Below are 115,343 nucleotides of genomic sequence, written 5' to 3' on the forward strand. Positions count from 1 at the left end.
CGGCGCAGGGGCGGCGGGGGCCGCCGGAGCCGCCACGGCGGCCGGGGCGGCGGGAGCGGCCTGCGCGGCCGGGGCGGCGGGCGCCGCGGCCGTGGTGGTGGTCCCTGCGGCCCCCGCGGCCGCAGTACCCGCCGGAGCCGAGGGCGCGGCGGCCCCTGGCTTGTAGTCGGCGAAGAAGTCCCACCAGGCACGGTCTACCGAATTCGGGTCCTGGAGGTACTGCTGATAGATCTCGTCGACGAGCCACTCGTTCGGCCCGAACGCGGCCGCGGGGTTCTTGCCCGCTTGGTCTGCGTCGGTCGAGATGTTCGAGTTACTGGGGGACTGTGGCGACACGGCGGCAACCGCCCTCTTCCGCTTCACAAGGTGATGGACAGCGGGAATTAAGGCTACGCCTCCAAGAGCACCAAGGTCAGGTCGAGCCGGTGCTTCGTCGCGTAAGTCACATCGGAAAGTGCGTTTCGGGGGTGGAAATGGCGGGAAACAAGCGCGGTTGCGGTCTGAAGACGATGCGTTGACGCAGGTAGGGCACACCAAACGGGCGGACTTTGTGCGAACCCGTGCCGACCTGGGCCGGGCAGCCGCCCCCTCACACGTGTCCGACAGCGCGAACGTCCGTGGATCTTGTGGCTCCGCTTCGCACTTTACGTCAACTTGGCAGAGATGGCTCTCCCGGAAGGGTGATAAGAATCCGGCAACCTCGATCAGATTCGGCCACCCCGATCCGGCCGCCGTGCAGATCCACCGCCCAGCGGGCGATGGCCAGGCCCAGTCCCGTGCCGCCGTCGCTGCCCGGACCGTGCGGCCTGCGGACGGCGCCCCGGTTGAAGCGCTCGAAGACCCGGCGCCACTCGGAGCGCGGAATGCCCGGCCCCTCGTCCATGACCTCCAGCTCCAGCGACTCCGCCTGCGGGCCGCGCCGCGCCCGGACCGTGACCCGGCCGTGCGGAGGGCTGTGCTTGACCGCGTTGTCGATCAGGTTCGCGACGACCTGGTGGATGCGCTCGGGGTCCGCGTGCGCGGTCAGTTCCGGCGGGAAGACGTCCAGGTGCAGATGGACGTCGGTGCGGGTGTGACTGCCGCCCGAGCCCATGGTCGCCCGAGCCGAGGCGACCATGTTGGCCTCCTTCAGCACGCCCGACAGATACGGCCACACCTCGAACCGCCGCCTGCGCAGCGGTACGACGCCGTTGTCGAGGCGGGAGAGGTCCAGCAGCGTCTCCACAAGCCGTCCGAGCCGCTCGGTCTGCTTCAGCGCCGTACGCATCGTCTCGGGGTCGGCCTCGGCGATGCCGTCGACCACGTTCTCCAGGACGGCGCGCAGACCCGCGATCGGGGTGCGCAGCTCGTGCGAGACGTTGGCCACCAGCTCCTTGCGCTGACGGTCCTGCGCCTCCAGCTCGTCCGCCATGACGTTGATCGTCTGGGCCAGGTCGCCCAGCTCGTCCCGGCGGTTCTCACGCACCCGGCGGGTGTAGTCGCCGTGCGAGATGGAGCGGGCGACCGTGTTCATCTCGTCCAGCGGCGCGGTGAGCGAATGGGCCACGAACTGCGTGATCAGCAGGGTGGCGATCATCGAGAAGACGGTGATGAAGCGCAGTTCCGTCTTGGTGTGCACCGCGATCATCGACAGACCGGTGGTGATCAGTACCGAGATGACGACCAGCGCGCCCAGCTTGGTCTTGATCGAGAACGGGCGCACTCCGCCCCAGGGCTCCCCGGGTCCGGGAGCGGGGCTTCTCGGTCCGTCCGCGCCGCTCATGGCGTAGGTGTCTCCAGCGCGTAGCCCACGCCGTGCACCGTGCGGATCCGCTCGGCGCCGATCTTCCGGCGCAGCGCCTTGATGTGGCTGTCGACCGTGCGGGTCCCGGAGGCGTCCGCCCAGTCCCAGACCTCGGCAAGCAGCTGCTCACGGGAGAGCACCGCGCGCGGGGTGTTCGCCAGGCAGACCAGCAGGTCGAACTCGGTGGGCGTGAGATGCACGTCCTCCGAGCGCACCCGCACCCGGCGCTGCGCGTGGTCGATCTCCAGCTCACCGAGGCGCAGGATCCCGCTGCGCGGCGTGGTGGCCGCGATGGCGGCCCGCTCCACCCGGCGCAGCAGCACATGCACGCGCGCGGCCAGCTCCCGCATCGAGAACGGCTTGGTCATGTAGTCGTCGGCGCCCACGCCGAGCCCGACCAGCATGTCGGTCTCGTCGTCGCGCGCGGTGAGCATCAGCACCGGCACCGGACGGGCGGCCTGCACTCTGCGGCAGACCTCCAGACCGTCGAAGCCGGGCAGCATGATGTCGAGGATCAGCAGATCGGGCTGCCAGGCCTCGGCGGTGTCGACGGCCGCGGGGCCGTCACCCGCCGTTTGCACGAGGAATCCCTCGGCGCGCAGGCGGGCCGCGATGGCATCGACGATCGTCGGGTCGTCCTCGACCACCAGGACGCGCCGCTGCGCGCCGGGGGTCGCCGTCGTCGTGCCATTGTGCGAGGTGTGTGTCGTCTCCATCGCCCGCCCCTGAGTGAGCTTTTCGGAACCAGTGGGGTGATCCCATGTTTGCGCATGACTGCGGTTGACGCGTAAATGATCGGCGTCACAGGGATGCAGCGTACGGGGAGTCACGGCGGCTTTGCTATCCAGGTCTTACGGCGAGGTGTACGACGTCGGGCACGCCTCGGGCAACGGGGATCTCTTCGGTACGCACCCGCTGGAACCCGGCATTTCTCAAGGTTCCCTCGAATTCCGGAGAGGGCTGCGCGGACCAGACGGCCAGTACGCCACCGGGTCTCAACACCCGCGCGCAGCCTGCGAGTCCGGCAGGCGAATACAGGCTTTCGTTGCCCTCGGTGACGGTCCAGCCCGGGCCGTTGTCGATGTCGAGGCACACCGCGTCGAACGTGTCGGATGTCTCACGGAGGTGGTCGAGCAGATCCGCCTCCACGACGTCCGTCCGCGGATCGGCGAGCGACCGCCCGGAAATCGCCGCCAGCGGCCCGTCCCGGTGCCAGTCGACGACGGCCCGCTCGCGCTCCACGACGGTGATCCGGCCCCACCGGGAACCGACGGCGTGTACGAGCGAGAACCCCACGCCCAGACCGCCGATCAGCAGGTCGGGGGCCTCGCGGTCACCGGGCAGGGCGCCCAGCGCGGCGTCGACGAGCAGGCGCTCCGAGCGCCCGTCGGAGGTGTCCATCAGGAAGCAGCCGTTGGCGATGATCTGGAGCAGTTCCCCGTGCCGGCGCAGCACCACTTCGCCGTAGGGACCCTCGCGACGGTCCAGAACCTCGGGGGTCTCGACGGGGGTCCGTAAAGGGCTCTCGAAGGGGATGTCGTGCGGGATGGTCATCGCCCCATCGTGGCATTTCCTTGACCGACTGTTGACGGAATTAAGAGGGGCCGGCCGGTCGCGGGTGAGGGCGGATGTGATGTTGACGTACTCCTGTGCGCCGATTGTGTGAGGGCCTGTGAATGTTCGGGGCTCCCTCAGAGTCTGCTGAGAATCGACCCCCGCGTGGCCCCGGTCACAGACAGCGGACAGCTCGGGCGCGAAGGCTTGGGAGGTGAAACGGAAGGAGTGCCTCTCAGTGGAACCCACGGTGGTCTCCGGCTCGCTGGACGGCATCCCCGCACAGCGCGCCCTCCGGCGGATCCCGGCGAGCCCCCGACGCCGGTTTCCCCGGATCCCCGTCCCCTTCACCCTCTCCTACGCCGCCGTCCTCGCCCTCACCTCCTACGTCGCCGCACACGCCGACCCCGCCCTCGTGCACGCCCTCCACCAGGGCTCCAGCACGGACGTGGCCCATCTGCTGCGCGAACCGGTACTCGTCCTGATCGCCAGCGCGCTGTGGGTGGCAGGTGGTTTCACCTCCCCCTTCGTGCTCGGCTTCCTCGTCGTCCTCACCGCGCTGGAGCGGCGCCTCGGCGGCACCCGGACTGCCGTCGTCTTCCTGGTCGGCCATGTCCTGGCCACCCTCGCGACCGAGGTCCCGGTAGGCCTCGCCGTCCTGGTGGGCGACCTCCCCGACAGCTCGCTCCACCGCCTCGACTACGGCATCAGCTTCGGCGTCGCCACGAGCGTGGGCGCCCTGGCGGGCCTGCTGCGCCCCTGGCTGCGCTGGCCGCTGCTCGCCGCGTTCGGCGGCATGCTGCTCCAGGACCTGATCGCCTTCACGGACCCGATGACCAACTGGGGCCACCTGATCGCCCTGGCGACAGGCATGGCCGCCTGGCCCCGGGTACGGCGCTGGCGCCGGGAGCGGGCCTAGCCGCTTCGGGCCGCCGCCAGCCCCCGGGCAAGCTCCCGCACGCCCAGACGGCGCTCCACCGCCGGAGACACCCCGTGCAGGAGGTTGGTCAGCTGGTAAGGGTCCGCGCGCAGGTCGTAGTACTCGCGGAAGACGACCTCGCCGCTGCCGCGCGGACGGCCGTCCGGGCCGAGGCGGCCCCGGTAGTACTCGGTGTACTGCTCGGTCTTCCCGATGTACGACGCCCAGTTGTGGACCGGCACCTTGTCCTGACGGTTCCACCACCACTCGGCGAGGAGGTGGTCGCGGTCGTTGCGGGCGTCGAGGAGGGAGTGCCCGTCGTGCGGGGTGTCGGGGGTGACGCCGGCCGCGGCGAGGAAGGTGGGCGCGATGTCGACATGGCAGGTGAGCCGGTCGTCCGTGGCGCCCCCGGCCGGCCCGCCGGCCGGCCATGACATCAGGAACGGCACCTCCAGGCTCGGCCGGTACGGCACCGACTTGCGCAGCCAGCCGTGGTCGCCCCAGCACAGCCCGTGGTCGCTGGTGAACAGCACCAGGGTGTTCTCCAGCTGGCCGAGCTCGCGCAGCTTGTCGTGGAAGTCGCCCATCGCGTCGTCCACGGAGAGCAGGGTGCGCAACTGCCGTTCGCGCAGGGCCCGGCCCTCGGCGAAGGAGTGGGCGGCCTCGCGGAGGTACGGCGGCTTGTCGCTCCGGTCGGTCTCGAAGACCGACGCGCGGCCCTGCCACTCCGGCACGCGCGTGTACGCGTACCTCTTCTCCGGGATGTTCACCTCGTGCGCCGCGCGCGTGGCGACGTACGCGAACCAGGGGCGGGAGTCCGTGCGGGACCGCTCGATGAAGGCGAGGGCGCGGTTCTTGATGACGGTGGTGTTGTAGCCGGGGATGGTGCGGACGGTTCCGCCGTCGTTGTAGTGGCCGTTGTCGTAGGCCACGGGTTCCTGCAGGAGCCACTCGTCGAAGTGGGGCGGGTTGTCGGCGGGGTGCCAGAAGTTGAGGTACTTGCCGAACAGGCCGGTGCGGTAGCCGGCCTCGCGCAGCCGCCGCTGGACGGTGGTGCGCTGGTCCAGGTGGTAGGGGTGGCGGGTGTCGAGGACGCCGTGGTGGTGGGCGTACCGGCCGGACATGATCGAGGCCCTGGAGGGCGCGCACAGCGGGGTGTTGGCGTGGGCGCGGGCGAAGGTGACGCCGTCGCGGCCGAGCCAGCCGAGGGTCCGGCGCAGCGCCCAGTCGGTCTCCTTGGGCTGGTCGTCGGTGAGGACGAACAGGATGTTCGGGCGGTCGTCGGAACGCGGGCGGGCACCTCGGCGGGTCGCGGGGGACGGGGTGACGGCGGCCTGGGGCCGTCCTTCGCCGCCGGCCCGGCTCGCGTGCACGGCGAGGGGGGTCGCGACGGCCGCCGCGCCGATCGCGGTGGCTCCGGCGAGGAGGGTGCGCCGGCTCGGCCGGCGGTCCGCACGCGTGTCGGATGTCCTGCTCATGCGCCCCCCGGACCCAGTCACTCACGTACTCGCTCACTCGCTGTGAATCGGCTTGCAGTGTGCGTGAGTTGCCTGTGAGTTCCGTTGCGGGCGCGTACCGAGGGCCTTGCGATGGTGTGGCGGTCGGCCGGGGTCAGTCGTCGTGCCGGACGGTGCCGTCCTCGCACAGGGTCGGGTGCAGCTTCATCGGCCCGTACTCGTCGACGTCGGTCGGCCGGGGCGGCTCCGGCCCGTCCGGGCCCATGCGGACCATCCGCTCGACCCGGCAGATCCGGAACAGCCGGTCCTCCACGCTCGCCTCGTCGGCCCGCCCGGCCGCCCGGAACTCCTCGGCCGCGTGCGCGTACCGGGCCGTGCGCCGCTCGTCGTAGCGGTGGAGCGTCGCCCACACGCCGGCCATCCCGTCGTACAGGGCGCGGCGCGCGTCGTGCGGGGTGGGGTGGAGGGAGCCGCACGGGGTCCAGCAGCCCAAGGCGCCGCGCTCGGCCACCGCGAAGCCCACGGGCAGCCGCACGACGTCCTCATGGGTGGCCGCCGCCCGCACGGAGTCCGCGCGCACCTCGGCGGGGAAGCGGGCGCCCGTGTACACGAAGTCGCGCAGGCCCAGCCGCAGCGCGCCCGCCATCGGACCCTCGTCCCGGCCCGGGTCGAGCACGAACCCGACATCCGGCGCCGGGGCCCGCCCACGCTCCTCCCACGACGGCACCGCCGGCTCCGGGTCGGTGGGCCGGGGTGGCTCCAGACCGTCGTCGCCGGTCCGGGCGAACTCGTCACCGCGCACGACCCGGTAGCGCACGCCCAGCGCCTCCACCTCGTCGGCCGGGTCCCGCTCCAGCACCGACACCGCCGCGAGCAGCGCGCGGCGCTCGGCCGGGTCGTCGGTGCGGTCCTTCGCCGTGAACCACAGATGCGAGTTCAGCCCGTCCCTGGCCTGCTGGGGCATGCCGTCCATCACCGGTTTCACCAGCCGCCAGTGCGGCTGCGCGGCGGACGGGTCGTGGGCGGCGACACCGAAGACGGGACCGCGCAGCGCGAGGTGCGGGTAGCGCCGGGACGCCTCGACGGCGTCCGCCTCCGTCACCCAGGCCACGGGGTCGTCCCGGCGGACCAGTTCGTCGTGCAGCGCGTCGAGCCGTCGCTTCCAGTCATCGGTCATGTGCGCATTGTCGTGGGGGCGAAGAGCGGCTTCGGGGTGATTTCCGTAAGTGGAGGGAGCGGGGTGAGGACAGCCTGTAGCAAGGAGGCACACCCGGTCGCGGACCACCCCCGGACGCGCCCCCCCGGGGCTCGCGGGGCCGGCCGCCGGCTCCGGCTCCACGGTCCGGGCGCCCCCCCGGGCTCCCTGGGGTCGGACGCCCGGTTCCCGCCCCACGGCCCGGACGCGCTCCCGGAGCCCCCGGGTCAGCCCGCTTCCGCTCCCGTGAACCGCGCGCTGGTCATGGGCGACACGACGCTCCAGCCGAGCGACCCGTACCGTGCCCGTCCCTGCGGTGACCCGGCCAGGACACCGGTCCGGGCGCCCTGTTCGGCGGCCGCGCGCTGGAGCGTGCGCATCACGAGGGTGCCGAGTCCGCGCCGGCGGTGCGCGGGGTCGGTCGCTATCCGGTCGGCGACCGCGGTCTCGCCGGTCGGCGCGATCTGGCCGCGCGCGGCCGGCGAGCCGTCGGGGGCGGCGATCATCGTGCGGATCACGCCGCCCCGCGACCAGGTGCGCTGCCGGTAGCCGTCGGGGACCGGGCCGGCCGGGGTGTCCGGGGTGTCATATCGCCCTTCCTGTTCGTCGTGGTTCGTCGTGATCGCCCACAGCGAACGTCGCGGGGGGCGGGGAACAATCGCGGGCGCCCGTGCATTGAGTCGGCATAGCTCAACTTGACTGCCTAAGGGGAGATCATGGCTTCGACGTCCACATCGCTCACTCTGCCCGTGCTGCCCCTCGACGACGAGGTCGTGCTCCCCGGCATGGTGGTTCCGCTGGACCTCAATGACACCGATGTGCGCGCCGCCGTGGAGGCCGCGCAGGCCGCCGCCCGTTCCGGGGGCGGAAAGCCGCGGGTGCTGCTCGTGCCGCGCATCGACGGGACGTACGCGAGCACCGGTGTGCTCGGTACCGTCGAACAGGTCGGCCGGCTGGCCGACGGCGACCCGGGCGCGCTGATCCGTGGCCGCGGGCGCGTGCAGATCGGCGCCGGGACGACCGGTCCGGGCGCGGCACTCTGGGTCGAGGGCCTCCGCATCGACGAGTCCGTGCCCGAGCCGCTGCCGGGTCAGGTCGCCGAACTCGTCAAGGAGTACAAGGCCCTGGCCACCGCCTGGCTGCGCAAGCGCGGCGCCTGGCAGGTCGTCGACCGGGTCCAGGCCATCGACGACGTCTCCGCGCTCGCCGACAACTCCGGCTACTCGCCCTTCCTGACCACCGAGCAGAAGGTCGAGCTCCTGGAGACCGCCGACCCGGTGGCTCGACTCAAGCTCGCCACCCAGCAGCTGCGCGACCACCTCGCCGAGCAGGACGTGGCCGAGACCATCGCCAAGGACGTCCAGGAAGGCGTCGACAAGCAGCAGCGGGAGTTCCTGCTGCGCCGCCAGCTGGAAGCCGTACGCAAGGAGCTGCGCGAGCTCAACGGCGAGCAGGAGGGCGAGGAGTCCGACGACTACCGCACCCGTGTGGAGGCCGCCGACCTGCCCGAGAAGGTCCGCGAGGCCGCCCTCAAGGAGGTCGACAAGCTGGAGCGGTCCAGCGACCAGTCGCCCGAGGGCTCCTGGATCCGGACCTGGCTGGACACCGTCCTCGAACTGCCGTGGAACGAACGCACCGAGGACGAGTACGACATCCAGGGCGCCCAGCGCGTGCTCGACGCCGAGCACGCCGGTCTGGAGGACGTGAAGGAGCGCATCACCGAGTACCTGGCGGTGCGCAAGCGGCGCAGCGAGCGCGGCCTGGGGGTCGTGGGCGGACGGCGCGGCGGTGCCGTGCTGGCCCTCGTCGGCCCGCCCGGTGTCGGCAAGACCTCGCTCGGCGAGTCCGTCGCGCACGCGATGGGGCGGAAGTTCGTCCGGGTCGCCCTCGGCGGCGTCCGTGACGAGGCCGAGATCCGCGGCCACCGGCGTACGTACGTCGGTGCGCTGCCCGGCCGGATCGTGCGCGCGATCAAGGAGGCCGGGTCGATGAACCCGGTGGTCCTGCTCGACGAGATCGACAAGGTCGGCTCCGACTTCCGGGGCGACCCGGCGGCCGCCCTGCTGGAAGTGCTGGACCCGGCGCAGAACCACACCTTCCGGGACCACTACCTGGAGGTGGAGCTGGACCTGTCGGACGTCGTCTTCCTGGCCACCGCCAACGTCCTGGAGGCCATCCCGGAGGCCCTGCTCGACCGTATGGAGCTGGTCCGCCTCGACGGCTACACCGAGGACGAGAAGGTCGTCATCGCCCGTGACCACCTGCTCCCGCGCCAGCTGGAGCGGGCCGGCCTGAACCGGGACGAGGTCGTCCTGGAGGAGAGCGCGCTGCGCAAGCTGGCCGGCGAGTACACCCGCGAGGCGGGCGTGCGCACCCTGGAGCGGTCCATCGCGCGGCTGCTGCGCAAGGTCGCCGCCCAGCACGAACTGGGCGAGCGGAAGCTGCCGTTCACCATCACCGACGAGGATCTGCGCGGGCTCATCGGACGCCCGCACCATGTGCCCGAGGCGGCCCAGGACCCGGCCGAGCGCCGTACGGCCGTGCCGGGCGTCGCGACCGGGCTCGCGGTCACCGGCGCCGGCGGAGACGTCCTCTACGTCGAGGCCTCCCTGGCCGACCCGGAGACGGGCGCGGCGGGACTGACCCTGACCGGTCAGCTCGGCGACGTGATGAAGGAGTCGGCGCAGATCGCGCTGAGCTTCCTGCGGTCGCGCGGCGCGGAGCTGGAGCTGCCCGTCGGCGACCTGAAGGACCGGGGCGTGCACATCCACTTCCCGGCGGGCGCGGTCCCCAAGGACGGCCCGAGCGCCGGCGTCACGATGACGACGGCCCTGGCGTCCCTGCTGTCCGGCCGCCTGGTCCGCACGGACGTGGCGATGACCGGCGAGGTGTCCCTGACCGGGCGGGTGCTGCCGATCGGCGGCGTCAAGCAGAAGCTTCTCGCCGCCCACCGCGCGGGAGTGACGACCGTCGTCATTCCCAAGCGCAACGAGCCCGACCTGGACGACGTCCCGGCGGAGGTGCTGGAGAAGCTCGACGTCCACGCCGTCACGGACGTCCGCCAGGTCCTCGAGCTGGCGCTCGCGCCCGCCACGAACGGCGCGAAGCCGGAGGTTCCGGTAGCGGCGTGACGGACGCGACCGGAAGATGAAGACGAAGGCCCGGCCCCCGCGAGGGAACGCCGGGCCTTCGCCGCACACCGGGGCGGTGGGGGAGTCGGCGGGTCTGGGGCGGCGACGCCGGGTCGCGGCTGCGGAATACTTAGTGAGCTGCGGCGATGGCGGGCGACCGGTGGAAACGGAACAGGAGTGCTGACGTGCACGAGACGGAGAACGGCGGGGCGTCGCCGCGCGGAGTCGAGCAGGGCGACCGGGAGTTCCTCTCCCTGGAGCGGGAGCTGACGGTGCTGCTGCGCCGCGCCCGCGCCAACCAGGGCGAGATGGCCCGCGAGGTCCACCCCGACCTGGAGTCCGCCGCGTACGGCCTGCTCGTCCGGCTGGAGGAGTGCGGGCGGCAGCGCGCCACCGAACTGGCCGCCTACATCGGCGTCGGCAAGGCCACCATGTCCCGCCAGCTGCGCGCCCTGGAACAGCTCGGCCTGGTCGCCCGCGCCCCCGATCCGGCGGACGGCCGTGCCTGGCTCGTCGACCTCACCGAGGAGGGCCGCACCCGGGTGCGCCGGGTCCGCGAGGCCCGCCGTGAGCGGTACGTCAGCCACTTCTACGACTGGGACCGCAAGGAGATCGCGGAACTGGCCCGGCTGCTGGAACAGCTGAACAGGGGCATGGAGAAGTAGTCTCCGGCGGTCCCGGGGATCTGCTCTACAGCTCCGCGTACACCGCCGTCGCGTCGTCGTGCGGCTTCGCCCGCCCCAGGAACGCCCGGGCGCCGTCCGCCCGCTCCAGGAGCCGCACCCGCTCCACCAGAGCGCGCGTCCCCTCGTCGCGGACGAGGGCGAACAGCTCCGCCCAGTCGCCCTCCCGGAATGTCTCGGTCCAGCGCGTCGCACCGTCCGTCAGCGCGGCCAGGGCCCGGACCCCGGCGCGCGGCACGCTCCCCGTCACCGCCCGCCCGGCCACCGAGGGATCCGCCGCGGCCGTGAAGAAGCCGCCCTCCCGGTTGCGCAGCGTGCCGTCGACCTCCGCGGCGCTTCTCAGCCGCTCGCGCGGCACCCGGGCCAGCCGGTCGTCGAGGACCGGCGTGACCGTGCCGTCGGGGGCGCCGAGCAGCAGCGCCGCGTCGGACAGGACCAGGTACTCCACGGTCTCCGCCGACCAGCGGGCGACGGCCACCGTCGCCTGGGGCGTTCGCGGGTGAGAAAGGTCACAGGTTTCGGCATGGGCGTCGGCGGTACGCGCAATGGCGAGGGAAAGGACCCCGGCCAGCGGAACATCCGTGAACGAAACGGCCAGTTCGGTCAGGGCCCCGCCCAGCCGTGCTGTGAACCAGGGAACCGAATGCAGACAGCCCCCGCCGTCCCCGGGCGGTGTCACCCCGTCGAGGACGACGACCGAACCGCCCTGTCCGCAGGCGGGAAGTCCGACACTCGCGAAGTCCTCGTTGGGGCGGGCCGGATCGCCCGGCTCCGAGACAAGTTCCGTACGCATCCGGCCAGTCTGCACGACCCCTTCACAGCGTTCGCGAAAGGCTCGCATCGACCCCCGAACTCCCGTGGCAGCGCAGGTCAGACGCCTGTTTTAGGTAGGAATAAAGGGCTCCGGGAACGTGTGGTGGCGAATATTCTCAAAGCGCGCCCGTCACGTCCAACCGGCCCGCCCCGCAAGGGCGCAGCGCACGCCAGAGGAACTTGCCCGCCAACTCCCCTCCGATGTTCACTCCTTCGGGTGGCGGGGCAGGCGATGCGCGACCCCCGCCCACCGGCACTGGGAGGGTCGGGGACCGAACCGGACGTACACCGTAATTGACGGATCGTCACATCCGGCCCATGGGTACACGAGTCAGGAATGCGAGCACCGGTGCAGAAGACGCGGCCTCGGCGCACAGGCAGCAAGACGGCCTCCGAGGGGGGCGCGGAGCGCACCCCTGTCGGCAAGGGCCGTCCGACCCATGTACGCAACCGGCTGATCGTCGCCGTGGCCGTGGTGGCCGCGGCCATCGCCGGTGCCGGGACCCCCGGCGTCCTCGCCGCCTCCGGGCAGCTGAAGGACTCCCAGGACCTGGTCACCCTGGCCGAACAGACCCAGGACGCCCTGGTCCTCGCCCAGTCGGTGGCGGACGAGCGGGACGAGGTCACCACCTTCGTCGCGGCCGGCCGCCCCAAGTCCGCCACGCCCTCCGCCGACGGCAGCGCCCGCGTGGACCGGCAGGCCCGCGAGCTGACCGCCGAGGCCGATGTCTCCGCCACGCTGCGCGAGGCCCTCGACTCCCTCGCCTCCGTGCGCGCCTCCGCGCTCACCGGCAAGGGCACCGCCCTGGAGGCGCACCAGGCCTACTCCAAGGTCATCGCCGCGCTGCACGGCCTCGCCGACCGGCTCGCCGAGCAGATGCCGCCCCGTGCGGGCTCCGGCGCACAAGCCCTCGCCGAGCTCGACACCGCCGTACAGCAGGCCGCCGCGACCCGCGGGTTGCTGCTCGCCGCGCTGAACGTGCCCACGACCACCCGGTCCGTCTACGACCCCACCACCGGTCGGACGGCCGACGAGAAGGTCACCACCAAGGCCGACACCGAGCAGCGCAACGCCCTCACGGCCGCCGCCCAGCAGTCCCGGGTGCGCTCCGACGCGGCCCTCACCGAGTTCCGGGAGACCGCGCCCGAGAAGACGGTGGACTCCTACGACTCCACGGTCACCGGCGGCGACGTCGACGGCGCCGAGAAGTACCTGACCGCCCTCACCGGCCAGCCGACGCTCGGCGACGACGAACTCGGTGTGAACGTCAAGAAGGTGGACACGGCGCTCACCGCCCGCGTCGACCTGATGCGCGGCGCGGAGTCCTCGTTCTACGACCACCGCACCAAGGATCTCGCCCAGCTGCGCGACGACGACGTCACCGCGCTGGAGATCCAGGTCGCCCTGCTCGGCGCCATCATGCTGCTGGCCGTCGTCGTCACCACCGGCATGGCCCGCAGCCTCACCTTCCCGCTGTCCGTGCTGCGCCGCGGTTCCGCCCGGCTCGCCGAGGCCGAGAACCCGGTGGAGGCGGAGCCGGTCCGGTTCACCGGCCGCAACGACGAGTTCGCCCAGGTCGTCCGCTCGGTCAACGCCCTGCACGCGCACGCCGTCGCCCTCCACGAGCGCGTCACCACGCTGGAGTCCGACCGCAAGCACCTCGTCGGCCAGCGCCAGAACATGGCCGACGCCCGCGAGGGCATGCGCTCCGAACTCGCCGAGTCCATGGGCCAGTTGGAGCGGCTGCGCGGAGCCATCGGCGGCAGCTTCGTCAACCTGGCCCTGCGCACCCTCGGCCTCGTGGAACGGCAACTCGCCGTCATCGAGACCCTGGAGGAGCGCGAGCAGGACCCCGACCGGCTCGCCACCCTCTTCAAACTCGACCACTTCGCCACGGTCATGCGCCGCCACAGCGAGAACCTCCTCGTCCTGGCCGGCACCGAACACGTCCAGCAACACCCGGGCCCGGTCCCGCTGGTGGACGTGGTCCGGGCGGCCGTCAGTGAGATCGAGCGCTACGAGCGCGTCCGTATCGCCGCCCTGCCCCCGCACGCGCACGTGGCCGGCTTCGCCGCCGACGACCTCAGCCACCTCCTCGCCGAACTCATGGAGAACGCCACCTCGTTCTCCCCGCCGGACCTCCCCGTCGAGATCTCCGGCTGGCTCCTGGAGAACGGTGAGGTCATGCTCTCCGTCCAGGACGAGGGCATCGGCGTCGACGAGGAACGGCTGGCCCGGCTCAACGCCCGCCTCGCCGAGTTCGAGCCGGACAACCCCTACGAGCAGGAGGGCGAGGACGGTCTCGGCCTCGGCCTGTACGTCGTGGCCCGGCTCGCCCAACGGCACGCGGTGCGGGTGCAGTTGCGCGACCAGAAGCAGGGCGGGACGGCGGCCGTGGTGGTCCTGCCGACCCCGCTCCTTGCCGTGCCCTCGGCCGCCGCGGTCCCCGCGACCGCGCCGGCCTCCGCCGCGAACCAGGTGTTCACCCTGCCGGGCGCGGACGCGGAGGCCAACTCCAATGTCCTGCCGGGGCGTTCGAAGAGCACCGCCGACCCGCTGGTGACGCTCGCCGAGAAGGCCGTACGCGAAGCCGGGGAAACGGCGCAGGAGACGGCGCAGGAGACGGCCGCGGAACCGGCGGGGCCGATGCCGGAGGAACCAGCGTCGGAACAGTCCTCCGCCGAGCTGACGATGGAACTCCTGCTGCCGCGTCCGCAGGACGTGGTCCACGAAGACGACGACGTACACGAGCGCGCTCCGGACGAGCCGGAGGAACTCGTCACCGACAAGGGCCTGCCCAAGCGCACCCCCAAGATCACCACACCCGCCCAGGCGCCGCACCGGCGGCCGGGATCCGTCGACGCCGACGCCCTCCGCCGCCGTCTGGGCGGCTTCCGCCGGGGGGCGGAGGCCGGCTATCGCGACGTGGAAGCAGAGATCGCCGATCGAACGGGCCAGAACAGGGTTCCGTCACCTCAAGCACCTCAAGACGCACACGCACATGCCGAAAAAGACACGGGGGGCACAGTCGAGGAGGCAAGCAGTTGACCGCGCCGAGTACCTTCGGACTGAGCAGTGAAGCCCGTAACCTGCACTGGCTCTTGACCAACCTCGTGGAGGAGGTGCCGGGCATCCAGTCCGTCGCGGTCGTGTCCTCCGACGGCCTGTTGCTCCTCTCCTCCGACCCGGGCCGCAACAGCGAGGCCCGCCAGGCGCAGGGCGGCAAACCCACCGGCCCGCGCGGCTCCGCCGCCGACCTCGCCACCATCGTCTCCGGCATCGGCAGCCTCACCATCGGCGCCGCGAAGCTCATGGAGTCCGGCGGGGTGAAGCACACCATGGTCGCCATGGAACACGGCAGCCTCTTCGTGATGTCGATCAGCGACGGCTCCCTGCTCGGCGTCCACGGCTCCGCCGACTGCGACATGAGCGTGGTGGCGTACCACATGGCCCTGTTCGTGGGCCGCGCCGGACACGTCCTGACCCCCGAACTCCGCAGTGAGCTACGGGCGTCACTGGAGCAGGAGCCGTCGGGGAGCGCCCGATGACCGACGCCCCCAAGCAGCAGCTCCCCGTCCGCGGCGGCGACCGCAGGCCGGCCCGGGTGCGCCCCTACTCGCTGACCGGCGGCCGGACCCGCTTCGGCCACGTCCTCCTCGTGGAGACCTTCGTGGCCGCCCTGGAGGCCCCGGACGAGCGCAGGGAACTGACGAACGGCTCGCTGAAGACCACCGTCATGCCGGAGCTGCGCGCCATCGTCGAACTGTGCCGCCGGATGCGCACGGTGGCCGAGATCGCCGCGCTGCTGAAGATGCCGCTCGGCGTGGTCCGCGTGCTCCTCAGCGACCTCGCGGACCAGGGAAAGATCCGTGTGTACGGCACCGGTACCGCCCACGGTACGGGCCGTCCCGACCGCGCTCTGCTGGAAAGGGTGCTGAGTGGACTCCGTCGTCTCTGACGTCGCCTCCTCCTCCGTCGGCGGCGTCGCCCCGCTCGTCGACGTCGAAACCGACGAGAACCTGAAGTCCTGGCAGACGGACCGCACCCGGGCCCCCATCGCCACGAAGATCGTGGTGGCGGGCGGCTTCGGCGTCGGCAAGACCACACTGGTGTCCACCGTCTCGGAGATCACGCCCCTGCAGACCGAGGCGCTGATGACCGAGGCGAGCACGGAGACCGACGACCTCAGCGCCACGCCCGCCAAGCTGACCACCACCGTGGCCATGGACTACGGCCGGCTCACGCTCGACGACGACCTGGTGCTCTACCTGTTCGGCACGCCGGGCCAGCAGCGGTTCTGGTTCATGTGGGACGACCTGGTACGCGGCGCGATCGGCGCGGTCGTGCTCGCCGACACCCGCCGCCTGAAGGACTCCTTCCCCGCGCTGGACTACTTCGAGAGCTGCGGGATGCCGTACGTCGTCGCCGTCAACCACTTCGACGGCAGCGAGCTGTTCGAGCCGCAGGACGTGCGGGAGGCGCTCTCCGTCCCCGCGCACATACCTGTCATGATCATGGATGCGCGGCGCCGGATCTCGGTGATCGAGACCCTCCTGGCCCTGGTGGGCCACGCGCTCGACGAAACCCCCGAGTAACGCCCCGAGGCCCGCAAGGCTTCGAGGCCCTTCAAGGAGTCCCCCGCATGCGGAAGATACTCGTCGTCGGAGCCGGCCAGTCCGGTCTCCAGCTCGCCCTCGGCCTCCAGTCGAACGGGTACGAGGTCACCCTGATGTCCAACCGGACGGCGGACGAGATCCGCTCCGGTCGGGTCATGTCGACGCAGTGCATGTTCCACACCGCCCTCCAGCACGAGCGCGACCTCCAGCTGAACTTCTGGGAGTCCCAGGCCCCGAAGATCGCCGGACTCGGCGTCTCGGTCGCGGCCCCCGGCTCGCACGACCCGGGCCCGACGCAGCGCGCCATCGACTGGGTGGGCACCCTCGACGGCTTCGCGCAGTCCGTCGACCAGCGCGTGAAGATGGCCGGCTGGATGGAGATCTTCGCCCAGCGCGGCGGCCAGCTCGTCATCCACGGCGCGGCCGTCTCCGACCTCGACTACTTCTCCCGCGCCTACGACCTCGTCCTGGTCTCGGCGGGCAAGGGCGAGCTGGTGTCGATGTTCGCCCGCGACCCCGAGCGCTCCCCGTACACCGAGCCGCAGCGCGCCCTCGCCGTCTCCTACGTCCACGGTCTGGGCCCGCGCCCCGAGCACCCGGACACGGAAGCGGTCCGCTGCAACCTCGTCCCCGGCGTCGGCGAACTCTTCGTCATGCCGACGTTCACCACCTCCGGCCGCGCCGACATCCTCTTCTGGGAGGGCATACCCGGCGGCCCCCTCGATGTCTTCAACGGCGTGAAGGACCCGGCCGAGCACCTCTCCCTGACCCTGGGACTCATGGAGAAGTTCACGCCGTGGGAGTACGCGCGCGCCACGAAGGCCGAACTGACCGACGCCGGCGGCACGCTGGCCGGCCGCTACGCGCCCACCGTCCGCAACCCCGTCGGCCGCCTCCCCGGCGGCGGACTGGTCCTCGGCGTCGCGGACGTCGTCGTCGCCAACGACCCGATCACCGGCCAGGGTTCCAACTCCGCCGCCAAGTGCGCGGCCGCGTACCTCGACTCGATCCTCGAGCACGGCGAGAAGGAGTTCGACGAGGAGTGGATGCGGGCGACCTTCGACCGCTACTGGAACACCGCGCAGTACGTCACCAAGTGGACGAACGCGATGCTCGGGCCGCCGCCGGAGCACATCGTGAACCTGCTGGGCGCGGCCGGCCAGCTCCCGCCGGTGGCTGATCGTTTCGCCAACGCCTTCAACGACCCGGCGGACTTCGAGAACTTCTTCTACGAGCCCGAGAAGACGGCCGCCTACCTGACCTCGGTCACGGGAGCCTGACGGCGGCCGGATGCCCCGGTGTTCTCCGGACGTACGGCTCCGAGGGCGGGGTGGGAGGCGATCGGGGAGATCCTGATCGTCCCTCCCGCCAGTTCGGTGATCGCGGCGAGCTGTGCGGCGGTCAGGGAGGCCAGGAGTTCCTCGACGTCGTCGAGGCGCCGGCGGACGTCGTCCCGCTGCTTCCCGGTCCGCTCGGCGAGGGTGAGCTGCCGGTCCAGGGCGGTGCGGGCGGCGCGGGCCAGCTCGTCGGCCCGGCGCTCCCGGCCCGCGAGCCGCCCCACCGTCTCGACCCGCTCCCGCGCCAACTGCCCGATCACATGCCCCTGGTCCAGGGCCTGCTGCGGATCGCGGGCCAGCAGCAGCCGTACGTAGGGGGAGATGTCGGTGCTGCCCTGGTACTGCTGCCGGGCCAGCCGCCCGGCCGCGCCCCGGCTCTCGTGCAGGGTCAGCCGGGCCTTCGCCAGAGCCGCGTCCAGCCGCCCGGTCTCGGCCCGCCGCCTAGTCAGCTCCTCCTCGGTCGCGTGGTAGGCCTCGGCGGCCCGTTCCGCCTCCCGGCACAGCCGCCGAAGATCCGTCAGCAGCTCGGCGACGGTCCGTGTGCCGGGTGCCGGCGGTTGCTCCGCTACGGCGACGGTCCGTGTGCCGGGTGCCGGCGGTTGCTCCGGTGCGGCGGCGGTCCGTGTGCCGGGTGCCGGCGGTTGCTCCGGTACGGCGGCGGTCCGTGTGCCGGGTGCCGGCGGTTGCTCCGGTGCGGCGGCGGTCCGTGTGCCGGGTGCCGGCGGTTGCTCCGCTACGGCGACGGCGGTGCCGGGGGCCAGCAGGGACCCGCAGGCCAACGCCGCCGCCGTGGCGACCGTACAGGCCAGACGCGGCAGCCTTCCTGACACGTCATCACCTCCGCCGCGGGGGAGGCGCCCGGGTGGCGGCTCCGGCCCGCAGGCCGAGCATGGGGCGTGCGGACGCGCGGCGCGCGCCGGGCGTGCGCGGTTCGGCGCAACGAGGTCACTCGTCGGCGTCGTCGTCGCGGCCGCCCGGCGTGGGGGTTTCCGGTTTTGACCATGGCCACTTCAGGCGGTCGGTGGCCTTTCCCTCCGGTTCGTACGCGTACTTCCACCCCAGTTGCAGCCCCAGCCGCTTGCTCCGTCCGCGGGGGACGCGCCGGTAGACCAGGACCGTCGGCGGGCCGCCCGCCGCGTCGGGGACGGGGATGCGGTACGTCTTCGGCGGGTGCCCGGTCGGGCCCAGCAGCACGGGCAGGACGCGGCCGTCCATGGGCCCGCCCTCGAAGGGGGTGTCTTGGCTCTTCACGCCACCAGTGTCGCGCCCCGGTGCCGGTCAGTCCCGCGCGGCCAGCGCGTCCCGCACCAGCTGGGCGGTCTGCGCGTCCCGCGCCGCCGTCACCGTGAGGACCGCGACGAACTGCTCCACCAGCCAGTCCCGCAGCTCCTCGACGTCCGGCTCCTTGCCCTCGTCCAGCCAGATCAGCGAGGCCGCCTCGACCGCGGTGATCCACATCCGCACCGTCATCCGCAGCCGGGGGCCGGGAGCGGCGACCCCGAGGTGGCGGTAGATGTGCTCGGCGGCGGCCCGCCGTACGCCGTCCACGATCGCGGTCGTACGGGAGGTCTCCACCACGCTGCCGCCCTGGAGCAGCGCGCTGAAACCGGCGTCGTGCCGGCCGACGAAGCCGAGGTAGCGGTCCAGGGCGCGGGCGAGCCGGGGGAGGAGGGGGCCGTGTCTGGGCTCGTCGAAGCAGTGCTCCAGCTCTTCGGCCGCGGATCTGAGCGCGGCCTCGTACAGCTGCTGTTTGCCGCCCGGGAAGTACCGGTAGACGAGGGGGCGCGAGACCCCGGCTGCCTCGGCCACGTCGTCCAGGGAGACGTCCTCGGGGGCGCGGTGCGCGAAGAGGGTGAGGGCGGCGTCGAGGAGTTGGCTGCGCCGCTCCTCGACACTCAGGCGACGGTAGGCGGGGGCGGCGGGCATAAGGGCAGGGTAGTCGTCCGGGTGCGGGTTCGTTGTGGCTGGTCGCGGCACCCGCCCCTATGCCAGGAGCCCGGACGACTTCCAGAGCTGCCGCCCTACCCCCCGCAGCACTCCTATGTCGTCCAGGAAGTCCGTCAGCCGTTTCGCCCCCGTCTGCATGACCTCCCGGCGATGGCCGCTCGCTTTCACCTGGGCCTGGGCCTCTCGCCTGTCCAGGCCCACGTTCGTGTAGACCTCCGGATTCACGAAGGCCACCGAGAAGATCCGGGCGAACTCGCCCGACGTCACCCGGGTGAACTCCTGCGACCAGCGTGGCGCGGTCACCATCTGGCGCCGCAGTTCCTCGCGGGCGTACCGGACATGCCGGGCCTCCTCCACCACATGGATCCGCGTGACGCCCCGGACCAGGGGCTGGACCCGCTCGTCAGGGAAGGTCAGCCGCTGCATCCAGTCGAGCACCTCCTCGCCGAGCAGCGTCGCGGTGAAGGAGCCGGGGGTGGTGGAGATCGTCTTGAAGAGGCGGCCGAGGTTCTGGTGGGCCCGGCTCACCGGGTACCAGGGTGTACCGCCCTGGGAGATCAGCCGGGCGAACATCTTCGAGTGCCGGCACTCGTCCTCGATCTCGGTGAGCGCGTACCGCACATGCGCGCTCGTCGCCGCCTTGTCGTAGATGTGCCGGACGAGCAGCTGCATCAGGATGATCTCGAACCAGATGCCCAGCGAGGCCAGCGCCGCCGCCTCGTGCCGGGACAGGAGAATCCGCTGTTCCTCGCTCATCCGCTTCCACATCGGGGTCCCGTACAGCGACACCAGCTCCGGCGGCCAGAACCACTTGCCCTCCTCGAAGGGCGCGTCCCAGTCCAGCTCACGGTCGGGGTCGAACGAGTGCTTCGCGGAGGACGCCAGCAGTCGCTCGGCCACCCGCTCCCGGTCCTTGAGGAGGCCCAGCGCGTCCCGCAGCCCGTCGAGCGCGTCGGCTTCCGTGGGGGTCGTCGGAGTCGTCGTCATGGCTCTTATGAGACTGCCTGTCAGCAAGCGCGTCAATCCCCCCGGCGTTACTTCTCACACGTCTTGTTGACCCGTCGTCCGGCCCCGTGTGAGCCTGCGGGACATGCCCACATATGACCTGTACGCCAGGGATCCGGGTGATCCGCACTGGACGGTCCCGGCGACCGGTGCCGCCCGCTTCAACTGGGAGTACGACGAGGGACGCGACCGTCTCCTCGCCCTCTACCAGAAGGGCAAGGACAAGCAGTGGGACGGGCAGCGGCGCATCGACTGGGAGCTCGAGGTCGACCCGTACGACCCCCTCGGCGTCCCCGACGAGTCGATGTCCCTGTACGGCACCCGGCACTGGGCCAAGCTCACCGGCAAGGACAAGGGCGAGCTGCGCCGGCACCTCGCGTCCTGGCAGTTCAGCCAGTTCCTGCACGGCGAGCAGGGCGCGATGGTCTGCGCCGCCCGGATCGTGGAGTCGGCCCCCGACCTGGACGCCAAGTTCTACTCGGCCACCCAGACCATGGACGAGGCCCGGCACGCCGAGATCTACGGCCGCTTCCTGCACGAGAAGATCGGGCTGCTCTACCCCGTCAACGACAGTCTGCGCTCGCTCCTCGACGACACCCTGCGCGACAGCCGCTGGGACCTGCCGTACCTCGGGATGCAGGTCCTCATCGAGGGCCTGGCCCTCGCCGCGTTCGGCATGATCCGCGACACCACCGACAAGCCGCTGCCGAAGCAGATCCTGGCCTACGTCATGCAGGACGAGGCCCGGCACGTCGCCTTCGGACGTATGGCGCTGCGCGACCACTACCGCCACCTCACCGACGCCGAGCTGCGCGAACGCGAGGAGTTCGTCATCGAGGGCTGCTACCTGATGCGGGACCGGCTGCGCGGGGTGGAAGTCCTGGAGAACTTCGGCATTCCCAGGGCGGAGGCGGAGGAGTACAGCGAGCGCTCCCCCTTCCTGGCCCTCTTCCGCAAGCTCCTCTTCTCCCGCATCGTCCCCTGCGTGAAGGACATCGGCCTGTGGGGCGAGCGGCTCCAGCAGGCGTACGTCGACATGGGCGTGTTCGAGATGGGCGACTCCAACCTCGACCTCCTGATGACCCAGGACGAGGAGACCGCGGAACGGCTGGACGCCGAGCGGTTCGCGGCGGAGGAGCGGGAGCGGGTCGCGGAGGTGACGGAGGCGATCACCGCAGGGGGTACCGAGGGCTGACATATCCCCCGTATGCAGTAACGTGCGTGACGTGTCCACGCCTCCTCCGCCGCCGCCCCCGAACCCGTACGGCCCACCGCCCCCGCAGGGTCCGTACGCGCCGGGCCCGTACGGCCAGCAGCCCGTGCCGCAGCAGCCGTACGGAACGCCGTACCCCCAGCCCCACCCCTACCCTCCGCAGCCCTACGGCGCCTGGCCCCCGCCCCCGCCTCCGAAGAAGCGGCGGCTCGGGCTGATCCTCGGCATCGTGGGCGGCGTCGTCGGCGTGGTCGTGGCGCTCCTGGTGGCGCTGGCGCTGATCGGCGTGGGGGTCGAGAAGAACTTCCCGGCCGCCGAGTACCAGCTGACCCTGCCGGAAACGCTGGTCGACGGCCGCTACGAACTCGCCGACGACCTCTCCGGCACCGAGGGCCAGAAGATCGAGGACGAGATGGACGGCGCCTGGGACGCCAAGGTCACCGACTCCAAGGTCGGTCAGTACAACCTGGGCGGCGACGCGACCAAGGGCCTGCTGGTGATCTCGGGCATGTACGGCCGCTTCCAGAACACGGACGGCAACCGCGACAGCATGCTGAAGGGCGTGGGCGGGGCCGACGGACTGACGGTGGCCGTGCCGCCGAAGGACTTCCGCCCCAGCGGCTCGGACACCACCGTCACCTGCGAGGTGGTCACCCAGAAGGAACTCGGTACGACGCTGACGTACCCCGTCTGCGCCTGGGTGGACGGCAACACGGCGGCCGTCGTCGCGCCGATCACCGCGCAGGCCGCCACGCAGGAACCCTCGGACGTGCAGCTGGAGTTCTACGCGAAGCTCACCCTCCAGATCCGCTCCGAGACCCGCAAGCCCCTGTAGGAGCCGGGGTCAGACCGAGCAGCCCAGCCCCTCGGGCACGTCGAAGCTCACCGGCTCCGCGCCCTGTGGCGGGAAGGACGTCCGCAGGGTGAAGGCGTAGGGCGTCGGGCCGTTGGTCCGCAGGTGCAGCAGCCGGGCCTCCGCCTCCGCGACCGTGGGGCGGTGGCCCGCCGGGACCCACCACAGGGCCACCATCGCCTCCGCCACGCGCTCGAACCACTCCCTCCGGCGCGCGAGCATCTCACGGTGCTGCCCCTGGTACATGTACGCGGTCAGGGCGTCGGTGTCCCGCCACACCGACATGTTGATGATCAGCCACGCGTCCCCGAAGACCTCGATGTCGGTCGCGTCGCCCCCGTCCGACTGGAGCCGCCACACAAAACCCTGCGCGGCGTCGGCGTCGGCGTTGACCGGGTCGAGGGCGTCGACGAAATCCTTCAGCTCCGGTGAGTCCAGAGGGAACTTGAGGCGGGCGAGGTTGACCTGGGCGAGTTCGAAAGCGGCAGTGGCGTCAGTCATGCGCGAACGGTAGAACGCACCTGTCGGCTCCGGGAACCCCCCGTCTCACGACCTGAGCACCGCCTCCATCACCCTCCGCGCGATCGGCGCCGCCATCCCGCCCCCGGTGATCTCCCCGCGGTCGGCCGCCCCGTCCTCCACCACCACCGCCACCGCGACACCCGGCTCCATGTCCCGGTCCCCCCGCGCCCAGGACACGAACCAGGCGTACGGCGTCCCGGCGTTGCCGATGCCGTGCTGGGCGGTGCCGGTCTTGCCGCCGACGGTCGCGCCGGGGATCGCCGCGTTCGTCCCGGTGCCCTCGCGCACCACGTCCTCCATCAGCTCCCGCAGCCGCAGCGCGGTCGAGGGGTACATCACCTGGCGCAGCGGACGCGAACCGGCCGTGGCCACCGTCGCCCCGCCCCGCCGGGTCTTCCGCTCCACCAGGTACGGCTCCCGCACCTGGCCCCCGCCCGCGACCGCCGCCGCCACCATCGCCATCTGCAGCGGTGTCGCCCGGGTGTTGTACTGCCCGATCGACGACAGCGCGAGCTGCGCCCGGTCCAGCGAGGTGTCGAAGGTACTGGTGGCCACCGAGAACGGGATCCGCACGCCCTCGTCGTTGAAGCCGAACGCCCGCGCCGTGCGCGACATCCGCGCCAGACCGACATCCACCCCGAGCTTCGCGAACACCGTGTTGCACGACCACTCGAACGCCACCCGCAGCGGAGCGTCCTCGCAGCCGCCGCCCTCGTTGGTCAGCCGCGTCGTCGTCCCCGGCAGGGTGTAGGGGGCGGGGGAGTCCGTCGGCTCGTCCAGATCGGTGATCATCCCCGAGTCCAGTGCCGCCGCCGCGGTCACCACCTTGAAGGTCGACCCCGGCGGATACGTCTGCCGGACCGCCCGGTTCAGCATCGGCCTGTCCGGATCGCCGTTCAGCCGCGCCCAGGCCCGCTCGGCCGCCGCGTCGTTCCCGGACAGCAGGGCGGGGTCGTACGACGGGGACGACACCAGTGCCAGGATCCGCCCCGTCGCCGGCTCCACCGCCGCCACCGCCCCCTTGCGCCCGCGCAGCCCCGCGTAGGCGGCCTCCTGGGCGCGGCGGTTCAGGGTCGTGACGACGTCCCCGCCCGCCGGCCGGCCCCGCGTCATGTCGCTCCACAGCGGGAACGGCGCGAGCAGCGGATCGACGCCCGACAGTACGTCGTCCTCGGCGTGCTCCAGGAACGTCGTGCCGTACTCCTGCGAGGCGAACCCGGTCACCGGCGCGTACAACGGCCCGTCGCGGTACGTCCGTTCGTAGCGCAACTGCTCACGGGTGTCCCGGGAGCCGGTGACCGGGGCGCCGCCGACCAGGATGTCGCCGCGCGGCCGGCCGTAACGGGCGATGGAGTCACGGCGGTTGGCCGGGTTGTCGTCGTAGGCCGAGGACTCGACGACCTGGACGCGCGCGGCGTTGACCAGCAGCGCCAGCAGGAGCAGGGCACAGAAGACGGCGGCGTGCCGGATGTGCCGGGTCACTCCGGTACCTCCCTGGTCATGGGGCGGCCTTTCCGTCGTACTGGCGTCGCGCCGAGTCGCTCACCCGGATCAGCAGCGCCACGATCGCCCAGTTGGTGACGACCGACGAGCCGCCCTGCGCCAGGAACGGCATAGCCATGCCGGTCAGCGGGATCAGCCCGGTCACCCCACCCGCGATCACGAACACCTGGAGCGCCACGATCGAGGCGAGCCCGACGGCCAGCAGCCGCCCGAACGGGTCGCGCAGGGCGAGGCCCGCCCGGTAGCCCCGCTCGACCAGCAGGCCGTAGAGGAGGAACAGCGCCGACAGACCGGCAAGGCCGAGCTCCTCCCCCGCCGTCGCCAGGATGAAGTCGGACTTCGTGGCGAAGCCGATGAGGATCGAGTGGCCGAGCCCGAGGCCGGTGCCGAGCACACCGCCCGCGGAGAAGGAGAACAGCGACTGGGCCAGCTGGTTGGGTCCCTGGCCCGCCTCGATCGTCGCGAACGGGTGCAGCCAGTCCTCGATCCTGCTGTGCACATGCGGTTCGAGCCGGCCCACGGCGACCGCGCCGAGCGACGCCAGCAGCAGCCCGACCGCGATCCAGCCGGTGCGCCCGGTGGCGACGTACAGCATGATCACGAAGAGGCCGAAGAAGAGCAGGGATGTCCCCAGGTCCCGCTCCAGGACCAGGACGCCCACGCTCAGCAGCCAGATCGCGACGATCGGGCCGAGCACCCGGCCGGTCGGCAGCTGCATGAACCAGATCTTCCGGCCCGCGTACGCCAGCGCCGTGCGGTTCGCGGCCAGATACGCCGCGAAGAACACCGCGAGCAGCACCTTCGCGAACTCCCCCGGCTGGATGGAGAACCCGGCGATCCGGATCCAGATCCGGGCACCGTTCACCGCCGGGAAGAAGATCGGGAGGGTGAGCAGGGCGAGCGCGGCGACGACACAGACGTACGCGTACCGCTGGAGGAACCGGTGGTCGCGCAGCGCCGCCACGACCAGGATGAAGAACGTGACGCCCAGGGTGGACCACACGAGTTGGGCGGGCGCCGCGCGGTCGCCGGGGGTCTCCAGGTCCAGCCGGTAGATCAGCACCAGCCCGATCCCGTTGAGCAGCACACCGATGGGGAGCAGCAGCGGATCGGCGTAGGGGGCGCGCACACGCACCGCGAGATGCGCGAGGAGCGCGAGCACACCGAGCCCGGCGCCGTAACCGACGGCGCCGGGCGGGACGGTGCCGCTGCGGGCGAGGCCGACCGCGCAGTAGCCGTACACGCAGAGCAGGACGGCCAGGACGATGAGGGCGAGTTCGATGCCCCGGCGCCGGGGGAGGCGTACGGCGGCGGCGGATGCCTCGACTCTCGTCACGTCCGTCATGTTCGCCATGTTCGCCATGTCGGGAACTTACCCAAATGTCAGCACCAACGCGGTGCCTCGCCGATGTTGTCGATGTAGCGCGCCGCGCCCCAGGCCCAGGTGCCGTCCGTGAGGAGGTACCAGAGGGGGTTGCCGTCGACGTTCTGACCGGAGGTCTTGCAGAAGATCGAGACGATGTCGCCGCGGTGCACGACCCGGATCACCTGGCTGGCGCGGGTGGGCCTGCTGCGCAGGAGCAGTTGGCCGGCGGTTACGCGTCCGCGGTACCGGCCGCTGTTGTTGCTGTTGTTGTTGTTTCCGTTGTGGTCGCCGCTGCCGCTCTGGTTCCACTGGTTGCTCTGGTTGCTCTGGCCGTTCTGGCTGCTTTCGTTTCCGTTGCTGTTTCCGCTGCTGTTGCTGTTGCCGTCGCCCTCGTCCCACTGGCTGGAACCGGTGTTGCCGCCGGTGTCGTTCCATTCGTTGTCGGCGTTCGCGGGGGTCACGGCGGCGGTGGTGACGAGGGCCCCGGCGGCGGCCGTTATGGCGAGACGGGTGAGGGCGGAGCGGCGCAGGGACATGGCGATACCTCCGTGCAGGCGGTGGATCTTGGGGGAAGCTGACTTATCGCCACATTAGGAGCGGTTCGGGCGTGTCGCCCCTTACGCTGCGCCATCAGGGAGGCGGGCCCCGGCGGGCGGGGTCTGAGGGAGCGTCAGGGTGGCCACCGCCCCGCCGTCGGCCGCGTTGGCGAAGGTCAGCGCGGCGCCCAGTACATCCGCCTGCCCCACCGCGATGGTCAGCCCGAGTCCGTGCCCCTTCGCACCGCCCTCCGTGCGGAAGCGCTGCGGCCCGTGTGCCACGAGGTACTCCGGATAGCCGTCCCCGTGGTCCCGTACGGCGACGACGGCCCCGTCCACCGTCAGCACGACCGGCACCCGTCCGTGCCGGTGCGCGTTGGAGACCAGGTTGCCCAGCACCCGTTCCAGACGCCGCCGGTCGGTCTCCACCCGCGTGTCCCGCACGATGCTGACCTCGGTGTCCGTCCCCGACGCCCGCACCACCCGCCCGGCCAGCGCGCCGAGCGCCTCGTCGTCCAGCTCCAGCCGCTCCCGCCCGGTGTCGAGACGGGAGATCTCCAGCAGGTCCTCGGTGAGCGTGCGCAGCGCCGCCACCCGGTCGCGCACCAGCTCCGTCGGCCGGCCCGGCGGCAGCAGTTCGGCCGCCGCGTGCAGCCCGGTCAGCGGCGTGCGCAGCTCGTGCGCCACGTCGGCGGTGAAGCGCTGCTCGCTCAGCAGCTTGCCCTGGAGGCTCGCCGCCATGGTGTCGAGCGCGACGGCGACGGCGGCCACCTCGTCCTGCGGCAGGGCCGGCTGCTTGGAGCGGGGGTCGTCCACCCGGGCGTCCAGATCGCCGGCGCTGATCCGCCGGGCGACCCGCGCGGTGGCGTGCAGCCGCCGGGTCACCCGGGTCACCGCGAACGCGCCGATCAGCAGCGTCACGCCGATCGCCAGCCCCGACGACCAGAGGATCGCGGAATCGAGCGCCTCGATGGTGCGGGCGCTCTGCGCGTAGTCGACCCCGACGGCGAGGACGCGCCCGCCGTCCACCGGACCGGCCGCCCACATCGTGGGGCGCCCCCGGTGATCGGCGACCATCGTGCCGCGCTCCCCGGCCAGCGCCAGGGTGCGCAGCGCCTTCGGCAGCCCCGGCGGATCGACGCCCGCACCCCATCCGAGGGTGTCCCCGGCCTCGAACGCCGTCGTCGCGTCCGTCAGCCGGGACAGTGCGAGGTCGCGGGCCTCGCCGACGGTCTGGTTGGTCACCGAGACGTGTACGAGGACGCCGAGCATGGCGGCCAGGGCGCAGCACATCACCGTGATGAACACGGCGGCCTTCACGGCGAGCGTGCCGGACCACTGGGGGAGCACGGGCCTCATCGGCCGCTCGCGGAGGGGGAGGGGGAGGCGCTGGGGCTGGGGCTGGGGGAGTGCGTCAGGCGGCCGGTTCGGCCGGTGCGCAGCATCTCGTCGTGGGTGAGCAGCATGGCGTGCTGCTGCTGGTCCCAGGTCCACTGCAGCCGGTACTCGTAGCCCGCGACCTCCGAAGGGGCCCGGATGATCACGGACCGGCCGGCCAGTTCGACCGTGCTCACGGCGTCCTCGTACGACATGATCTGCACGAGCCGGCCGTCGCGGACGGTGTAGACGCGTACGGCGGTCAGATTTCCCGGCAGCTGACGGAAGCCCAGTGTCATCTCGTCGTGGCCGTCGCCGGTGAGGTCGCGGTAGTAGGCCTTGAGGACGGGACACCGGCCCGGGTCCTTGCTGTTCCCGCCGCAGTCGGCCATCCGGCGGGCGGTCTCGTCGTAGGCCCCGGCGGAGTAGTCGCCCGGGTCCGCGGCGATCTCGGCGCGCACGACGGCCACCGGGTCGACCTCGTGGATGTCCCCGTCGGGCACGGTGACGCCCTTCACCACCTCGGTCTCCACCTCGCCGATCTCGAAGGCGGGACTGGAGGCCGGGGTCAGCTGCGGCCAGAGCTTGTCCGGGCTGACCGCGGTCGGGGTGGCACCGGCGCCCTGCAGCCCGCCGGCGTCACCGCAGCCCGCGGTGACCGAGGCCAGCAGGACGGCTGCGGCTACGGCGAGAGCGGTGCGGATGGGGCGCGTGGGATGCGTGGGGCGCATGGGACGCATGGGGCGATTGGGTGGCACGGGACTCCTGTGATGCATGGTGATGCCAGGCCTCGTACACCCTATTCGTACGGAAGTCCTTTTTGTGGATCACGTAGGTCCGCTGCGGAGGCCGTTCGCGCTGCTTACGCGGCTCGCGCTGCTTACGCGGCTCGCGGGGCTTGCGCTGCTCGCGGGGCTCGCGCTGCTTGCGCTGCTTACGCGGCTTACGCGGCTCGCGCTGCTTACGCGGCTCGCGCTGCTCACTCGGCGAGTTCCTCCAGCAGCCTGGCCGTCGGCAGCCCGGCCCGGAGGTACTCGACGAACAGCTCGTTGTGCAGGGCCCACGGCGAGCGGCGCGACCGTATCAGCCGGACGGCGTCGTCGGCCGAGTGCCCCCGGCGCATCAGGGTGTGCGCGACGACCAGCCCGGAACGGTTGTACCCGTGGTAACAGCGGACGAGGACCTTGCGCCCCGCGTCCAGCGCGTCGCCGGCGGCCTGCGCCAGCCGGATCACGCCCGCGAGCTGGGTGCCGTCCAGCGGACCGTCCGGAATCGGCCACACCTGGTGCTCGACGCCCTGATCCGGCCCGTGCCCGGGCAGCCGCAGCAACGTCTGTACGAGATCGAACTCGTCCCGCACCACGGCGAACGCCGGCTGTCCCGAAGGCCCCCGGTACTCGTGCCCGCCCATCCACAGCCCCGGCGCGATCTCGTCCCACGGACGGTCCGGAGCCGGTACGTCGGGTTGCTTCCTGCGGGTCCGCAACGGCGCCTCCCGGAACGCGCTCCATGTGTCCTACAAGGATGCTTCCTGCGACGTACTTCGTACGGCTTCCTGAGGAACTGCCCAACTCGCGCCAAAGGTAACCGCCTTCTTGCCCCTGGAGCACCCCTCCTGTTCCCATGGTCATGGGGTGATGGTGCATGAGCGGACTGCGCGTCGTACCGACCTGGCGACACGGCCGGGAGCGGCTCTACGTCTGTCTCACGGACGGCAGGAACATCGCCTGGTACGACCGTGAGACAGCCCGGATCAACCTGCTCAGCGACGAGAGCAGGGATGACGTACTGGAAGCGCTGGGCCCCTTCATCGCCGGCCCGGTCACCGTCGGCCCGCCACCCGTGCCGACGCCCGCCGAACTGGCCAGGCTCTCCCTCCACCCGGACGACGACCTGGCCCCCAACCGCCCCGGCGAGGCCCTTCTGATCGCCCTCGACCGCGCCCCGGGCCCGGGCCGCCGCCTGCGGACCGACCCGCGCCGAAGCGCCCTGACCGCCGAGCAGACGGTGGGCGAGGCCCTGGACCGCCTCGACGCGGCGGGCTGGCACACCCTCCACTCGATCCCGCTCCCCGGCGGCGACCGACTCCACCACCTGGCCATCGGCCCCGGCGGCCTCTTCGCGGTCCACACCCTGTACGCCCGTAAGCAGCGGGTCCGTATCGCCGACCCCCTCGTCACCCTGGGCCGACGCGCTCCGGAACCCCTCCTGCGCCGAGTCCGCTCCACCGCCTCCCGCGCGTCCCACGCCCTCACCGCCGAGGTCCACCCCGTGCTGGCCCTCGTCTCCCCGGCCGACGTCAGTTTCACCACCACCCCTCGCGAGGTCCGCGTGCTCACCGACCTGGACCTCCCGACCCTGTCCCGCCTGGGCGGAGTCCTCAAACCGGCCGACGTGGAGGCGCTGCACGCCATATCCCGAGACCGCAACACCTGGACCCGCCTCTAGGCCTGTCCGGCGGATCATGCCGGGACAGCCCGGGGGCTTGGCCCGCCCACGTGAGTTGATCAGGCACCGTTGCCCTCCTCCGGCGGCTGGGGGCGGAGGCTTGGGGGCTGCTGGTTCCTGGACGAGCGGGAGGGGTGCCTGCCGAGGCCGAGTGCCTGCCAGGGGCCGGAGCCTGGGGGTCGGAGCCCGGGGGACGGTGGGGTGCTTCTTGGCTGACCGAGTCGGGTGGATGGGGGGTGAGGTGGTTACGGGAGTGGGGTCGCGCGGCCTTCGTCCAGCAGCGGTGCCAGCAGGTCGCCCCCCTCCCGTACGCGCGCCATCACATCCGGCGCCCGCAGCACCAACCCCTCCGCCCCACTCACGCCGGCCCCCTCCACCTCGTCCCATGTGACCGGCGCCGACGCGGTCGGCTCGGCAGCCGCTCGCAGGGTGTACGGCGTCGCCGTCGTCTTCCGCGCGGCGTTCTGGCTCCAGTCCACGAACACCTTCCCCGCCCGCAGACTCCGCGTCATCCGATGCAGCGCCAGCCCGGGCATCGCCCGCTCCGCCTCCACGGCCAGCCGCTTCGCATACTCGGTGACCTCCTGGGACGACGCCCCCCGCACCGCCGCCAGCAGATGCAGCCCCTTCGCCCCGGACGTCTTCGCGTACGCCTCTATCCCGTCCCCCGCCAGCCGCTCCCGCAGCCACAACGCGACCTCGCAGCACTCCACGACGCTCGCCGGCGCCCCGGGATCCAGGTCGAAGACGAGCCGGTCCGCCTGCCCGGGCTCCTGGATCACCCACTGGGGCGTATGGAACTCCGTGACGAGATTCGTCGCCCACACCAGACTCGCCAGATCCTGCACCAGCACCATCCGGGCCGGCCCCTCCGACCGGGGCACCTCGGCGGTCGTGACCCACTCGGGCGTCCCCGGCGGCACGTTCTTGGCGAAGAACACCTGCCCGTCGGGCCCGTCCGGGTAGCGCAGGAAGGACAGCGGCCGATCGCGCAGATGGGGGAGCAGGGCATCGGCGACCGATGCGTAGTAGTGCAGTACCTCCCCCTTGGTGAACCCGGTCGCCGGATAGAGCACCTTCTCCAGATTGCTGAGCGCGAGCCGCCGCCCCTCCACCTCCGCAATGGGCGTCATACGATAAGAATCACACGAAAATGGAACATAACGCCTGTAACGCCTTTAAGGCCTGTAACGCCCGCCCCCTCCCCCTCCCCCCAGGAGCGTGCTGCCCGTGCGATCCATATGGAACGGCGCCATCTCCTTCGGCCTCGTCAGCATCCCGATCAAGCTGGTGAACGCCACCGAGAGCCACTCGATCTCCTTCCGCCAGATCCACACCGAGGACGGTGGACGCATCCGCTACCGCAAGGTCTGCGAGCTGGACGACCGCGAGGTCAGCTCGGCGGAGATCGGCAAGGGCTACGAGGACGCGGACGGCTCGATCATCCCGATCACGGACGAGGACCTGTCCCACCTGCCGATCCCGACCGCGAAGACGATCGAGATCGTGGCCTTCGTACCGGCCGACCGCATCGACCCGCTCCAGATGGACGCCGCGTACTACCTCCAGGCCGGCGGCGCCCCCGCCGCGAAGCCGTACACCCTCCTCCGGGAGGCGCTGAAGCGCAGCAACAAGGTCGCCATCGCGAAGTACGCCCTCCGCGGCCGCGAACGCCTGGGCATGCTCCGTGTGGTCGGCGACGCGATCGCCATGCACGGCCTGCTCTGGCCGGACGAGGTCCGCGCCCCGGAGGGAGTCGCCCCGGAAACCGATGTCACCGTCCGTGACAAGGAACTCGACCTCGCGGACGCCCTGATGGACACCCTCGGCGAGGTCGACCTCGACGACCTGCACGACCAGTACCGCGAGGCCATGGAGGAACTCGTCGCCGCGAAGGCGGCCGGCGAGGTACCCCCCGAGATCCCGTCCGCCGCCACCGGCGGCAAGGTCCTGGACCTGATGGCGGCACTGGAGAGCAGCGTGCGAGCGGCGAAGGAGTCCCGAGGCGAGGAACCCTCGGAGGAAGAGGCGGAGGTCAGCAGCCTCCCGCAACGCAGAGCGTCCCGTACGGCGCCCAAACAGACGGGCGGCAAGAAGTCGACGGCCGAGTCCACCCAGAGCGCGAAGAAGACGACGGCGGCGAAGAAGACCACGCCCCAGAAGTCGACGGCGAAGAAGACCACCACGGACAAGGCCACCACGAACAAGACGACGGCGAAGAAGACAACAGCCAAGAAAGCAACAGCCAAGAAAACAGCAGCCAAGAAGACAGCCGCCCGCAAACGCACGGCCTGACCACCGGCACCTCGCTCACGCGGCCTCCTCCAGAACACCACCGCTCTCCACCGCGGGTACTCCGGCCCGAGTCCGCCCCGGAAACAGCACCAGCCCCGTCCCCACCACCAGCCCCACCGAAGCCGCCACGGGGAACCGTCCTCCGTAGGCGAACCCATGCCCCGCGAAGTACGTCAGCACCCAGACGCTCACTCCGATCCCGGCCCACACCCGCCAGGCCGCGGCCCACCGCAGCCCCACACCGGGCCGCAACCTCCCCTCCAGCCCCGCCAGCCGCCGCTCCAACGGCCGCAGTCCCCGTACGACACCTGCCAGGACGGCCCCGAGCACCAGCAGCCAGGGCATCCGGAGCGCCCACCAGCCCGCCGAACCGTACCGGGGCTCGGGAGCGAGGTCCGTCAGATAGAAGGCGGCGGCGACCACCAGCACCGGCAGCATGTGCCACAGATACAGCGTCATGCTCACGCCCCCCAGCCCCCGCACCGCCCGCGCCACCCGCACCCGTTCCAGCACCCGCCGCACCCGCGACGCCACCAGCAGGCACAGCCCCACCTGCGCCACGGCCCAGGCCAGCATGGCCACCGACGGCGGATTGGTGTTACTGACGTCCTGCCCGGTCACCAGGATCAGACTCACCGGCCACGGCCCCGGCCCGACCAGCACCGCGAACCCCACCCCGCCCCCCACCGCCAGAGCCAACGGCAGCCCCCGGCGCCGCCCACCCAGCAGCCCGTCCCGCCAGCAGAACCCGAGCTGATAGACGACCCCCCACACGAGCAGGTAGTTAACGGCCCCGACAACGTCGATCACCCCACCACCCTCCCCACGCACCACCAGCCACCCCACACCACTCGCCACCACCCCCATCCCCAGCGGCACATACAGCCCCCACCGCCGATGAAGGGCACACAGCACCGGAGTCAGCGCGCTGAGCAGCAGATACACCGGCAGAAACCAGATCTGCATCGCCATCGCCCACCCCACCATCGCGAGCGTCCCCGGATCCACCCCCACCGCCGCGCACACCCCGACGGCGAGCAGCACCAGCCCGCTGTACACGGCCACCGGCAGCAGCAACCGCACCGCCCGCTGCCCCACCCACCCCGAGGCCGTACCCCCGCCGGCCCGCGCCCGCTCCCAGGACCCGCCCGCCGCGTACCCGCCGGCGAGGAAGAACAACGGCATGATCTGGAAGCCCAGCGTCAGCCACTGCGTCCAGGGCACGGTCGCCAGCAACTCCGGCGCGCTGATCTCCCCGTCCGGAAGCCGGACCAGCCCCGTGATCACCCAGTGGCCCACCACGACGAGCAGAATCGCCCACGCCCGCAGAAAGTCGACGTACGGTTCCCGACCCCCACCATTCCGCTCCATGCCCCGCATGTTGCCGCCCCGTCAGCTCCCCCACCCCGAAGAGCCCTTGTCGCAACCAACCCGTGCCCGGTACGACACCCCCCGCGGCTCGGCCCGCGCAGCTCACCGCCCGCCGTCCGCACCTCCTCCTCGGGCTCCCGCGCATCGGCCCACCCGTGTCTGCCATGTCCCCAGCCTGACACCCGCCACTGACAACGCCCCCGAACGGACTCGTGCGCACCGTCTTGACGTCACGAATGTTACCGGTAACATCAACGCCCGTCGGAGGAACACCACCCATCCCCACCCCGCCCACACCGCCGTGGGCCACCCGCCCCTGGAGGCCGCGTGACCAACCCCCGCACGCACCCCCGGCGCACCCCGCCAAACCCGGACGCAGACGCACGGGACAAGGCGAGCACCCCCGCCCTCACGGCACCCGACCGCACCGCACCCGCCTTCACCACCCCGGCGGTCGTCGCCTCCTGTATCGGCTTCGCCCTGATGGGCGCCCTCCAGGCCTTCTACGGCCCCTCGATCCCGGCCCTGCGGCAGGAGTTCGGCCTGGCCCCGGCCGCCGCCGGCCTCGCTCTGAGCGCCCACTTCGTCGGCGGAGTCGCCGGAGTCCTCCTCTTCGACCGGCTGTACGGCCGTACCGGAAACCGGCGCATGCTCGGCACGTCGTACGCGTTCATGGCGGCCGGAGCCGCGGGCTTCGCCCTGGCCCCCACCTGGCCCCTGGCCCTGGCCGCCGCCCTCCTGGCGGGCCTGGGCGTCGGCGGAATCGACTACGGGCTGAACCAACTCTTCGCCACCGGCTTCGGCCACCGCTCCACCGCGATGCTCAACATCCTCAACGCCCACTTCGGCATCGGCGCGATCCTCGGCCCCGCCCTGATCGCGGCGGTCGGCGCCGACCGCTACCCGACGGTCTTCCTGGCCTTCGCCCTGGCCAACCTCCCCCTCCTGCTCTGTCTGAAGGGCGTACGCGACCGCGCCCCCCAACCCGCCGCCCCCGACACCGACGTCCCCACTCCCCGCAACCGCGCCCTGCGCTCCGTCCTCACCGTCTTCGTCGCGCTGTACGTCCTGCACGTCGGCATCGAGGCCGGCGTCGGCGGCTGGGAACCCACCCACCTGGAGACCGTCGGCTACGGCGCCGGCCTCGCGGCCACCGCCACCTCCGTCTACTGGCTGATGATGACCGTGGGCCGCTTCCTCGTCGCCCCGCTCGCGCTGCGCTTCTCCGCCCAACAGATCATCACCGTCTCCTGCGCGGGCATGACGGCCTGCCTCCTGCTCGCCGCCGTACCGGACCTCGCCCCCTACGCCTACGCCGGCGTGGGCCTCTTCATCGCCCCGATCTTCCCCACCGGCCTCCCCTGGCTGAACCAGGCCGTACCCCGCCACCGCCGTGCCGGCGCCCTGGTCATCGCCGCCTCCCTGGCGGGCGGAGTGGCGGCGGGCCCGTCCCTCGGCAAGGCCATCGAGTGGTCCGGCGTACGGGCCGTACCCCTCCTCCTGGCCGCCGTGTCGGCCGCATGCCTGGCAGCGACACTCTGGCTGACCAGAGCGACCCGCACGCCACCCCCGTGACTCCATCCGCAGCTCCCGATCTACTTCCGTGACCTCGTCCGCGGCCCTCGATCCCCTCCGCGATCCCATCCGCGGCCCCGCCTCGCCTCCGTGACCTCACCCGCGGCCCTCGATCCGCCTCCGTGACCCCATCCGCGGCCACCGATCCACCTCCGTGACCCCATCCGCGGCCCCCGATCTACTTCCGTGACCTCGTCCGGGGCCCTTGATCCCCTCCGTGACCCCATCCGCGGCCCCGCCTCACCCCCGTGACCTCGCCCGCGGCCCCGAGCCACCCCCCCGGCGCAAGCGCACCGACAAGCCTGCCCACCGAAGGGACACCGACGATGCCCGCCCTCACCACCACCCGCGACGGCTTCCTCCTCCACGGCGAACCGTTCCGCATCCTCTCCGGCGCGCTGCACTACTTCCGCGTCCACCCAGACCAGTGGACCGACCGTCTCCGCAAGGCCCGCCTGATGGGCCTGAACACGGTGGAGACCTACGTCCCCTGGAACCTCCACGAGCCCGAACCCGGCACCCTCGACCTCGACGGCCTCCTCGACCTCCCCCGCTTCCTGCGGCTGGCGGACGCCGAGGGACTGCGTGTCCTGCTCCGTCCCGGCCCGTTCATCTGCGCGGAGTGGGACGGCGGCGGCCTCCCCTTCTGGCTGACCGCCGACCCGACCGTCCGCCTGCGCACCAGCGACCCCCGCTTCACCGACGCCGTCGACCGCTACCTCGACCTGCTCCTCCCGCCGCTGCTGCCGTACATGGCGGCGGCGGGCGGCCCGGTCATCGCCGTACAGGTGGAGAACGAGTACGGCGCCTACGGAGACGACGCCGCCTACCTCAAGCACCTTGAGAACAGCCTGCGTTCACGCGGCATCGAGGAACTCCTCTTCACCTGCGACCAGACCGACGGCGACCACCTCACCAAGGGCGGCCTCCCCGGCGTCCTCGCCACCGGCACCTTCGGCAGCCGGGTCGACCGCTCGCTGGCCCGTCTGCGCGAGGCCCAGCCCGAAGGCCCCCTGATGTGCGCGGAGTTCTGGATCGGCTGGTTCGACCACTGGGGCGGCCCACACCACGGCCGGGACGCCGCGGACGCCGCCGCCGACCTCGACCGACTCCTCGCCGCGGGTGCCTCCGTCAACATCTACATGTTCCACGGCGGCACCAACTTCGGCCGCACAAGCGGCGCGAACCACCACCACGCCTACGTCCCGACCATCACGTCGTACGACTACGACGCCCCCCTCACGGAGTGCGGCGACCCGGGCCCGAAGTACCACGCGTTCCGCGAGGTGATAGCCCGTCACACCCAGGTACCCGCCGCACCGGTGCCGTCCCCGTCCCCCAAACTCCCGCCCATCACAGTGGAGTTGACCCACCGGGCCGCACTGCTCTCCGTTCTCGGCCCCGCCGTGCACTCCGCCGGCGACCCCCTCACCGCCGACGAACTGGGCGAGCGCGCGGGCTACGTCCTCTACCGCACCACCCTCCCCACCCCCGGAACCACCCAAATCCCCGGAACCGGCCTACTCCACTTCGCCGGCGGTGTGGGCGACCGCGCCCAGGTCTTCCTGGACGGCGCCCCCGCCGGTGTCCTCGAACGCGAGCGGTACGACGAGACCCTGCCCGTTCACGTCCCCCGCCCCGGCGCCGTCCTGAACGTCCTGGTGGAGAACATGGGCCGGGTCAACTACGGGCCCCGCATCGGCGTACCCAAGGGCCTGCTCGGCCCGGTCACCTTCGACGGCGCACCCCTCCGGGGCTGGGACTGCCACCCCCTGCCCCTGCCCGACGTACCGGGCACCCTCCCCTTCGCACCGGCCACCACCCCCACTCACGCCCAACCGGCCTTCCACCGGGGCACGTTCGAAGTGGAGACCCCCGCAGACACCTTCCTCGCCCTCCCCGGCTGGACCAAGGGCGAGGCCTGGATCAACGGCTTCGCCCTCGGCCGCTACTGGAACCGAGGCCCCCAGCGCACCCTCTACGTCCCGGCCCCCGTCCTGCGCGCCGGCACCAATGAACTCGTCGTCCTGGAACTCCACGGCACCACCACCCCGCGCGCCCAGCTCACCGACGCGCCCGACCTCGGCCCGGAGCCCTCCTGATGACGCACCATCACCTCCGCATCCCCGCCCGGCCCGCGGCCCCGCTCGTCGGACACCTCCCCTTCGCCGACGCGCCGACCGCGCCCGACCCCATCGAGGTCACGAGCCGCTGGCTCACCAGAGGCGGGCGCCCCTGGTTCCCGGTATCCGGCGAGTTCCACTACTCCCGCCATCCCGCCCGGCACTGGGAGGAAGAGCTGCTGAAGATGAAGGCGGGCGGGGTGACGGCGGTCGCCTCCTACCTCATCTGGATCCACCACGAGGAGACCGAGGGCCGTATCCGCTTCGACGGCGACCGCGACCTGCGCCGCTTCGCACAGCTCTGCGCCCGGCACGGCCTCGACTTCATCCCCCGCATCGGACCCTGGTCGCACGCCGAGGTGCGCAACGGCGGCCTCCCGGACTGGGTGTTGACCCGCACCGCCGCACCCCGCACGGACGACGCCGCGTATCTCGCCGCCGTACGCCCCTGGTTCAGGGCGATCGCCGCCCAACTCGCCGGTCTGGAACGGGGGAACGACGGCGGCCCGATCATCGCCATCCAGATCGAGAACGAGCTCTACGACCAGCCCGGCCACCTCCTCACCCTGAAGCGCATGGCCCAGGAGGCCGGCCTCGACGCACCGCTGTGGACGTCGACGGCGTGGGGCGGAGTCCAACTCCCGGGCGACGAACTGCTTCCGCTCTACGGCGGTTACCCCGAGACCTTCTGGACCGAGGCCGACGGCGGCTGGCCCGACACCTGCCGCAAGCACTACTTCTTCACCCACCAGCGCGACGACGAGGGCATCGGCGCCGACCTGCGCCCGACGACCGTACGCGGCACGGATCCCGCCACGCACGAGGACCGATTCCCCTGGGCCACCTGCGAGTTGGGCGGTGGCATGGCGGTCGCCTACCACCGCCGCCCGCGCGTCGACGCAGCCGACGTCGGCGCCCTCGCCCTCACCAAGATCGGGTGCGGTTCGGCCTGGCAGGGCTACTACATGTTCCACGGCGGCACGAACCCGCAGGGCGAACTGACGACCCTTCAGGAATCCCACGCCACCGCCTACCCCAACGACCTCCCCGTCCTGACGTACGACTTCCAGGCCCCCCTGGGCGAGTACGGCCAGTACCGCCCTTCCTACGACGAACTCCGCCTCCAGCACCTCCTGTTGGCCGACTTCGGTACGACGGTCGCCCCGATGCGGTCCGTTCTGCCGTCCGTCGGCCCCCGCGACCAGCACGACCGCGACACCCTGCGCTGGGCGGTCCGCACCGACGGCCGCGCCGCCGGCTTCCTCTTCGTCAACAACCACCAGCCGCACGAGCCGTTGCCGGCCCACCCGGGGACGACGTTCACGGTGGAGTTCCCCGAGGCCGAGCCCCTGACGCTGCCCGCCACCCCTGTCACCGTCCCCTCCGGCTCCTACTTCTGCTGGCCCCTGCGCCTGGAGGTGGCCGGCCTGCGCCTCGACTGGGCCACCGCCCAACCCGTCTGCACGGTCACCGACGACGACGGCCGTACGATCCTGGTCCTGGCGGCGACGGACGGCATCCCGCCCGAACTCGCCCTGGGCGCACGGACGGTACGGACGGTCACCGGATCAGGGACCGTCGACGTCGACAGGGCCGGCGACCGCATCCTGATCACCGGCCTCCGCCCCGGCGTCGACGCCCTCGTGGAGACGGAGACCGCTCACGGCGGGCGGGTGGCCCTGCTCGTTCTCGACGCGGCGACGGCCCGCACGGCGTACCGGGGCCGGGCCTGGGGCGCGGACCGCCTGGTCCTGTGTGCCGACGGCGTGGTCTTCGACGAGGAACGCGACGAGGTGCGCCTGCACACCCGCACCGGCGGGCCGACGGCCACCCTCGCCGTCCTCCCCGCCCCACCCCGCCCCCCGAAGGCCCTCGGCGCGACCGTGCGGGAGAGCCAGGACGGCGCCCTCACCCGCTACACCCTGCTCCCCGACACCCCGCCCCCCACTCTCCCCGAACCCTCCCTCATCCTCCTCCGTCCGGCGGGTCCGCCACCCACTCCCGTCACGGGCACCCTCGGACGCGCGAGCGCCCCTGCCGACGAGCACTACGACGCCGTAGCCGCGCTGTACCGCGTGGAGATCCCGCCCGCCGCACCGGAAGGCACCCTTCTGCGTCTGCACTGGACGGGTGACGCGGCGCGCGCGTACGTGGGGGACAGGCTGGTGGCCGACCAGTTCTTCGCGGGCCGCCCGTGGGACATCGCCCTGGACAGCCTCCCGCCCGACCAGCCCCTCCTCCTGAAGCTCCTGCCACCGGCCCTCGAGGCGAACGTATACGCGGCGGGGCAGACCCTCGGCGGCCCGGCGGAGGTGACCCGCGCGGAATGGGCACAGAGCACACGGTGGACCCTGGGCCCCGGCTGACACCACGCGAGGCCCCACCGGGCCCCCACCTGGGCTGCTCGCGCGGCGTCCCCACCTGGGCTGTTCCCGCAGGGGACTCCACCTGGACTCGCGCAGGGGCGTCCCCACCTGGGCTCCCACCGGGGTCCCACCCGAGCTCCCGCAGGGGCCCCACCTGGGCTGTCCCCGCAAGGGTTCCCACCTGGGCTCGCGCCGGGGGCCGCGCCTGGGCTGTTCCCGCAGGGTCCCCACCTGGGTTCGCGCAGCGGTCCCCACCTGGGCTCGCACAGAGGGTTCCCCCTGGGCTCCATCACGGGGTTTCCGTCTGAGCACCTGTACGGGGTTTCCGTCCGGGCTCCCGCCCGACGAACCCGCTTGGCTTCTCACGCGGCGTGCTCGCCCAAGCCCCCGTGCGGTGCGCTCGTCCAAGCCCCCGCGCTGGGCGCCCGTCCGGCGGACCCATCCGGCCGCATCGCACGGCGGTCGACCGGGCCTGCGTACAGGGGTCCTGCCCAGCTTCCCGGTCGGCCGCCTCCCACACGGCGCCCCCCTGGTCTCGCGTCCAGGGGCTCCACCCGGCGGGCCGCCCGGCCGCAGCCGGCGCCGCGCAGGCGGCAGCCGAGCGCTCCCGCCTGGGGCGCTGCCGCCTGGGGCGCTGCCGCCTGGGGCGCTCCCGCCTGGGGCGCTCCCGCCCAGGGCGCCCCCCTCCCATCGACCGCCGCGGCCTATCCTGTGGGTCCGCCGGGGCGGGGTTGACGGCTCGGCGGGGTCGTGGGCGTGAGCAGGTGCGTCCGCAGTCACCGCCGGCCGACGGAAGAAGAGCCCCCACCATGACGCCAAGCGCCGCCGACGGCCCGGCGACCAAGGGCCGCAGCCGCCGCAACTTCGCGGGCACGCGCCCGGTGATGGACGACGTGGCGAAGCTGGCCGGGGTCTCCAAACAGACGGTCTCCCGGGTGCTCAACGACAACCCGTCCGTACGGGCCGAGACCCGCGAGGCGGTCCAGGCGGCGATGCGGACCCTCGGCTACCGCCCGAGCAGCAGTGCCCGCTCGCTGGCCAGCGGCCGTACCCGGATGCTGGGCGTGATCTCGTTCGACGCGGCCCGCTACGGACCCGCCTCCACGCTGACCGCGATCAACACGGCGGCGCAGGAGGCCGGTTACCTCGTCAGCTCGATCGCCCTGGACACGGCCGACAAGGACACCGTCGTCCGCGCGGCGGACCGCCTCTCGGCGGAGGGCGCGGACGGCGTGATCGCGATCGCCCCCCAGCTGTGGGTGGCGGCGGCCCTGGCCGAGGCCCACCTGGACACCCCGCTCGTGGTCATGGACAACGAACTCGGCGCGGGCATCCCGATGGTCACCTCGGACGGCCGCACCGGCGCGCGCCAGGCCACCGAACACCTGCTGTCCCTCGGCCACGCCACGGTCCGGCATGTGGCGGGCCCGACGGGATGGACGTCGGCCGACCGCCGCGCGGAGAGCTGGCGGGACACCCTTGAGGCGGCGGGCGCCGAGGTCCGCCCTCCCCTCATCGGCGACTGGAGCGCGGACTCCGGCTACGACCTCGGCCGCGAACTGGCGAAGGACCCCACCGTTACCGCGATCTTCGCCTCCAACGACCAGATGGCACTCGGTGTCCTGCGCGCCCTGCACGAGGCGGGCCGCCGGGTGCCCGAGGACGTCAGCGTGGTCGGCTACGACGACATCCCGGAAGCCGCCCACTTCCTCCCCCCGCTGACCACGATCCGTACCGACTTCACCGACGTCGGCACGACCTCCCTGCGCATCCTCCTGAACCGCATCGACGACCCGACGGCACCCCAGCCGGCCGTCACCCTCGTCCCCGTCGAGCTGTACACCCGCCACAGCACCCGCCCCCCGGCCTGACCGGTTCACGCGGCCGGCTCACGCAGCCGGTACACGCGACCGAACACCCCGCCGGACTCACCCCATGGCACGCACGGCCGCCTCGGTCAGGGTGACCGCGGTCCGTACAGCGCTGGCGACGGCCTCGTCCGGATCGAGCCCGCACAGATCCGTGAGCGTGAAGAGCGCCTCGGCGCCCACGGCCACCGCGAGGGCCAGCTTGAGCTGGGCGAAGGCTTGCGGATCGGTCGTCCCGAGGGTGTTTTCGAGGGGCCGGAGCGCATGGTCGATGAGCCCGAAGCGGAGGCCGGGGCGGTGGGACACCGTCTCGGGCCGGGTGATGGTCGCCGAGATCATCGCCCGCACCGCCCCCTCACGGGCGAGGATGCCGCGGAGCAGGAACTCGCAGGCGAAGGCGACGCGTTCGACGGGGTCCGCGGATCCCGCGACCGGTGCGAGCGCCTCGGCGGGAGGCGGCCACACACCGGCGAGTGCCTCGCTGATCAGTGAGGGAAGGTCGGGGAAGTACCGGTAGGCGGTGGCCTCGGAGACCAGGGCCGCGCGGGCGATCGCCGGCATGGTCACCTCGGCGCCCGTGCCGATGAGTTCCCGGGCGGCTGTCACGATCGCCGTCCGCGTGCGCAGCTTCTGGTTGGTACGACCGGTGCCCGCCTGCGCCGTCATCGTGAGACTCCTCCTGTTGTTCCACACGCATGCTAGCAGCTGCCTCTCGTCATGAGAGTCCACTTGCATAACGAAACGAGACCCGCCTATCCTCATGAGAGTCGGCTCTCGCGAAGGAGGGGCGACGAGCCCGACCCTCGCCCCCGTCCGAGGAGCACCGCATGACCACCACTGCCACCACCACCCACGCCCTCACCCTCGACCAGGGCGCCCTCGACCTCACCGTCGGCCTCACCGCCGGCCTCCATGGCCAACAGGGGCGCCCCTTCCTGCTCCTGCACGGAGGCGGCGGCCCGCAGACGGTCACCCCCTTCGCCGGCCTCCTCGCCGAGCAACGCCCGGCCCAGGTGTTCACTCCCGTCCATCCCGGCTTCGACGGCACCCCCCGCCCCGACTGGCTGACCGGCGTCACGGCCCTGGCGCAGGTGTACGCGCAGCTGCTCGACGCCCTCGACCTGCGGGACGTCGCCGTCGTCGGCAACTCCATCGGCGGCTGGATCGCCGCCGAACTGGCGACCCTGGGCAGTGACCGGATCAGCAGCGTCACCCTCGTCAACGCCGTCGGCATCCCCGTCCCCGGCCACCCGATAGCCGACACCTTCTCGCTGACCCCCGTCGAACTGTCCCGCCTCTCCTTCCACGACCCCTCGAAATTCCGCTTCGACCCCAGCGCCCTCACCGAGGCGCAGCGCGCGGTCATGGCCGCCAACCGCGCCACCCTGCAGCTCTATTCGGGCCCGCACACAATGGCCGACCCCACCCTTCCCGACCGCCTGGCGAAGATCACCCATCCCACCCTGGTCGCCTGGGGAGCGAGCGACCGGATCGTGGACGCCGACTACGGGCGCGCGTACGCACAGGCCGTCCCCGGCGCGGAGTTCCGGCTGCTGGAGGGCACCGGCCACATGCCCCAGACCGAGACACCCGAGCAACTCCTCCCGGTGCTCTGGGACTTCACCGAAACCCACCCCACCAACTGACCCCGAAACCCAAACCACCGCCTCCCCCCGAAACCCACCCCACCGACTGACTCCTCGACTGACTCCTCAGCGGCGCAGCCCCAGGGCTTCCCTGCCCGCGTAACGAGCCGCTGCCCCCAATTCCTCCTCGATACGGACGAGTTGGTTGTACTTGGCGGTGCGGTCGGAGCGGGAGAGCGAGCCCGTCTTGATCTGCCCGCAGCCGGTGGCCACCGCGAGGTCGGCGATGGTGGTGTCCTCGGTCTCGCCGGAGCGGTGCGACATGACGACGGTGTAGCCGGCGCGGTGGGCGGTGGCGACGGTGGCCAGGGTCTCGGTGAGGGTGCCGATCTGATTGACCTTCACGAGAACGGAGTTGGCGATGCCGTCCCGGATGCCGGCGCGCAGCAGTGTCTCGTTGGTGCAGAAGACGTCGTCGCCGGTGAGCTGACAGCGCTTGCCCAGCCGGGCGGTCAGCGCGCGCCAGCCGTCGTGGTCGTCCTCGGCCATCGGGTCCTCGATGGAGGCGACGGGGTAGCGGTCGACGAGCGTGGCGAGGTAGTCGGCGTGCTCGGCGGGGGTACGGCGGACGCCCTCGCCCGTGTAGTCGTAGAGGCCGTCGTGGAAGAACTCCGAGGTGGCCGGGTCCATGACGAGGGTGATGTCGGTGCCGGGCTTGTAGCCGGTCTGCTCGATGGCGTGTACGACGAAGTCCAGGGCCTCGTCGGCAGTGCGCAGGTCGGGTGCGAATCCGCCTTCGTCGCCGACGTTCACGCTGTGGCCGGCGGCGAGCAGATTGCCGCGCAGGGTGTGGAAGACCTCCGAGCCCATACGGACGGCCTCGGCGAAGGTGCCCGCGCCGATCGGGGCGATCATGAACTCCTGGAAGTCGAGCGGATTGTCGGCGTGGGCACCGCCGTTGATGATGTTCATCATCGGTACCGGCAGCAGACGGGCGTCGACTCCGCCGACGTAGCGGTAGAGCGGCAGCCGGTGGGCGGCAGCGGCGGCCTTGGCGGTGGCCAGCGAGACCCCGAGCAGGGCGTTGGCGCCGAGTCGCGCCTTGGTGTCCGTACCGTCCAGCTCGATCATGGTGCGGTCGACGGTCGTCTGGTCCTCGGCGTCGAGTCCGGTCACGGCGTCCGCGATGCTCTCGTTCACGGCGTCCACCGCCCGCCGAACGCCCCTGCCGTGGAAGCGGGTTGGGTCGCCGTCGCGCAGTTCGACAGCCTCCCGCGCGCCGGTCGAGGCGCCCGACGGCACGGCCGCGCGGCCGAGCGATCCGTCCCTGAGTTCCACGTCCACCTCGACGGTCGGGTTGCCCCGGCTGTCGATGATCTCCCGTGCGACGACCCGGCTGATGGCGGTCACGGTGCAGCTCCTCACGCTGGACCCGCACGCGGCGGGCGGTAGGTTCCATCCAGAAAGTTCCATCCGGAAACAAAGTGAGTCCCGAAAGGGAACTTACTATGGGCGCATGAGGATGCACAACGCCGACGAGACCTGTGGAATCGCCCAGGCCGCCATGGTCCTGGGGGACTGGTGGAACGTTCTGGTGCTGCGGGAGGTCGCCCGCGGCCACGTCCGCTTCGACGCGCTCGCCGCCGAGATCGGTCTGTCCCGCAAGGTGCTCACCGAGCGCCTCGGCCGGCTCGTCGCCCACGGAGTCCTGCACCGCAGCCTCTACCAGCGGCGTCCGGTGCGCTACGAATACCTGCTCACCGATGCCGGGACCGCGCTGCTCCCGCTGCTCGTCGCCATGCAGGACTGGGGCGACCGATGGGTGCTGGGCGACGGAAGCGTCACCGCGACGGCGACAGCGGACGGCGCCGAGCACGCCCGGGTGCACGCCCTCGCCGGCACCCGTCTGCCCGACGGCCTCGAACTGCCCGGCCCACAGGGCGCCGAACTGCCCGTTGTCTCACCGGAGTCCGCCGCGACCGTGCTGTTCACCTACCCCGGCACGGGCGTCGACTGGGGCGAGCGGATCCCCGGCGCCGTCGGCTGCACCCTGGAGAACCGGCTGTTCCGCGACGCCTGGCCCGACTTCCAGCGGGCGGGCGTGGACGTACGCGGAATCAGTACCCAACTTCCTTACGAACAGGCGGAGTTCGCCCGAGCCGAAGAGATCCCGTACCCCCTCCTCTCCGACACCGGCCACCAACTCGCCGCCGCCCTGCGGCTGCCGACCTTCCGCGGCGCGGGACGGCTCCGGCACAAGCGCCTGATCCTGATCGTCGACGCCGAACGGACCGTACGGCACACGCTGTTCCCGGTCGACGACATCCCGCACGCCGTCGCCCGGAGCCTGACCCTGGCCGCGGCCTGCGCCCGGACGCCATGAGCGGCGGTCGTCTGTTCGCCACGCGAAATGCGAGGGAAACCTGGTCAGCAAAAAGTTGATCCACGGTTCTTCTACCAGGCCCCACGCCCCGCTCCGCCCCGCTCCGGAGGCCCCCCATGTCACAGGCCCCTGCCCCGTCCCCGTCCCCGTCCCCATCCCCGTCCGCATCCGAAGCCGCCACCGTGCCGCCGCCCGCCCGGCATCCCGTCGACCAGGTCCTGCCGCCCGCCCGGCTCGGTCTGCTCGGCCTCCAGCACGTGCTGGTGATGTACACCGGCTGTGTCACCGTCCCGCTGGTCTTCGGCGCTGCGGCGAAACTGGACACCTCGACCATCGGCCTGCTCATCAACGCCGACCTGCTGGTGGCCGGCCTGGTGACACTCCTTCAGTCCCTCGGCGTCGGCCGGGTGTTGGGCGTACGGCTGCCGGTCGTGGCGGGTGCCACCTTCACGGCCGTGACACCGATGATCCTGATCGCGGGCGAGTACGGCATGCAGGCGGTGTACGGCTCGATGATCGCCGCCGGTGTCTTCGGACTGCTGGTCGCGGTGCCGTTCGCCCGCGCGGTGCGGTTCTTCCCGCCGCTGGTGAGCGGTTCGGTCATCACCGTCATCGGACTGTCTCTCATTGGGGTGGCCGCCGGGCTGATCGCCGGCCTGGACCCCACGGCCAAGGACTACGCCGCGCCCAGCCATCTGGCCCTCGCGGGCGGCATCGTGCTGCTGATCGTCGTCGTCAGCCGCTTCACCAGTGGATTCCTGTCCCAACTCGGCGTGCTGCTGGGCCTGTTGGGCGGCACGCTGGTCGCGGTCCCGATGGGCCTCACGGACTTCTCCTCGGTCGGCGACGCCGACTGGCTGGGGCTCGCCTCACCCTTCCACTTCGGAGCCCCGCACTTCCCGGTCGCCGCGGTCATCTCCATGTGCGTGGTGATGCTGGTGACGTTCACCGAGTCCACCGCCGACATGCTCGCCGTCGGTGAGATGACCGGCCGCCCCCTTTCGCGGGGCGACCTGGCACGCGGCCTCGCCGGCGACGGCGTCTCCGGTGTCCTCGCCGGCGTCATGAACGGCTTCGTGGACACCGTCTTCGCCCAGAACGTCGGCCTGGTCGGCATGACCAAGGTCCGCAGCCGCTACGTCGCCGCCGTCGCCGGAGGCATCCTTGTCGCGCTCGGCCTGGTCCCCAAGCTGGGCGAGGTCGTGGCCTCGCTGCCGGGGCCGGTGGTCGGCGCGGCCGGGCTGGTCATGTTCGCCACCGTCACCGCCGTCGGCATCAACACCCTGCGCAAGGTGGAGTTCGAGGGCACGAACAACCTGCTCATCGTCGCGGTGTCCATCGGCGTCGGCATGCTGCCCGTCGCGGCGCCGACGATCTACCACGCCTTCCCGACCTGGGTACAGATCATCGGCGGCAGCGCCATCACCAGCGCCACGCTCGCCGCGTTCCTGCTGAACCTGCTCTTCAACCACCCGCAGCGTTCCGCTACATCGGCACCCGATGGGAAAAAGGGGTTGGACGGCATGCCACTCGGCCAGTAACGTGCGGAACGCCGTGACGCCGTGCGAGGAGGTGAGACCCATGAACGCTGTAGCTGTGTGGGTGCTCCCCCTGTGGTCACGGTCGGGCGATTGACATGACATACATGACATAGATGTCGCCGCCGGGAGCGCCTCGACAACAAGGCACTCCCGAAAGGCAACACCTCATGCATTCTGTGCATTTCACCGCGGAGACGACGTCGAACGGCGTCCTCGAACGCGAATTCACCGTGGGCGAGCTCACCGGCGTGCTCTGGTCGCCGGCCTCCGGCTCGGACCGTGCACCTCTGGTGCTTCTGGGGCACGGTGGCGGCACCCACAAGAAGTGGCCGGGAATGGTGGGCCGTGCCCACGCCCTCGTGACCGGCGGCGGTTTCCACGTCGCCGCCATCGACGCGCCCGGCCACGGCGGCCGGCCGCGCACGGCGCACGACGAGCAAGAGATCGCCGTGATGCAGCAAGCGATGGCGGCGGGCGAGCCGGTCGGCCCGATCGTCGTCCGGTACAACCTCCACCTCGCGGAGCGCGCCGTGCCGGAGTGGCGGGCGACCCTGGACGCCCTCCAGGAACTCCCGGAGATCGGCGCCGATGGACCGGTCGGCTACTACGGCCTCAACATGGGCACCGCGATCGGAGTGCCGTTGACGGCGACCGAACCCCGAATCACCGCCGCGGTCTTCGGCCTCTTCTGGCCCGACCCGCTCGCCGAGACGGCGAAGCAGATCACCATCCCGATCGAGTTCGCACTCCAGTGGGACGACGAGCACATCCCACGCGAGTCCGGTCTCGCGCTGTTCGACGCCTTCGCCTCGAAGGAGAAGACGTTGCACGCCAACGCGGGCATGCACAAGGAACTGCCCAGGTTCGAGGCCGACAGCGCGGTCCGGTTCTTCGCCCGGCACCTCGCCTAGCACCGGCCCGGCCGGTCAGGTCGGCGGGGCCCCCGCCGGGTTTCTGCCACCTGACCGGCCGGACTCTCCCCGTATGGAGGATGGAGGGTTGTCCGCCGAGATGCCGTACCAGCCGTGCGCCCGCAGATGGTCGAGCAGCAGACGGTTCAGCGTCTCGGGTGCCTCCTCGGGGATCCAGTGGCCGACGCCTTGCAGCGTCTCGACAGCCGTCGAAACACTTCGCCTACCGACCCCACACCCCAATCATTGGCCACACCCCAGCCAGCCGCGTCACCGACCCTCCCGGGCGGCACAGCTAGACCTTGATGACAGTGGCGCGCGTCCCACAAAGAGCGGTCAGGCCCTCTGGATCTGACGAGAGCACGGTTACCGGCCCCGGGGCGGCGAGGGCGGTCGCGCTGAGTATGGCGTCGATGGCGTACTTGTGACCATGCATGCCTGTGTCGGCGAGGAGGGCGGAGGCGTGGCGGGCGATCTGCTCGGTCACCGGTTCGACGACGAGGCGGGACAGGGTCCACTCCAGAGCGGCGCGGTTGATGCGAGGGTGGACCACCTCCACGAGAGTGGCTGCGGAGGTGATCACGCGTAGGTCGTCGGCGCGGGCGAGGGCGAGCCAGGTGGTGACGGTGCGGTCGCGCAGCACGGCCTTGGCCAGTCCTTCGCTGTCGAGGACGAGTGTCCCGCCCGGTGTGGCCGGGGAGCGCGTCACGCTGCGTTTACCCCATCGCTGCTCTGCTGCCGACGTGCCTGGTGAAGCTGGTCGCGCAGGGCCTGGATCTCGCCCTCGCCGATGGGCCCGTGTTCGGCTTGGGCGACCTGGATGAGCTCGTTGAGATTGTCGCGTTCGATCTGGCGGGCGACGGCGGCGGCAACGTAGGCGGACAAGCCGGAAGGGCCGCTGCGCGCCTTGGCGGCTTCGGCGATGTCGCGCGGCATGGTGATCGAGTACTTGCCGGTAGGGCCACTCATGCTACTTATCCTACCTATGATCCTCCCAGCTCATTGTCTCTGTTGCGCCATGCTGCTGATCGCCGAGACCCGCCGGTACGAATGGAAGACCCACGGGCGGGGTCCATGCCGGCAGCCATTGATCGAGGGCTTCTCTCTCGCGCGCCCAGCAGTCGGCGAAAGTGCCGCGGCTGCCTGGGACCGGGGAGGTCCACGACAGCCGCGGTCTCAAGAACCGGCCCGCGAACGAGACCCGTATCGCTCCGATTCCACCCACCTCGTCCGCATACTCCTTGCGCAGCGCACATCGAAGAGTCCGCACGGCCAAGGGCGGCCGGCTGTTCGCCGACGAACGCGGGGGAGTGGCCGCCTCCACCACCTACTGGCGCGTCTGGGACGAGGCCCGACACCTGGCGCTCACGCCGGAACAGCGGGGAGGTGGTTCTTGCCTGACGGGTGCCATCGCTTCAACGCTGCGCACCAGGACAGAACAGGGAGCCAAGTGGTCCCGCGGGGCTTTGGGAGCGAGTCGGCTCCCAAATGGCTCCCAGGCGGCTACGACCTGCGGCTACGCGGGAGCGAACTCAGAGGGCAGGGCCTCGACGCGCTGCTTGATAGCGTCCCGGATCGAGTGGACGACCTCGACGCCGTTGCCCGCAGGGTCTTCGAACTGCCGGTCAAGGTACGTCGTGCCGGGAAAGACCGGGCACGCGTCGCCGCAGCTCATCGTGATCACTTGGTCGGATACCTGGACGGTCCCGGTGGTGAGGACCCCGTCCGCGGAGCGACGCAGAGGACGTGGGAGACGGCTGGCTCGGATGGCGGAACAACTGCGGCATCTACGAAGACTCGTAGGTGCCGGGCCTCCTGCTCGGGCTGCCGCCAACCGTAGTTGTCAGCGCCGACGTTGTCAGTGCCGACTCTTAGCGGTGACGCCACGGCGTTCGCGGTCCCGCAGCACCCACTCCCGCAGGGTCGCCCGGTTGACGCCCAGGTCAGCGGCGATGCTCTTGTACGTCGCCCCGGGCGTGGACTCGTACAGGGCCACGGCATCGGCCTTGAACTCGTCCGAGTAGTCCTTCATAGCCATCGGCCGTCTTCTCGCTTCCTCCGGATCAAGCAGATCCAGTATCAGCGTGTCCACCACTCAGGGGGAGGTCCCCACAGCATCCAGAACTGCAGGATGCCGGCGAACTGCAGCAGCGGGATCGCCGCAACGGCGACTCCACAGGCGAGATCCGAGGCGACACTCACCCGCCGTCGCCCCGTCCCGTCAAGAAGTCTTCGGGCACTACGGTGGTCTCCTATGAGGGGGAAGCGCGCACCGTGAACGAAGCAGGTCAGCCGGTGGGCGAAGCGAAGTGGTCAGCGTCTGGCGCGCATAGCGAGGCGCACCGCGATGCGGTGTTCACAAGCAGCGCCTCCAACACTTCGCCGGGATGACCACCCGGCACCTCCACGCGTTGTCCCCTCGGGCACCGGCCCTCCGCAACGACGATCCGTTCGCAAAGGATCGCCTTGCTCTGCCACTCGTAGTCCTCCCACGCGACGACGGGCACCTTGACCTGTGAGCTTGGGAAGCTGCGGTCACTCGGAGCTGATCGGTGCGCTCACCTGGGCGAATGACCGGATGGTGGTGGCTTCGGACCAGGCCGCTTTCACCGTGGTTTCCCGCTGCTCCCCGCTATTCCCCGTGGTTCTCCGCGAGATCTGGCACGCATCTGGCATGTCCGGTCGGTGCCTCGCCAACATCTGGCCTACTGCGCGAATCCCACTCGTACGCCCCTACCATGCGGGTCATGGGGACGTCTGATTCCACACCACTCATACGCGCCTGTTGGCTCTCATGGCTCGCGGTCGCGACCGTCGATCAAGCGGAGTTGGTGAGGACCCTTGGCTTGGTGGATGCGCGGGAGACCACCTGGGCCGATGGCGTGGAACTCATCGACGAGGTGGCACACGATGAGGAGCAGCCGTTCTCCATAGTGGTCGTTACCCCGCCCATGCAGGGGTGGACCCTGGTCGTCGGACCGTACTTCGGCCTGTCCTATCCGCAGCAGACAGTGCACGTCACTGACCTGTGCCGAGAGTTGAGCGCGCAGTTCGGCAAAGCCCAACTCTTCTTCCACAGCGAGCAGAACGACGGGGAGGCGTGGCTGATCGCCGAACGGGGACGGATCCTCAGACGATGGATCAGTGAGTACCCGGACCTCGCCCTGGGCGAGCCGTTCGGAGTCGAGCGACGGCTCCTCGACGCCTACGGCATCACGGGCAAGCCCGAGGATCTCGCCCCTGACAGCGACCTGGCCGGCGACCTGGGGAGATTGCTGGGCTACGACGGTCGCAGAGGAAAACAGCGTCGACCCCACCAAAGCTGCCGTCGATACAGGCTCAATCAGCGGCATGCTGGTGGCAGCTGCTCCACCCTTCGAGTAAGCGCACCGCTTGCCCACGGAGCGACCACCGTCTCACACACGGCTCCGGAGGCCGCTCGCGGCTGCAGTGTTCGTGCAGGTCAAAGCTCCCTGCTCCGCCTTTGGGACGGGTCTGGTCCACGGATGGTCCACGACTTTGGGGCGGGGTGGTCATCCGATCTGTCCCCTCTGGATGGCCACAAGGCCACGGTCTCGCGACTCCCGCTTCCGGTACGGTCCGGAGCACGCTCGTTGTGGGCGAAGACGGGCCCCTCACGCTCGACATCTTGCACTATGAAAGAACAAAAGGGCGCATTCCGGCGTGATCGCGGCGCTACACACAGTAAAAGATCGCTAGGGGTGCACTTGACCAGCGTGGTGCTGTCAGTGTCGCGTGCGACGATGTCTAGCATGCTCGACTCCACTACCGTTCAGAGACCGTCCACGGTTGCAGGCCTGTTTGCAGGCATCGGGGGGCTGGAGCTTGGTCTCAGCCGGGCTGGTTTCGAGGCTGAGCTCCTGTGTGAGTGGTGGGAGCCAGCGCAAGCCGTGCTGAAGCATCAGTTTCCCGATGTCCCCCTGCATGGAGACATTCAAGATCTCAAGCATCTGCCCGACGTCGATGTCGTGACTGCCGGTTTCCCCTGTACTGATCTGTCGCAAGCAGGTCGCACTGCCGGCATCCACGGCGAAGCATCCGGCCTCGTCAAGCACCTGTTTGAGCTCCTCGCCGAGGCTTCACCTACGTGGGTCGTCATCGAGAACGTCCGCAACATGCTGGTGCTCGATCGCGGCACTGCCATGGAGTACCTGGTCACGGAGTTTGAGCGGCTGGGCTACAGGTGGGCCTATCGTTTGGTCGACTCGCGGTTCACGGGGGTGCCGCAGCGGCGGCAGCGAGTGATCATGGTGGCTTCGCGCACCCATGACCCACGGACTGTCCTCTTCGCTGACGACGCCGGTGAACCAGGTGTGGAGCATTACCGGGACGATGCCTATGGCTTCTACTGGACCGAAGGGCGCACGGGCCTTGGGTGGGCACAGGATGCGTTGCCAACTCTGAAAGGTGGCTCAAGCCTAGGGATTCCGTCTCCACCTGCTCTGTGGGTTCGAGACGCCCCAACAGGGCGGGCCATCGTCACGCCAGACCTAACGGATGCTGAGACTCTGCAGGGCTTTCCCGCCAACTGGACAGCGCCAGCACAGGCGTTTGGCCGCTCCGGCACCCGATGGAAGCTAGTGGGCAATGCAGTAACTGTCGGTGTTGCTCAATGGCTAGGGAAGAGACTGCGGACCCCGGGCAGCCCCATTGATATGGTTTGCGGCATCCTGCCTAAGGGTGACCGATGGCCAACCGCAGCTTGGGGTGACGCTGACCAGCGATGGTCGGTCGACGCGAGCATGTGGCCCGAGCGACAGCCATATCGGCACCTCCTTGAGAGCGTGGACCTGGCCAAGGCGGTTCCCTTGAGCCTTCGCGCCACCGCTGGATTTTACGGACGCCTTGAAGTGAGCCGGCTTCGCTATGACGAGTCGTTCGGGCTTGCGGTCAAGCGACATGCTGAGTGGATGGCTAGCCCGATGGCGGAGGCCGTACCTCGGCGGTAGTGCGGAGTCCCGTTGCTTGAGGTGCGTCAAGGCGCATCCATAGCTTGATCAGCAGCGCTAGCCTACGGTCTGTGACCGTTGAAAAGTTGCAGACCCTCCAAGCGTTGCTTGCCGACGTTGATCACTCGTCACCGAGCGTATCCAAGTATCGTGCCCTTGAGGCCTATTTGGCGAATCTTACCGGTTTGCCCGCTACGCGTATCTATACGGGGTATGTGAGTAAGGCGGGTAATCTTAGTGTCCGGATGGTTCAGTCGCCGCGAGCTCAAGAGGCCTCTCTCCTAGTGGCTCTGATTCAGCGGAGCGACGAAGGTCCAGCGACCTTTGATGCCGCAAGAAAGGTCGCCGCCCGTACGGCTAAGCCTCTACTTTTGCTTCAGCGTCAAGAGGGAACTCAACCTGAATGGTTTCCGCTGGCCGCATACGTCGCGGCTTCCGATCCGGCTGGCGATACGACTCTAAATAGGCTCCTAAAGGACTTGTCTCCTTTTGAGATCAGCAAGGTAATTTCAGAGAAAACCAAGGTGGATCGTCAGCTAGGACTAGATGAAACCTTGCCTCTGGTCGAAGAACAGCCGAACATTTCTGTGCCAGCTGCCATCCCTGCGTTGAAACTCGACCCGCGCACGCGTCGGATGCTTCGTAACGCGATTTCTTCGCATAAGGCCGTCATGCTTGTGGGCCCTCCCGGTACTGGTAAGTCTTCACTCGTCCAGGAGATTATTCGCGAGGTCAGAGAGGACCCGGGAAAATTCGGCATGACCATGGGGCACGAGCTGATGATGGTCACCGCCGATGAGAGCTGGACGACACGTGAACTCGTTGGCGGTGACAGCGTAGATGACTCAGGGCGACTTCGCTTCACTCCCGGTTTCGTTCTGCAGGCGATTGAAGAAGATAAATGGCTCCTGCTGGATGAAGCTAACAGGGCTGACATGGATCGCATCTTCGGTGGCCTTCTCACGTGGCTGACCGGAAGCGATGGCCAGGCCGTCACGGTTGGACGAGTCTCTCCGGGATCAAGTCGTGAGATTCTTCTAGGGTGGACGTCTGGCGCTCGTAGCGTGTGCGAGGAGGAATCACCTGATGAAGAGGAAGACGACGAAGAGAACAAGGTAATTGTGCAGTACCTCGCTGGGCAAGAGTGGCGTCTTATTGGTACGTACAACTCGATAGATGCCCAGCGGGTGTTTCGGTTTGGTCTCGCGCTGGGGCGTAGATTCGCCCAGGTTCCTGTACCACCGCCTTCGGTTGAGCTGTTTCAAGAGTTGATTACCGAAAGGATGCTCAGCTACAAGCTAGAGTCCAGCGTATTGAGTGAGATCGGTAGGCTAATTGTTCGCTTGTACGAAATACATTGCGCGGATTCAAGTACGGCCATGGGACCAGCGCTGTTCCTTGCACTTCCTGGCAGTGTTGTGATCGGCCTCGCTGAGGCGGGGGATGAGGTAACTCCTCTCATGGCCGAGTCCTATCTGACGAACTTCGGGCCATGGCTCTCGCGGCAGGATGACGAAATTCTGGATCGACTCGGTGAGAGCATGATGCGGTCCGACATGTTCGGGGAAGAATGGTCCTGGATTCGTGAGCAGCTTCAGCATTTGGGGCGATAGTTGTGCCTAGAGGTGGGAATTATGCAGTCCCGGAGGCTGGCCTCGCGGAAGTCCTTAGAGGTTGGAGCAGTAAGGCGCAGCTATATCAGGCGTTGGCTGGGGTAGACGATGATTGGAGTGAAGTTCACTGGAGCTCATCAGATGTGCAAAGGCGAGCCAGACGCGTAATGTTCGCCGAACTCCTTCCTTTGCTATCGGCTTGGCCCATAGACGTAAACGTTTGGCTGGACCCTCTGCCAGCTGCTAGTAACAGGCAACGTCGGATTGAAAGCTCCCCTGGGCCTGGCACGCACTGGGTGGAGACCCGAATACAAGGACCGTGGCCGCCGGAGCGTTATGTAGTGAACCGACGTGACAGGATCCCTGACCAGATCATGGCCAGGACGCTGCGGTGGGTCCTGGATGAAGTTGTTTCGATGCGAAGGGATGCCGTCAAAGTAGATCCCTCGCTCAAAAATGAGTCGAAATCGCAGATGGCGGCCGCAGCAAATCTTCTAAAGCTGCCACCCATCAGTGATGCAACAGGGCAAATGCCGACTGTTCCCGAAGTGCGGTCTCTGAGGGTTTCAGGGGCACCGTGGACAGTCCTCGCTCCAGTGGCGAGCTATCTGCGCGATTCGCATTCTACTAGTCTGATGGAATTTGCTCGAAGGCATCTTATGCCGGTACAGGAAGTGAGGTGGCGTCTTTTTCACCTTGGGGTGCTCGGCGTGCTTCTTAAGTCATTTCTTGATGCCGGCTGGACGTTGAAAAGCATGAGGCCGCTTTCGGCTAGCCTAGCGGGCGGCCCTCACTACAAGGCTGTTTCTGAGGATGGTGTGACTTGGGACTTGTGGTTTGAGTCGGAATCAATGTGGTCTTACTACGGCGAGCAGTCTTCCTATCAAGCTCTAACCATGGAGGCATTCGGTAGAGAGTCCCCAATGGGGGCTGACATTGCTCTAGTGCGACCTGGTGATTCAGCCCACCTATTCGAATGCAAGTTCGGAGACGCCGCTTATGTTGCCAGGGATGGTTATCATCAGATTTCTACCTATATGAGTGAGGTGAAGGAGAAGATCGCTCCTGCGGTGGCTGGGTATGTAGTTGGCCCAGACGAAGTAGTCGTTAGTAAAGCTGCTGGATCGCTATCCGGCTCTCCGGTTCACATTGTCGGACCTCGCCATATGGAGGGGTTTAAGCCGGGGTGGGAGGGTCAGTAAGCGCACGCGCCCGGCCGCGACGGACACGTCTTCGTCGGTCCACGGGGCGGCCAGCTCCGGCGGAGCTACTTCCGGGACGAGTGGATCACGGCCAGGGATGCGGCGAGTGTCTCGGCAGAGCTGCATTTCCACGATCTCCGCCACACGGGAAACACCCTGGCCTCGACCGCCGGCGCCAGCACCCGTGAGCTGATGACCCGCATGGGCCACAGCAGCTCGCGCGCCGCGCTGATCTATCAGCACATGACCAGCGACCGCGACCGAGCCATCGCTGATCGGCTCGGAGCCATGATCCGCGAGGGTGAGGGAGAGGCCATCGGCTAGGGAATGTGGACTCCGCGTGGACTCTAGGCACGCGGTGGCACGACCCCGAACACGACGAAGGGCCAGCCTGGGAGGAAACCCTCCTGAGCTGGCCCTTTTGCTGTGCCCCCGGCAGGATTCGAACCTGCGACACCCGCTTTAGGGGTTCGATCACTGCGCGGCACTGCCGCGGAGCCGCCTGGACACGGTGGCCGTGCCAGACCGCCTGGGAGTGCTGGCGTCCGGCGCCCTTGATGTCACTTGTGGATGTCAGAACGGGGCCACCGCGTGCGCTCGCTGACACGATGGTCCCGTGGTTGACCTGGAGCGCATCAAAGCAGAGACCTTGGTGTACTTCCGAGCACTCGATGAAGCCGCCACCCAGCGGCACCACTTCCGCCACGCTGACGAGGAGGGCGGTTGTGGTAGTTAGAGGCCGTACGTGACCGCGGTGAGTTGGTCGACATCAAACAAGCCGAGCTGACTTCGGCCGGCCAACTCCACCGTTATAGCTGGGAGCAGCTGGAGGACGATCACGGCTTCCTCACAGACCAAGCGGTCGATCCTGAAGAGGATCCGCTGGAGGCCATCCCGGCTGAAGAGTTCCTGCGGGTATGGACGCGGTGAGGGGGCTGGACAACCACTTTAGGAGAGAGGCGGGGGAACAAGGTTGCTGAGCGGGGCTTCGATACCTGGTGCAGAGTCCAGTAACTCGACCACAGCGCACCCCCATTCACCGTGGCTGACCCCTGTATCTGGCACGGCAGTGGCACGAGCCTCAGCCGATGACAGTCAGCCACGACGGCGGGCGCGCCGACCGAGCACACGCGTATGCCTTAGCTGAGACGGTGGCGAACCTCAGGCGCTCAGCAGCGCGTCTGGCAGGTGTCTGTCGCCGCCCGTTCGCGGGACAGCGCGGTGCTGGCGACCTGGCCCGACACCGGTGTCCCGGCCAATTCGTGTGCATCCACGGGCCCCGCCTGAAACCCTGGGGGATCACCTTGATGGGCGACAGGAGCAGCGAGTTGATCATCCTTGACACGAATATTCTGTGGGGCCTTACTCCCGAGGACGGCAGTACCGATCTGCTGCGCGCTATCCGGGCCGTGGGCGGCGAGCGGGTTGCGGTGCCGTGGATGGTCATGGAAGAACTCGCGGCCCAACAAGCGCTCAAGTATCAAGAGCAGCACGCGCGGGCCGCAGAAGCAGTCAAGGCACTACGCGAGGCAACACCTTGGGGTCTCGACGTGCCTCTCGGCCCATGCGAACCCGAAGAGGTGCGCAAGCACTGGCGGCGACAGTGGGACACGGTTGTGGAAGTGATCCCGACTAGTTCGCAAGCCTTCCAAGAGGCCGCGTTCCGTGAGGCGAACCAGCTCCGTCCGTGCAGGATGGTGAAGGGGCTGAAGATCGGCAGCCGTGATGCAGCGATTTGGCTGACTGCTGTGGAGTATGCGCAAGCACATCCAGAGGAGCGTGTCTACTTCGTCAGCGGCAACAACAAGGACTTCGGGGACGGCGCGGCCTATCCCGCCCCGATGGACAAGGATGTTGCTGGCATGACTGACCGATTCCGGCTCCTGCCCTCCATGGCCGATGTCGTGGCCGAGTTCGCCATCGAGACGACGACCGATGAAGCAGCGGTGCGGGCCCTTCTGGAACAGCCCTCGACGGGGTCCCAGTTGGTCGACGCAGCGACCCGGCACGGCTGGCTTCCCATGGACGGCTCGTTCGAGTGCACAATCAGCGGCGGCCCAGGCTCCGATCCGTTGATCGTCGCTGCTGACGGCTGGCTAAGCGGGGGCCGTGTATCGGTTTCTGAGATCCAGTCGATGCGGTCCTACCGCTTCGGCCAACAGGAGTGGTGCGCTGCTGTCGTTACGTGGCGACTCACCGGAGTGATCCTCTTGGACGGGGCGACCACGTGGGCCGGCTGCAGTTTGACCGCGTCCGTGCTGCTGGCGCTCAACGGGAGTGAACCCCGACTGACTATCCTGCGAGCGGACACCCCGCAGCCTCTCAGCCGCGACATTTTCCTGTCGTTCGATCTGCCGCGCATCAAGCTGAGCCGACCTGAAGAAGACGCAGCAGAGGTCATGCGAGCCAGCGTCGCGGCTTCGCAGACTCCAGTGGATCTGCACCCGCTGCGGGGTCCTCGTGCTTACGAGGGAGCATGGGTGCGGGCGCGGCGAGCTCAATAGAGCAAACCTGCGCCTCTGCGCAAGGACGAACCAGTGCAGCACTACAACGAACCCGGTCCCAATGCAGACGACTCGGCAAATATCTCGGGGCTAACAACACGGCCGACGGATCTCAATGGTTACGGGATAACCCGTCTTCTTGTCCTGGGTCTTGCCGGAGATCTTGGTGAGCTGGGTTCTTGCTGCTCAGGGGCGGTGGGCTCATGCGCCTGGTGGTCGTCGTTGGTCGTCATTGGCCACTGTTGCGCGACCTCGGACGGCCCAGGGACGGCCCAGCCATGGGTCGCGTAAACGGCGTCAGCCGGCGGAGGCGGCCCGCCATTGCGCGGTGATGCACCCCTCTTCCATGTCCCACCATTCCTTGACCACACCGTGGTTGAGCAACCGTTGCACCTTGGCGAGATCGGCGGTGGGCGGGACGTCCAGGGCAACCATGCGGAACCGTTCTATGCCCTCGCCGCATACACCAAGTTCGTGAAAGGCGTTGAGCACGCTCTGCCGTGCGGCTCCGGAACCGCCGTCACGGAGCACGACGAGGCGGATGGTGCAGTTCTCGGAGCGCCGGACCACCTCGCCGGCCCACCGCACGCCCTCCTCGTCGGGCTCCGTGGCCACGATGTCCCCGCAGGCAATACCTCGGACGAACCAGGGGGTGTTGTCGAGCCGCGCAGTGGCGTCGCCTTGGTCGACCGCCCACAGACTCTCCACCGATGCCGGGGGCCAGTCGTCCTTGATCTCAAGTCGGAAGTGCACCTTCACGTACTGGCCCTCGGGGTTCGTCATGGTGCCCAGGATGCACAGCCCTGTCGCGCCGGCCGCGGGCGGGTGACGATGACGTCTGCTCAAGGTGAATACGAATTCGTCTGTGCCTCAGCCGACGACAGTCGGCCACGACGGAGAGGGCGCCGACCGATCACACGCGCGTATGCCTCGCTGCACCCCCACCGGCCTCCGCCACGCTGCCGGTGCCGTCGACCAGAGCAAGCCACGACGGCCGACCCGCAATGACGCTGCCTGAGCCCTCAGCTTGGGAAGCTGCGGCGGGTTTATTCGACCAGCGCAACCTACCTGGCTAGGTCGTCCTCAGTAATCTCTGTTCGGTGCCCCGGCATGAGAAAGGAGCGGTGGTCGCCCTTCTTTACTGCATGGATCCGGGGTGAGGCAGAAAGGTGGCGGAAAATCCTGCGTTATCGTACAATCCCGCCATGCGTATCAAAAACATGACTGTATCCGGATGGAAGGGCTTCGATAATGCGAGCCTCGCACTGTCCAGGATTAATGTGTTCGTAGGGCGAAACAACAGTGGCAAGTCGGCGCTCATTCGAGCTGCGCAGTTCCTCACGGCAGGGGTCAATGCGCCAGAGGGTGAAATTCGGCTTGGCTCGGAAGCGGCTACTATCCAATACGGCCTCGAAGACTTCGACGTCCGCAGATACGCGCCGGAACTCGCTCAGGGAGTGGCGGCGAAAGGCCTTGCCGAGGATGGTTTGATTCCACAGGTTCACGTTGAAACTCGCCTAAAGAGACCTGGCCAGAACCAAAACACCTCCTGGGCTCAAATTTCCCATGTTCTGAAAACTAGTGACAATGTCCACGGTGACTTCCCAAAGATCTCACCGGTAGAGCCGGATAACTTCATCTATCCTTATCTCTCTAAGCGGAAAGTCGGAAACTATGATCGCCAGGTCGATAAGAGCAAGGCTGACCAAGTAACAGGAAATCTCCAACTCCTCTCGGCCAAGGTAGCCCGCCTGACCGGTCCGGGATATCCAGGTTCAGAGCAATTTGCCGAATTGTGCAAGCGTCTCTTGGGAATGTCACTCGGAACCGTGATGGTAGAGAACGGCCAACTCGTCGGCTTCACGGTTGGCCGCCTGGGCTCCATCACCATCGAATCCATGGGTGAGGGTATCTCAAGCCTGCTCGGTTTGATCACAGACCTGTGTGTAGCAGAGGGACAACTCTTCCTCATCGAGGAACCCGAGAACGACATTCATCCCGACGGGCTTAAGGCGCTCCTCGACGTCATCATCGAAAAGTCTGCCACCAATCAGTTCATTGTCTCCACACACTCAAACCTCGTCGTGAAGTACCTGGCTTCGGCCCGGGACAGCCGCCTATTTCAGGTAGAGCAACGGCCAGACGCACGAGGTGTTCCCACGTCAACCGTGAAGCTCATCGAGTCAGCCGAAGACCGAGCTGCCGTACTCCGCGATCTTGGGTACGACCTGCACGACTTTGACTTGGCTGAAGGTTGGCTCATCCTCGAAGAGTCCTCTGCCGAACGGATCATCCTCGATTATCTCATCCCTTGGTTTGCGCCGAAGCTCACCCGCATTCGCACCGTCGCTGCCGGCGGTACCGGAGGAGTTGAGCCAACGTTCCGCGAGTTCGGGAAGCTTGTCCTCTTCGTCCACCGAGAGGAGGTTTTTAAGCATCGGGCCTGGGTTGTCATCGATGGTGACCAGAGTGGGCTAGAGGTGGTAGCCAAGCTCAAAGCGAAGTACACCACTTGGCCGAGTGACCGGTTTCGATACTTCAGTAAGCCGCGTTTTGAAGACTATTACCCATCGCGGTTTAGGGAGCAGATCGAAGAGGCCTTTACTAAGCCTAAAGGGCAGCGTCAGCAGGAAGCCAAGAGTGCTTTGCGACAGGAAGTCCAAGACTGGTGCGACACTAACCGTGAGCTAGCCAAGACGGAATTGGCTCAATCCGCAGCCGAAGTTATCGCCGTCCTCCAAGAGATTGAAGCCGCTCTATTTCAGTAGTAACACGCCCTAAGGAGGGCCGCCCATGGCGGTAAAAGCTCGGATCGAAGGCCATGTGTTTGACCTCGACACACTTTGTGAGCTGTTCTCGGTCGGTGATCCGCAGATCAGTAAAGAGAGCGACGGCTACTACCTCGCATCGGATGATTTGGACGGCCTCCTCGACGAAAGCGGCCGCCTCATTGAGATTTCTTCTCTTCTCCTGCGTCGAGTAGTTGGTGTTGCTCGCGCTCTAGATGGCAGCTTTCGCCCCGTCACGCTCACCGGTCAGTTCACGGACGACAACGGCAAGCATCACCATGTCGTCGCGCTCGCAACGGCGGAGGTTCGCCTTAAGGCGTTTGCTGTCGGTGTAGTAACAACCGCTGATCAATCGACGCCGCAGCCGCCGCCTCCGCCGCAGGGTCCGCCGTACATGAAGCTCATTAAGGCAAAAACGGACGTGGCAGAGGTTCTCGACATCCTTGGTAAGCCCACTATCTCCATGACGTGGGTAGACCTCTACAAGGTGTACGAGATCGTGCGGCACGACGTAGGGAACGACAAGGCGCTCAAAACCAAAGCGTGGGTGCCTGAGTCTGACATCTCGGCTTTCACGGGGTCGGCAAATCGCCCTGATGTGAGCGGCAGTGAAGCGCGACACGCCCGCGTAGCGGGAGCCTCCCCAAAACGAACCATGACACTTGCTGAGGGAGAGGCCTTCGTGCGCAAACTTGTTGTGGCTTGGTGGGACTCACTGATCGACTAGGCGTAGGTGCCCGCACTCTGGGCCCAAGCTCCGCAACAGCATCTGGTGGGTCGTAGCCCTGGGGCTCGGCCTCTGTACGTGATCCGGCTCGAGTGCCGGGAGTGCGGCGGTTGCTTCACGAGGTTGTCGATGGGCACTTGGCGAAGCGGGACGTTCACACAGTCGCGGCCTGGGCCGAACCGGTCGTCACCAAGGAGAGCGACCCTGGTTGGTACTCCGTGGAGGCCGACTGAGCCGGGACGGACGGACGAACGCCAGAGGGCCGGACCGCTTTCGTGGTCCGGTCCTCTGCTGGCGGAGGATACGAGATTCGAACTCGTGAGGGTTGCTCCCGACACCCCTTCCAACTGTGGTGGTGCGGCGCTGGGCTGCATGCGGGAGCGTTCACCTGGGTCCATGGGAGGTTGACGACCGCGACGACGACAGCCCTGGGTCTCACCTGAACGGCCTTGAACGGCGATGACTGAGACGGAAACTGAGACGGCCCGAGGCATAGGGCCTTACTCGATGCTCTCGGAGCGTTCTCGAACCTGGTCGTCCAACTTGCCTTCCTCCAGGTCGGTTAGAGCGGCTGCGTACCCAGCCATGACCGCCTCGTGTACGACGTCGTGGAGGTCTACAGGGATCGTGTCGAAGATGCCGGAGCAGATGTTTGCTGCTGCGTCATACGCGGATCGGTAGTGCCGTTCATGGATGCCGGCGCCCAAGTTGCTGACGAGTCTGCGTAGCTCTTCCTTGTGGTCATCGTTCACGCCGACGTCACTACCCTTGTGTCATGGTCGAGAATCGGGCTACTTCGGGCCTCGACCGAAGACAGTCAGCCCCGGCGTGTCAGGCAACCGACATGGCGTGCGCCTGCCTCGCCGTACCGCCACCGGCCTCAACCGCGCTGCCGGTGCCGTCGACCGCAGCAAGCCGCGACGACAGACCCGCGGGGAGAACTCCGAAGCGGCTCAACTCCCAAGGCTCTCAGCTTGGGAAGCTGCGAGCATTTGAGTGCGGTTCAGCCTCTGACCTGGGCTAACGGCCGGATCGTGGCTCCGTTGGACTGGGCTGCTTTCACCGTGGTTCCCCGCTGTTCCCGCTCGATCTGGTGCGCTTGTGGTGCGCTCGGCAACACCTCGCGTGACTCGTCAGACCTACAGATCCATGCGTGTTTCGTTGTCGCCCCGTCTGAGAAGGACGTGCGCCGGCCGGAACGGCAGACTGCGCAGAGTCGGCTCCAGAACCTTGAACAGAGCATCGGCATCGCGTCCGTAGGCGTACACGACGGCTTCGCCTCCTCCGAACTCGTTACCGTCGACCTCCCCGACGCCTGCCTCCGCGGTCGCTGCCTCCATCACCTCCTCAGCTTCGTAGATCCGTTCGCGCTGATCGGCGTCGCCGAAACCGTCACTGGCAAGCCGGAAGTGTGCGATTGCGGCGTGCTCCTCGCCCTCGGAGTCAGGGGCAATGGGTGTCTCCATGCCGGACACACTGTCATTGAGGTCTGACACCCTCATCGCTGTGTTCACTTGGATCCGCCCCCGCCAACACGCTTTCCAACTGTGGTGGTGGTCCAGCGAAGCTCGTGCAGGGGCGTTCACCTGCGTTCATGGGCGGATGGCTGACGGCGTGATGATGGCGAGCGGTCTCGCCTGAACGGCCGTGAACGGCGCTGAATGAGACGGAAACTGAGACAGGCGGCCATCGCGGGTTCCCTGGTCACGGACCTGGGAGTGTCCTCATGCTCGCCACGGTTCCACATGACGGCATCTTCCCCGCTGGGTGTAGCCGCCGGGTACGTCGACGCTGACGGAACTCCAGAAGGGCTCGGCATCGCGGAAATGGCCGCCGCCCGTGTGCCACTGGACTCCTGGGTAGACCTGGCGCAGGGAGCGGAGAGCGGCTGAGGCGAGGCCGCAGCGCTTATAGCCCTCGTAGGAGTGAGGTGCTTCAACCCATCCGATCTTGCACGGATTGCAGACCACGTACTCGACCTCGAAGGCGAGGTCGGATCTTACGTAGGCCGCACGGATGCGCCAACCTGTTCGCTCGTAATAGCCGGCGGGCCGGTCAACCCAGGGCTCTGGTGGGGTGACGGTCCGGTCGAACTCGTACGACGCGGGGTCCATCCATCGGCGAAGCCGGTCCCGCCAGGTCGGCTTGTCGGGCCACTCCCGTACCCAGTACACGTGGTCAGTACGGCGCGCCACAGCGCGGATTGCAGCCTCTCTGTTCGTCATGCGCTCTCCTCCCCGGGCTCTGGATCCCAGGGGTCGTAGCGCTTCAGCGCCCTCTGGTCCGGCAGCCCGAGCCGCTTCGCGGTCCGGCGTCGCGATCGGACTTCTGCAGTCGACCGCGGTCGGTAGCCGGGGCCACCACAACCGCATGAATGGAAGGTGAGGCTGGCATGCAACGCAGCCCCAAGTGCCTCCCAGGCCCCCTTGTCTCTACGGCGAGGGATGGCAAGGTCGAACCCAGCGTTGATCATTGGGGTGTGGCAGCGGGGGCACGGATGCTCTCGCGGCGGTAGCGGGTTCTGCTTGAACGAGGAGCGGCACACCAGACACGCGAAATGCGGCTTGTAGGGGGTCGCGTATCGGCACATCCCGACAGGGTAGAGAGGGTGCCTGGGCAGGACCACCGCTTTAGGAGAGAGGCGGGGGACTGAGGCCGCTGACCTGGGGCTTCGATACCTGGTGAGGCGGCTGGCAACGCGACCTCAGGACGCCCTCGTTGACCGTGGCTGACCCCTGCGTCTGGCACGGTAGTGGCACGAACCTCAACCGAAGACAGTCAGCCAAGACGGTGGGTGCGTCGGCCGATCAGGCGCGCGTGTGCCTCGCTGCACCCCCACTGGCCTCTGCCACGCTATCGGCTTGTGTCGTCGACCAGAGCGCGGCCGTGAGAGTCGGCCCGCGACAACGATGCCTGGCACAGTGCACCCCTGGAGCTCGGACTCGGGACTTTCGGTCGTATCGCTCGGCCTCGTCCCACATACTTTGGTGAGGGTCTGGTCTGTAGACAGATCCGACGGTTTCTCCGGTTGATTCATGCATGATCAGCCAGCGGAAGGAGTCCGATGGATCCGGCATCGTTCACGTTGGTCGCGAGGGCTGGCGGGCCCATCGCTAGCAAGCTCGGTATGTCTTTCCTACAACGAAAGACGCGAGCTATTCGTGTATCCCTAGCCGCCTCCAAGAGAGCCAAAGTTGTCGGTGTCGATATCTCCGCAAAATCGATCCGCACATGGCTATCCAGGCGAGATACTGCTGAACGATTCCGAGAATGCACTGAACAGTCACTGGCGTCGATGGCTCGGAGTCTCACTTATATTGTGCCCGGTGTCGATGCCGCCACGCGCCAAGCCAACGCACTCGCTGTGCTACGCATAGTAATGCAAGAGTACTTGCGGACCGCGAACACGTCAGCTGCTATAGAACTCTCTAATGCCTGGCAGCAACAGTACATAGCACAGGAAGGAGAGAAGAATCGAAATGTCATCTTGCCAACACAAGATGAAATAATTTCCAGGCTGGATTACTCATTTGGATTCGATGCCGCTGTTCGTACACTGAGCAGTCTCCGCAGAAAAGAAGCAGAGGCGCTTAGGGGTAAGTGGAAGGCGATAGAGATTGCCATTTCATCGCTCGATGGAAATCGACTGCATCGTGGCGAGATGCTTAGCCAATGGGCTAGTAATCCCCCAGGTTGGCTTAGCGAAGCGCCTGCAGAGGGTCTTCTCTGGTTGGCGAATATGGCAGCGGACTATTCCAGTCGAGAATCCGTTGCACACATATACTTCGAGATGGCAATCTCTGCTGGCGCGTTTCCCCATGACTACTGGGTAGCCCGATCAGCGATTTCTCTAGGGAAGGAAGAATCCTCCGAAGAGATTCGGGAGTACATTGCTTCTCGTCGACGAGGTGATCATCCCTTCCTTGCGGCGGTTGAGGCGTTCATCGACGATCGCTTTAACGATGCTATCGCACTCTTGGATTCATGGGATCCGCAAAGCGAGGGTGGGGCGGCAATCTCTGCTTCCCTGAAGGTATCCTCGCTGGCCAGTTTGGGAAAAATCACCGAAGCGATAGGGCTTGCGAAGTCTGTAGCAGAACAGACGGACCTTTCTGGCCTGGCCGCGCGCGCCGCAGAACTATTGTTGGTGCGAGCGACGAGTGGTCGGTCAGAGCATCGCCTAATGGACTGTCAGGAAGCTTTGTCTCTGGCTCTGCAAGCGAGAAACCGAAGGCGCTCTTGGTTCGGTGACAGTGTTGAGCCGCTTGTGATCGCAGTAAAGGCGGCACAGCTATGTGGCGATATCGAAAAGTCATGGTCTCTTATGCAGGTGCCTCCACAAGGTGAGGCACTGATACATGAGGTCAGAGACGAACGGCTCCAAAGTCAGACGGCTCTTACTGCCGCATTGACAGGGCGTTTCGATGAGGCGCGTCAACTCTTGAGTCAGATCGATGATGCCTTCACTAAGGCACAAGTCGAAGCCGTGATGGCGGATGTCGCGCTTGGGGAGGGGGACGATCCCAGCGAACTGCGCCAGCTATGGACAAATGCTTGGGGCCGGGCCAGCAATGATATGGAGCGCCTCTTTGCGGCGATGGGAATGGCGGAATCAGGAGCTGATCTACCAGATCTGACTGAACTCGCCCAAGAAAACTCAGATGCGGTTGAAGAGATCAAAATCGTCGCTAAGGCAATGACGGGTACAGCGGATAACTTGGCGGCGCTGAGGATAGGTGCTACCAAGAGCCGGCTGCTTGTTGTGAAGCTTGCGCAGCATCATTTTGTAAAGGGAGAATTTGCGCTTGCTGCCGAAACACTGAGGGCCGGGGCAGAAAGATGGAGTGATGCCCAGCTGATGTCAATGGCAGCCACGAGGTTCCGAGAGGCGAACCAGAAAGCAGAGGCTCGATCTGCCGCGCGGTCGGCAATGCATCTCGGAGGGCCAGGCTGGGCAGGAGCGGGGCAGATGTATGCCCTCCTCGTTGAGGTCGAGTCTGCTGACGGCGACTACGAAGCCGCCTCCGACGCGGCCAGAAGCCTCCTTGCGCTTGATCCGCACGATGATAATGCCCGATGGGCCCTTGTGAAGTGCTTGATTAGTCGGGTCAAGATTGACGAGGCGTGGCGTGTACTTTCGTATCATGGTGAGCCGACCGCTCCAAGATCTAAGGAAGAAACGCTAATCTGGCTCGGCCTTTGTGCACAGTATTACGTCGGTGCCGACTTTGCGGGTAAAGCCCTAGGGTTCATACAAAATTGGTCGGATGACGAAGAAGTTCTCGGGCGCTTCCTGCAAACCTTCCATGTCATCGGCCCTCGATCCACTGAACTGCCGCTCACGGATGCAGATAGAGAGCAACTGCAGGCCGTGGCGGAAGGATTTGTGAGCAAATTCCCTGAGAGTGTTCATTGGCGCGCCGTTCCTCTCGGTCCCGACGATCATCCTCTGGCGCCGTTGGAGTCTCAACTGCGAGAGGACCATGAGAGAACAAAGGAGTTGCGCCAACAGGTTAATGACGGGAATCTTCCTCTAGGTATGCTGGCCATGGCGACAGGTAGAACTTATACGGAAGCGGCAATTCGCCGGGCTGCTGGTAGAGTTTTCGCAGTTGACCTTAATTCATCTGATGCGGAATCCCTGGATCTGAGCCACGCTAAAGAGGGTAAAGTAGTTGTGGACCCGACAGCGATACACTCTTTGTCGCTTTTCGATTCAGATTCTGCTGAGCTGCTTCTCGGCAGTCTTCCTGCTGCAATTACCACAGATCAACTGTATAAAGACGCCCTGCAATGCCGAGATGCGCTTGCTCTTGCTTCGGATATGCAGATTGTGTGGGATGAAAATTCTGGCCATGCGACCGTCTCCATTGCCACGCAAGAAGATGTCGAAATTCTGCGGGTTCGGTCGAATAGGATCCTTGAGCTCCTTGGGGCCATGCAACGTGTGCCTCGCTTGGAGCTCCGCGTCCTAACTGAATTGACATTCGGAAATGTGGACTGGATTACAGGTCTGGACTACGCAATAGAGCATGGGCTCGCATATTGGTCGGACGACAGAGTTATGCGCTCTGTAGCTCGAAGCCGGGGCGTACCAACCTTTGGAACTGTGAGCCTGATGAAGGAGTCAGTTGAAAACAGGTTGATCTCGGCAGACGAGTGCCGCGTTCTGGAAGCTGAGCTTCTGCGAAACTATTACGTAGACCTGCCGTACTCAAAGGAGCTTTACACTGCGGGAGCCATTGCAGACTCTTGGCGCCCTTTGGGGGTTGCAGCTGCTCTGACGAGACGACACGTTTGGGGTCGGCCGGAGGAGGCTGCCGAATTTGCTATGTATGCCAGTGGGAAAGTCTCCGATAGTTCTCCGGAAGGAATTTCCACCTGGATTGGTTCAGCTGCGGTCGGACTTGTTAGATCTTCCGATACGCCCGATACGGCTTCTCAGAACCTTCAAATCCTCCTGAGGAAGGTATTTAGTCAAAGCTGGTTTGCTGGTCATGCTGTCGGCTTTATTCTTTCCGGAATTCGAATGGGGGTTGCGGACCGTGATGGTGTCACCGATCCCACGGGCAAGGTTCTGAATGACTACTATTCAGCGCTAGTGAAAAAGATGGGGCATGCTGTGGCGGCAAGCCGCCTAATGGCCTTTATGGCGACAGCTTCCGATGACGACAAATCACTCGCTGCGCGTATTGTTCTTACCCACAGCGACTGATGGATGCCGATTTGAGTCGGGCGGGAGCGGACGTGCTGGCGATGCTCGCTGCGGCGTAATGTTATCTCTGGCGTCAGGCGGGTGATTGCTATGCGTGCGGCGCGGGCGCCGGCCGGGCTGGAGCGGGGCGGAGACAGGAGCGCAGGCCCGGCCGGGGGCCGGGCCGCGCGCGGGGAGCGGAGCGAGCCGCCTTGATGACGTAGAGAAAGTCTGAGCCAACACGGGCTGTGCTACAGCCGGAACGACAGCTCCAGCTCGTCGCCTGGGAGGTGGAACTCCTCCAGGGCGAGGGGCTTGTCTGACTCGGTGAGTGTCACGCGGATGATGTGGAGCATTGGGACCCCGTCGGCGAGTCGTAGAGCCTGAGCCTGATCGGGTAGAGGCATGCGGGTGCGGACGTACTCCGTGAAGTGGAGTTCGTGGCCCAGGTCGGCTAGCGCGGTGTAGAGATCCGGTGCCGGCGGTGGGGCCTCCTCCTCGTACTTGGTGTCGATCAGTACGGAGAACGGGACGTACGTCCGGTGGAGTTGGCGGAGGCGGCCGTGGTCTGCAGTCTGCAACGCGTCGTACGTGAACATCGGCTCGCCTGGCGGGATGCGGAGTAGGTCCGCAAGGGCGAGTGGGGCGTCTGTGCGGGTGGCTACCGGCGGCTCGGCGTCTGTCCAGCGGATGCCGTCTGCCTCGATGTAGCGGCCGTCCGGGGTTCGGCGTACGCCGCGGGGGCGCGTGTGGCTGGGGCGGTTGTGGGGGGAGCGGGCGAAGGTGCCGCGGCCCATGATGGCCTCGACGAGACCGGATGCCCGCAGTTCGCTCAAGCCCTGACGGACCGTGGGGCGCGTCACGCCGAACTGTTTTGCCAACGCCTCCTCGGACGGGAGTGGTTGGCCGGCGGGGAAGGTGCCGTCCAAGATGCCTTCGCGCAGGTAGTCGGCAATTTGCCGGTACTTCGGCTGCGTGTTCTTCGGCGGCATGCGGGCCCTCCGTGGCCGTGGTGTGGGCGGCTGTCCGTCCCCGTTGGGCAGCGTGCCCAAGTTCTTGGACAGCTTCGCTTATTGCTAGTCGGTTGACAACCCGTACTACGGGTGGTCACTCTTGTCTTCGTCACCCGTACTACGGGTGGTCTAGTAGCCCGCAGGATTGGCCTGCGGGTGCCGAGGATGAAGGAGATCCGAACAGTGGCAAGCCTTCCGATCGATACCGCGAAGTTCACGGGGATCATCTGCGCCGTTCCCCCTGCTCCGCGGGTCGCCAACCGTGAGACCGGTCAGCTCCGTGTTGACCGCGATACGGGTAAGACCGTGTACCAAGTCGGCCTCTGCCTGATGGCGGGGTCGTCGGCGGACGTCGCCAACGTCAGCGTGGCTGGTGAGCCAGCCGGTGTGCAGCTCGGTATGCCGGTGGCCGTGCGAGACCTGGTCGCCACCCCGTGGGAGAACGAGGGGCGGCACGGGATCGCGTTCCGGGCGGCGGAGATCCGACCCCTGAGCGCTCCCGCCACCCCGGCGGGTAAGGGGGCCAGTCAGTGATGAAGCTGGCCTCCGCTACTTCGGCTGGCGCGAGCTGGCCGAGTTGGGCTCTGGTGGTGGCCGCAGTGCTGGTGTCGGGTCTGCTTCTGGCAGGCCCGGCCCTGCGCCGCCGCTATCCCGTTGCCTGGTGGCTGTTATGCGGCTTCCCGGCCGTGGCCTTCCGGGTCGTGCAGACCTGGCGGCCTCTGATGGCTGGCTGCGGGCTCGCCGTGAGTCGTCGACCGGCGCTGACCGTGGTGTCCGGGCTTGTCGGCAAAGGGGCACCTCCGCCGCAGCCGCGGGTTCCCCGGAAGGGGCTCGTACGCCCGACCCCCGGCGGCTTCGCACTGCTCGTGCGGTTGTTGCCGGGCCAGGTGCCGGAGCACTTCGTCAAGGCTGCGCCTGCCATGGCGGAGAACTGGCAGGTGCACGCAGTGCGGGTGACTTCCTGGAAGCCGGGGGTCGTGCGGATCGTCGCCTCGGCGGCCGACCCGTTGGCCGATCCCCAGGTGCCGAAGCAGCGAGGGCCTCGGCCATCTGCTTCGGGTGACGGTGGGTGCCTTGGAGACTGGGGCCGCGTGGGTGGTGGACCTGAGGCGCATTCCTCACTGGCTGATCGTCGGAGCCACCCGTTCCGGCAAGTCGACCCTGATCAACGCACTCGTGGCGGGCCTCGCCCCGCAGCCCGTCGCCCTGGTGGGGATCGACTGCAAGGGCGGCATGGAACTGTCGCTCTACGAGACGCGGTTGTCCGCCCTAGCGACGAACCGAGAGCAAGCGGTCCGGCTGCTCGCCGCTCTCGTCGACCTGACCCTCGACCGGATGACCCTGTGCCGGGCTGCCCGCGTCCGGAACATCTGGGGCCTGGCTGACAAGGAACGCCCGGTCCCCGTTGTCGTGATCGTCGATGAGATCGCGGAACTCTTCCTCGTAGCGAGCCGAAGCGAGAAGGACGAAGCGCATGCGGCCGGTACAGCGCTGATCCGGCTGGCCCAACTCGGTGCGGCGCTGGGGGTGTTCCTCGTCGTGGCCGGCCAACGCGTCGGCTCCGACCTCGGACCCGGTGTCACGGCTCTGCGGGCGCAACTGGGCGGCCGAGTCTGCCACCGCGTGGCCGACCCCGGTACGGCAGAGATGGCGCTTGGCGACCTCAATCCTGACGCGCTCAAGGCAGCGCAGGCCATCACCCCCGAACAGGCCGGTACGGCCATCCTCGCCTCCGGCGACGGCTGGGAACGCGCCCGGTCTCACCTGATCACGGAAGCGGAGGCAGAAGCCGTCGCCGCCGAGTACGCGCACCTGACACCTGTCTTGTCCGAACTGCACGTCGAAGCGCTGTGAGAGGGGGCTGTCGTGCTGGTGTCCATGTCGGCCGTGCTGCTGCTCGGCCTGCTGATCTGGTTCCTCCTGCGCATTCGGTACCTCAGGTGGGCCGACGCGCTGCTCTGCGGAACCTTCGGCTTCCTGCTCGCCCGGACAGTGGCCGCGCCGTTCGTTCAGGCCCTCCTCGACGGCGTGAACGGCTTCCTCGGCCAACTCCGCTTCTGAAGCGCCTCACCACTGACCCGACAAGGAGACTTTCTGTGTCCGACTACGTCATCCGCTCCGGTGACCGCGCCGCCTTCCTGGCCGGTCTGCGGGAGCTGGTCGACTTCCTGACCGTCAATCCGGCCGTCGTCGTGCCGCGTCACGCGTCCGTCGTCGTCCTGGTCGACGCCTCCGACTCCGCCGCTCGTCTCGACGGCGTGGCGTTCGTCGCCGCTCCGCTCGGCGTGCCGGCGGAGGACATCGGCCGGGGCTACTTCGACGCACGCCGTGACTTCGGACCGATCTCGTACGGCGTCGTCGGGATTCCTCCCGAGGAACGGCAGTGATCGCCCGTACGACGGGCTCCCGACGGGGCGCGAAGTCGCCAAACCCGACCCCGTCAGGAACCCACTCCATCCGCCACATGAGCAGTGAAAGGAGCACTCACACTTTGTCCACCGCGCATCATTCGCGCAAATCCCCGTCGCTCGACTGCGACCTCAGGCAGCGTGACGCGCAGGTCTCGACCTGCGCCGGACGGGAACAGATCGTCCTCGTCGAACTCAACGGAACGGAGCAGTGGCTGTGTTCCGCGCACGCGGCGGCTGTCTGGCTCACGGACCCGACTCTCCGCTTCAGCGCCAAGACTCGGCTAGAAGGCATCTCGGCCGTGATGGGGCAGGCGTTCGGCGACGGAGGTGGTCGCCGATGACCACCGGCCTTCCGCAGAGCGTTGCTGCTCTCGTCGACAGGGCGTCGGAGCCGGAGTTTGCGGCCTGGCGCCGAAACATCGTCCGCCTCGCTGGCTGCACCAACCCGATTCACCTGGTCGGCGCGGCGACCGTCTACGACACGACGACCGGTGCCGCCCTGCTCTCCTACGGCTCGGATGTCTACGGCGGTCGCCTGCTCACCGCGTGCGGCAACCGGCGGGCGACGGTCTGCCCGGCCTGCTCGGCGCTGTACCGGGCGGACACGTACCAACTCGTCAGGGCCGGTCTCGTCGGCGGCAAGAACGTCCCGGAAGCGGTGAGCGGTCACCCGCGGGTGTTCGCCACGCTCACCGCCCCCGGGTTCGGCCCGGTCCACACTCGCCGCGAACGTGACGGACACGTGCGGTCCTGTCGGCCGCGTCAGGTAGGGGACCACTGCCCGCACGGGACTCCTGCCGGATGCCGTGAGCGTCACCCGGCGGACGACCTTCGACTCGGGGAACCCCTCTGCCCACGCTGCTACGACTATGCGGGGGCCGTTCTCTGGCACGCGTTCGCTGGTCGGCTCTGGCATCGGTTCGGGCTGGAGCTGCGGCGGGAGGTTGCACGGCGAGCCGGGCTGTCCCGTACCGAGTTCGGGGACGTCGCTCGGCTGTCGTACGCGAAGGTCGCCGAGTACCAGCGGCGGGGCCTGGTCCACTTCCATGCCGTGATCCGCCTCGACGGTGCAGACGGACCCGACTCCGATCCGCCCAACTGGGCGACCGTCCCGCTCTTGGTCGACTCCGTGCGGGCCGTGGTCGGACGAGTGCGGCTGAACGCTCCAGGCGCGGGCGTCATCGGTCCGCGGGCGCTGCGCTTCGGTGCCCAGGTCGACGCACGTCCGGTCACCTCGTACCGGCGGGAAGCGGGGGAGCGGCCTGCTTCTCCGGCCTCCGTGGCGGGCTACATCGCTAAGTACGCCACCAAGGGAGCGGAGTCCGCCGGCGCAGTGGACGGTCGTATCCATCATGCGCGAGACATGGTCATGCTGCCGGTGCGGGCGCACGTGCTCCGCATGATCGGCACGTGCTGGTGGCTGGGCGGCTTACCGGAGTTCGAGCCGCTCGGGCTCCGCCGCTGGGCGCACATGCTCGGATACGGCGGCCACTTCTCCACCAAGTCCCGGCGTTACTCGACCACGCTGATGGCACTCCGGCAGGCACGTACCGACCACCGGGCGGAGCAGCAACGGACCTCACTCGGCCTGGCCGACCACTCGACGGTCACGGTCGGCCGGTGGCGCTACGCGGGACGCGGCTACTCGCCGGAGGCTGCGCTCCTGGCCGCCTCGGTGCGGGAGAGCGGTGCATCCCATGGCGCGTGACACCCGTACGAAGGCGGCCGAGCTGCTCACCGTGCGGCAGGTCCTCGACGAACTGGGCGGCATCTCCCGGCGCACCTTCTACCGCTGGCGGGAACTCCGCCTCGCGCCGGCCTGCATCCGGTTGCCGAACGGTGAGCTGCGGGTCCGGCGTGACGTGCTCAACGACTGGCTGGAGGAGCGGGCGGAGGGGGCGACGTCGTGAAGTCGTACAAGGTCGTAATCTGGAAGCTCAGCATCAACCGCTCCGCGAAGAAGCCGACGTATCTCGTCCGGTGGTCCGTGGACGGTGAGCCGTTCCACGAGTCGCACAAGACGAAGGCGCTGGCGGACCGCTTCCGCGCAAAGCTTCTTCGTGCCGCTGACAAGGGTGAACCGTTCGACACCGTGACCGGTCTGCCGGACTCGCTCCGCGGTGGAAAGGCGGCGCTGTCGTTCCTCGACCTGGCGGTCAAGTACGTGGATGCGCGGTGGGCGGAGGCGTCCGCCAAGCAGCGGGACAGCATGACTGATGCACTGGCGACGGTCGTTCCCGCCCTGGTCAAGCCGGGACGGGGGCGGCCCACCCCAGAGGTGCTGCGGCGGGCGCTGCGCTCGTACCTGCTGCCGGTACCGCGCAGGGAGCGGGAGCGGCCGGAGGAGATCGCCTTGGCCGTGCGGTGGATCGAAAAGGCATCGCTTCCGGTGGGGGAGCTGCAAGAGATCATGCGTGTGCATGAGCTCATCGATGCACTCGGCCGGAGGATGAACGGCAAGCCTGCGGCGACGCAGACATACAGGCGACGTCGCGCCGTGGTCTTCAACGCCCTGGAGTACGCGGTTGAGCTCGAACACCTGCCGTCCAATCCGCTGAGCCGAGTGCGGCGCAAGCGGGGGAAGCGGCCGGTGCAGGAGGTTGACCGTCGTGTGGTGGTCAACCCTCGGCAAGCACGGGAGCTGCTGACCGCGCTCACGTACGTGGGTGGCTACGACCGTGCAAGCGGCCGGCGCCTGCGGGCCTTCTTCGGGTGCCTCTATTACGCGGCCATGCGACCGGGGGAGGCGCTGGGGCTTCGCCGCTCCGATTGCACGCTTCCGGCGTCGGGCTGGGGCCGAATCGAGCTGACGGAGACCCGTCCCACGGCAGGTAAGGCGTGGACCGACTCCGGTGAAGCGCACGACCGGCGTGGTCTGAAGCAGCGGGCTGACGGTGAGGTGCGCATCGTGCCGATTCCGCCTCCGCTGGTCCGGCTCCTCCGCGAGCATCTGAAGGAGTTCGGGACGGCGGAGGACGGCCGGCTGTTCTCCAGCGAGCGGGGCAACGTGATGGCTGCCTCGTCGTACTCGCGGGCGTGGAAGCAGGCTCGGGAACTGGCGCTCGTGCCACATCAGATGTCGTCGGTGCTGGCCTTCCGGCCGTACGACCTCCGTCACGCGGGCGTATCCCAATGGCTCAACTCCGGTGTCCCTGCGCCAGAGGTCGCCGCTCGCGCGGGCCATTCGGTGGACGTCCTGCTCAAGATCTACGCCAAGTGCATCGACGGCCAGGAGCAGGAGATGAACGGCCGGATCATGCAGGGGCTGGGGGAGGCGGACGGCCCTGACTGACACAACGACATGACCGATGAACGGGAGCCCCGGACAACAGAGGTTCGGGGCTCCCGTTCGTCAGTCCACGTATAGGCCGCAGGGCTACGCTCAGGGTCCCCGGGAACGGCTGCTGACCTGTGAGAAAGCCCATCAAGATCATTACGTCGTCATTACGTGATCACTGGCAAAGGGCTGCTTCCGGCGGCACATACGCCAAGACCCCGTCCTCAGCGAAAGCGCTGGTGGCGGGGTCTTGGGGCACCTTCTTCAAGGTGCCCCCGGCAGGATTCGAACCTGCGCACACGGCTCCGGAGGCCGTTGCTCTATCCCCTGAGCTACGGGGGCGTGTCGGGCGGGAGCTGTTGCTCGCGGCGACGGGTAGAACACTACCAGCTCGCTCAGGGTGTTCATGAACGGGTTTACGTGGGGCGGGAGGGGGGTGGGGGTCGCCCGCAGGGGGTGGAAGTGGGGAAAACCCGGACGCGGTGGCCGGTCCCGACCTACTCTCGAGTTGTGCCAGGCGCGTCGGGTCGGGTGCTTGTTGTGGACGACAACAAGGTCATCCGGCAGCTGATCAGGGTCAATCTCGAGCTAGAGGGGCTTGAGGTCGTGACCGCGTCCGATGGTGCCGAGTGTCTGGAAGTCGTTCATCAGGTGCGGCCCGATGTCGTCACCCTCGATGTCGTCATGCCCCGGCTGGACGGTCTGCGGACCGCCGCTCGGCTGCGTTCCGACCCTCTGACGCGTGACCTTCCCCTCGCGATCATCAGTGCGTGTACCCCGTACGAGGTCGAGGCCGGTCTCGAAGCCGGCGTCGACGCCTTCCTCGCCAAGCCCTTCGAACCCAGTGAACTCGTCACCCTCGTACGGCAGTTGCTGGAGGGGGAACGGCGAGAGCGGGGGGATGGGGGCGGTCGTTCAAGTGGTGGGGGACCGGGTGGGATGGGGCTCGGGCTCGGGACCGTTCTCGGAGCCGGCGGAGAGGTCGGGGCCGGGTAGGGGAGGGGCAGCGGAAGAAGGGCCCGCGATCGAGTAGGACCCGTGGTCGAGTAGGCCCTGGTGGAGTAGGACCCGCGGTCGAGTAGGACCCGTGGTCGAGTAGGGGTGTCCCTGCTCCCACCGCAGCAGCAGCCCCCCTCGCCTCTCCAGCTCCACAGCTCCACAGTTCCCCCCTCGCCGCTCCGCCCCCCGTCCACATCCCGGACCCTCCCCAAACCGGCTCGCCTCCCTACCCCCCTCCTCCCATACGCTGGTCCCGTGACCCCCGTCGAGCTCTCCCGCACCGTGCTGCACGCCGTACGTCGTGCTGTCGATGCCGGTGAGCTGAGCGTGGCCGTGCCCGCACGTGCCGTCGTCACGCTGCCGGGGCCCGGGGGAGCCGGGGACTACGCGACGAACATCGCCCTGCAGCTCGCCCGGCCGGCCGGGCAGACGCCGCTGCGGGTCGCCGAGGTGCTGCGGCCGTATCTCTCCCACGCCGAGGGCGTCGCCGGCGTCGAGATCACCGAGCCCGGCTTCCTCAACATCAGCCTCGACCGCCTCGCCGCCTCCACCGCCCTCGTCGAGCGGATCCGCCGCGAGGGCCTGCGGTACGGGCACTCCGACGCCCTCGCCGGGTGCGTCTTCGACGTGCGTGTGCCGTACGACGCCCGGGCCGAGGTTCTCGCCGACGCGCTCGCCCGGATCGTCGGCTCCCAGGGCGGACGCCTCGTCATCCACCACCGCGAGCCCGTCACCGACACCCCCCGCCCTCTCGCCCCCGTTCCCGAGACACTCCTCACTCTCCGGCCCACCCCCGCCCCCGAAGACCCCACCCCCCTCGGTCACGACGCCGCTCGCTGGGCGCTGTTGTATCCCGCTCCCCACGACCGGCCCCGTATCACCGCCGATCACCTGGTCCAGCGGGAGAGCAACCCTCTTTTCCGCGTCCGGTACGCCCACGCCCGCACCCGGGCGGTCAGCCGCAACGCCGCCGGCCTCGGGTTCACCGCCCAGCCGGGAGGAGAGACAGCAGGAGGAGAGACAGAGGGAGCGGGTTTGTTCTCCCTTCTCGCCGATCACCCCCGCATCCTCGCGACCGTCGCCCGCCTTCCCCGGTCCCAGGCCGTCGCCGCGCCCTCCCGGCTCGCCCGGTATCTCGTCGCGGTCGCCGACGGCACGCTCGAGTTTCTTCCCGTCGTCCTTCCCCGTGGTGCGGAGAAACCCTCGGCCGCCCACCGCGCCCGGCTCGCGCTCGCCGAAGCCGCCGGGACGGTGCTCGCCGGCGGCCTGTCCCTGCTCGGCATCGACGCGCCCGACCACCTCTGAACCACGCCCCACGCCCCACCCCCCAATCCTCTGAACCACCTCTGAACCAGAGAGAGCACGCCCACGATGAGCCGATCCGCCCACCCCGCCGGGCCCCGTCACGCCGATGTCCTCACCGAGGGCCACTACTCCGCGCCGCCCACCGACCTCAACGCCCTCGACCCCAAGGTGTGGGCGCAGACGGTCGGCCGGGACGAGGACGGTGTCGTCACCGTCGGAGGCGTCGACGTCAAGCAGATCGCCGAGCAGCACGGCACCCCCGCCTACGTCCTCGACGAGGCCGACTTCCGGGCCCGGGCGCGGGCCTGGCGCACCGCCTTCGGGGCCGACGCGGATGTGTTCTACGCCGGGAAGGCGTTCCTGTCGCGGGCCGTCGTGCGGTGGCTGGACGAGGAGGGGCTCAATCTGGATGTGTGTTCCGGGGGCGAGCTCGCCACCGCCCTCTCCGCGGGGATGCCCGCCGACCGCATCGCCCTGCACGGCAACAACAAGTCCACGGACGAGATCCGGCGGGCCATAGAGGCCGGCGTCGGGCGGATCGTTCTCGATTCGTTCCAGGAGATCGTGCGGGTCGCGCACATCGCCCAGTCCCTCGGCACGGTGCAGAGGGTCCAGATCCGGATCACCGTCGGCGTCGAGGCGCACACCCACGAGTTCATCGCCACCGCCCACGAGGACCAGAAGTTCGGGATTCCGCTGGCGGGCGGTCAGGCCGCCGAGGCCGTGCGGCGCGCGCTGCAGCTCGACGGGCTCGAGCTCATCGGGATCCACTCCCACATCGGGTCGCAGATCTTCGACATGTCGGGCTTCGAGGTCGCCGCGCACCGCGTGGTCGGCCTGCTCAAGGACATCCGCGACGAGCACGGGGTCGAACTGCCCGAGATCGACCTCGGCGGCGGTCTCGGTATCGCCTACACGAGCGACGACGATCCGCGCGAGCCGCACGAGATCGCCAAGGCGCTCACCGAGATCGTCACCCGTGAGTGTGAGGGCGCGCGACTGCGGACGCCCCGTATCTCTGTCGAGCCCGGGCGGGCCATCGTCGGGCCGACGGCCTTCACCCTCTACGAGGTCGGCACCATCAAGCCCCTCGACGGGCTGCGCACCTACGTCTCCGTCGACGGCGGCATGTCGGACAACATCCGTACCGCGCTGTACGACGCCGAGTACAGCGTCGCTCTCGTGTCCCGTAGCTCCGACGCCCCGCCGATGCTCGCCCGTGTCGTCGGCAAGCACTGCGAGAGCGGGGACATCGTGGTCAAGGACGCGTTCCTGCCGGGTGATCTGGCTCCGGGCGACCTCATCGCCGTACCCGCCACGGGGGCGTACTGCCGGTCCATGGCGAGCAACTACAACCATGTGCCCCGGCCGCCCGTCGTCGCCGTGGCCGACGGTGCCTCCCGGGTCATCGTCCGGCGCGAGACGGAGGAGGACCTCCTGCGCCTCGACGTCGGGTGAGGGAGAAAGAAGAGCAGCGAATTCAGGGGCCGGAGAATCTTTTGTCAGCCGCCCCTGTGGAAATGAAATACATGTCTCACGATCCGGACCGGGGATAGAAACCCCGGTCCGGTGGGTGAGACTGGACCCACCGTAGACGGTATGAGGAAACGAGGTCGGATGATGCGTACGCGTCCGCTGAAGGTGGCGCTGCTGGGCTGTGGAGTGGTCGGCTCAGAGGTGGCGCGCATCATGACGACGCACGCCGACGACCTCGCCCAGCGGATCGGGGCTCCCGTGGAGCTCGCCGGGGTCGCCGTGCGACGGCCCGCGAAGGTCCGCGAGGGCATCGACCCGGGCCTCGTCACCACCGACGCCACCGCCCTCGTCAAACGCGGCGACATCGACGTCGTGGTGGAGGTGATCGGGGGGATCGAGCCCGCCCGCTCGCTCATCACCACCGCCTTCGAGCACGGCGCCTCCGTCGTCTCCGCCAACAAGGCGCTGCTGGCGCAGGACGGCGCCGCCCTGCACGCGGCGGCCATCGAGCACGGCAAGGACCTGTACTACGAGGCCGCCGTCGCCGGCGCCATTCCCCTCATCCGGCCGCTGCGGGAGTCCCTTGCCGGGGACAAGATCAACCGGGTGATGGGCATCGTCAACGGAACCACCAATTTCATCCTCGACAAGATGGACAGCACGGGCGCCGGATATCAGGAGGCCCTCGACGAGGCCACCGCCCTCGGTTACGCGGAGGCCGATCCGACGGCCGACGTCGAGGCGTTCGACGCCGCCGCCAAGGCCGCCATCCTCGCCGGGATCGCCTTCCACACGCGCGTGCGCCTCGACGACGTCTACCGCGAGGGCATGACCGAGGTGACCGCCGCCGACTTCGCCTCCGCCAGGAACATGGGCTGCACCATCAAGCTGCTGGCCATTTGCGAGCGGGCCGCCGACGGTGGCTCCGTCACCGCACGTGTGCACCCGGCGATGATTCCGCTGACCCATCCGCTCGCCTCCGTGCGGGGCGCGTACAACGCCGTGTTCGTGGAGTCGGACGCGGCCGGGCAGCTGATGTTCTACGGCCCCGGCGCGGGCGGCGCTCCCACCGCCTCCGCCGTGCTCGGCGACCTCGTCGCCGTCTGCCGCAACCGGCTCAGCGGGGCAACGGGGCCCGGCGAGTCGGCGTACGCCGCCCTGCCGGTGTCGCCCATGGGCGACGTCGTCACGCGCTACCACATCAGTCTGGATGTGGCCGACAAACCGGGCGTTCTCGCCCAGGTCGCTACTGTGTTCGCAGAACACGGCGTGTCCATCGATACGGTGCGCCAGCAGGGTAAGGACGGCGAGGCCTCTCTCGTCGTCGTCACCCACCGCGCGTCCGACGCCTCCCTCACCGGGACCGTCGAGGCGCTGCGCAAGCTCGACACCGTGCGGGGTGTCGCCAGCATCATGCGGGTTGAAGGAGAGTAACCAGCAATGACCCACCAATGGCGCGGAATCATCGAGGAGTACCGGGACCGGCTGCCGGTATCCGACACCACGCCGGTCGTGACGCTCCGCGAGGGCGGCACGCCCCTCGTGCCCGCGCAGGTGCTCTCCGAGCGCACGGGCTGCGAGGTCCACCTCAAGGTGGAGGGCGCCAACCCGACCGGGTCCTTCAAGGACCGCGGTATGACCATGGCCATCAGCAAGGCCAAGGAGGAAGGCGCGCAGGCCGTCATCTGTGCCTCCACGGGCAACACCTCCGCCTCCGCCGCCGCCTACGCGGTGCGGGCCGGCATGGTGTCCGCCGTCCTCGTGCCGCAGGGCAAGATCGCGCTCGGCAAGATGGGGCAGGCCCTCGTCCACGGCGCGCAGATCCTCCAGGTCGACGGCAACTTCGACGACTGCCTCACCCTCGCCCGCCAGCTCAGCGACAACTACCCCGTCGCGCTGGTCAATTCGGTCAACCCGGTGCGCATCGAGGGGCAGAAGACGGCTGCCTTCGAGATCGTGGACATGCTCGGCGACGCCCCCGACATCCATGTCCTCCCGGTCGGCAACGCGGGCAACATCACCGCGTACTGGAAGGGCTACAAGGAGTACGCCGCCGACGGGATCGCCCGGCGGACCCCCCGTATGTGGGGCTTCCAGGCGTCCGGCTCCGCGCCGATCGTGCGCGGCGAGATCGTCAAGGACCCGTCCACCCTCGCCACCGCCATCCGGATCGGCAACCCGGCCTCCTGGCAGTTCGCCCTGGCCGCCCGCGACGAGTCCGGCGGCATCATCGACGAGGTGACGGACCGTGAGATCCTGCGCGCCTACCGGCTGTTGGCCGCTCAGGAGGGCGTCTTCGTGGAGCCCGCGTCCGCCGCGTCCGTCGCCGGTCTGCTGAAGGCCGCCGAGCGGGGCGACGTCGACCCCGGGCAGCGGATCGTCTGCACGGTCACCGGCAACGGTCTGAAGGACCCGGGCTGGGCCACCGAGGGCGCCCCGCGTCCGATCGTCGTCCCGGTCGACGCCGCTGCCGCCGCCGCCCGTCTCGGCCTCGCGTGACGGCCGGCCCGCGGGGTTAACCCCGGACCGGGTGCACAGGGGGCTTACGACACGCATCGTGCGCCTCCCGTGCGCCCTATGTCGCCGCAGAACCTTCCTTCGATAGGCTGTACCGAACCCACCCGCCGCATATGCCGCAGCGCCGCGTCTCCGTCGTGGCCCCAGGGTGCTCACGTACGTATCGAAAGCCAGTTTCGAATCTCGGTGTCGAATGTCATTCGACAGCACGCAGCTCAAGGAGAGTCATCGAGAGATGGCCGGTCCCGCCTTCCGCGCCGCCCCTGTCCGGGTGCGCGTTCCCGCCACCAGCGCCAACCTCGGCCCCGGCTTCGACGCCTTCGGCCTCTCGCTGGGGCTCTACGACGACGTCGTCGTCCGGGTGGCCGACTCCGGGCTGCACATCGACATCGCCGGCGAGGGCAGCGAGACCCTGCCGCGTGACGAGAAGCACCTCCTCGTCCGCTCCCTGCGCACCGCCTTCGACGTCCTGGGTGGTCAGCCGCGCGGCCTGGAGATCGTCTGCGCCAACCGCATCCCGCACGGACGGGGCCTCGGCTCCTCCTCCGCCGCGATCTGCGCCGGAATCGTCGCCGCGCGCGCGGTGACCATAGGCGGCGAGAGCAGGGTCGACGACGCCGCCCTCCTCGAACTCGCCACCGAGATCGAGGGCCACCCGGACAACGTCGCGGCCTGTCTGCTCGGCGGTTTCACCCTGTCCTGGCTGGAGGCGGGAGCCGCGCGGGCGATCAGGATGGTGCCCGCCGATTCCATCGTTCCGGTGGTTTTCGTCCCCGGAAAGCCGGTTCTGACGGAGACGGCGCGCGGACTGCTCCCGCGCTCCGTGCCGCACGTCGACGCAGCCGCCAACGCGGGCCGCGCCGCCCTGCTCGTCGAGGCACTCACCCGCCGCCCCGAGCTGTTGCTGCCCGCGACCGAGGACCGGCTGCACCAGGAGTACCGCGCACCCGCCATGCCGGAGAGCGCCGCCCTCGTGGAGCGGTTGCGCGCGGACGGGATCCCGGCCGTCATCTCCGGTGCGGGACCGACCGTGATGGCACTGGCCGACGCCGACACGGCCGACAAGGTCGAGGCCCTCGCGGGCACCGACTGGGCGGCAAACCGGCTGGCCCTGGACCTGCGGGGCGCGAGCGTCCTGCCGCTCGCGCCGGCTGGCGAAACACCCTCCGGTGACATTTAGTGCACGGTCGCCGGATTTCGAGAGGGGGAATGTTTGTTGGATCCGGTAGTGTTAACCTCAAGTCTGCACCCGACCCCACCATGGCGAGGTGCTTCGTGTCCCCCTTCGGGACAGACATTCTTCCGGGAGCTCCCCACGCCGCACTGCGTTCCGTACGTCGCACCTGGGCAGTACGCCGTACATCGACGCTGAGCGGTCCGCAGGGCACGCTCCGGAATAGGTGCTACCACGCCACGTGACACTGGGTGTCACGGCTTGTCGCGGAAGCGCCATCACCAGCAAATTTCCTCCGCCGCATAGGGCGGACCACCGCCCCGGCTTCGCCTCAGCAAGGACCGAAGTCGGACAGCACAACCGGTCGCCGAGCCAGACAGGCCGACGTCCGCTCCAGGGAAGGACCCTTCGTGAGCGACACCACCGATCTGATGGGCGCACGTGTCGAGGAGACCGCTGCCGCGCCCTCCACGGACGCCTCCGCGCCTGCCACCGGTGCCGGCTCCCGGCGGCGCCGCGGTACCGGCCTCGACGGCATGGTGCTGGCCGAGCTGCAGCAGGTCGCATCCGGCCTCGGTATCAGGGGCACCGCGCGTATGCGCAAGAGCCAGCTGATCGAGGTCATCAAGGAGGCGCAGGCCGCAGGAGGTGCCGCGGCCCCCAAGGCCGAGGCGACGACCGCAGAGGCCAAGCCGAAGCGCCGCGCCACCTCCAAGGCCCGGACCGGCACCGAGGAGACCGCCGAGAAGAAGGCGGACACCACTGCCGAGGCCCCGGCCGAGAAGGCCGTCGCCCAGCAGCAGATCGAGATCCCCGGCCAGCCGGCCAGCAACGACGCGCCGGTCGAGCGCCGCCGTCGCCGTGCGACCGCCGAGGCGGGCAGCCCCGAGACGGTCACCGCCGAGGCGAAGAGCGAGCCCAAGGCCGAGACGCCCGCGCAGCCGCAGGCCGAGGTCAAGACCGTCGACGCCGGTGAGGCCGACGGCCGCCGCCGGGACCGCCGTGAGCGCGGCCGGGACCGCGGCGAGCGTGGCGACCGCGGTGACCGCGGTGACCGCCGTGGCAAGGGCGACGAGCAGCAGGGCCAGGGCGGCCAGCAGCAGCGCGGCCAGCAGACCCAGCAGCAGACCCGTCCGGACCGCAACGCCGGCCCGCAGGACGACGACGAATTCGGCGACGGCCGTCGCGGGCGTCGCGGCCGCTACCGGGACCGCCGGGGCCGTCGCGGCCGTGACGAGATCGGCACCGCCGAGCCGCAGCTCGCCGACGACGACGTCCTGATCCCCGTCGCGGGCATCCTGGACATCCTCGACAACTACGCCTTCATCCGTACGTCGGGCTACCTGCCGGGCCCGAACGACGTCTACGTCTCCCTCGCCCAGGTCCGTAAGAACGGCCTGCGCAAGGGTGACCACATCACCGGCGCGGTCCGTCAGCCGAAGGAAGGCGAGCGGCGCGAGAAGTTCAACGCGCTGGTCCGCTTGGACTCCGTCAACGGCATGGCGCCCGAACACGGCCGTGGCCGCCCGGAGTTCAACAAGCTGACGCCGCTCTACCCGCAGGACCGGCTCCGTCTGGAGACCGACCCGGGCGTGCTGACCACCCGGATCATCGACCTCGTCTCGCCCATCGGCAAGGGCCAGCGCGGTCTGATCGTGGCCCCGCCGAAGACCGGCAAGACCATGATCATGCAGGCGATCGCCAACGCGATCACGCACAACAACCCCGAGTGCCACCTGATGGTCGTCCTCGTCGACGAGCGTCCGGAAGAGGTCACCGACATGCAGCGGTCGGTGAAGGGCGAGGTCATCTCCTCGACCTTCGACCGCCCGGCCGAGGACCACACCACGGTCGCCGAGCTCGCCATCGAGCGCGCCAAGCGTCTGGTGGAGCTGGGCCACGACGTCGTCGTCCTGCTCGACTCGATCACGCGTCTGGGCCGTGCGTACAACCTCGCCGCCCCGGCCTCCGGCCGCATCCTCTCCGGTGGTGTCGACTCGACGGCCCTGTACCCGCCGAAGCGCTTCTTCGGTGCGGCCCGCAACATCGAGGACGGCGGATCTCTCACGATCCTCGCCACCGCCCTTGTGGACACCGGGTCCCGCATGGACGAGGTGATCTTCGAGGAGTTCAAGGGCACCGGCAACATGGAGCTCAAGCTCGACCGGAAGCTCGCCGACAAGCGCATCTTCCCGGCGGTGGACGTCGACGCGTCCGGCACCCGCAAGGAGGAGATCCTGCTCGGCACCGAGGAGCTGGGCGTCGTATGGAAGCTGCGCCGGGTGCTGCACGCGCTCGACCAGCAGCAGGCGATCGAGCTGCTCCTCGACAAGATGAAGCAGACCAAGTCGAACGCCGAGTTCCTGATGCAGATCCAGAAGACGACGCCGTCGATGGGCAACAACAACGACTGACCTTCTGGTCAAGCCTTAGTGAAGGGCCGCTCCCGTGGTGGGGGCGGCCCTTCGCGTTGTCAGCGGGGGTTGTTACGATCGCGCCCTTCGGTCGGACGTTCTAGTCCGTACCGATCGCGAACTTCGCGACTTTCTGATCCCGAGGGGGGACTTGAGTGGATACACGCATGTCCGGGGGCCGGCACAGACGCCGGATGCGTATCGCCCTGCCGGTCGTCGCCGCGACCCTGGCCGCCGCCGTGGCAGGCGCGCTCGTCACGACGTCCGCGGGGGCCGCCACGGTGTCGCAGACGACGGTCCGCAGCGGACCGTCGGCCGCAGAACTCCACGAGCGTCTCGCCATCGCCGGGCAGAGCTCGCCGAAAACGCCGTCGTCCCTGAGCGCGAGCACCGGCTCCGGCTCCGGCTCGACGGCGACGATCGACCCGAAGATCATCGGTGGCAGTGCCACGACGATCACCAAGGCGCCCTGGATGGCCCAGCTCTGGTACGGCGACGACGGGGGCACCCCCGACGACCCCGGCGACGACGTCGGCTTCTTCTGCGGCGGCGCGGTCGTCGCCCCGACGAAGATCCTGACCGCCGCGCACTGCGTCAAGGGCTACAACTGGAAGGCCCACGGAGTCGTCGTCACCGGCACCACGCAGCTCGCCGTCGACTCCGACGGCAACTGGGACCTGCACGGCGGTGCCGAGAGCGGTGTCTGGCGGCAGTGGAACCACCCGTCGTACAACGCGGCCAAAATCGACAACGACGTCGCCGTGCTGACCCTGCCGAACCCGGTCAAGGCGACGCCGATCCCGATGACGACCGCCGGTGACACCGCCTCGTACAAGACGGGCACCGTCGGGAAGGTCTACGGCTGGGGCCGTACCACCTCCGCCAACGAGGACATCTCGCAGGTCCTGAAGACGGCGGACCTGCCGATCCAGTCCGACACCACCTGCGCGAACACCTACGGCTCCTACTTCGTCAAGGGCCACATGGTGTGCGCGGGCAAGCCCGCCACGGGTTCCGACACCGGTACCACCTCCGCCTGCAACGGCGACTCCGGCGGCCCGCTGGTGGTCGGCGGGAAGATCGTGGGCACCGTGTCGTGGGGCGTGGTCGACTGCGTCGAGAAGGGCGCCTACAGCGTCTTCACGAAGCTCACCACCTATGTCTCCGCCGCCTATCCGCGCGTCGACGACACGAACATCAGCGGTGACCAATACGCCGACCTGTTCGTGCGCAACGCGTCCACGAAGACCGGCTACGAGCTGGACTCCAAGGGCACCACGCTGGCCGCCCGCGAGTCCTGGGGCTCGTTCAACGGCTACAACCTGGTCGTGCAGACCGACCTCGACCGGGACGGCTACCAGGACTTCATCCGCCGCCGCACCTCCGACGGCGACCTCTTCTGGTGGCACTTCGTGCCGCCGTCCGGCACTACGGCCGCCAAATGGGTCAACACCCTGATCGGCGACAACTGGAAGACCCGGCTCGCGATCGTCGCCCCCGGCGACGTCACCGGCGACAAGCTGCCGGACCTGCTCTCCGTCGACTCCGGCGGGGCGCTGTGGATCTACCCGGGCAAGGGCAACGGCAAGTTCGCCGCGCGGGTGAAGGCCGGGACGGGCTGGAACCAGTACAACATCGTGCGCGGACACGGCGACTTCAGCAATGACGGCCGTGCCGACCTCGTCGCCCGCAACAAGAGCACCGGCGCGATCTACCTCTACAAGGGCACCGGCAAGGCCGGCACGGGCGCGTTCTCGGCCCGCGTCAAGGTCGGGACGTGGAGCAACTCGACGTACAACGTCTTCGCCACCGTCGGTGACGTCAACGGCGACGGCAAGGCGGACCTGCTGGCCCGTACGCCGAGCGGCAGGCTCTACCTCTACAAGGGCACCGGAAAGGCCACCACCGAGATCTTTGCCACAAGGGTGTCACTCGGTACCGGTTTCAATCAGTACGACATTTTTGGCTGATCTCGTCCGAAAGTGCAGGTGAGCGGGGTTCACCCGGCTCCTCCGACAACGCTCTGTGCCTGAATCCTCGCGATCCGGGTACAGAGCGTTGTGCAACCCTGTCCCGAGTTTCCCCGTCTGACCGGACGGGGCGACCATGGTGAGGTTGTACGAGAACAGAGGAGCACATGTCCGCCGACAGCACGCCGGAGCCCGGCATACCGGGTGAGAACGGCAGCAGCAACGGTCCGCGCCACCGCAGGGAGCGGGGCAGGCGGAAGGGTCTGCTGGTCCTGGCCTGGACGGCCGCGGGCATCGTGGCGCTGGGCGGCACCGGCGCGGGCTATCTGTACTTCAAGCTCAACGGCAACATCAAGAGCGTCGACATCGACCAGGCACTGGGCTCCGCCCGGCCCACGAAGGTCGACAACGGCTCCGAGAACATCCTGGTCCTCGGCTCGGACACCCGCTCCGGCGCCAACAAGAAGCTCGGCGGCGGCACCGACGACGGCAGCGCCCGCTCCGACACCGCGATGATCGTCCACGTGTACGAGGGCCACAAGCGGGCCAGCGTGGTCTCCATCCCGCGCGACACCCTCATCGACCGCCCGGCCTGCACGGACACCAAGGGCGGCACACACGCCGCCGCGTCCGGGGTCATGTTCAACTCGGCGTACACGACGGGCGGCGCGGCCTGCGCGGTCAAGACGGTCGAGTCCATCACCGGTATCCGGATGGACCACTACCTCGAGGTCGACTTCTCCGGCTTCGAGAAGCTGATCGACGAACTCGGCGGCGTCGAGGTCACCACGACCAAGGCCATCGACGACCCCGACAGCCACCTCAAGCTCAAGGCCGGCACGCACACGCTCAACGGCGAGCAGGCCCTCGGACTGGTCCGCACCCGGCACGGCGTCGGCGACGGCTCCGACCTCGGCCGCATCCAGCTCCAGCAGGCCTTCATCAAGGCCCTGGTCACCCAGGTCAAGCACGTCGGCCTCTTCACCAGCCCGAAGAAGCTGTACGACCTCGCCGACACCGCGACGAAGGCGGTCACGACCGACTCCGACCTCGGCAAGGTCGACTCCCTGATGGCCTGGGCCAACGGCCTCAAGGGCATCAAGGCGTCGAACATGCACATGGTCACCATGCCGGTCGAGTACGACCCGGCCGACCCCAACCGGGTCATCGTCCTCAAGTCCAAGGCCCAGCAGGTGTGGACGGCCCTGAAGAACGACCAGCCGATTCCGGCGGCGGCGACGAAGGGCAACGCGACGGGCGAGGCGGCGGGGGTCGTGGCGTCGTCGTGAGGGTGCGTGCCCCGCGCCCCTGGGTGGGCGAGCCGCAGCTTCTTGAGGGGCGCGGGGAACTGCGCGATCAGCCACGACGGACCCGCGGGGAATAGATAACGGGAACCCCCGGTTTTGGGGGATGGCGCCAGTCCTGGCAGACTGGTACGTCGGCTCCGGTTCACGTTTCCGTATCCCGCGGCAGCGACCCGGCGCCCTCCCGAAACTAGGAGACACCTTGAAGCGCGAGATCCACCCCGAGTACGTCGAGACCCAGGTCAGCTGCACCTGTGGCGCGTCGTTCACCACCCGCAGCACGATCGAGAGCGGTGCCATCCGCGCCGACGTCTGCTCCGAGTGCCACCCGTTCTACACGGGCAAGCAGAAGATCCTCGACACCGGTGGCCGTGTGGCCCGCTTCGAGGCCCGCTTCGGCAAGGCCGCCGCCGGCTCCAAGAAGTAGCGAGCCCCATTTCGCCGGTCCACGGTCGCGTCCCCGCCCAGGGACGCACCGGGACCGGCGTTTTTGGTCGCCCGCCCTTCCGCCCGCACGCATGTCAGGAGCCCACCATGTTCGAGGCAGTCGAGGAGCTGGTCGGTGAACACGCCGACCTGGAGACGAAGCTCGCCGACCCGTCGGTCTTCGCCGACCAGGCCAACGCGCGCAAGCTGAACAAGCGCTACGCCGAGCTCACCCCGATCGTCGCCACGTACCGCTCCTGGAAGCAGACCGGCGACGACATGGAGACCGCGCGCGAGTTCGCCGCCGACGACCCCGACTTCGCCGCCGAGGTCAAGGTCCTGGACAGGCAGCGCGACGAGCTGACGGAGAAGCTGCGGCTGCTGCTCGTGCCCCGGGACCCGTCCGACGACAAGGACGTCATCCTGGAGATCAAGGCGGGCGCGGGCGGCGACGAGTCGGCCCTGTTCGCCGGTGACCTGCTGCGCATGTATCTGCGGTACGCCGAGCGCGTCGGCTGGAAGACCGAGATCATCGACGCCACCGAGTCCGAGCTGGGCGGCTACAAGGACGTCCAGGTCGCCGTGAAGACCAAGGGCGGGCAGGGCGCGACCGAGCCGGGGCAGGGCGTCTGGGCGCGGCTGAAGTACGAGGGCGGAGTGCACCGCGTGCAGCGGGTGCCGGCCACCGAGTCGCAGGGGCGGATCCACACCTCCGCCGCCGGTGTCCTCGTCACGCCCGAGGCGGAGGAGGTCGACGTCGAGATCAATCCCAACGACCTCCGGATCGACGTCTACCGGTCCTCCGGGCCCGGCGGACAGTCCGTCAACACCACCGACTCCGCCGTGCGCATCACGCACATTCCCACCGGAGTCGTCGCCTCCTGCCAGAACGAGAAGAGCCAACTGCAGAACAAGGAGCAGGCGATGCGTATCCTGCGCTCCAGGCTGCTCGCGGCGGCACAGGAGGAAGCGGAGCGGGAGGCCGCCGACGCCCGCCGCAGCCAGGTCCGCACCGTCGACCGCTCCGAGAAGATCCGCACGTACAACTTCCCGGAGAACCGCATCTCGGACCACCGCGTCGGCTTCAAGTCGTACAACCTGGACCAGGTCCTGGACGGCGAACTCGACGCGGTGATCCAGGCCTGCGTCGACGCGGACTCGGCCGCCAAGCTCGCAGCCGCGTAAGGCTACGTACGCACGAGTACGACACGGAGGACTTGCGTGAACCTGCTGCTCGCAGAGGTGGCCCAGGCCACCCAGCGGCTGGCCGACGCCGGCGTGCCCTCGCCGCGCAACGACGCGGAGGAGCTCGCCGCGTTCGTGCACGGCGTGAAGCGGGGCGAACTGCACTCCGTGAAGGACTCCGACTTCGACGCCCGGTACTGGGAGGTCATCGCCCGGCGCGAGCAGCGTGAGCCGCTCCAGCACATCACCGGGCGGGCCTACTTCCGCTATCTGGAGCTCCAGGTCGGTCCCGGCGTCTTCGTCCCGCGTCCCGAGACCGAGTCGGTCGTCGGCTGGGCCATAGACGCCGTACGCGCCATGGACGTCGTCGAGCCGTGCATCGTCGACCTGTGCACGGGCTCCGGCGCCATCGCGCTCGCCCTCGCCCAGGAGGTGCCGCGTTCCCGGGTGCACGCCGTGGAGCTGTCCGAGGACGCCCTGGTGTGGACCCGCAAGAACATGGAGGGGTCCAGGGTCGATCTGCGTCAGGGCAACGCCCTGGACGCCTTCCGCGACCTCGACGGCCATGTGGACCTGGTCGTCTCCAACCCGCCGTACATCCCGCTGACGGAGTGGGAGTACGTCGCCCCCGAGGCCCGGGACTACGACCCCGACCTGGCCCTGTTCTCCGGCGAGGACGGCCTGGACCTGATCCGGGGCCTGGAACGCACCGCACACCGCCTGCTGCGCCCCGGTGGCGTCGTCGTCGTCGAGCACGCCGACACCCAGGGCGGCCAGGTGCCGTGGATCTTCACCGAGGAGCGGGGCTGGGCCGACGCGGCCGACCACCCCGACCTCAACAACCGCCCCCGCTTCGCGACCGCCCGCAGGGCGATGCCGTGAACACCGCCCCGACTTTTCATTCGCAGCAGTACGTGTACGAGGAGGCCCGCTAGACATGGCTCGGCGATACGACACCAACGACGCGACCGACCGTGTGACGGGTCTGCGCGAGGCCGCGTCCGCCGTCCGCCGTGGCGAGCTCGTCGTCCTCCCGACCGACACCGTCTACGGCATCGGCGCCGACGCGTTCTCCAAGGAGGCCGTCGGTGATCTGCTCGACGCCAAGGGCCGGGGCCGCAACATGCCCACGCCCGTCCTCATCGGCTCCCCGAACACCCTGCACGGCCTCGTCACGGACTTCTCCGAGCTGGCCTGGGAGCTCGTCGACGCCTTCTGGCCGGGCGCGCTCACGCTCGTCGCCAAGCACCAGCCGTCCCTGCAGTGGGACCTGGGCGACACCCGGGGCACGGTCGCCGTCCGCATGCCCCTGCACCCGGTCGCCATCGAGTTGCTGACGGAGGTCGGCCCCATGGCGGTGTCGTCCGCCAACCTGACCGGCCACCCCGCGCCGGAGAACTGCGACTACGCCCAGGAGATGCTCGGCGACTCCGTGTCGGTGTACCTCGACGGCGGCCCGACCCCCGGCAACGTCCCGTCCTCCATCGTCGACGTCAGCCGCGAGGTGCCGCTGCTGCTGCGCGCGGGCGCGATCTCCGCCGACGAGCTCAGGAAGGTCGTACCCGACCTCGAGGTGGCGAATTGACAGCCCCTGGCGCGGGGCGTGGCATAGCCGGCAGCGCGGAGGAGACGACCACCTTCGGATTCCCGCGCGACACCTTCCGCATCCTCCATGTCAGCACCGGCAACGTCTGCCGCTCGCCCATCACCGAGCGGCTGACCCGGCATTTCGTGTCGCAGCGGCTCGGGATCCTGGGCGGCGGGCTGATCGTGGAGAGCGCGGGCACCTGGGGCCACGAGGGCGCGCCGATGGAGGCCAACGCGGAGACCGTGCTGGCCGACTTCGGCGCGGACGCGACCGGGTTCACCGGCCGTGAACTCCTGGACGAGCACGTCATCATGGCCGACCTCGTCCTGACCGCCACCCGCGACCACCGCTCCCAGGTCATCTCCATGGGCCACTCGGCGGGGCTGCGCACCTTCACGCTGAAGGAGTTCACCCGCCTGGTCAACGCGATCGACACCGCCACCCTCCCCCCGCTGGAGGAGGGCGTGGTCATGCGCGCCCGCGCCCTGGTCCGCGCGGCGGCGGCCCTGCGGGGCTGGCTCCTCGCCCCCACCGCCGAGGCCGACGAGGTCTACGACCCGTACGGCGCCCCCCTCCCGTTCTTCCGCTCGATCGGCGACGAGATACACCAGGCCCTGGACCCTGTGGTGACGGCACTGACGGGTGTCGCGGCGCGGGCTTGACGCGCATGGGGGTGAGTCGGGGACCGGGTCCCTGTGGTGACGGCGCTGACGGGTGTGCGCGGATGTAGCGCCGGGGGCGGCGGGCGGGCCTACATTGGACGTACGTCATCGTCGACGTCCGGAGTCCGTCATGTCGGTCATCCATGCTCCCGTCGCGGCCGATGTCCTGCGCCGACAGGATCCCGAGCTGGCCGAGATCCTGCTGGGGGAAGCCCAACGGCAGGCGTCGACACTGCAGTTGAGCGCCGCCGAGAACTTCGCCTCCCCCGCCGTGCTGGCCGCGCTCGGCTCGCCGCTCGCCAACAAGTACGCGGAGGGGTATCCGGGGGCCAGGCACCACGGCGGCTGCGAGATCGTGGACGTCGCCGAGCGCGTCGCGGTGGACCGGGCGAAGGCGCTCTTCGGTGCCGAGCACGCGAACGTGCAGTCGCACTCCGGCTCGTCGGCCGTGCTGGCCGCCTACGCCGCCCTGCTGCAGCCCGGGGACACCGTGCTGGCGCTCGGGCTGCCGTACGGCGGTCATCTCACCCATGGTTCGCCGGCCAACTTCTCGGGCCGGTGGTTCGACTTCGTGCCGTACGGGGTCGACGCCGAGACCGGGATCGTCGACTACGCGCAGGTACGGACGCTCGCCCGCGGTCATCGGCCCAAGGCGATCGTGTGCGGGTCCATCGCCTACCCCCGCCACCTCGACCACGCCTTCTTCCGAGAGGTCGCCGACGAGGTCGGCGCGTATCTGATCGCCGACGCCGCGCATCCCATCGGGCTGGTGGCCGGGGGAGCGGCGCCCAGCCCGGTGCCGTACGCCGACGTCGTCTGCGCCACCACGCACAAGGTGCTGCGCGGCCCGCGCGGCGGGATGCTGCTGTGCGGGAACGAGCTGGCGGAACGGGTCGACCGGGCGGTTTTCCCGTTCACGCAGGGCGGCGCGCAGATGCACACCATCGCGGCGAAAGCGGTCGCGTTCGGGGAGGCGGCAACACCGGCGTTCACGGCGTACGCCCATCAGGTGGTCGCCAACGCGCGGGTGCTCGCGGCCGGCCTGGAGCGGGAGGGGCTGGTGGTGACGACCGGCGGGACGGACACCCATCTGATCACCGCCGACCCGGCGCCCCTCGGTGTCGAGGGGCGGGACGCACGCGGGCGGCTCGCCGCGGCCGGTGTCCACCTGGAGTGCTGCGCGCTGCCCCATGCGCATGCGCGTGGGCTGCGGCTCGGCACGGCCGCCCTGACCACGCAGGGCATGCGGGAGCAGGAGATGGCGGGCGTCGCGGCACTGCTCGGGGGCGTGCTGCGCGGCCGGGTCGAGGGCAGGCGGGCCCGCGAGGAGGTACGGGAACTGGCCACGGCCTTTCCGCCGTATCCCGGGTGACACGGACCGGGTCGGTCCGGGGCAACTCACCCCGGCGATAACGGTGTTACCGCCATAAAAGTTCTTGAACGGTGGCCGACGGCATTCCATACTCGCCCGATGAAGATCAGACATCTCGCGGCCCCGATCGCGGCGGCCGTCGCCCTCGTCGGCCTGGCCACGCCTCCGGCCCAGGCGGCGACGTACAAGTGCGGTGCCTCCCAGTCGCACCGCGTGGTCCTGCCCAACAAGTCCGACCTCGACCTCAGCGTCGGCCTGTGTGTCTTCCGCAACTCCGACGGCGAGTTGTACGCCCAGGTGCAGACGAACTGGGAGCCCACCACGCTCACCGGCGCGGTCGGCAGGAAGTTCGACGGCTTCAAGGTCAACGCGCGGCTCGAGTACCGCTTCACCACCGGCGGCAACGACTACATCAACAAGTCCCACACCTGCGACTTCACGGCGTCGGCCAACGACAAGTGGAAGGCCACCGCGAACTGCAAATCGGGCGACACCCCCTGGGACGGTGACCTGTACTGGTCGGCCGACGGCCAGGTGCAGTGGGACATCGATGCCGACGGCAAGGGCTGGCAGGACCCCTGGCAGCTGACGGGATCCCCGCTGCTCAGCTGAGGCCCCCGCGCGTGTACCCCGGGCGTGACGGGGTACGCGCGCAGTCATAAAACATCCCCGTGCACCCACGCTCACAGCCACACGTGCAACCATCGTCGCTACCCGGTAGTCCCCACACATATGCGCTGTGTGTGAGTCGATCGCTAGTGTGTGGGGCTGAGATGGCCAGCGAGACCTGTGGGGAAGCCCGTGCGTGAATACCTGCTGACGCTCTGCGTCACGGCCGCGGTGACGTATCTGCTGACTGGGCCGGTACGGAAGTTCGCGATCGTGGCCGGGGCGATGCCGGAGATCAGGGCCCGTGACGTGCACCGGGAACCGACTCCGCGGCTCGGCGGGATCGCCATGTTCTTCGGCCTGTGCGCGGGTCTGCTGGTCGCCGACCACCTGACCAACCTCAACGAGGTCTTCGAGAAGTCGAACGAACCGCGCGCCCTGCTCTCCGGCGCCGCCCTGATCTGGCTGATCGGCGTCCTGGACGACAAGTTCGAGATCGACGCCCTGATCAAGCTGGGCGGCCAGATGATCGCCGCCGGCGTGATGGTCATGCAGGGTCTGACCATCCTCTGGCTGCCCATCCCGACGGTCGGCACGGTCGCGCTGACCCAGTGGCAGGGCACCCTGCTGACGGTCGCCCTGGTCGTGATCACGATCAACGCGGTCAACTTCGTGGACGGCCTCGACGGCCTCGCGGCCGGCATGGTGTGCATCGCGGCAGCCGCGTTCTTCATGTACACCTACCGCATCTGGTACTCGTACGGCATCGAGGCCGCCGCCCCGGCGACGCTGTTCTCGGTGATCCTGATGGGTATGTGCCTGGGCTTCCTGCCGCACAACATGCACCCCGCGCGGATCTTCATGGGCGACTCGGGATCGATGCTGATCGGGCTGGTGCTGGCCGCGGGAGCCGTCTCCGTCACGGGGAACGTCGACCCGGACAACCTGTTCGCCGGGTCCGAGCGCAGCACCGTCCACCAGATGGTGCCGGTCTACATCCCGCTGGTGATGCCGCTGACGATCATCGCGATCCCGGCCGCCGACCTCGTCCTGGCGATCGTGCGCCGTGCCTGGCGCGGCCAGTCGCCGTTCGCGGCGGACCGCGGGCATCTGCACCACCGGCTCCTCGAGATCGGCCACTCGCACAGCCGCGCGGTGCTGATCATGTACTTCTGGTCGGCGCTGATCGCGTTCGGCGCGCTCGCCTACTCCGTCAACGCGGCGTCCATGTGGATCGTCCTGGGTGTCGTGTTCCTCAGCGCGCTCGGTCTGGGGCTGCTCCTGCTGCCGCGGTTCACGCCGCGGGCCCCGCGCTGGGCCGAGGCGTTCGTGCCGCCGCGCTACCGCCGGAGCCGGGGCGCCGACGCCGTCACCGATGCCGTCGTGGCGGCGGCGGAGGCGGAGACCGTGCAGGCCGCCGCGGACGAACCCGAGCCGCGCACCCCCGTGGCCGTGGGTGTCTCCGGGGTCAACGGGGCGACCGCAGTGGGCCCTCGTTCGCGGTCGGCAAGGTAAGAATCTGACTAGAGCATTGCCAAGTCGTGGGGTAAGGCCGAGCGGGCAAAGATCCCCAATACCAGACAAGTCGGCGCGGTTTCTGCACAGACGCGCACTGTCACTCTCATGTGTGACACCGAGCACACCAACCAGGTAAAGACCTCATCAAATAGTTTGTGATACGGTTCACGAGAACCCCGGAGACAGTCGAAGGGCCGTAGTGCGACGGCCCCTTGGAGCGAGGTCGGCGTGAGGTCTTTCGCCCCTCGAACCGGGACTACGCTCGTCCATGACGACACCCTGCCCCCATTGAATGCGGAGTTGCCGCCATGCCGTCCAATGACGTCCGGATCCTGGCCCAGGCCGCCGTACCCACACTCGCCGCCGGTGCGATCGCCGCCGTCGTGAGCGGTGTGGTCGCGGGTGGCAAGGGAGCCGTCGGAGCTGTCGTCGGCACGGTGATCGTGATCGCGTTCATGGGGATCGGTCTCTACGTCCTGCAGCGCACCGCCAAATCGCTTCCGCAACTGTTCCAGGCCATGGGCCTGATGCTCTACGCGGCCCAGATCCTGTTGCTGTTCATCTTCATGGCCGCTTTCAAGAACACCACGCTGTTCAACCCCCGGGCCTTCGCCGTCACGCTCGTCGTCGCCACCCTCGCGTGGATCGCCGCACAGACGCGTGCGCACATGAAGGCCAAGATCCTTTACGTCGAACCCGATTCGGTCTCCTCTGCGTCTGCTTCGGCCGCTTCGAAGAGTGAGAAGTCCGAAAAATCGGGGCATTCGTCGTGAGGGGTAGGGCCGGGATAAAGACGTCTGAGAGATCCTGCTATCGTCCGGTGCCAACTGCGGCATCGCGGGCGCGGGCATCCGAGCTGACGCCTGCTCAATCGCGAGGCGAGATGCCCCCTAGCCGCCCCCACATCCGAAACACCAGTCCCGTGCCGAAACGCGGCCGAACGCCGCGCCGACACAACGAGGTTGCCGTACACATGCGCCACGACGAAGGAGCCCGCGGTGAGTGCTGACCCGACGCAGGTGCTCGCTTTCGAGACCGACTGCCACCTGTTCGACGGTTGTGGCTTCCCGGCTCCGGGCCTGCACTCGTTCCTGTTCGAGCCGCTCCTCGGCGACGCGGACGGCAACTCGTACTTCAACAAGACGATGCTGCTGGCCCTGCTCGGCTCGATCATCATCGTCGGCTTCTTCTGGGCCGCCTTCGCCCGCCCGAAGGTCGTCCCCGGCAAGCTCCAGATGGTCGCCGAGGCCGGCTACGACTTCATCCGCCGCGGCGTCGTCTACGAGACCATCGGCAAGAAGGAAGGCGAGAAGTACGTACCGCTCGTCGTCTCGCTCTTCTTCTTCGTCTGGATGATGAACCTCTGGTCCATCATCCCGATCGCCCAGTTCCCGGTCACCGCGATCATTTCCTACCCCGCGGTCCTGGCAGCCATCGTCTACGTCCTGTGGGTCTCGCTGACCTTCAAGCGTCAGGGCTTCGTCGGCGCCTGGAAGAACTTCACCGGCTACGACAAGACCCTCGGCGGGGTCCTTCCGCTGTCGATGACGATCGAGCTGTTCTCGAACCTCCTCGTGCGGCCCTTCACCCACGCCGTGCGACTCTTCGCGAACATGTTCGCCGGCCACACCCTCCTGCTGCTCTTCACGATCGCCAGCTGGTACATGCTGAACGGCATCGGCATCGCCTACTCCGCCGTCTCGTTCGTGATGGTCCTCGTGATGACGGCCTTCGAGCTCTTCATCCAAGCGGTGCAGGCGTACGTCTTCGTCCTGCTGACCTGCAGCTTCATCCAGGGCGCGCTCGCCGAGCACCACTGAGCCGGCCCGAACACCCAACCAGACATCCGGTGGCCAACCCCCACCGGTCCTTGAAAGAGAAGGAAGAACCGGCATGTCCGCTCTCCAGACCCTTGCAGCCGGCGTCGAGATCAAGGGCAACCTCGGCTCGATCGGCTACGGCCTCGCGGCGATCGGCCCGGGCGTCGGCGTCGGCATCATCTTCGGTAACGGCACCCAGGCGCTCGCCCGTCAGCCTGAGGCTGCCGGTCTGATCCGCGCCAACCAGATCCTCGGCTTCGCCTTCTGTGAGGCGCTCGCCCTCATCGGTCTGGTCATGCCGTTCGTCTACCCGACCTCCTGATCCGTCGGACCGCACCTTTCGACGAAAGGCACTGATATGAGCCCCCTGGTTCAGCTGGCGGCTGAGGAAGCGGAAAACCCGCTCATCCCGCCGATTCCGGAGCTCGTGATCGGCCTGATCGCCTTCGTCATCGTCTTCGGCTTCCTCGCCAAGAAGCTCCTCCCGAACATCAACAAGGTTCTGGAAGAGCGTCGCGAGGCCATCGAAGGCGGTATCGAGAAGGCCGAGGCCGCTCAGACCGAGGCACAGAGCGTGCTCGAGCAGTACAAGGCTCAGCTCGCCGAGGCCCGCCACGAGGCCGCGCGCCTGCGCCAGGAGGCTCAGGAGCAGGGCGCCACGCTCATCGCCGAGATGCGCGCGGAAGGCCAGCGGCAGCGCGAGGAGATCGTCGCCGCCGGACACGCGCAGCTCGACGCCGACCGCAAGGCCGCCTCGTCCGCGCTGCGTCAGGACGTCGGCAAGCTCGCCACCGAACTGGCCGGCAAGCTCGTCGGCGAGTCCCTCGAGGACCACGCCCGGCAGAGCCGCGTCATCGACCGTTTCCTCGACGAACTCGATGACAAGGCGACGAAGGCCGAGGCGTCGCGATGAACGGAGCGAGCCGTGATGCCCTGGCTGCCGCACGTGAGCGTCTCGACGCGCTGACGGACTCCACGTCCACGGACGCGGAGCGGCTCGCCGGCGAGCTGGCGGCCGTCACCGCGCTGCTCAACCGCGAGGTCAGCCTGCGTCGGGTCCTCACCGACCCGGCGCAGGCCGGTGAGGCCAAGGCCGAGCTGGTCCAGCGCCTGCTGGGCAGCCAGATCGGCGGACCCGCCGCGGACCTGGTGTCCGGCCTGGTGCGCTCCCGCTGGTCGCAGTCGCGCGACCTGGTGGACGCGCTGGAGGAACTGGCGGACACCGCCGACCTCACCGCCGCCCAGCAGGCCGACAAGCTCGACGACGTGGAGGACGAGCTGTTCCGCTTCGCGCGGATCGTCTCCTCCACCACCGAGCTGCGCGCCGCGCTGACCGACCGGAAGGCCACCGCCGCGGCCAAGGGCGAGCTGCTGCGCAGCCTGCTCGGCGGCCGTGCCGACGCGGCCACCGTGCGGCTGGTGACGCGCCTGGTGACCGCGCCGCGTGGACGTAGCCTGGAAGCGGGACTCGAGTCCCTGTCCAAGCTCGCCGCCGAGCGCCGTGACCGCGTCGTGGCCGTTGTCACCTCGGCCGTGCCGCTGAGCGACACGCAGAAGCAGCGCCTCGGCGCCGCTCTCGCCAAGCTCTACGGCCGCCGGATGCACCTCAACCTCGACGTCGACCCCGATGTCGTCGGTGGGATCCGGGTGCAGGTCGGTGACGAGGTCATCAACGGTTCGCTCGCGGACCGGCTCGAGGACGCGGCGCGCCGCATGGCGAGCTAGCAGCAACTCAACACTCAGTACTCAGTACGTACGCAGGCGGCCCTGGTTGGGCCGTGCAGAAGAATCCTGGGGGTCGCCCCCAGACCCTTAAGAAACTTCGGGCCCAACAAGGAGAGCAGGGAACCCAGATGGCGGAGCTCACGATCCGGCCGGAGGAGATCCGGGACGCGCTGGAGAACTTCGTCCAGTCGTACAAGCCGGACGCGGCCTCGCGCGAGGAGGTCGGTACGGTCAGCCTTGCCGGCGACGGCATCGCGAAGGTCGAGGGTCTGCCCTCGGCCATGGCCAACGAACTGCTGAAGTTCGAGGACGGCACCCTCGGCCTCGCGCTCAACCTGGAAGAGCGCGAGATCGGCTGCGTCATCCTCGGTGAGTTCAGCGGCATCGAGGAGGGTCAGCCGGTCACCCGTACCGGCGAGGTGCTCTCCGTGGCCGTCGGCGAGGGATACCTCGGCCGTGTCGTCGACCCGCTCGGCACCCCGATCGACGGCCTCGGCGAGATCGAGACGTCCGGCCGCCGCGCCCTCGAGCTGCAGGCCCCCACGGTCATGCAGCGCAAGTCGGTGCACGAGCCGATGGAGACCGGCTACAAGGCCGTCGACGCGATGACCCCGATCGGCCGCGGTCAGCGTCAGCTGATCATCGGCGACCGCCAGACCGGCAAGACCGCCCTGGCCGTCGACACGATCATCAACCAGCGCGACAACTGGCGCTCGGGCGACCCGGAGAAGCAGGTCCGCTGCATCTACGTCGCCATCGGCCAGAAGGGCTCGACCATCGCGTCGGTCCGCGGCGCGCTGGAGGAGAACGGCGCGCTGGAGTACACGACCATCGTCGCCGCCCCGGCGTCCGACCCGGCCGGCTTCAAGTACCTGGCGCCGTACACCGGCTCGGCTATCGGCCAGCAGTGGATGTACGAGGGCAAGCACGTCCTGATCATCTTCGACGACCTGTCGAAGCAGGCCGACGCCTACCGCGCCGTGTCGCTGCTGCTGCGCCGCCCGCCGGGCCGTGAGGCCTACCCGGGTGACGTCTTCTACCTGCACTCCCGTCTCCTCGAGCGCTGCGCGAAGCTCTCGGACGACGAGGGCAAGGGCTCGATGACCGGTCTGCCGATCGTCGAGACCAAGGCCAACGACGTCTCGGCGTTCATCCCGACCAACGTCATCTCCATCACCGACGGCCAGTGCTTCCTGGAGTCGGACCTGTTCAACGCCGGTCAGCGCCCCGCGCTGAACGTCGGTATCTCCGTCTCCCGAGTCGGTGGTTCCGCGCAGCACAAGGCGATGAAGCAGGTCTCCGGCCGGCTCCGCGTCGACCTCGCCCAGTTCCGTGAGCTGGAGGCGTTCGCCGCCTTCGGTTCCGACCTGGACGCCGCGTCGAAGGCGCAGCTGGAGCGCGGTCAGCGCATGGTCGAGCTGCTGAAGCAGGCCCAGTACCAGCCGATGTCCACCGAGGACCAGGTCGTCTCCGTCTGGGCCGGCACCACCGGCAAGATGGACGAGGTGCCGGTCGCCGACATCCGCCGCTTCGAGAAGGAGCTGCTCGAGTACCTGCACCGCAAGGAGCAGGGCCTCATGACCTCCATCCGGGAGGGCGGCAAGCTGTCCGACGACACGCTGACGGCCATCGCCGACGCGATCGTCGACTTCAAGAAGCAGTTCGAGACCTCGGACGGCCAGCTGCTCGGCGAGGACGCTCCGTCCACCGCCAAGTGACGTAGGAAGGGACCTGACTCATGGGAGCCCAGCTCCGGGTCTACAAGCGTCGCATCCGATCCGTCACCGCGACCAAGAAGATCACCAAGGCGATGGAGATGATCGCCGCCTCGCGCGTCGTCAAGGCGCAGCGCAAGGTGAGGGCCTCCTCTCCGTACGCGACCGAGCTCACCCGCGCGGTCACGGCGGTCGGTACCGGCTCGAACACGAAGCACCCGCTGACCACGCAGGCCGAGACGGTCACGCGGTCCGCGGTGCTGCTCCTGACGAGCGACCGCGGTCTCGCCGGTGCCTTCAACTCCAACGCCATCAAGGCCGCGGAGCAGCTGACGGCGCGCCTCGAGACCGAGGGCAAGCAGGTCGACACGTACATCGTCGGCCGGCGCGGGGTCGCCCACTACAAGTTCCGTGAGCGCGAGATCGCGGACTCGTGGTCGGGCTTCACCGACGAGCCGACGTACGCGGACGCCAAGAAGGTCGCGGCGCCGCTGATCGAGGCGATCGAGACGGCCACGGCCGAGGGCGGCGTGGACGAGATCCACATCGTCTTCACCGAGTTCGTCTCGATGATGACGCAGACGGCCCTCGACGACCGTCTGCTGCCGCTCAGCCTCGACGAGGTCGCGGCGGAGGCAGCGCCGAAGGGCGAGATCCTTCCGCTGTACGACTTCGAGCCCTCGGCGGAGGACGTCCTCGACGCCCTGCTGCCGCGCTATGTGGAGAGCCGCGTCTACAACGCGCTTCTCCAGTCGGCCGCCTCGAAGCACGCCGCCACGCGGCGTGCGATGAAGTCGGCGACCGACAACGCGGGAGACCTGATCAACACGCTCTCCCGACTTGCCAACGCGGCCCGCCAGGCCGAAATCACCCAGGAAATCAGCGAGATCGTCGGTGGCTCCAGTGCCCTGGCCGACGCGACCGCGGGGAGTGACCGCTAATGACCACCACTGTTGAGACCGCGACGGCCACGGGCCGCGTCGCCCGGGTCATCGGCCCGGTCGTCGACGTGGAGTTCCCCGTCGACGCGATGCCGGAGATCTACAACGCCCTGCAGGTCGAGGTCGCCGACCCGGCCAACGAGGGCGAGAAGAAGATCCTGACCCTGGAGGTCGCCCAGCACCTGGGTGACGGCCTGGTCCGCACCATCTCCATGCAGCCCACCGACGGTCTGGTCCGCCAGGCCGCGGTCACCGACACCGGCACGGGCATCACCGTCCCGGTCGGCGACTTCACCAAGGGCAAGGTGTTCAACACCCTCGGTGAGGTGCTGAACGTCGACGAGAAGTACGACGGCGAGCGCTGGACCATCCACCGCAAGGCCCCGAACTTCGACGAGCTCGAGTCGAAGACCGAGATGTTCGAGACCGGCGTCAAGGTCATCGACCTGCTGACCCCGTACGTCAAGGGCGGCAAGATCGGCCTGTTCGGCGGCGCCGGCGTCGGCAAGACGGTGCTCATCCAGGAGATGATCTACCGCGTCGCCAACAACCACGACGGTGTCTCCGTGTTCGCCGGTGTCGGCGAGCGCACCCGTGAGGGCAACGACCTCATCGAGGAAATGAGCGAGTCGGGCGTCATCGACAAGACCGCGCTCGTCTTCGGTCAGATGGACGAGCCCCCGGGCACCCGTCTGCGCGTCGCGCTGGCCGGCCTCACCATGGCCGAGTACTTCCGTGACGTCCAGAAGCAGGACGTGCTGTTCTTCATCGACAACATCTTCCGCTTCACGCAGGCCGGTTCCGAGGTCTCCACCCTGCTCGGCCGGATGCCCTCCGCGGTGGGCTACCAGCCGAACCTGGCCGACGAGATGGGTCTCCTCCAGGAGCGCATCACCTCGACCCGTGGTCACTCGATCACCTCGATGCAGGCGATCTACGTCCCCGCGGACGACCTGACCGACCCGGCCCCGGCCACCACCTTCGCCCACCTCGACGCGACGACGGTGCTCTCCCGTCCGATCTCGGAGAAGGGCATCTACCCGGCCGTGGACCCGCTGGACTCCACGTCCCGGATCCTGGACCCCCGCTACATCGCGGCGGACCACTACGAGGCCGCGATGCGCGTCAAGACGGTCCTGCAGAAGTACAAGGACCTTCAGGACATCATCGCGATCCTCGGTATCGACGAGCTCGGCGAGGAGGACAAGCTCGTCGTCCACCGGGCCCGTCGTGTGGAGCGCTTCCTGTCCCAGAACACCCACGTCGCCAAGCAGTTCACCGGCGTCGACGGGTCGGACGTCCCGCTGGACGAGTCGATCGCGGCCTTCAACGCGATCATCGACGGCAAGTACGACCACTTCCCGGAGCAGGCGTTCTTCATGTGCGGTGGCATCGAGGACCTGAAGGCCAACGCCAAGGAGCTGGGCGTCTCCTGAGCCTCGCGCTCGTGAAGAGGGGCGGGCGCGTCCCGCCCCTCTTCGTACGCCCACTAGACTTGTAACCAACACCCGGCATACCCGCCGGGTGGTGACCCGAGGAGCCACCTTGGCTGCTGAGCTGCACGTCGCGCTGGTCGCGGCCGACCGAGAGGTCTGGTCCGGCGAGGCCACCCTGGTCGTCGCGCGCACCACGTCCGGCGACATCGGCGTCATGCCCGGTCACCAGCCGCTGCTCGGTGTGCTGGAGTCGGGCCCGGTGACCATCCGTACGAGTGACGGTGGGACGGTCGTCGCCGCGGTGCACGGCGGTTTCATCTCGTTCGCGGACAACAAGCTGTCGCTGCTGGCCGAGATCGCCGAGCTCTCGGACGAGATCGACGTCCAGCGCACGGAGCGCGAGCTGGAGCTCGCGAAGGCGGAGGGCGACGCGGTCGCCGAGCGTCGCGCGGACGTACGACTGCGTGCGGCGGCGACGCGCTGAGACCAGCGCGGAGCTCTATGACGTCACTCAGCCGCGGCCGGCACCGGAAGTCTCCGGAGCCGGTCGCGGCTGAGGCAGATCTGGATGTTTTTTCCGTTCCGTTACCTATTTTCGGTACCTAGGAGACGAGGAGGTCGGTGTCGATGGTCCTCGCTCTGACTGTGTGCGGAGTCGTGGTGGCCCTGGTGGTACTGGGGCTGTTCGTCTTCGGTCTGCGCCGCAGACTCATCCAGCGCTCCGGCGGTACCTTCGACTGTTCGCTCCGCTGGGACGTCCCCGAGAAACCGGACACGAGCGGAAAAGGCTGGAGCTACGGCGTCGCCCGGTACAGCGGCGACCGGATCGAGTGGTACCGCGTCTTCTCCTACGCCTACCGCCCCCGCAGGGTCCTGGAGCGCGCCTCGATCGAGGTGGCCGGCCGGCGTCTACCCGAGGGCGAGGAGGAGCTGGCGCTGCTGTCCGACGCGGTGATCCTCACCTGTCTCCATCAGGGCATCCGACTCGAACTCGCCATGAGCGAAGACGCGCTGACCGGATTCCTCGCGTGGCTGGAGGCAGCCCCGCCCGGTCAGCGCGTCAACGTCGCTTAGGAGAGCCCTACAGAGCCCTACAGGTTGTTGCTGATGGCGCTCACGAGCTCTCCGCCCGCGGTGTCGCCGCTGAACTCCCAGAAGAACGCGCCGCCGAGCCCCTGGGTCTTCGCCCACGCCATCTTCGTGGCGATCGTGGCCGGGGTGTCGTACGACCACCAGTTGTTGCCGCAGTAGGCGTACGCCGTGCCGGCGATCGTGCCGGTCGCGGGGCAGGACGTCCTGAGCACCTTGTAGTCCTCGATGCCCTGCTCGTACGTGCCCGCCGCCGGGCCGGTCGCCGTACCGCCGGGCGCGGACTGTGTGACGCCGGTCCAGCCGCGGCCGTAGAAACCGATGCCGATCAGCAGCTTGTCGGCGGGCACGCCCTTCGCCTTGAACTTGGCGATCGCGTCGGCCGTGGTGAACCCGGCCTGCGGGATGCCGCTGTAGGTGGTGAGCGGGGAGTGCGGGGCGGTCGGGCCGTCCGCGTCGAAGGCGCCGAAGAAGTCGTACGTCATCACGTTGTACCAGTTGACGTACTGTGCGGCGCCCGCGTAGTCGGCGGCGTCGATCTTGCCGCCGGAGGTGCCGTCGGCCGTGGTGGCCGCGGTGACCAGGTAGCTGGCGCCGAACTTGGCCCGCAGTGCCGACATCAGGTTCTTGAGGGCGGCGGCCCCGCTGGTGTCGCAGGACAGCCCGCAGGCGTTCGGGTACTCCCAGTCGATGTCGATGCCGTCGAAGACGTCGGCCCAGCGCGGGTCCTCGACCAGGTCGTAGCAGGACTGCGCGAAGGCCGCCGGGTTGGCCGCGGCCTGGCCGAAGCCGCCGGACCAGGTCCAGCCGCCGAAGGACCACAGGACCTTGATGTTCGGGTACTTGGCCTTCAGCTGGCGCAGCTGGTTGAAGTTGCCGCGCAGCGGCTGGTCCCAGGTGTCGGCGGCGCCGCTGACGGACTGGTCGGCGGTGAACGCCTTGTCGTAGTCGGCGTAGGAGTCGCCGATCGCGCACTTGCCGCCGGTGACGTTGCCGAAGGCGTAGTTGATGTGCGTGATCTTCGCCGCGGAGCCGGACGTCACCAGGTTCTTGACGTTGTAGTTGCGGCCGTAGATGCCCCACTCGGTGAAGTAGCCGAGTTTCACCTTGTTCCCGGCGGGCGGGGGAGTGGTGCCGCCGCCGGTGGTGTGGACGGCGACCGCCCCGCTGGCCGGTCCGGTCTGGTCGGCGGTGTCACGGGCCTGGACGGTGAAGGAGTAGTCGGTGCCGGCGGTCAGACCGGTGGCGGTGTACGACGTCGTCGTCACCGTGGCGACCTTGGCGCCGTCGCGCAGCACGTCGTAGTTCTTGACGCCCTTGTCGTCGGTGGCTGCGGACCAGGTCAGCTTGACCGAGGTGTCGGTGACGCCGGAGGCGGTGGGGGTGCCCGGCGCGGACGGGGCGGCGTCGCCCGGCACCGAGGTGCCGTCGCAACTCCCGCCGTTCAGCTTGCAGTTGGACGGCGATCCGGAGCCGGCTCCGTTGAAGCCGAAGGAGACGGAGGCGCCGGGGGCGATCGAGTCGTTGTAGGACTTGTTCTTGGCGGTCCAGTGGGTGCCGGCGGAGGTGACGTCGGCGTCCCAGGCGGAGGTGACGGACGTGCCGGAGGGGTAGTCCCACTCGACCGTCCAGGAACTGATGGCGGTGGTACCGGTGTTCTTCACCGTCCACTTGCCCTCGAAGCCGGTGCCCCAGTCCGAGGCCTTGGTGTAGGTGGCCGTGGCCGAGGCGGCGGCCTGGGCGGGGCTCGCCAGGCCGACCAGTCCGGCCATGGGGAGGAGCAGCGTCGCGAAACCCGCCGCCACTCTGTCTCTGAAGCGCATTCCGCGCCTCCTATGGGGAGTTGGGGGGCGCGACTGAGCCTTCGCACCCACAGTGCCGCGAGAATAGAAAGGTCTGGACCATCGGTCAAGAGGTCTGGACCATTCCCGCGACCTAAACCTCAGATCCCCAACTCCTGTGCCAGTACGGCCGCTTGAACCCGACTCCGCAGCTCCAGCTTCCCCAGCAGCCGGCTCACATGGGTCTTCACCGTCGCCTCCGCCATGTCGAGGCGGTCGGCGATCCCCGCGTTGGACAGACCCTGCCCGAGGCACGCCAGCACCTCCCGCTCGCGCCGGGTGAGCGCGTCCAGGACGGCCGGATCGGCGGTCGGCTCCCGCACCGGCTTCGCGGCGAACTCGGCGATCAGCCGCCGGGTCACGGCCGGGGCGATCAGCCCCTCCCCGCCCGCCACCGTACGGACGGCCGCGATGAGGTCCTTCGCCTCGGCGTTCTTCAGCAGGAACCCGGCCGCGCCCGCCCTCAGCGCCCCGAACACGTACTCGTCGAGATCGAACGTGGTCAGGACGAGGACGTCCGCGAGCCCCTCGCCGACCACCTGCCGGGTCGCCGACACCCCGTCCAGACGCGGCATCTGCACATCCATCAGGACGAGATCCGGTCGCAGTTCACGCGCGAGCGCCACCGCCCGCTCCCCGTCGGCCGCCTCCCCGACCACCTCGATGTCGGGCGCGCTGCCCAGGATCAGCACCAGCCCGGCACGCACTGCGGACTGGTCCTCGGCGACGAGTACACGGATCACGTCAGGTCTCCCTCACTCAGCGGAAGCTCCGCCCATACGGTCCACAGGGCGCCCTCGGGCCCGGCCTCGAAGCTGCCGCCCAGGAGTGCCGTCCGCTCCCGCATGCCGACCAGACCGGCCCCGGAGCCGGGTGCGCGCGGCCCGTCCCGATGGCCGTACGGGCTGCTCACCCGGACGTCGAGCACACCCTCCCGCCGGGCCAGGCGCACCGTCACCCGCCCCGGGCAGGCGTGCTTGAGGGCGTTGGTCAGCGACTCCTGCACGATCCGGTAGGCGGCGAGTTCGACGGGCGCCGGCACCGGGCCCACCGCGCCCTCACCGGCCTTCAGGGCGACGTCGAGACCGTTGGCCCGCGCGCCCTCGACCAGGGCGGCGAGGCCGTCGAGGGTGGGCGTCGTGGCGGGCTCCTCCTCCCCGCTGCCGTCGCGCAGGATGCCGATCAGCCGGCGCATCTCCGCGAGCCCCTCGACGCTGTTCTCCCGGATGGTCCTGAGCACCTGCCGCGAGGTCTCCGCCTCGTCGATCGACAGCGCGGCGGTGGAGTGGATGGCGATCGCCGACAGATGGTTGGCGACCATGTCGTGCAACTCCCTCGCCATCCGCGCCCGTTCGGCGAGCACGGCCTGGCTGCGGTCCTCCCCCATAGCCTTAAGGGCATGGGAGGGGCCCCCAGGCCAGCAGCGCGGTCTGTTCGGCCCGCAGCCGGGCCGCCTCGGCGGCGTCACGGTGGTTGCGCACCACCCAGCCGGTGGTGGCGGGCGCGAGCGCGACCACCCCGACGCCCACACCGATCAGCAGCCCCTGGGGGTTGCGCCAGATCGCCGCCGGGACCACTCCGCCGACCACGGTGAGCAGCCCGCTGATCCACGGGATGCGGCGGGCCGAGGCGGGGGTGCCGTACAGGACGGCCGCGTACACGAGGTCCGTGTACAGCACGACGGTGACGATGCTGCCCAGGGTCACCGTGTCCGCGGTCAGCGCCGCCGTGCCGATCAGCAGCCCCGCCCGGGGCCGGACGCGGCGCAGCAGCTCACAGCCGGCGGTCACAGCCAGCGGCAGCAGCGGCGCCCAGCGCTGCGGCCACAGCACCAGGTCGTCCGAGGTGACCCTGGGAGTGATCCCGAGCGCCCACAGCAGCAGCCCCCCGAGCAGCCCGCCCACGGCGATCCGCACGTCGTCGCGGTGCGGGCGGGGGAGTGCTACGGCCATGACTCCATCCAACACGCCGGGTGCCCGGGACGCCTGCTTCCCGCGAACGGTCCCGGACTGCATCTTTCGATGTACCGCGACTTCGTCACCGCCGACGACGAGACGCGCTCCCGAGCACGGAAGCCTGGAGGGAGAGACCGAGAGGAGTGAGTGAGCCGTGGTCGTCGGACTGATCATCGCGTGTGAGGTCGGCTTCTGGGTGCTGCTGGCCCTGGGACTGGCCGTCCGCTATCTGCTGGGGTGGCGCCGTACGAGTGTGGTGCTGCTGCTGTGCGAGCCGGTGCTGGAACTGGTTCTGTTCGCCGTGACGGCGACCGACCTCAGGAACGGCGCCGATCCGGACTGGACGCACGGCCTGGCGGCCCTGTACATCGGCTACACCGTCGCCTACGGCCACTACACGATCCGCTGGCTCGACGGCCACGCCGCCCACCGCCTGGCCGGCGGCCCGCCCCCGCCGAAGCCCCCGCGCCACGGCCTGGCCCGCGCCCGCCACGAGGGCCGCCTGTGGCTCCGTACGGTCCTGGCGGCGTCGGTCGCCTGCGGACTGCTGCAGGCCGCGGTCTGGTACGTCGGCGACGGCGACACCTCGTCCCTGCGGTCCTTCCAGTGGGTGGCCCTCAGGGCGGCCGGCATCCACGGCCTGATCGCCCTCACGTACGCGATCTGGCCGAAGAGGGCCCCGGCGTCAGCGCTCCCCGCCCGGGACCCAGAGCACGTCCCCGACGTCCTTGTTGGCCGTACGGGCCAGAATGAAAAGCAGGTCTGACAAACGGTTGAGGTAGGTCGCCGTCAGGGGGTTCATGAGGTCCCCGTGAACCTCCAGGGCGGCCCACGTCGAGCGCTCGGCCCTGCGGACCACGGTGCAGGCCTGGTGCAGGAGGGCGGCGCCGGGGGTGCCGCCCGGGAGGATGAAGGAGCGCAGCTTCTCCAGGGACTCCAGGAAGCGGTCGCAGTCCGCCTCCAGTTTGTCGATGTACGGCTGTTCCACCCGCAGGGGCGGAAACTCCGGGTTCTCCACCACCGGCGTCGCGAGGTCCGCGCCCACGTCGAACAGGTCGTTCTGGACGCGGGTGAGGACCTTGACGACCTCCTCGTCCAGGCCGCCCAGGGCGACCGCCGTGCCGAGCACCGCGTTCGCCTCGTTCGCGTCGGCGTACGCGGCGATCCGGAGGTCGGTCTTGGCGACCCGGCTCATGTCCCCGAGAGCGGTGGTGCCCTGGTCGCCGGTCCTCGTGTAGATACGCGTCAGATTGACCATGCGGCCAATCTAGACCGTTCGGGCGGCATCACCAATCGGTGGGAACAGGCTTGAAACGGACAGCAATTGACGACGTGACCGGTGTCTCATGCCGTGAGACGTGAGACGCGTTACTAAGCGGTCACACAGCGCCCGCGTGAGCGCTAATCTCCCGCGCAGAGCCACGCTGATGCGCCGGATGGTTGACGCCGGTGACATCGGACGCGCGAGCGGGCAGGGCTTAGACCAGGCACCGAAACCGCACAGGCCCCACAGGTCTCACCCGTGCGGGTGAATTCGGTATCGGTTCGCTCACAGACGGCAACCTTCGACCGCTTCGCGCAGTCAGAGCATGCAACACCGGACACCACACAGCGGAGCACGAGACGCACGCTTAGGGGAGCGCTATGCACATCAGGGGCGACCACGCCGAGCTGGTCGTCGGGGGCCGCCTCGACGTGCGCAGCGCGGCGGACGCCCGTACGGTCCTGCACACGGCCGTCGACGACGGAGTCGGTGACCTGGTGCTGGACCTGTCCGAGCTCGACTCCTGGGACGCCACCGGCCTCGGCGTCATCATGGGCGTCCACCGCCGGGCCGGCCGCTGCGGCCGGCGTCTGGTGCTGCGTGACGTACCGCCGCAGATGCAACGCCTGCTGGTGGCCACCCGGCTGCACCGGATCCTCTCCATCGAGGGCGGCATCGGCGTGGAGTCCCTCCCCAGGGTCTGATCCATCCACGGTGTGGCCTGCGGCGGAAAACATACGGCGGGCGCAATCCTCACCGGACCGTGACGTCTCGGACCCCGCACCACCCCGGGCTGTCGTGGATACTGTGCGAAGGTTTACGGTTCGTCTGCCCGCCGCTCGCAGCCCTCGAAGCGGGCACCGGACCGGAAGCGACAGCGCAGTGTGCGGCGAGGCCGGGAGGGGCTGACGCCACACCACGCTTTTGGGGGCTTGACCTATGGACCCGAACACCCTGGGACCCGAGGAGTACGGCCACGAGGACGACGGCAACGCGCCGCGCCCGCGCCCGTCCAGGGACCCCCTGACACCCGACTTCGGCCAGCACGCGCCCGCCCTGGCCCGTACCGTCGAACTCGTCGCCGGACAGCATCTGCTCACGGTCAACCCGGTCGACGGCAGCGAGATAGAACTCCGCCCGCCCACCGAGACGCCCGGGCGTCCCGGGAGACCCGAGCGCCCCGCCAAGCGCACCCCGGAACGGCGCGCCGAGGCCGAGCGGGCCGCCAGACCGCCCGTCCCGGCCGGCCCCGCCCGGCCCACGCCGCCGCTCCTGGGCCGTCAGGAGGAACGCGAACAGCTCGTCCGCCTCCTCGCCCGCGGCCGTTCCGTACGCCTCACCGGCCCCGCCGGGTCCGGCCGCACCAGCCTCCTCGACCTGGTCGCCGAGGACTGCGAGGACCTCGCCCCCGACGGCGTCGTCCGCCTCTCCGGCTTCCGCCGCACCTCGGCCGAGCTGCTGCACGGCCTGTTCCACGCCGTCCACGACGCCGACCGGTACCGCCCCGGGCCCGAGGAACTCCTCGGCCTGGTCGGGGAGATCGGCGCGGTGGTCGTCGTCGACGACCTGGACTTCGGCGGCGCCGAACTCGACTACCTGCTGGACGCCACCCCCGAGTGCGCCTTCCTCTTCGGCGCGACCCCCGACACCCCGCTGCCCTCCGCCGACTCCGCCGTCGAGGACATCGTCCTCAGCGGCCTCGAGCGCGCGGGCGGTGTCGAGGTCATCGAGCACGCCGTCGGCCGGAGCCTCACCGAGGAGGAGTCCAACTGGGCCGGCGACCTCTGGTTCGAGTCCGAGGGCCTGCCGCTGCGCTTCGTCCAGGCCGGCGCCCTGCTGCGGCAGCGCGACCAACTGCGCGCCGGCGTGGACGCCGTCGACGCGTTCGGCGTCTTCGAGGACGCCCGCCCGCTCAGCGGGTCCGTCGACATCCCCGCCGGGGCCGGCGAGGCCGAGGAGATACCTCTGCCCTCCCTCGGCGAGGCCGCCGCGCCCGCCCCGCTGCTCGCCGCCCGGCTCAGCGCCTCCGCCCGCGCCGCCCTGCGCTTCGCCGTCGCCCTCGACGGCGAGTTCCCGCACCAGGCCCATCTGCCCGCCCTGGTCGGCGACACCCACGCCGACGCCGCCCTCGGCGAACTCGTCCTCTGCGGGCTGGTCTCCCCGGTCGGCACCCGCTACCGGCTCGCCGCCGGCATCCAGGCCCAGCTGGAGGCCGCCGGATACGGCGACGACGCCGAGGCCCGGGCCGACGCCGCGGCCCAGCACTACGCCTGGTGGGCCGCCCACCCCTCCGTCACCCCCGACCGGGTCTGCGCCGAGGCCGACGCCGTCCTCACCGCCCTCGCCGCGACCGGCCCCACCACCGTCCCCCGGGACTCGGTGCCGCAAGAGCCCGGGGAGTCCCTGTCACCCGCCGAGGACGACAAGGCCCCCGCCGTCCGGCTGGCCCGCGCCGCCGCACCCGCCTTCGCCGCCGGACTGCACTGGAGCGCCTGGGAAACCGCCCTCCAGGAAGGCGCCGAGGCCGCCCGGCTCGCCGTCGAGTCCGCCGACCGGGCCTACTTCCACCACGAACTCGGCGTCCTCGCGCTCTGCGCCGGAGACCTCGACCGGGCCCGCGCCGAACTGGAAGCCTCCCTCGACCTGCGCGCCTCCCTCGCCGACAAGCGCGGCACCATCGCGGGCCGCCGCGCCCTCGCCCTGGTCGCCGACGCCTCCGGCGACATCCCGGGGCTCGCCGCCACCCTCGGCGAGGAGGTGCCCGACGCCCGCCACGAGGAGTCGGCGCCCCCGCCGCGCGGCATCCAGGCCGCCCTGCCGACCTATCCGCCGGACGCCGAGACCGTCGTCCACCGCGCGGTGAGCCCGCCGCCCTCACCCGCTGCCCCGGCCCACCACGGCAAGGGCGGCCTCAAGGGCTTCGCCCGGCGCAACCTCGTCGCGGCCGGCGCGGGCGCCCTGCTCGTCGCCGTGCTCGGCACCGTCGTGACGCTCGGCGCGACCTCCAACAACGACGCGAACACCCCCTCCGAGCGGTTCGGCGTCCCCTCCGCCAGCACCGGCCTCGACGACGGTGACCTCGACTCGGACACCCCGAGCGGCGACACCGGCACCGCGACCAGCAGACCGACGGACCCGGGCGGCACCATGGGGACCACGGACGACCCGTCGGCGAGCGAGTCGGCGACGACTCCCACACCGGGGGCGAGCAGCTCGCACACGTCGGGGAGCGGTGGGTCGTCGCCGTCCCAGACCCCGAAGCCGTCCACGTCCACATCGAACTCGCCCTCGCCGTCGGCGTCGCACACCGGCGGCTCGTCGTCACCGTCGGACAGCAGCTCCCCGACCCCGACGGACACCGTGACCACCTCCCCGTCGCCGTCCGCCGACACCACGGCCTCGGCGAGCGGCTCCACCTCCGCCGCCCCCGTCAGCCCCTCCGAGAGCACCCCGGACCCGGTGATCTGACCCGCCTCCGACCGACACCGAGGGCCGGGCTCCTTCCAGGAACCCGGCCCTCGGTGTCGTACTTCGTCAGAACAGCCGCAGTTTGTCGTCCTCGACGCCGCGCATCGCGTCGTAGTCCAGGACCTGGCAGCCGATGCCGCGGTCGGTGGCCAGGACGCGGGCCTGCGGCTTGATCTCCTGTGCGGCGAAGACGCCGCGGACCGGCGCGAGATGCGGGTCGCGGTTCAACAGCTCCAGATAGCGCGTGAGTTGCTCGACACCGTCGATCTCGCCGCGCCGCTTGATCTCGACCGCGACGGTCCGTCCCTCGGCGTCCCGGCACAGGATGTCGACCGGCCCGATGGCCGTCATGTACTCGCGGCGGATGAGGGTGTAGCCCTCGCCGAGGGTGTCGATGCGGTCGGCGAGCAGTTCCTGGAGGTGCGCTTCCACGCCGTCCTTGATCAGGCCGGGATCGACGCCCAGTTCGTGCGACGAGTCGTGGAGGATCTCCTCCATCGTGATGATGAGCTTCTCGCCGCCCTTGTTGGTGACGGTCCAGACGCCCCCGGTGCCCTCGGCGTTCTCCCCCGTGTCCTCCTTCAGCGTGCAGGGCGGCGACATCCAGTTCAGGGGCTTGTAGGCCCGGTCGTCCGCGTGGATCGAGACGCTGCCGTCCGCCTTCACCAGGATGAGGCGGGGGGCGGAGGGGAGGTGGGCGGTGAGCCTGCCGACGTAGTCGACGGAGCACCGGGCGATGACGAGACGCATGAAGCGCAACGCTATCCGACGCCCCACAGTGCACGCGATTCGCCCTGGAAAACCGCTGTTCGACACTGGCCGATTGTGTGCCCAAGAGAGCGTCTCTATGTGCCCATTCTCCTGGTGCGGTCACGGGCCGTTGCCTACCGTAGTGAACGGGAGGTCGCGATGCGTGTACTCAGCGTGTGCGGTATCTCGGCACGCCTGTGCCCTGTTTCGGCATGGCGAACTCCCTTTCCCTGTCCGGCAACCCCTGATTTGTCGGGGGTGCGAGAGGAGAACCCATGTCGCTCGACGTCTCACCGGCCCTACTCGAACAGGCCGAGCGAGGCGAGGTCGACGAAGCTGAATTCGTCGACTGCGTCCGGACCTCCCTGCCCTACGCATGGGAGATGATCAGCTCCCTGGTGGCCCAGCTGAAGGTGGACGGCGGAGCCTTCGCCGACAACCAGACGCCCCCGCCGGACGAGCGGGCACGCGGGCAGTTGCTCCGCGCGCTCGCCAGCGACGCCATTCGGGGCGCCCTGCAGCGGCACTTCGGTGTACGGCTGGCCTTCCAGAACTGCCACCGGGTTGCGGTGTTCCCGTTGGACTCGACCGTCGACGAGAAGCTCGCCCGTTTCACCTCGGTCCGCAGCCAGGTACTCAACCAGTCCCCGGAATTCCGGGACTGCTGAGGCACCGGTGTGAGCCGGTCGCTTGCCGCTCCGTACGCGGGAGGTGCCATCAGTACAGGAGCGGCAAGCTCCCGGCCCACCAGGGTCGTCGTTTCGACCGGGGACGTTTCGACCGGGCCGTTCGTTCAGCGGAGGTGGGGGAGTACCTCCGCGCCCAGCCGCCGTACGTTCTCCTCCGTGGCCGCCAGGTCGCCGGAGCCCTCGACGAGCAGGGCGAAGCGCGAGATGCCGGTCCGCTCGCTGGTCGCCGCCAGCCGGTCGACGCACAGTCGCGGAGTACCCACCGGGTGCAGCCCGCAGAGCAGTTCGGTGTACGCCACCGGGTCCCGCATCGAGCGGGCACGGCCGTCCACCGTGACATGCGCATCGAGCCCCTGCTTCAGCCAGCCCGGCATCGCCTTCACCAGGGTCTCCTCGGCGTCCGTGCGCCGGTCCGCGAGCTGGCAGACGCCCGCCGAGACATGGGCCGCGGCCCGGATCTCGTCCCCGGGCCGTCCCGCCGCGCGCGCGAACTGCCGCCAGGCGGCGACCATTTCCGCCTTCTCCTCGTCCCCGACGTGCATCCCGAGCAGCATCGGCAGCCCGCGCTCGGCGGCCAGCCGCACGCTCGCCGGGGACGTGCACGCCACGACGACCTCCGGGCCGTCAACGCCGTCCGCGCTGTCCGCGCTGTC

General features: G+C 69.0%; 99 protein-coding genes, 1 tRNA gene and 7 pseudogenes (1 of these 107 running past the window's edge). 67 read left to right on the forward strand and 40 right to left on the reverse strand.

Annotated elements, in window-relative coordinates; all coding sequences use genetic code 11:
- The 4 genes from ACFPIH_RS31755 to ACFPIH_RS31770 form a co-directional block, all read right to left on the reverse strand.
- Positions 1-336: 2-oxoglutarate dehydrogenase E1 subunit family protein (locus ACFPIH_RS31755; protein ID WP_385877966.1), on the reverse strand; the 336-nt coding region annotated here is incomplete at its 3' end.
- 313 nt (positions 337-649) lie between these two features.
- A complete protein-coding gene (locus ACFPIH_RS31760) occupies positions 650-1,762 on the reverse strand; it encodes a HAMP domain-containing sensor histidine kinase (RefSeq protein ID WP_381180652.1) in 1,113 nt (370 codons plus the stop codon).
- Positions 1,759-2,499, reverse strand: coding sequence for a response regulator transcription factor (locus ACFPIH_RS31765; RefSeq protein ID WP_133912456.1), 741 nt, complete (start codon positions 2,497-2,499; stop codon positions 1,759-1,761). The genes ACFPIH_RS31760 and ACFPIH_RS31765 overlap by 4 nt, the downstream gene beginning before the upstream one ends.
- A 124-nt stretch (positions 2,500-2,623) precedes the next feature.
- Positions 2,624-3,337: a spermine/spermidine synthase domain-containing protein gene (locus tag ACFPIH_RS31770; protein ID WP_381180650.1), complete on the reverse strand. Its 714-nt coding sequence runs from the start codon at positions 3,335-3,337 to the stop codon at positions 2,624-2,626.
- A gap of 238 nt (positions 3,338-3,575) precedes the next feature.
- Between ACFPIH_RS31770 and ACFPIH_RS31775 the strand changes: the two genes are divergently transcribed.
- Positions 3,576-4,256: a rhomboid-like protein gene (locus ACFPIH_RS31775; RefSeq protein ID WP_381180648.1), complete on the forward strand. Its 681-nt coding sequence runs from the start codon at positions 3,576-3,578 to the stop codon at positions 4,254-4,256.
- On the opposite strand, the gene ACFPIH_RS31780 is transcribed toward ACFPIH_RS31775, so the two are convergent.
- The 3 genes and pseudogenes from ACFPIH_RS31780 to ACFPIH_RS31790 form a co-directional block, all read right to left on the reverse strand.
- Positions 4,253-5,734: a sulfatase family protein gene (locus ACFPIH_RS31780; protein WP_381180646.1), complete on the reverse strand. Its 1,482-nt coding sequence runs from the start codon at positions 5,732-5,734 to the stop codon at positions 4,253-4,255. The two genes, ACFPIH_RS31775 and ACFPIH_RS31780, sit on opposite strands and share 4 nt — an antisense overlap.
- Positions 5,735-5,867: 133 nt before the next feature.
- Entirely contained in the window at positions 5,868-6,890 is a 1,023-nt protein-coding gene (locus ACFPIH_RS31785) for a DUF5954 family protein (RefSeq protein ID WP_381180644.1), read from the reverse strand.
- Between the two features lie 245 nt (positions 6,891-7,135).
- Positions 7,136-7,471: pseudogene (locus ACFPIH_RS31790) on the reverse strand (GNAT family N-acetyltransferase); the annotation flags it as partial.
- Positions 7,472-7,624: 153 nt separating this feature from the next.
- Between ACFPIH_RS31790 and lon the strand changes: the two are divergent.
- Positions 7,625-10,039 carry an endopeptidase La gene (gene lon, locus ACFPIH_RS31795; protein WP_381180643.1) on the forward strand — a complete coding sequence of 805 codons (2,415 nt, stop codon included), beginning with the start codon at positions 7,625-7,627 and terminating at the stop codon, positions 10,037-10,039.
- Between the two features lie 185 nt (positions 10,040-10,224).
- Entirely contained in the window at positions 10,225-10,704 is a 480-nt protein-coding gene (locus tag ACFPIH_RS31800; protein ID WP_381180641.1) for a MarR family winged helix-turn-helix transcriptional regulator, read from the forward strand.
- A 25-nt stretch (positions 10,705-10,729) separates the two neighbouring features.
- On the opposite strand, the gene ACFPIH_RS31805 is transcribed toward ACFPIH_RS31800, so the two are convergent.
- Positions 10,730-11,515, reverse strand: coding sequence for a hypothetical protein (locus ACFPIH_RS31805; protein ID WP_381180640.1), 786 nt, complete (start codon positions 11,513-11,515; stop codon positions 10,730-10,732).
- A gap of 369 nt (positions 11,516-11,884) precedes the next feature.
- Here ACFPIH_RS31805 and ACFPIH_RS31810 point away from each other — a divergent pair, with 369 nt between their 5' ends.
- From ACFPIH_RS31810 to ACFPIH_RS31830, 5 genes are read left to right on the forward strand one after another with little or no spacing between them, the layout of a single operon-like run.
- Positions 11,885-14,584, forward strand: a complete 2,700-nt coding sequence (locus tag ACFPIH_RS31810) for a sensor histidine kinase (RefSeq protein ID WP_381180638.1) — start codon at positions 11,885-11,887, stop codon at positions 14,582-14,584.
- Positions 14,581-15,084 (forward strand): roadblock/LC7 domain-containing protein, encoded by a 504-nt coding sequence (locus tag ACFPIH_RS31815; RefSeq protein ID WP_381180636.1) that lies wholly within the window; start codon positions 14,581-14,583, stop codon positions 15,082-15,084. Before ACFPIH_RS31810 ends, ACFPIH_RS31815 begins: the two co-directional genes overlap by 4 nt.
- Complete coding sequence (locus tag ACFPIH_RS31820; protein ID WP_381180634.1) at positions 15,081-15,494, forward strand: DUF742 domain-containing protein; 414 nt, start codon at positions 15,081-15,083, stop codon at positions 15,492-15,494. Before ACFPIH_RS31815 ends, ACFPIH_RS31820 begins: the two co-directional genes overlap by 4 nt.
- Positions 15,475-16,131 (forward strand): GTP-binding protein, encoded by a 657-nt coding sequence (locus tag ACFPIH_RS31825; RefSeq protein WP_381180632.1) that lies wholly within the window; start codon positions 15,475-15,477, stop codon positions 16,129-16,131. Before ACFPIH_RS31820 ends, ACFPIH_RS31825 begins: the two co-directional genes overlap by 20 nt.
- Before the next feature lie 47 nt (positions 16,132-16,178).
- Complete coding sequence (locus tag ACFPIH_RS31830) at positions 16,179-17,432, forward strand: styrene monooxygenase/indole monooxygenase family protein (protein WP_381180630.1); 1,254 nt, start codon at positions 16,179-16,181, stop codon at positions 17,430-17,432.
- 89 nt (positions 17,433-17,521) lie between these two features.
- Here ACFPIH_RS31830 and ACFPIH_RS31835 read toward each other — a convergent pair.
- The 4 genes and pseudogenes from ACFPIH_RS31835 to ACFPIH_RS31850 all read right to left on the reverse strand — a co-directional run.
- Positions 17,522-18,319: pseudogene (locus ACFPIH_RS31835) on the reverse strand (glycoside hydrolase); the annotation flags it as partial.
- A gap of 115 nt (positions 18,320-18,434) precedes the next feature.
- Positions 18,435-18,740, reverse strand: a complete 306-nt coding sequence (locus tag ACFPIH_RS31840; RefSeq protein ID WP_381180628.1) for a hypothetical protein — start codon at positions 18,738-18,740, stop codon at positions 18,435-18,437.
- A gap of 27 nt (positions 18,741-18,767) precedes the next feature.
- On the reverse strand, positions 18,768-19,415 hold the full coding sequence (locus ACFPIH_RS31845) for a TetR/AcrR family transcriptional regulator (protein WP_381180626.1): 648 nt from the start codon (positions 19,413-19,415) through the stop codon (positions 18,768-18,770).
- A gap of 57 nt (positions 19,416-19,472) precedes the next feature.
- A complete protein-coding gene (locus tag ACFPIH_RS31850) occupies positions 19,473-20,423 on the reverse strand; it encodes an AurF N-oxygenase family protein (protein ID WP_381180625.1) in 951 nt (316 codons plus the stop codon).
- Positions 20,424-20,526: 103 nt separating this feature from the next.
- Between ACFPIH_RS31850 and ACFPIH_RS31855 the strand changes: the two genes are divergently transcribed.
- Entirely contained in the window at positions 20,527-21,636 is a 1,110-nt protein-coding gene (locus tag ACFPIH_RS31855) for a ferritin-like domain-containing protein (protein ID WP_381180623.1), read from the forward strand.
- Positions 21,637-21,667: 31 nt separating this feature from the next.
- On the forward strand, positions 21,668-22,489 hold the full coding sequence (locus tag ACFPIH_RS31860) for a hypothetical protein (RefSeq protein WP_381180622.1): 822 nt from the start codon (positions 21,668-21,670) through the stop codon (positions 22,487-22,489).
- 9 nt (positions 22,490-22,498) lie between these two features.
- Here ACFPIH_RS31860 and ACFPIH_RS31865 read toward each other — a convergent pair whose 3' ends face one another.
- The 7 genes from ACFPIH_RS31865 to ACFPIH_RS31895 form a co-directional block, all read right to left on the reverse strand.
- Positions 22,499-23,008 carry a DUF3291 domain-containing protein gene (locus ACFPIH_RS31865; RefSeq protein WP_381180620.1) on the reverse strand — a complete coding sequence of 170 codons (510 nt, stop codon included), beginning with the start codon at positions 23,006-23,008 and terminating at the stop codon, positions 22,499-22,501.
- 45 nt (positions 23,009-23,053) lie between these two features.
- Positions 23,054-24,511, reverse strand: a complete 1,458-nt coding sequence (locus ACFPIH_RS31870; RefSeq protein WP_381180618.1) for a penicillin-binding transpeptidase domain-containing protein — start codon at positions 24,509-24,511, stop codon at positions 23,054-23,056.
- A gap of 16 nt (positions 24,512-24,527) precedes the next feature.
- Positions 24,528-25,886: an FtsW/RodA/SpoVE family cell cycle protein gene (locus ACFPIH_RS31875; RefSeq protein ID WP_381180665.1), complete on the reverse strand. Its 1,359-nt coding sequence runs from the start codon at positions 25,884-25,886 to the stop codon at positions 24,528-24,530.
- 29 nt (positions 25,887-25,915) lie between these two features.
- A complete protein-coding gene (locus ACFPIH_RS31880; protein WP_381180616.1) occupies positions 25,916-26,434 on the reverse strand; it encodes an SH3 domain-containing protein in 519 nt (172 codons plus the stop codon).
- Between the two features lie 81 nt (positions 26,435-26,515).
- On the reverse strand, positions 26,516-27,793 hold the full coding sequence (locus ACFPIH_RS31885; protein WP_381180614.1) for an ATP-binding protein: 1,278 nt from the start codon (positions 27,791-27,793) through the stop codon (positions 26,516-26,518).
- On the reverse strand, positions 27,790-28,542 hold the full coding sequence (locus ACFPIH_RS31890; RefSeq protein ID WP_381180612.1) for a hypothetical protein: 753 nt from the start codon (positions 28,540-28,542) through the stop codon (positions 27,790-27,792). The genes ACFPIH_RS31885 and ACFPIH_RS31890 overlap by 4 nt, the downstream gene beginning before the upstream one ends.
- A gap of 248 nt (positions 28,543-28,790) precedes the next feature.
- A complete protein-coding gene (locus ACFPIH_RS31895; RefSeq protein ID WP_381180611.1) occupies positions 28,791-29,297 on the reverse strand; it encodes a protein-tyrosine phosphatase family protein in 507 nt (168 codons plus the stop codon).
- 158 nt (positions 29,298-29,455) lie between these two features.
- Between ACFPIH_RS31895 and ACFPIH_RS31900 the strand changes: the two genes are divergently transcribed.
- On the forward strand, positions 29,456-30,259 hold the full coding sequence (locus ACFPIH_RS31900; RefSeq protein WP_381180609.1) for a nuclease-related domain-containing protein: 804 nt from the start codon (positions 29,456-29,458) through the stop codon (positions 30,257-30,259).
- Positions 30,260-30,504: 245 nt separating this feature from the next.
- Here the strand turns inward: ACFPIH_RS31900 and ligD are convergent, their stop codons facing one another.
- Positions 30,505-31,392 carry a non-homologous end-joining DNA ligase gene (gene ligD, locus ACFPIH_RS31905; protein WP_381180607.1) on the reverse strand — a complete coding sequence of 296 codons (888 nt, stop codon included), beginning with the start codon at positions 31,390-31,392 and terminating at the stop codon, positions 30,505-30,507.
- A 97-nt stretch (positions 31,393-31,489) separates the two neighbouring features.
- Here ligD and ku point away from each other — a divergent pair, with 97 nt between their 5' ends.
- The gene (ku, locus tag ACFPIH_RS31910; RefSeq protein ID WP_381180606.1) at positions 31,490-32,554 is read left to right on the forward strand and encodes a non-homologous end joining protein Ku; all 1,065 of its coding nucleotides are present in this window, start codon (positions 31,490-31,492) and stop codon (positions 32,552-32,554) included.
- Between the two features lie 15 nt (positions 32,555-32,569).
- Here the strand turns inward: ku and ACFPIH_RS31915 are convergent, their stop codons facing one another.
- Entirely contained in the window at positions 32,570-33,934 is a 1,365-nt protein-coding gene (locus ACFPIH_RS31915; protein ID WP_381180604.1) for an acyltransferase family protein, read from the reverse strand.
- A gap of 318 nt (positions 33,935-34,252) precedes the next feature.
- Here ACFPIH_RS31915 and ACFPIH_RS31920 point away from each other — a divergent pair, with 318 nt between their 5' ends.
- The 4 genes from ACFPIH_RS31920 (at position 34,253) to ACFPIH_RS31935 (ending at position 41,860) form a co-directional block, all read left to right on the forward strand.
- Entirely contained in the window at positions 34,253-35,500 is a 1,248-nt protein-coding gene (locus tag ACFPIH_RS31920; RefSeq protein WP_381180602.1) for an MFS transporter, read from the forward strand.
- Between the two features lie 326 nt (positions 35,501-35,826).
- A complete protein-coding gene (locus ACFPIH_RS31925; protein ID WP_381180600.1) occupies positions 35,827-37,602 on the forward strand; it encodes a glycoside hydrolase family 35 protein in 1,776 nt (591 codons plus the stop codon).
- The gene (locus ACFPIH_RS31930) at positions 37,602-39,989 is read left to right on the forward strand and encodes a beta-galactosidase (RefSeq protein WP_381180599.1); all 2,388 of its coding nucleotides are present in this window, start codon (positions 37,602-37,604) and stop codon (positions 39,987-39,989) included. Before ACFPIH_RS31925 ends, ACFPIH_RS31930 begins: the two co-directional genes overlap by 1 nt.
- A gap of 809 nt (positions 39,990-40,798) precedes the next feature.
- Positions 40,799-41,860, forward strand: a complete 1,062-nt coding sequence (locus ACFPIH_RS31935) for a LacI family DNA-binding transcriptional regulator (RefSeq protein WP_381180597.1) — start codon at positions 40,799-40,801, stop codon at positions 41,858-41,860.
- Between the two features lie 57 nt (positions 41,861-41,917).
- Here the strand turns inward: ACFPIH_RS31935 and ACFPIH_RS31940 are convergent, their stop codons facing one another.
- The gene (locus ACFPIH_RS31940; protein WP_381180595.1) at positions 41,918-42,523 is read right to left on the reverse strand and encodes a TetR/AcrR family transcriptional regulator; all 606 of its coding nucleotides are present in this window, start codon (positions 42,521-42,523) and stop codon (positions 41,918-41,920) included.
- 161 nt (positions 42,524-42,684) lie between these two features.
- Here ACFPIH_RS31940 and ACFPIH_RS31945 point away from each other — a divergent pair, with 161 nt between their 5' ends.
- Positions 42,685-43,503 carry an alpha/beta fold hydrolase gene (locus ACFPIH_RS31945; RefSeq protein ID WP_381180593.1) on the forward strand — a complete coding sequence of 273 codons (819 nt, stop codon included), beginning with the start codon at positions 42,685-42,687 and terminating at the stop codon, positions 43,501-43,503.
- Between the two features lie 66 nt (positions 43,504-43,569).
- On the opposite strand, the gene eno is transcribed toward ACFPIH_RS31945, so the two are convergent.
- On the reverse strand, positions 43,570-44,853 hold the full coding sequence (gene eno, locus ACFPIH_RS31950; RefSeq protein ID WP_381180591.1) for a phosphopyruvate hydratase: 1,284 nt from the start codon (positions 44,851-44,853) through the stop codon (positions 43,570-43,572).
- A gap of 106 nt (positions 44,854-44,959) precedes the next feature.
- On the opposite strand from eno, the gene ACFPIH_RS31955 reads away from it, so the two are divergent.
- From ACFPIH_RS31955 to ACFPIH_RS31965, 3 genes are all read left to right on the forward strand, one after another.
- The gene (locus tag ACFPIH_RS31955; protein ID WP_381180589.1) at positions 44,960-45,826 is read left to right on the forward strand and encodes a winged helix-turn-helix transcriptional regulator; all 867 of its coding nucleotides are present in this window, start codon (positions 44,960-44,962) and stop codon (positions 45,824-45,826) included.
- 182 nt (positions 45,827-46,008) lie between these two features.
- Positions 46,009-47,367, forward strand: a complete 1,359-nt coding sequence (locus tag ACFPIH_RS31960; protein ID WP_385877989.1) for a nucleobase:cation symporter-2 family protein — start codon at positions 46,009-46,011, stop codon at positions 47,365-47,367.
- 167 nt (positions 47,368-47,534) lie between these two features.
- Positions 47,535-48,278, forward strand: a complete 744-nt coding sequence (locus tag ACFPIH_RS31965; protein ID WP_381180585.1) for an alpha/beta hydrolase family protein — start codon at positions 47,535-47,537, stop codon at positions 48,276-48,278.
- A gap of 295 nt (positions 48,279-48,573) precedes the next feature.
- Here ACFPIH_RS31965 and ACFPIH_RS31970 read toward each other — a convergent pair whose 3' ends face one another.
- The 5 genes and pseudogenes from ACFPIH_RS31970 to ACFPIH_RS31990 all read right to left on the reverse strand — a co-directional run bounded on the left by ACFPIH_RS31970 (position 48,574) and on the right by ACFPIH_RS31990 (position 51,631).
- Positions 48,574-48,987 carry a PIN domain-containing protein gene (locus ACFPIH_RS31970; RefSeq protein ID WP_381180583.1) on the reverse strand — a complete coding sequence of 138 codons (414 nt, stop codon included), beginning with the start codon at positions 48,985-48,987 and terminating at the stop codon, positions 48,574-48,576.
- A complete protein-coding gene (locus tag ACFPIH_RS31975) occupies positions 48,984-49,247 on the reverse strand; it encodes a CopG family transcriptional regulator (protein ID WP_381180581.1) in 264 nt (87 codons plus the stop codon). Before ACFPIH_RS31975 ends, ACFPIH_RS31970 begins: the two co-directional genes overlap by 4 nt.
- A 547-nt stretch (positions 49,248-49,794) precedes the next feature.
- Positions 49,795-49,998, reverse strand: a pseudogene (locus ACFPIH_RS31980) (low molecular weight phosphatase family protein); the annotation flags it as partial.
- 156 nt (positions 49,999-50,154) lie between these two features.
- Positions 50,155-50,316: pseudogene (locus ACFPIH_RS31985) on the reverse strand (transposase); the annotation flags it as partial.
- A 754-nt stretch (positions 50,317-51,070) separates the two neighbouring features.
- The gene (locus tag ACFPIH_RS31990) at positions 51,071-51,631 is read right to left on the reverse strand and encodes a hypothetical protein (protein ID WP_381180578.1); all 561 of its coding nucleotides are present in this window, start codon (positions 51,629-51,631) and stop codon (positions 51,071-51,073) included.
- Between the two features lie 420 nt (positions 51,632-52,051).
- On the opposite strand from ACFPIH_RS31990, the gene ACFPIH_RS31995 reads away from it, so the two are divergent.
- The 5 genes and pseudogenes from ACFPIH_RS31995 (at position 52,052) to ACFPIH_RS32015 (ending at position 58,567) form a co-directional block, all read left to right on the forward strand.
- Positions 52,052-53,248, forward strand: coding sequence for a DNA cytosine methyltransferase (locus ACFPIH_RS31995; RefSeq protein ID WP_381180576.1), 1,197 nt, complete (start codon positions 52,052-52,054; stop codon positions 53,246-53,248).
- 71 nt (positions 53,249-53,319) lie between these two features.
- A complete protein-coding gene (locus tag ACFPIH_RS32000; RefSeq protein ID WP_381180574.1) occupies positions 53,320-54,861 on the forward strand; it encodes an AAA family ATPase in 1,542 nt (513 codons plus the stop codon).
- A gap of 1,208 nt (positions 54,862-56,069) precedes the next feature.
- A pseudogene (locus ACFPIH_RS32005) lies at positions 56,070-56,387 on the forward strand (tyrosine-type recombinase/integrase); the annotation flags it as partial.
- Between the two features lie 435 nt (positions 56,388-56,822).
- Positions 56,823-56,993, forward strand: coding sequence for a hypothetical protein (locus ACFPIH_RS32010; RefSeq protein WP_381180572.1), 171 nt, complete (start codon positions 56,823-56,825; stop codon positions 56,991-56,993).
- 398 nt (positions 56,994-57,391) lie between these two features.
- Positions 57,392-58,567, forward strand: coding sequence for a PIN domain-containing protein (locus tag ACFPIH_RS32015; RefSeq protein WP_381180570.1), 1,176 nt, complete (start codon positions 57,392-57,394; stop codon positions 58,565-58,567).
- 297 nt (positions 58,568-58,864) lie between these two features.
- Here ACFPIH_RS32015 and ACFPIH_RS32020 read toward each other — a convergent pair whose 3' ends face one another.
- Positions 58,865-59,350, reverse strand: a complete 486-nt coding sequence (locus tag ACFPIH_RS32020) for a DUF4265 domain-containing protein (RefSeq protein WP_381180568.1) — start codon at positions 59,348-59,350, stop codon at positions 58,865-58,867.
- Positions 59,351-59,772: 422 nt separating this feature from the next.
- Here ACFPIH_RS32020 and ACFPIH_RS32025 point away from each other — a divergent pair, with 422 nt between their 5' ends.
- Together ACFPIH_RS32025 and ACFPIH_RS32030 are read left to right on the forward strand one after the other, a co-directional pair.
- Positions 59,773-61,335 (forward strand): ATP-dependent nuclease, encoded by a 1,563-nt coding sequence (locus ACFPIH_RS32025; protein WP_381180566.1) that lies wholly within the window; start codon positions 59,773-59,775, stop codon positions 61,333-61,335.
- 25 nt (positions 61,336-61,360) lie between these two features.
- Positions 61,361-62,083: a hypothetical protein gene (locus tag ACFPIH_RS32030; protein WP_381180564.1), complete on the forward strand. Its 723-nt coding sequence runs from the start codon at positions 61,361-61,363 to the stop codon at positions 62,081-62,083.
- 500 nt (positions 62,084-62,583) lie between these two features.
- Here ACFPIH_RS32030 and ACFPIH_RS32035 read toward each other — a convergent pair whose 3' ends face one another.
- The 3 genes from ACFPIH_RS32035 to ACFPIH_RS32045 form a co-directional block, all read right to left on the reverse strand.
- Positions 62,584-62,835: a hypothetical protein gene (locus ACFPIH_RS32035; protein WP_381180562.1), complete on the reverse strand. Its 252-nt coding sequence runs from the start codon at positions 62,833-62,835 to the stop codon at positions 62,584-62,586.
- Positions 62,836-63,222: 387 nt separating this feature from the next.
- Positions 63,223-63,549: a hypothetical protein gene (locus ACFPIH_RS32040; protein WP_381180560.1), complete on the reverse strand. Its 327-nt coding sequence runs from the start codon at positions 63,547-63,549 to the stop codon at positions 63,223-63,225.
- Positions 63,550-63,807: 258 nt separating this feature from the next.
- Positions 63,808-64,308 (reverse strand): hypothetical protein, encoded by a 501-nt coding sequence (locus tag ACFPIH_RS32045; RefSeq protein ID WP_381180559.1) that lies wholly within the window; start codon positions 64,306-64,308, stop codon positions 63,808-63,810.
- A gap of 1,094 nt (positions 64,309-65,402) precedes the next feature.
- Between ACFPIH_RS32045 and ACFPIH_RS32050 the strand changes: the two genes are divergently transcribed.
- On the forward strand, positions 65,403-68,798 hold the full coding sequence (locus ACFPIH_RS32050; RefSeq protein ID WP_381180557.1) for a PIN domain-containing protein: 3,396 nt from the start codon (positions 65,403-65,405) through the stop codon (positions 68,796-68,798).
- A gap of 230 nt (positions 68,799-69,028) precedes the next feature.
- Here the strand turns inward: ACFPIH_RS32050 and ACFPIH_RS32055 are convergent, their stop codons facing one another.
- On the reverse strand, positions 69,029-69,769 hold the full coding sequence (locus ACFPIH_RS32055) for a GntR family transcriptional regulator (RefSeq protein WP_381180555.1): 741 nt from the start codon (positions 69,767-69,769) through the stop codon (positions 69,029-69,031).
- 204 nt (positions 69,770-69,973) lie between these two features.
- Between ACFPIH_RS32055 and ACFPIH_RS32060 the strand changes: the two genes are divergently transcribed.
- From ACFPIH_RS32060 to ACFPIH_RS32095, 8 genes and pseudogenes are all read left to right on the forward strand, one after another.
- Positions 69,974-70,324 carry an SCO3933 family regulatory protein gene (locus ACFPIH_RS32060; RefSeq protein ID WP_381180663.1) on the forward strand — a complete coding sequence of 117 codons (351 nt, stop codon included), beginning with the start codon at positions 69,974-69,976 and terminating at the stop codon, positions 70,322-70,324.
- Positions 70,324-71,644 (forward strand): annotated as a pseudogene (locus ACFPIH_RS32065) (FtsK/SpoIIIE domain-containing protein). The gene ACFPIH_RS32060 and the pseudogene ACFPIH_RS32065 overlap by 1 nt, the downstream one beginning before the upstream one ends.
- 12 nt (positions 71,645-71,656) lie before the next feature.
- Complete coding sequence (locus ACFPIH_RS32070) at positions 71,657-71,851, forward strand: hypothetical protein (RefSeq protein WP_062642117.1); 195 nt, start codon at positions 71,657-71,659, stop codon at positions 71,849-71,851.
- A 35-nt stretch (positions 71,852-71,886) separates the two neighbouring features.
- Positions 71,887-72,177, forward strand: coding sequence for a hypothetical protein (locus tag ACFPIH_RS32075; protein ID WP_381180552.1), 291 nt, complete (start codon positions 71,887-71,889; stop codon positions 72,175-72,177).
- A 104-nt stretch (positions 72,178-72,281) separates the two neighbouring features.
- The gene (locus ACFPIH_RS32080) at positions 72,282-72,542 is read left to right on the forward strand and encodes a hypothetical protein (protein ID WP_381180550.1); all 261 of its coding nucleotides are present in this window, start codon (positions 72,282-72,284) and stop codon (positions 72,540-72,542) included.
- Positions 72,539-73,909: a replication initiator gene (locus tag ACFPIH_RS32085; RefSeq protein ID WP_381180549.1), complete on the forward strand. Its 1,371-nt coding sequence runs from the start codon at positions 72,539-72,541 to the stop codon at positions 73,907-73,909. Before ACFPIH_RS32080 ends, ACFPIH_RS32085 begins: the two co-directional genes overlap by 4 nt.
- Positions 73,899-74,111, forward strand: coding sequence for a helix-turn-helix transcriptional regulator (locus ACFPIH_RS32090; RefSeq protein WP_334494303.1), 213 nt, complete (start codon positions 73,899-73,901; stop codon positions 74,109-74,111). The genes ACFPIH_RS32085 and ACFPIH_RS32090 overlap by 11 nt, the downstream gene beginning before the upstream one ends.
- The gene (locus ACFPIH_RS32095; RefSeq protein ID WP_381180546.1) at positions 74,108-75,493 is read left to right on the forward strand and encodes a tyrosine-type recombinase/integrase; all 1,386 of its coding nucleotides are present in this window, start codon (positions 74,108-74,110) and stop codon (positions 75,491-75,493) included. Before ACFPIH_RS32090 ends, ACFPIH_RS32095 begins: the two co-directional genes overlap by 4 nt.
- Before the next feature lie 255 nt (positions 75,494-75,748).
- Here the strand turns inward: ACFPIH_RS32095 and ACFPIH_RS32100 are convergent.
- Positions 75,749-75,820: transfer RNA gene (locus ACFPIH_RS32100), tRNA-Arg, on the reverse strand.
- A gap of 120 nt (positions 75,821-75,940) precedes the next feature.
- On the opposite strand from ACFPIH_RS32100, the gene ACFPIH_RS32105 reads away from it, so the two are divergent.
- The 27 genes from ACFPIH_RS32105 (at position 75,941) to ACFPIH_RS32235 (ending at position 104,708) form a co-directional block, all read left to right on the forward strand.
- Positions 75,941-76,474: a response regulator gene (locus ACFPIH_RS32105; protein ID WP_381180544.1), complete on the forward strand. Its 534-nt coding sequence runs from the start codon at positions 75,941-75,943 to the stop codon at positions 76,472-76,474.
- A gap of 258 nt (positions 76,475-76,732) precedes the next feature.
- Positions 76,733-77,782, forward strand: coding sequence for an ArgS-related anticodon-binding protein NrtL (nrtL, locus tag ACFPIH_RS32110; protein ID WP_381180542.1), 1,050 nt, complete (start codon positions 76,733-76,735; stop codon positions 77,780-77,782).
- A gap of 66 nt (positions 77,783-77,848) precedes the next feature.
- Positions 77,849-79,240 carry a diaminopimelate decarboxylase gene (gene lysA, locus ACFPIH_RS32115; RefSeq protein ID WP_381180540.1) on the forward strand — a complete coding sequence of 464 codons (1,392 nt, stop codon included), beginning with the start codon at positions 77,849-77,851 and terminating at the stop codon, positions 79,238-79,240.
- 159 nt (positions 79,241-79,399) lie between these two features.
- A complete protein-coding gene (locus tag ACFPIH_RS32120; protein ID WP_381180538.1) occupies positions 79,400-80,692 on the forward strand; it encodes a homoserine dehydrogenase in 1,293 nt (430 codons plus the stop codon).
- A 6-nt stretch (positions 80,693-80,698) separates the two neighbouring features.
- Complete coding sequence (thrC, locus tag ACFPIH_RS32125) at positions 80,699-81,757, forward strand: threonine synthase (RefSeq protein WP_381180536.1); 1,059 nt, start codon at positions 80,699-80,701, stop codon at positions 81,755-81,757.
- A gap of 253 nt (positions 81,758-82,010) precedes the next feature.
- Complete coding sequence (thrB, locus tag ACFPIH_RS32130) at positions 82,011-82,955, forward strand: homoserine kinase (RefSeq protein ID WP_381180534.1); 945 nt, start codon at positions 82,011-82,013, stop codon at positions 82,953-82,955.
- Between the two features lie 404 nt (positions 82,956-83,359).
- Positions 83,360-85,363 (forward strand): transcription termination factor Rho, encoded by a 2,004-nt coding sequence (rho, locus tag ACFPIH_RS32135; protein WP_381180532.1) that lies wholly within the window; start codon positions 83,360-83,362, stop codon positions 85,361-85,363.
- Between the two features lie 194 nt (positions 85,364-85,557).
- Positions 85,558-87,333: a trypsin-like serine protease gene (locus ACFPIH_RS32140; RefSeq protein ID WP_381180530.1), complete on the forward strand. Its 1,776-nt coding sequence runs from the start codon at positions 85,558-85,560 to the stop codon at positions 87,331-87,333.
- Between the two features lie 167 nt (positions 87,334-87,500).
- On the forward strand, positions 87,501-88,622 hold the full coding sequence (locus ACFPIH_RS32145) for an LCP family protein (protein ID WP_381180528.1): 1,122 nt from the start codon (positions 87,501-87,503) through the stop codon (positions 88,620-88,622).
- A 217-nt stretch (positions 88,623-88,839) separates the two neighbouring features.
- Positions 88,840-89,064 carry a 50S ribosomal protein L31 gene (rpmE, locus tag ACFPIH_RS32150; protein WP_381180526.1) on the forward strand — a complete coding sequence of 75 codons (225 nt, stop codon included), beginning with the start codon at positions 88,840-88,842 and terminating at the stop codon, positions 89,062-89,064.
- 107 nt (positions 89,065-89,171) lie between these two features.
- Positions 89,172-90,248, forward strand: a complete 1,077-nt coding sequence (gene prfA, locus ACFPIH_RS32155; protein ID WP_381180524.1) for a peptide chain release factor 1 — start codon at positions 89,172-89,174, stop codon at positions 90,246-90,248.
- A gap of 36 nt (positions 90,249-90,284) precedes the next feature.
- Entirely contained in the window at positions 90,285-91,130 is an 846-nt protein-coding gene (gene prmC, locus ACFPIH_RS32160; protein WP_381180522.1) for a peptide chain release factor N(5)-glutamine methyltransferase, read from the forward strand.
- A 55-nt stretch (positions 91,131-91,185) separates the two neighbouring features.
- Entirely contained in the window at positions 91,186-91,833 is a 648-nt protein-coding gene (locus ACFPIH_RS32165) for an L-threonylcarbamoyladenylate synthase (RefSeq protein WP_381180520.1), read from the forward strand.
- Positions 91,830-92,498: an arsenate reductase/protein-tyrosine-phosphatase family protein gene (locus tag ACFPIH_RS32170; protein ID WP_381180518.1), complete on the forward strand. Its 669-nt coding sequence runs from the start codon at positions 91,830-91,832 to the stop codon at positions 92,496-92,498. Before ACFPIH_RS32165 ends, ACFPIH_RS32170 begins: the two co-directional genes overlap by 4 nt.
- A gap of 130 nt (positions 92,499-92,628) precedes the next feature.
- Complete coding sequence (locus tag ACFPIH_RS32175; RefSeq protein ID WP_381180516.1) at positions 92,629-93,870, forward strand: serine hydroxymethyltransferase; 1,242 nt, start codon at positions 92,629-92,631, stop codon at positions 93,868-93,870.
- Positions 93,871-93,969: 99 nt separating this feature from the next.
- Positions 93,970-94,482, forward strand: a complete 513-nt coding sequence (locus ACFPIH_RS32180; RefSeq protein ID WP_381180514.1) for a hypothetical protein — start codon at positions 93,970-93,972, stop codon at positions 94,480-94,482.
- Between the two features lie 189 nt (positions 94,483-94,671).
- Positions 94,672-95,994 carry an MraY family glycosyltransferase gene (locus ACFPIH_RS32185; protein ID WP_381180513.1) on the forward strand — a complete coding sequence of 441 codons (1,323 nt, stop codon included), beginning with the start codon at positions 94,672-94,674 and terminating at the stop codon, positions 95,992-95,994.
- A 311-nt stretch (positions 95,995-96,305) separates the two neighbouring features.
- A complete protein-coding gene (locus ACFPIH_RS32190) occupies positions 96,306-96,770 on the forward strand; it encodes a hypothetical protein (protein ID WP_381180512.1) in 465 nt (154 codons plus the stop codon).
- Positions 96,771-96,995: 225 nt separating this feature from the next.
- Positions 96,996-97,817: a F0F1 ATP synthase subunit A gene (gene atpB / locus ACFPIH_RS32195; protein WP_381180510.1), complete on the forward strand. Its 822-nt coding sequence runs from the start codon at positions 96,996-96,998 to the stop codon at positions 97,815-97,817.
- Positions 97,818-97,890: 73 nt separating this feature from the next.
- Positions 97,891-98,139: an ATP synthase subunit c family protein gene (locus ACFPIH_RS32200; RefSeq protein WP_030008695.1), complete on the forward strand. Its 249-nt coding sequence runs from the start codon at positions 97,891-97,893 to the stop codon at positions 98,137-98,139.
- 36 nt (positions 98,140-98,175) lie between these two features.
- Positions 98,176-98,730: a F0F1 ATP synthase subunit B gene (locus ACFPIH_RS32205; RefSeq protein ID WP_381180508.1), complete on the forward strand. Its 555-nt coding sequence runs from the start codon at positions 98,176-98,178 to the stop codon at positions 98,728-98,730.
- A complete protein-coding gene (locus tag ACFPIH_RS32210) occupies positions 98,727-99,542 on the forward strand; it encodes a F0F1 ATP synthase subunit delta (RefSeq protein ID WP_381180506.1) in 816 nt (271 codons plus the stop codon). Before ACFPIH_RS32205 ends, ACFPIH_RS32210 begins: the two co-directional genes overlap by 4 nt.
- 128 nt (positions 99,543-99,670) lie before the next feature.
- Positions 99,671-101,260: a F0F1 ATP synthase subunit alpha gene (gene atpA, locus ACFPIH_RS32215; RefSeq protein ID WP_381180504.1), complete on the forward strand. Its 1,590-nt coding sequence runs from the start codon at positions 99,671-99,673 to the stop codon at positions 101,258-101,260.
- Between the two features lie 20 nt (positions 101,261-101,280).
- The gene (locus tag ACFPIH_RS32220) at positions 101,281-102,198 is read left to right on the forward strand and encodes a F0F1 ATP synthase subunit gamma (RefSeq protein WP_381180502.1); all 918 of its coding nucleotides are present in this window, start codon (positions 101,281-101,283) and stop codon (positions 102,196-102,198) included.
- A complete protein-coding gene (atpD, locus tag ACFPIH_RS32225; protein ID WP_381180500.1) occupies positions 102,198-103,634 on the forward strand; it encodes a F0F1 ATP synthase subunit beta in 1,437 nt (478 codons plus the stop codon). The genes ACFPIH_RS32220 and atpD overlap by 1 nt, the downstream gene beginning before the upstream one ends.
- A gap of 109 nt (positions 103,635-103,743) precedes the next feature.
- Positions 103,744-104,118: a F0F1 ATP synthase subunit epsilon gene (locus tag ACFPIH_RS32230; protein ID WP_381180498.1), complete on the forward strand. Its 375-nt coding sequence runs from the start codon at positions 103,744-103,746 to the stop codon at positions 104,116-104,118.
- A 143-nt stretch (positions 104,119-104,261) separates the two neighbouring features.
- Entirely contained in the window at positions 104,262-104,708 is a 447-nt protein-coding gene (locus tag ACFPIH_RS32235) for a DUF2550 domain-containing protein (RefSeq protein ID WP_381180496.1), read from the forward strand.
- Positions 104,709-104,725: 17 nt separating this feature from the next.
- Here ACFPIH_RS32235 and ACFPIH_RS32240 read toward each other — a convergent pair whose 3' ends face one another.
- From ACFPIH_RS32240 to ACFPIH_RS32250, 3 genes and pseudogenes are all read right to left on the reverse strand, one after another.
- Entirely contained in the window at positions 104,726-106,546 is a 1,821-nt protein-coding gene (locus ACFPIH_RS32240; RefSeq protein WP_381180494.1) for a glycosyl hydrolase family 18 protein, read from the reverse strand.
- Between the two features lie 119 nt (positions 106,547-106,665).
- A complete protein-coding gene (locus ACFPIH_RS32245) occupies positions 106,666-107,307 on the reverse strand; it encodes a response regulator (RefSeq protein ID WP_381180493.1) in 642 nt (213 codons plus the stop codon).
- Positions 107,304-108,516 (reverse strand): annotated as a pseudogene (locus ACFPIH_RS32250) (sensor histidine kinase). The gene ACFPIH_RS32245 and the pseudogene ACFPIH_RS32250 overlap by 4 nt, the downstream one beginning before the upstream one ends.
- Positions 108,517-108,673: 157 nt before the next feature.
- Between ACFPIH_RS32250 and ACFPIH_RS32255 the strand changes: the two are divergent.
- Positions 108,674-109,285: a hypothetical protein gene (locus ACFPIH_RS32255; protein ID WP_381180491.1), complete on the forward strand. Its 612-nt coding sequence runs from the start codon at positions 108,674-108,676 to the stop codon at positions 109,283-109,285.
- Here the strand turns inward: ACFPIH_RS32255 and ACFPIH_RS32260 are convergent.
- A complete protein-coding gene (locus ACFPIH_RS32260) occupies positions 109,205-109,777 on the reverse strand; it encodes a cob(I)yrinic acid a,c-diamide adenosyltransferase (protein WP_381180489.1) in 573 nt (190 codons plus the stop codon). The genes ACFPIH_RS32255 and ACFPIH_RS32260 overlap by 81 nt on opposite strands.
- A gap of 386 nt (positions 109,778-110,163) precedes the next feature.
- Between ACFPIH_RS32260 and ACFPIH_RS32265 the strand changes: the two genes are divergently transcribed.
- Together ACFPIH_RS32265 and ACFPIH_RS32270 are read left to right on the forward strand one after the other, a co-directional pair.
- Complete coding sequence (locus ACFPIH_RS32265) at positions 110,164-110,487, forward strand: STAS domain-containing protein (protein WP_381180487.1); 324 nt, start codon at positions 110,164-110,166, stop codon at positions 110,485-110,487.
- 235 nt (positions 110,488-110,722) lie between these two features.
- Entirely contained in the window at positions 110,723-113,251 is a 2,529-nt protein-coding gene (locus ACFPIH_RS32270) for a P-loop NTPase family protein (protein WP_381180486.1), read from the forward strand.
- A gap of 66 nt (positions 113,252-113,317) precedes the next feature.
- On the opposite strand, the gene nucS is transcribed toward ACFPIH_RS32270, so the two are convergent.
- Positions 113,318-114,001: an endonuclease NucS gene (gene nucS, locus ACFPIH_RS32275; protein ID WP_381180484.1), complete on the reverse strand. Its 684-nt coding sequence runs from the start codon at positions 113,999-114,001 to the stop codon at positions 113,318-113,320.
- Positions 114,002-114,276: 275 nt separating this feature from the next.
- Between nucS and ACFPIH_RS32280 the strand changes: the two genes are divergently transcribed.
- Positions 114,277-114,669 (forward strand): SCO5389 family protein, encoded by a 393-nt coding sequence (locus ACFPIH_RS32280; protein ID WP_381180482.1) that lies wholly within the window; start codon positions 114,277-114,279, stop codon positions 114,667-114,669.
- A 125-nt stretch (positions 114,670-114,794) separates the two neighbouring features.
- Here the strand turns inward: ACFPIH_RS32280 and ACFPIH_RS32285 are convergent, their stop codons facing one another.
- A protein-coding gene (locus ACFPIH_RS32285; protein ID WP_381180480.1) for an LLM class flavin-dependent oxidoreductase crosses the window boundary here: on the reverse strand, positions 114,795-115,343 show its 3' portion. 510 nt of this gene lie beyond the right edge of the window; the window shows 549 of its 1,059 coding nt (coding positions 511-1,059); its start codon lies beyond the right edge, outside the window — the gene reads right to left on this strand; the stop codon is at positions 114,795-114,797.

It is taken from the genome of Streptomyces vulcanius (assembly GCF_042653945.1).
In the GTDB taxonomy this organism is placed as follows: Bacteria; Actinomycetota; Actinomycetes; order Streptomycetales; family Streptomycetaceae; genus Streptomyces; species Streptomyces mangrovi.

Coding starts and splice junctions, on each gene's coding strand:
- ACFPIH_RS31760 (WP_381180652.1), bottom strand. CDS start 1,762: ATGAGCGGCGCGGACGGACCGAGAAGCCCCGCTCCCGGACCCGGGGAG.
- ACFPIH_RS31765 (WP_133912456.1), bottom strand. CDS start 2,499: ATGGAGACGACACACACCTCGCACAATGGCACGACGACGGCGACCCCC.
- ACFPIH_RS31770 (WP_381180650.1), bottom strand. CDS start 3,337: ATGACCATCCCGCACGACATCCCCTTCGAGAGCCCTTTACGGACCCCC.
- ACFPIH_RS31780 (WP_381180646.1), bottom strand. CDS start 5,734: ATGAGCAGGACATCCGACACGCGTGCGGACCGCCGGCCGAGCCGGCGC.
- ACFPIH_RS31785 (WP_381180644.1), bottom strand. CDS start 6,890: ATGACCGATGACTGGAAGCGACGGCTCGACGCGCTGCACGACGAACTG.
- lon (WP_381180643.1), top strand. CDS start 7,625: ATGGCTTCGACGTCCACATCGCTCACTCTGCCCGTGCTGCCCCTCGAC.
- ACFPIH_RS31805 (WP_381180640.1), bottom strand. CDS start 11,515: ATGCGTACGGAACTTGTCTCGGAGCCGGGCGATCCGGCCCGCCCCAAC.
- ACFPIH_RS31820 (WP_381180634.1), top strand. CDS start 15,081: ATGACCGACGCCCCCAAGCAGCAGCTCCCCGTCCGCGGCGGCGACCGC.
- ACFPIH_RS31830 (WP_381180630.1), top strand. CDS start 16,179: ATGCGGAAGATACTCGTCGTCGGAGCCGGCCAGTCCGGTCTCCAGCTC.
- ACFPIH_RS31845 (WP_381180626.1), bottom strand. CDS start 19,415: ATGCCCGCCGCCCCCGCCTACCGTCGCCTGAGTGTCGAGGAGCGGCGC.
- ACFPIH_RS31850 (WP_381180625.1), bottom strand. CDS start 20,423: ATGACGACGACTCCGACGACCCCCACGGAAGCCGACGCGCTCGACGGG.
- ACFPIH_RS31855 (WP_381180623.1), top strand. CDS start 20,527: ATGCCCACATATGACCTGTACGCCAGGGATCCGGGTGATCCGCACTGG.
- ACFPIH_RS31865 (WP_381180620.1), bottom strand. CDS start 23,008: ATGACTGACGCCACTGCCGCTTTCGAACTCGCCCAGGTCAACCTCGCC.
- ACFPIH_RS31875 (WP_381180665.1), bottom strand. CDS start 25,886: ATGGCGAACATGACGGACGTGACGAGAGTCGAGGCATCCGCCGCCGCC.
- ACFPIH_RS31880 (WP_381180616.1), bottom strand. CDS start 26,434: ATGTCCCTGCGCCGCTCCGCCCTCACCCGTCTCGCCATAACGGCCGCC.
- ACFPIH_RS31885 (WP_381180614.1), bottom strand. CDS start 27,793: ATGAGGCCCGTGCTCCCCCAGTGGTCCGGCACGCTCGCCGTGAAGGCC.
- ACFPIH_RS31890 (WP_381180612.1), bottom strand. CDS start 28,542: ATGCGCCCCACGCATCCCACGCGCCCCATCCGCACCGCTCTCGCCGTA.
- ACFPIH_RS31900 (WP_381180609.1), top strand. CDS start 29,456: ATGAGCGGACTGCGCGTCGTACCGACCTGGCGACACGGCCGGGAGCGG.
- ligD (WP_381180607.1), bottom strand. CDS start 31,392: ATGACGCCCATTGCGGAGGTGGAGGGGCGGCGGCTCGCGCTCAGCAAT.
- ACFPIH_RS31915 (WP_381180604.1), bottom strand. CDS start 33,934: ATGCGGGGCATGGAGCGGAATGGTGGGGGTCGGGAACCGTACGTCGAC.
- ACFPIH_RS31925 (WP_381180600.1), top strand. CDS start 35,827: ATGCCCGCCCTCACCACCACCCGCGACGGCTTCCTCCTCCACGGCGAA.
- ACFPIH_RS31930 (WP_381180599.1), top strand. CDS start 37,602: ATGACGCACCATCACCTCCGCATCCCCGCCCGGCCCGCGGCCCCGCTC.
- ACFPIH_RS31935 (WP_381180597.1), top strand. CDS start 40,799: ATGACGCCAAGCGCCGCCGACGGCCCGGCGACCAAGGGCCGCAGCCGC.
- ACFPIH_RS31940 (WP_381180595.1), bottom strand. CDS start 42,523: ATGACGGCGCAGGCGGGCACCGGTCGTACCAACCAGAAGCTGCGCACG.
- ACFPIH_RS31945 (WP_381180593.1), top strand. CDS start 42,685: ATGACCACCACTGCCACCACCACCCACGCCCTCACCCTCGACCAGGGC.
- ACFPIH_RS31955 (WP_381180589.1), top strand. CDS start 44,960: ATGAGGATGCACAACGCCGACGAGACCTGTGGAATCGCCCAGGCCGCC.
- ACFPIH_RS31965 (WP_381180585.1), top strand. CDS start 47,535: ATGCATTCTGTGCATTTCACCGCGGAGACGACGTCGAACGGCGTCCTC.
- ACFPIH_RS31975 (WP_381180581.1), bottom strand. CDS start 49,247: ATGAGTGGCCCTACCGGCAAGTACTCGATCACCATGCCGCGCGACATC.
- ACFPIH_RS31990 (WP_381180578.1), bottom strand. CDS start 51,631: ATGCCGCTGATTGAGCCTGTATCGACGGCAGCTTTGGTGGGGTCGACG.
- ACFPIH_RS31995 (WP_381180576.1), top strand. CDS start 52,052: ATGCTCGACTCCACTACCGTTCAGAGACCGTCCACGGTTGCAGGCCTG.
- ACFPIH_RS32020 (WP_381180568.1), bottom strand. CDS start 59,350: ATGACGAACCCCGAGGGCCAGTACGTGAAGGTGCACTTCCGACTTGAG.
- ACFPIH_RS32025 (WP_381180566.1), top strand. CDS start 59,773: ATGCGTATCAAAAACATGACTGTATCCGGATGGAAGGGCTTCGATAAT.
- ACFPIH_RS32030 (WP_381180564.1), top strand. CDS start 61,361: ATGGCGGTAAAAGCTCGGATCGAAGGCCATGTGTTTGACCTCGACACA.
- ACFPIH_RS32040 (WP_381180560.1), bottom strand. CDS start 63,549: ATGGAGACACCCATTGCCCCTGACTCCGAGGGCGAGGAGCACGCCGCA.
- ACFPIH_RS32045 (WP_381180559.1), bottom strand. CDS start 64,308: ATGACGAACAGAGAGGCTGCAATCCGCGCTGTGGCGCGCCGTACTGAC.
- ACFPIH_RS32055 (WP_381180555.1), bottom strand. CDS start 69,769: ATGCCGCCGAAGAACACGCAGCCGAAGTACCGGCAAATTGCCGACTAC.
- ACFPIH_RS32085 (WP_381180549.1), top strand. CDS start 72,539: ATGACCACCGGCCTTCCGCAGAGCGTTGCTGCTCTCGTCGACAGGGCG.
- ACFPIH_RS32090 (WP_334494303.1), top strand. CDS start 73,899: ATGGCGCGTGACACCCGTACGAAGGCGGCCGAGCTGCTCACCGTGCGG.
- lysA (WP_381180540.1), top strand. CDS start 77,849: ATGAGCCGATCCGCCCACCCCGCCGGGCCCCGTCACGCCGATGTCCTC.
- ACFPIH_RS32120 (WP_381180538.1), top strand. CDS start 79,400: ATGATGCGTACGCGTCCGCTGAAGGTGGCGCTGCTGGGCTGTGGAGTG.
- thrC (WP_381180536.1), top strand. CDS start 80,699: ATGACCCACCAATGGCGCGGAATCATCGAGGAGTACCGGGACCGGCTG.
- thrB (WP_381180534.1), top strand. CDS start 82,011: ATGGCCGGTCCCGCCTTCCGCGCCGCCCCTGTCCGGGTGCGCGTTCCC.
- ACFPIH_RS32140 (WP_381180530.1), top strand. CDS start 85,558: ATGCGTATCGCCCTGCCGGTCGTCGCCGCGACCCTGGCCGCCGCCGTG.
- ACFPIH_RS32145 (WP_381180528.1), top strand. CDS start 87,501: ATGTCCGCCGACAGCACGCCGGAGCCCGGCATACCGGGTGAGAACGGC.
- prfA (WP_381180524.1), top strand. CDS start 89,172: ATGTTCGAGGCAGTCGAGGAGCTGGTCGGTGAACACGCCGACCTGGAG.
- ACFPIH_RS32165 (WP_381180520.1), top strand. CDS start 91,186: ATGGCTCGGCGATACGACACCAACGACGCGACCGACCGTGTGACGGGT.
- ACFPIH_RS32175 (WP_381180516.1), top strand. CDS start 92,629: ATGTCGGTCATCCATGCTCCCGTCGCGGCCGATGTCCTGCGCCGACAG.
- ACFPIH_RS32180 (WP_381180514.1), top strand. CDS start 93,970: ATGAAGATCAGACATCTCGCGGCCCCGATCGCGGCGGCCGTCGCCCTC.
- ACFPIH_RS32190 (WP_381180512.1), top strand. CDS start 96,306: ATGCCGTCCAATGACGTCCGGATCCTGGCCCAGGCCGCCGTACCCACA.
- ACFPIH_RS32200 (WP_030008695.1), top strand. CDS start 97,891: ATGTCCGCTCTCCAGACCCTTGCAGCCGGCGTCGAGATCAAGGGCAAC.
- ACFPIH_RS32205 (WP_381180508.1), top strand. CDS start 98,176: ATGAGCCCCCTGGTTCAGCTGGCGGCTGAGGAAGCGGAAAACCCGCTC.
- ACFPIH_RS32210 (WP_381180506.1), top strand. CDS start 98,727: ATGAACGGAGCGAGCCGTGATGCCCTGGCTGCCGCACGTGAGCGTCTC.
- atpA (WP_381180504.1), top strand. CDS start 99,671: ATGGCGGAGCTCACGATCCGGCCGGAGGAGATCCGGGACGCGCTGGAG.
- ACFPIH_RS32220 (WP_381180502.1), top strand. CDS start 101,281: ATGGGAGCCCAGCTCCGGGTCTACAAGCGTCGCATCCGATCCGTCACC.
- atpD (WP_381180500.1), top strand. CDS start 102,198: ATGACCACCACTGTTGAGACCGCGACGGCCACGGGCCGCGTCGCCCGG.
- ACFPIH_RS32235 (WP_381180496.1), top strand. CDS start 104,262: ATGGTCCTCGCTCTGACTGTGTGCGGAGTCGTGGTGGCCCTGGTGGTA.
- ACFPIH_RS32240 (WP_381180494.1), bottom strand. CDS start 106,546: ATGCGCTTCAGAGACAGAGTGGCGGCGGGTTTCGCGACGCTGCTCCTC.
- ACFPIH_RS32260 (WP_381180489.1), bottom strand. CDS start 109,777: ATGGTCAATCTGACGCGTATCTACACGAGGACCGGCGACCAGGGCACC.
- ACFPIH_RS32265 (WP_381180487.1), top strand. CDS start 110,164: ATGCACATCAGGGGCGACCACGCCGAGCTGGTCGTCGGGGGCCGCCTC.
- ACFPIH_RS32270 (WP_381180486.1), top strand. CDS start 110,723: ATGGACCCGAACACCCTGGGACCCGAGGAGTACGGCCACGAGGACGAC.
- nucS (WP_381180484.1), bottom strand. CDS start 114,001: ATGCGTCTCGTCATCGCCCGGTGCTCCGTCGACTACGTCGGCAGGCTC.
- ACFPIH_RS32280 (WP_381180482.1), top strand. CDS start 114,277: ATGTCGCTCGACGTCTCACCGGCCCTACTCGAACAGGCCGAGCGAGGC.